Raw genomic sequence first — 115,343 nt, forward strand, 5'->3', positions numbered from 1 at the left:
GACGACGGTGACCTCGTGCCCGGCGGCGGCCAGCGCCACCGACAGCGCGTGCACGTGCCGGCCTAGGCCGCCGACCAGCACGGGCGGGTACTCCCAGGAGAGGATCAGCACCCGCTGGTGCCGGGCGGGGTGGATGTCGATCACGTCGGCGTCAGGTGACATGAAGGCCCCCTTTGAGTTGTCCCCCGTACGTGCGGCGGCCGGCACCCCACCGGGATGCCCGTCGTCTCGCCTGGGTCGGGGCCCATCCTGCCGACCGCTGGATAACCAGCGGAGACGCCGTCGTTGCCGGTGTGTAACGGGTGTCTAGCGGGGCCGCCGGACGCGCAGCAGCTCGGCCACCGACCACGCCTGGAACGGGCAGCCGGTCGCGGCGTGCGGCGCGGTGCCATCGGCCGTCTCACTCACCGAGCCTAGGCCATAATCCCCCAAATGGCCCTCAAGTCCGACCAAAAGGTCATCGGTGGGCAGGCCGGCCTTCCGGTACGCCTCGACGAACGGCCCGATCAGCCACGGCCAGACGGTCCCCTGGTGGTAGGCGGTGTCCCGCTCGGCCGGCCCGCCCCGGTGCCGAGCGGCGAAGTCGGGGGAGTCGGGGGAGAGGCTGCGCGGGCCGAGCGGGGTGAACAGCCCCGTCGCCACCCGGCGCAGCACCGCCGGGTCCGGGTCCAGCGGGGCGTACGGCAGGGACCAGGCCAGCAGCTGGTTGGGGCGCAGCAGGTCGTCGTCGTGGTGCGCCGCCCCGCCCAGCGGGTACGCCGGCGCGGGCGCGTCCACCACGTCGTGCAGCCAGCCGGCCGGCGACGGGAACCGCTTGCCGAACGCCTCCCGGGCCCGGGCGTGCAGCCGGCCCAGCTCGGCCGCGTCCCGCCCGGCCAGCTCGGTCAGCTCCGCCAGACCGGCCAGGCCGTTGATCCAGAGCGCGTTGACCTCGACCGGCTTGCCGGTGCGCGGGGTCACCGGCACCCCGTAGACCCGGGCGTCCATCCAGGTCAGCGCGGTACCCGGGATGCCGCCCTGGGTGAGCAGGCCGTCGGCCGGGTCCACCGCGATGCCGTACCGGGTACCGGCCAGGTGCGCCTCCACCACCGCGTGCAACGCCGGCAGCAGCTCGTCGCCCAGGTCGGTGTCGCCGGTGACTGTCACGTGCCGGCTCACCGCGTGCAGGAACCACAGCGTCGCGTCGACGGTGTTGTACTCCACCCGACCGGTGTCGGCGGTGTTCGCCAGCATCCCCTCCGACAGCGTCGCCGCGTACGAGCGCAGCAGATCCCGGCCCTCGTCGGCCCGCCCGGTGCACAGGAACAGCCCCTCGTACGAGGTCATCGTGTCCCGCGACCAGGCCCCGAACCAGGGATAACCGGCCACCACGTCCGGCCCGGCGGCGGTGCGCACCACGAACGCGTCGGCGGCCAGGGCGAGGGTGGCCTCGACCGGGTCGGCCGGCTGCGCCGCCGCCACCACCGCCCGGTGCCGCCGCCGCGCCGCCGCGACCACCTCGGTCGCCGCCGGGGGCTCGTTGGCCAGGTCGCCGGCCCAGGCCAGCACCGACACCGTGTCACCCGGGCGGTCCAGCGCGCCGGCGAAGCGGCCGGCGTACCAGAGGTCCTCCTCCGGGTGCAGACCGCGCGCGGCCTCCTCCCGGTGGTGCACGCCGAGCCACCACTGCCCCTCGGGCGTCCAGTCCGGCCCGGCCAGCCGGAAGGAGCCCTCCACCACCGCACCGCCGTCGACCGGCTCCATCGCCGGCGCCGGGCCGTCCGCGCGGCGCTCGCCGTGCGCGTCCCGCCAGGTGCAGGCCGCCGAGAGCTCCAGCCGGACCGGACCTCCGGCGACCAGCCGGTGCACCACCGCCACGCCGGGGCGGCCGTGGGTCATCGCCAGCTCCCGCTCGATCACCACGTCGCCGATCCGCCAGCGCCACCTCGGCAGCCCGTCGACCAGCTCGAAGCGCTCCAGCAGCTCGAAGCCGCGCGGGTCGACCACGCCCGAGGACCACTCGTGCGCGCCGAGCCGCACCCGCGCCCCGGACGGCCAGGTCACCGCCGGGTCCAGGCTCACCAGTCCCACCTTGCGGGCGGCCGGCGTATGCCCGGCCACCACCAGCAGGCCGTGGTAGCGCCGGGTGCGCAAGCCGCTCACCGTGCCCATCGCGTACCCGCCCAGGCCGTCGGTGACCAGCCACTCCCGGGTCGCCCCGCCGGCCAGCTCGCCGCAGACCTGCGGACCGAAACCGATCTCGATCAACTGCTTTCCTCCTGCGGCCGCGAGGTGTAACACGCCACGACGACAATGGCCCTTGTGGTGAAGTACCCCGGCGGCGTCGAAGATGTGCACGTGTTCACCGACAGATCGCCCTCCGACGCACCGTCCCCCGACCCCGAGCGGCTCCGGCTGGCCCAGGCCGACGCCCGGGAGCAGGACTGGCGCGCATGGGGTCCCTATCTGTCCGAGCGGGCGTGGGGGACGGTACGGGAGGACTACAGCGAACACGGTACGGCGTGGGACTACTTCCCCCACGACCACGCGCGGTCCAGAGCCTACCGGTGGAACGACGACGGCATGGCCGGCGTCTGCGACGACCGGCAGACCTTCTGCTTCGCCCTCGCGCTCTGGAACGGTGTCGATCCGATCCTCAAGGAGCGGATGTTCGGTCTCGGCGGCGACGGCGGCAACCACGGGGAGGACGTCAAGGAGTACTGGTGGTACGAGGACTCCACGCCGACCCACTCCTGGATGCGCTGGCGCTACCACTACCCGCAGGCCGCCTTCCCGTACGACGAGCTGGTCGCCGTCAACGCGCTGCGCGGCCGGGACGAGACCGAGTACGAGCTGGTCGACACGGGGATCTTCGACGACGACCGGTACTGGGCGGTGACCGTCGACTACGCCAAGGCGTCCCCGACCGACATGTGCATCCTCGTCACGGTCGCCAACCGGGGCGACGAGGCGGCCACCCTGCACGTGCTGCCGCACCTGTGGTTCCGCAACACCTGGGCCTGGGGGCTGCCCGGCGCCGACCGGGTGCCCCGGCTGGTCGGCGAGGGTTCCCGGCTGGTCGGTGAGCACTGGGTGCTGGGGCAGGTCCTGCTGGAGGGCGACGGCGAGCCCACCCCGCTGCTCTGTGACAACGACACCAACGCCGAGCGGCTCTGGGGGCTGCCCGGGCGGTCGCCGTACCCGAAGGACGGCATCAACGACCACGTCGTGGCCGGCGCGGCCACGGTCAACCCGGCGCGGGAGGGGACCAAGGGCGCCCTGCACTACGTGCTCGACGTGCCGGCCGGCGGCCAGCGGCAGATCCGGTTGCGGCTGACCCGCACCGCCCCGCCGCCCGGCGGCGCCCCGCCGCCCCCGGCGGACCTGGGCGACGGCTTCGACGCGGTCTGCTGGGCCCGGCGGGCCGAGGCCAACCGCTTCTTCGCCGGGGTCATCCCGGCGCAGGCCAGCGCCGACGAGGCCCTGATCGCCCGGCAGGCCATCGCCGGGCTGATGTGGGGCAAGCAGTTCTACCACTTCGACGTCAAGCGGTGGCTGGAGGGCGATCCCGGCTCTGCGCCGCCGCCGGCCGGCCGCCGGCACGGGCGCAACAGCGCCTGGTGGCACATGAACAGCTTCGACGTGATCTCCATGCCCGACCCCTGGGAGTACCCCTGGTACGCCGCCTGGGACCTGGCCTTCCACTGCGTCACCATGGCCCGGGTCGACCCGGGCTTCGCCAAGGACCAGCTCCTGCTCCTGCTGCGCGAGTGGTACCTGCACCCCAACGGGCAGATCCCGGCGTACGAGTGGGCCTTCGGCGACGTCAACCCGCCGGTGCACGCCTGGGCGGCGCTGAAGGTGTTCGAGATCGACGGCGGGCGCGACCACCAGTTCCTCGCCCGGGTGATGCAGAAGCTGCTGCTCAACTTCACCTGGTGGGTCAACCGCAAGGACACCGGCGGCAACAACCTCTTCGAGGGCGGCTTCCTCGGGCTGGACAACGTCGGCCCGTTCGACCGGTCGGCCGCGCTGCCGGTGGCCGGGGTGCTGGAACAGTCCGACGGCACCGGCTGGATGGCCATGTACGCGCTCAACCTGCTGGACATGGCCATCGTGCTGGCCGAGCACGACCACGCCTACGTCGACACCGCCACCAAGTTCTTCGAGCACTTCGCGTACATCGCCGCGGCCGCGTACTCGCAGGGGCTCTGGGACGACGAGGACGCCTTCTTCTACGACGTGCTCCGGCTCGCCGACGGCAGCCAGGTGCCGCTGCGGGTGCGCTCGGTGGTCGGTCTGCTGCCGCTGGCCGCCACCACCCGGCTCACCGCGAAGACCCTGCAACGCCTGCCCGAGCTGGGCGCCCGGCTGCGCTGGTTCCTCACCCACCGCCCCGAGTACGCCGACGTGATCGGTGCCCGCCGGCTCGGCCCGGACGGCCGCCAGCAGCGGCTGCTCTCCATGGTCGGCCCGGAGCAGGTGGTCCGGCTGCTCGCCCGGATGCTCGACCCCGACGAGTTCCTCTCCGACTTCGGCCTGCGCACGCTGAGCCGCGCTCACCTGGACAAGCCCTTCTCGGTGACCCTCGGCGGGCAGGAGTTCTGCGTCGGGTACGAGCCGGCCGAGTCGACCAGCGGCCTGTTCGGCGGCAACTCCAACTGGCGCGGCCCGATCTGGATGCCGACGAACTTCCTGCTGATCAGCGCGCTGCGCGACTACGCGTCGTTCTTCGGCGACGACCTCCAGGTGGAGTACCCGACCCGCTCCGGGCGCAAGTGCTCGCTGGACGAGATCGCCGACGACCTGTCCGTACGGCTGATCTCGCTGTTCACCCGGGACGACTGGGGCCGGCGACCGATCTACGGCGCCGCCCAGCTCTTCCAGACGCACCCTGACTGGCGGGACCTGATCTGCTTCCCGGAGTACTTCCACGGCGACAACGGCGCCGGCCTGGGGGCCTGGCACCAGACCGGATGGACGGCCCTGGTCGCCGACCTCATCCTCACCCTGCGGCGCTGAACGGGGAGAGTCGCCAATCCGTCACCGGACGGTGACCGTCGGTCACGCTCGCTAGCATCGACCGGGTGTCGCCCACCGACGGCGGAGACGCCGAGCCGGCCGAGCGGTCCCGCGTCGTCGCGGCCGCCCGGCAGCTGGCCGAGGCCGAGGGCTGGGCGGCGGTGACCCGTCGCCGCCTGGCCGAGCGGACCGGGATCGACATCGAGGCGCTGTACCGCGGCTTCCCGGACCCGGCGGCGCTGGTGGCCGCCGTCGCGCTGCGCGGCTTCGCCGACCTCGCCGCCGCCCTCGCCGCCGCCCGGGCCACGAACGGCGACGACGGCGCCTGGCCGGCCGTGGTGACGGCCTACCTGGACTTCGCCTACGCCAACCCCGAGGTGTACGACGCGATGCTCGCGCACACCTCGGATCTCACGCTGGGCCGGAACCCGGCGCCCGGCGCCCCGCACGCCGCCTTCGCCGAACTGCGCGCCGCGCTGGCGCCGCTGGCCGCCGGCCGCGACCCCGACACGCTCGCCGAGATCGGCTGGGCCCTCCTGCACGGCACGGTCATGCTGACCCGGGGTGGTCGGCTGCGCCCCGACACGCAGGAGCAGCGGGAGGAGTTGATCGCGGTCCGGCTGCTCGCCGGGCCGTGGCCCGTCCGGCCCGACCCCGGGTCGGGAGCGCCGCCCGGCCTGCGCGCTGCCGGGCGCCACGAACCGGGGTAACCCGGATGACCCGGGCGGCGGCGCGCAGTAGCGTGTCCCGGACGCCGGAGGCGGAAGGGGAACCGATGGAACAGCGGCGGGACGCGGCGGTGCTCGTCTTCGACGCCGACGACACGCTCTGGGAGAACAACGTCGTCTTCGAGCGGGTGATCGACGACTTCCTGGACTGGCTGGACCACCCGACGCTCGACCGGACGCAGATCCGGGCCGTGCTCGACGACATCGAGCGCGCCAACGCGGTCGCCCACGGATACGGCAGCAAGGTCTTCCTGCGCAGCCTCGGCGAGTGCCTGGAGCGGCTGCGCGAGCGGCCCGCCACCGAGCGGGAGCGCCGCCAGATCGACGACCTGGCCGCCGCACTCGTCGCCCACCAGGTGGAGCTGATGCCCGGCGTCGCCGACACCCTGGACGCCCTCGCCGGCCGGTACGACCTGCTGCTGCTGACCAAGGGCCAACGGGAGGAGCAGCAGCGCAAGCTCGACGCCTGCGGGCTGCTGCACCACTTCGACGCCGCGCACATCGTGATGGAGAAGGACGCCGACACCTACGGTTGGCTGGCCCGGGAGCACGGCTTCGACCCGGCCCGCGCCTGGATGATCGGCAACTCCCCGAAGTCCGACATCCTGCCCGCCCGGGCCGCCGGGATGAACGCGGTGTACATCCCGAACGACAACACCTGGGTGCTGGAGCAGGACGAGCTGGACCCGACCGACGAGGGTGTGCTGCGGCTGAAGGAGTTCACCGACCTGCTTCGGTACTTCTGAGCGGGACGGTAACGTCCGGTCCGTGCCCCTGACGTTTCCTTCGCACCTGGCGCCGGTGCTGCCGCTGAAGCTGTGGCGACCGCGCTGGTTCGACGGGGTCGCGCTGGCCACCGGCGCGGTGTCGCCGGACGTCGCCTACCTGTTCACCCACACCCGGTTCGACCTGGGCATGGCCCCCCACACCGTGGGCGGGCTGCTCTGGTGGGGCCTGCCGGTCGCGCTGGTGTACGCCTGGATCGTGCGCCGCACGGTGGCCGGGATCGCGGTGCACCTGCCCGCCGCACGGCTGTTCGCCTGGCGGGACTACGCGGCCCTCGGCGCGGTCCGGCACCCGTGGCAGGTCACCGTCTGCTCGGCGCTGATCGGGGCGGCCAGCCACGTGGCCTGGGACCGGGCCACGCACACCGATCGCTGGCTGCGCCTGGTCGGGATCGAGGACTTCCACGCGCACACCGGCATGTACTGGTGGTTCTTCTCGGATCTGGTCAGCAGCGCCGTCGGCGGCGTCGTCGTGGTCGCCCTGGCGCTGCGGGCGGCCCGCCGGGGGGAGATCTTCCAGGGGGTACGCCCGCCCGCGCCGACGGCGCGCCCCGCCGTCTTCTGGGCGGTGGCCCTGGCGGTCACCGCCGCCGGGGCGACGGTGCTGCCGCTGCTGCCGGCCGCCACCGTGCCCGCCCCCGCCGGGGTGCGCCTGCTGCATCTGGCGGCCCTCGCACTCATCGCCGGCGCCGCGGCGGCGGGAGCGCTCTCCGCCGCCCGGACAGTAGCGAGCGGGACGGGACGCTTCGAGGAGAAACAGCGTCAGTCCGGCTGACCGCGTTACGCGGACATGCCGCTTTTCAGGATTGGTATCAATCACATTCGCCGGGGCCCCGGAATGCTTGTCCGGATGGCGACGGGATGCCTAATCTGGCCCCGCGTTCACGGCTCTTCGGGGTGAGTCGGGAGCGCACCGAAGTCCGGTAGTTGGGCACCGTGGAGCTGAGTGCAGGCGGGCCGGCTCGCCGTGCTGAGCCCGGCGTGGGCGACGTGCCACGCCCGCCGTGCTCGCATCGGCGATTCCGCTACCACACCGGACGGCTGGTGGTCAGGACCGGGGAGTTGCGGACCCGGTCCTGACCCGCCCGCCAAAACTGTTTCCGCGTCGATCCGTCTGCTCCACCGGAAAGAGAAAGCGTCGGGAGCGTCCCCCGCGTTACATCGACCCGCCGAAATTGCGCGACGAGATCCGTCACCATTTCCGGGACACCGCGAAGACGGCCGGGATGCCATCATCTGGCGAATGGAACCGACAACCCTCGCCGGTGGCCCCGTCGGGACGACGGCGGGCCGACCGACGCCGATCCCGCCGCCCAACCGTGCCTCCCGGTTGACCACCCTGCCCGCCGCGACCACCCAGGTGGTCGTCGTGACCGGCGAGGGCTACAGCACCACCTACGCCACCCTGGAGACGTTCCACAAGGTCGGCGGTCACTGGGTGGCGGTGTCGAGGCCGCTGCCGGCCCGGATCGGCTCGAAGGGCTTCAGCGACAACCACCTGGAGGGCGTGCCGACCACCCCCACCGGGGTCTACTCCTTCGGCCCGACCATGTACGGCATCGGCGCCAACCCCGGCGTGCGCTACCCCTACCATCAGGTGGTGCAGTACGACTGGTGGAACGAGAACCCGAACTCGTCGGCGTACAACACCTTCCAGCACACCACCAGCAACCCGGGCGGCTACAGCGAGGCGCTCTGGACGGAGAAGCCGGCGTACACCCACTTCGCCGTGATCACCTACAACATGGCGCCGAACGTGGCCAAGCCCGTCCCCGGCGCCGGCAGCGGGATCTTCCTGCACGAGTACAGCACCTCCGCCGGCAACCCCACCGCCGGCTGCGTGAGCATGTCGCACGCCAACCTGCTCTCGGTGCTGAAGTGGCTCGACCCGGCCCGCTCGCCGCGCATCGTCATCAGCCCCGTGCAGAACCTCGGCCGCTACTAGTCGCCCGGCGGCGTAGGTCGCCGCCGGGACGCCCCGACGCACACGGACCGACCGCGCCGGCCCCGAGGGCCGACGCGGTCGGAACCGCCCGGTGTCAGGAGTCCGAGCCGCGCACGATCGCCACCGCCACCCGGCAGAACTCGTTCATGTCCGGGTTGAACCCGGCCGCGATGTCGGGGTGCAGCCCGGCCCGGGTCTCGTCGAGCAACCGCTGGCAGACCTGCTCGACCGGCTCGCCCGCGTAGCTGGAGCGGATCCGTTCGGTGGCCGCCTGAAGGGCCGAGGTCAGCTGATCCTCCAGCGCGTCGCGCAGCTTCTCCTGCACGGGATCCAGCGCGCTCGGATCGAGCGTGACATGTGGCTCCGACATCGGCGCTCCTTTCGTCGGCGTCCGCGGTACCCCACCGCGGTCGTCGGTCAAACCCTGGCCGGTACGGCCGCCACCCGAACCTGGTACGAGAAGTCCTCGGCGGGCTCCTCCGCGTACGACAGCCGCCGGATCTGCCGGTCGTCGTCGTAGAGCGCGACGTCGACCAGGACGCCGAGGTGGGCCAGCCCGATGTTGGCGACCCGCTTCTTGTCCTGGAGCACCGCGCACACCCCACCGAGCAGGGTGCTGGCGTCCGAGGTGCGGTGCCCGGGTGGGCAGCGCAGGATCAGGTCGACCTCGACCGGCCCGTCCAGCGGCGTCCAGCCGGTGCGCTGGGCGGCGGCGCAGGCCGCCTGGAGCAGGGCGCGGACCCTCGTCGCCTGCCGGTGCCCGGCGGCGAAGATGGACAGCGACTCGGTCTTGACCGGTGGCAGGCCGCTCACCTCGAACGTCAGGGCGAGAGCGCGGGTGTCCTGCACGACGGCACCTCCTCGTGGGGACGATCCTGCCCAACCGGTGGACCGGCGGAGGAAGTTCGCGCGAGAACCAACCGATCGGGCGGGCGGGGGTCGGCCGGAGGCGTATCGACTTCGACGGCGACGCGCTGGCTGGCGAGTGGAACAGACGCTAGTCGACCCGGCGGGCGCAGGGTAGCCCCGCCGGGTCCACGTGCTGGGAACCTCGGCCGGTCAGGCGGCGCGGCGCGGCGGGAAGGCGCAGAACTCGTTGCCCTCCGGGTCGGCCAGCACCCACCAGCCGACCGTCTCGTCCGGCTCGCGCAGCAGGGTCGCCCCGGCGGTGATCAACGCGGTGGCGTCCGGGCCGGTCAGGTCGACGTCCCAGTGCACCCGGTTCTTGACCCGCTTACGCTCCGGCACCGGGTCGAAGACCCAGTAGTCCCAGGGGAAGCCGGCTGCCCCGACGACCGAGGCGTGGCCTTCCGCCGAGGTCTCCACCCGACCGCCCACCACGCCCGCCCACCAGGTGGCCTGCGCGGTCGGGTCGGCGCTGTCGACCACCATCTCGAACGGCCCCGGCTGGGCACCCTCCCGGGGTGCGAACGCGCACAACTGGTTGCCCTCCGGGTCGGCGAGCACCCACCAGCTGATCTCGGCGTCGGGCTCGCGCACCAGCCGGGCGCCGGCGGCCAGCAGCGCCGCCGGGTCCGCGTCGGCCAGTCGCAGGTCCAGGTGGACCCGGGTCTTGCCGGTACGCGGCTCGGGCACCCGGTTGACCCAGATCGACTCCGGCCCGGCCCCGCCCGGCCGCGGGTCGACCCGGAAGTCCCCGTCGCCGGTGTCGATCACCTCGCCCCCGAGGATCCGGGCCCAGAACCCGGCCAGCGAGCGGGTGTCGGCGGCGTCCATGCAGAGGTCCTTGAAGCGCGCGATCATCCGGTCATCATGCCCGCCGGCCCCGACACCACGCCGCCCCGCCGCGCGCCGCCCCGCCCACCCGGTCATGATCCACGCGTTTTGCGGCGTGTCGGGGTCTCCCGTAGGCGGGACACCCCGACACGGCCGCAAGTCGTGAGCGTGAGCCGCACTCCGTGACCCGCAAGCGCTCCGCGAGCCGCAACCCGAGCCGCGAGGCGCACTCCGCGAGGCGCACTCTGCGAGCCGCGCCCGGCGAGCCGCGAGCCGCGAGCGGGGGAGGTCAGCGGCGACCGCGCTTGACCTCGTGGAAGGCCGGCATCCGCAGCAGCGGCAGCAGCGAGTCCCAGAGGGTCAGCGCGTCGTCGAGGCCGGGCACCTCGGTCAGGATCGGCCCGTGGATGCCGCGCTCCGCGCCTGGCACCATCAGCACCGGCGCGCCGATCTCCGGGCCCGCCGAGGCGTACGCGAGGGCGTGCGACTCACGTACCGCCTCGTCCCAGCGCTCGTCGTCGAGGGCCGGCGCGGCCTCGCCCAGCCCGGCCGCGTCGACGGCCGCGGTCACGACCGACGCGGCGAGCGGGCTGCCCGCATCGTGGCTGCGGGCGCCCAGCTCGGTGTAGAAGCGGGCGATGTCGTCGGCGCGCCCCTGCGCGCGCAGCGCCTCCACCAGCCGCAGCGCCCGGCTCGACGCGGTCATCGCCTCGGCGAACTGCAGCGGCACGTTGCCCTCGTTGAGGATCGCCAGGCTGAACGCCCGCCACTCGACGGTGAGCCCCCGGGCCTCGGCGACCCGCACCAGCCAGCGCGAGGCGCGCCAGGTCCAGGGGCAGGCGGGGTCGAAGAAGAAGGTCGCATCCATCGGCCGAGCCTACGGCCGGACCGACGGGCCCGGCAGCGGGGTGATCTCCGGCACACCGGCCGCGGGGCCGGGTGCTTCGTCACGCTGAGGTTTCGCAGCGTTGCGGCTAGGGCACTGTGGGCGCACGAAACGCCCGGACTTGGCGCGATTCCGCAACCGCCCGCCCGGGCCGTCTCGCCGTGCGCCGGGGCGCGGGCCTTCCCCGGTTTCTCGCCGAAGAAAGGGGGAGGGCGATGACGACAGACCCCGAAGCGACCCGACATCGGCGCCGCGCAGGCGTCCGGGCCGGGGCGGCGGCCGCCGCGCTGGCGCTGGTCGCGCCGCTGGCGGCGTGCGGCTCCGATGGTGGAAGCGGCGGTACGCCCACGATCAACCTGTACTACCCGCCGGAGCAGAACCTGCAGAAGGTCGTCGACGACTGCAACGCCCAGGCGCAGGGGCGGTACCGCATCGCCTACCGGGTGCTGCCCCGGCAGGCCGACGACCAGCGGGTGCAGATGGTCCGTCGGTTGGCGGCGCAGGACACCGGCATGGACGTGCTCGGTCTCGACGTCACCTGGACCCAGGAGTTCGCCAGCGCCGACTGGATCCGCGAGTGGACCGGCCAGGACAAGGCCGAGGTGGAGCAGGGCACGCTCACCGGCCCGCTGGAGACCGCCCGGTACGAGGGCAAGCTCTACGGCGCGCCGAAGAACACCAACGTCCAGCTGCTCTGGTACCGCAGCGACCTGGTGCCGCAGGCGCCGACCACCTGGGACGACATGATCTCCGCGGCGCAGGACCTCAAGGGACAGGGCAAGCCGTACCAGGTGCTCACCATGGGCGCACTGTACGAGGGTCTCGTCGTCCTCTACAACACCCTCGCCGAGAGCGCGGGCGGGAAGATCCTCAGCGACAACGGCAAGCAGGCCGTGATGGACGCCGGGACGGTCAAGGCGCTGGACCAGTTGAAGCGCTTCGCCACGTCGGGCGTGGCCTCGCCGTCGTTCAGCAACGCCACCGAGGACCCGGTACGGCTGGAGTTCCAGGCCGGCGGCGGCGCCTTCCAGGTCAACTGGCCCTTCGTCTACCCGGCGTTGCAGGAGGCGGACCCGGAGCTGGCCAAGAAGGTCAAGTGGGCCCGGGTGCCGGGCATCGACGCGAACACCCCGAGCAAGGTCACCATCGGTGGGGTGAACATGGCGGTCAGCGCCTACTCGAAGCACCCGACGGAGTCCTTCGAGGCGGCCCGGTGCATCCGCAACGAGAAGAACCAGAAGTTCTCCGCGATCAACGACGGTGTGCCGCCGACCATCGAGAAGGTCTACGACGACCCGGAGATGGCCGAGGCGTATCCGATGAAGGAGACGATCCTCGACGAGCTCAAGGAGCCGGCGGTCCGGCCGCTGACCCCGGCGTACCAGAGCATCTCCACCGTGATGTCGGCGATCCTGTCGCCGCCGTCGGCGATCCAGCCGGAACGGACGGCGGACGAGTTGCGCGACGCCATCTCCGACGCCCTGCAGTCCAAGGGGGTCCTGCCGTGAGCGAGCGAACCCAGCGCCGCATGCCCAGCGGTGCTTCTGCGGAGGTGACGGCATGAGCATCAACGCCACTCCGACCGGCGCGGAGGTCGCCACCGAGGCCGAGCGGTCCACCGGCCGGCACGCGGCGGTGCCCGCCCAGCGGGCCGGCCGCCGGGCGAAGACCCCGTTGAGCGAGAACAAGAAGGCCGAGCGCCGGCTGGGCTGGTTGCTCTGCGCCCCGGCCGCGCTGGTCATGGTGCTGGTGACCGCCTACCCGATCATCTACTCGGTCTGGCTGTCGTTGCAGCGCTTCGACCTGCGCTTCCCGGACCAGCGCGAGTTCATCGGGCTGGAGAACTACGTCACCGTGCTGACCAACGAGTTCTGGTGGACGGCGTTCGGGGTCACCATGCTGATCACGGTGGTCACCGTCGCGGTCGAGCTGGTGCTCGGCATGGGCTTGGCGCTGATCATGCACCGGACGCTGGTCGGCCGGGGGATCGTCCGCACCGCGGCGCTGATTCCGTACGGCATCGTCACGGTCGTCGCGGCCTTCTCCTGGCGGTACGCCTGGACGCCCGGCACCGGCTACCTGGCCAACCTCTTCGACGGCAGCGCGCCGCTCACCGAGCGGGCCAGCTCGCTGGCGATCATCATGCTGGCCGAGATCTGGAAGACCACCCCGTTCATGGCCCTGCTGCTGATGGCCGGGCTGGCGCTGGTGCCCGAGGACCTGCTCAAGGCCGCCTCCACCGACGGGGCGACCGCCTGGCAGCGGTTCACCAAGGTGATGCTGCCGGTGATGAAGCCGGCGATCCTGGTCGCGCTGCTGTTCCGCACCCTCGACGCGTTCCGGGTCTTCGACAACATCTTCGTGCTGACCGCGGGCGGCAACGAGACCTCCTCGGTGTCGATGCTCGCCTACAACAACCTGATCCGGGGTCTCAACCTCGGCATCGGTTCGACGATGTCGGTGCTGATCTTCCTCACCGTGGCGATCATCGCCTTCGTCTTCGTGAAGCTGTTCGGTACCGCTGCCCCCGGCAGCGAGGACGGGGAGAGGCGCTGACATGGCCGAAACCACCACGCGGGCGAAGCTGCGCTGGGGTCTGCTGGACGTCATCGTCGTCGTCTTCGCGCTGATCCCGGTGCTCTGGATCGCCTCGCTGTCGTTCAAGACCCCGGCCACCCTCACCGACGGGAAGTTAATCCCGCGGGAGTGGACGCTGGACAACTACCGGACGATCTTCGACACGGACCAGTTCGTCCGGGCGCTGGTCAACTCGATCGGCATCGCGCTGATCGCCACGCTGATCGCGGTGGTGCTCGGGGCGATGGCCGCGTACGCGATCTCGCGACTGGACTTCCCGGGCAAGCGGCTGCTGGTCGGCGTCTCGCTGCTGATCGCGATGTTCCCGCAGGTGTCGCTGGTGTCGCCGCTGTTCGAGATCGAGCGGCAGCTCGGCCTCTTCGACACCTGGCCGGGGCTGATCCTGCCGTACATCACCTTCGCGCTGCCGCTGGCGATCTACACGCTGTCGGCCTTCTTCAAGCAGATCCCGTGGGACCTGGAGAAGGCGGCGAAGATGGACGGCGCCACCCAGGGCCAGGCGTTCCGGCGGGTCATCGCCCCGCTGGCCGCGCCGGGGCTGTTCACCACGGCGATCCTGGTCTTCATCTTCTGCTGGAACGACTTCCTCTTCGCCATCACGCTCACCTCCACGGAGCGGGCCCGCACGGTGCCGGTGGCGCTGTCGTTCTTCACCGGCGAGTCGCAGTTCGAGGACCCCACCGGGGCGATCTGCGCCGCCGCCGTGGTGATCACCATTCCGATCATCCTGTTCGTGCTCTTCTTCCAGCGCCGCATCGTCTCCGGACTGACCTCCGGCGCAGTCAAGGGATAGGTGGTAGTCGTGGCTGACATCGTGCTGGACAAGGTGAGCAAGCGGTTCCCGGACGGGACCGTGGCGGTGCAGGACGTCGATCTGGAGATCGCCGACGGCGAGTTCGTCATCCTGGTCGGCCCCTCCGGCTGCGGGAAGTCCACCACCCTCAACATGATCGCCGGGTTGGAGGACATCAGCTCCGGTGAGCTGCGCATCGCGGGGCAGCGGGTGAACGACAAGGCGCCCCGGGACCGGGACATCGCGATGGTGTTCCAGTCGTACGCGCTCTATCCGAACATGACCGTCCGGGAGAACATGGCCTTCCCGTTGCGCCTGGCGAAGATGGACAAGGAGACCATCAACCAGAAGGTGGACGAGGCGGCCAAGGTCCTGGAGCTGACCGCGCTGCTGGACCGCAAGCCGGCCAACCTCTCCGGCGGCCAGCGCCAGCGGGTGGCGATGGGTCGGGCCATCGTCCGGCAGCCCAAGGCGTTCCTGATGGACGAGCCGCTGTCCAATCTGGACGCGAAGCTGCGGGTGCAGATGCGCACGGTGGTGTCCCGGCTGCAGAAGCAGCTCGGCACGACCACCGTCTACGTCACCCACGACCAGACCGAGGCGATGACCCTCGGGGACCGAGTGGTGATCATGCGGGGCGGCGCGGTGCAGCAGGTCGGCCCGCCGCAGGAGCTCTACGACCACCCCCGCAACCTCTTCGTCGCCGGCTTCATCGGCTCCCCGTCGATGAACTTCCTGCACGCGGCGGTCTCGGACGGCACGCTGCGTACCGCGCTCGGCGACGTGCCGATCGGGGACCGGGTCCGCCGGCAGTTGGAGGGGGCCGACGCGCCCCGCGAGCTGATCCTCGGCATCCGCCCCGAGCACTTCGAGGACGCGGAGCTGGTCGACGACGACACCCGCCGCCGGGGCATGGAGTTCGAGGCGCCGGTGGACATCGTCGAGTCGATGGGGTCGGACAAGTACGTCTACTTCACCGTCGAGGGGGAGCGGGCCAGCGCCGCCGAGTTGGAGGAGCTGGCCGCCGACGCCGGCGCCGCCGACTTCACCGGCACCGGTGCCAGCCTGGTCACCCGCCTGTCGGCCGAGTCGCCGGTGCGGGAGGGCACGACCCGCCGGGTCTGGTTCAACCTGGAGAAGATCCACCTGTTCGACCCGTCCAGCGGGCGCAACCTGACCCTGCACGAGGGCCGGGCCGCGGGCGCGCTGGCCGACTGACGCCTCGTCGCCGAGGGGCCGGTGGGTGTCACCCCACCGGCCCCTCGCGCGTGTGCGCTGCCGGCAGGTGCCGCCCCCGGTCACCACCCGCGCCGTGGAGCCGGCCTCACCAGGAGTGATGCAGGGGTAGGCCGAGGAAGTCGGCGTACCCGGCCAGCGCCGTCTCGACCCGCGCCCGCAACGCGGCGTCGAACGGGACCAGCTCCCGCACGGTGACCGTGACCCGGCCACGGGCGATGGTGCGTTTCCAGGTGCCGACCACCCGACCCTCGCGCACGATGGTGGACTGGAAGACGCCGTTGCCGCCGGGGACCACGGCCTGCCGGTGCGCCGGGTCGAGCATCAGCGAGCGGTCCTTGAAGCCGAGCAGGTACTCGTCGAAGCCGGGCAGCGCCAGCACGTCGTCGCGCGGAGTGCGGGGCGCGTCCAGCAGGGCCGCGTCGAGCAGCGCCGGCACCCCGTCGACCTCCACCGTCGCGAGGTCGTCGCCGGCCACCGCGATGCCGCGCTTCGCGTCGGCCGCGGTCAGCCCCGTCCAGCCGGCGAAGTCCTGCCGGGTGGTCGGCCCGTGGGAGCGGAAGTAGCGCAGCGCCAGCAGGCCGAGCGCCTCGTCGCGCTCGGGGCGGCGCGGCGCGGGCGCCCACTCGTCGAGCAGGGCGAAGGTCTGCTCGGTGCCGACGTGCGGGGCGATACAGGTGACGCCGCGCTGGCTGGCGTACCAGAGCAGGTGGTAGCCGCGCTGCCCGGCGGTGTCGATGCCGGCGGCGGCCAGGGTGGCCAGGCACTCGGCGCGGGTGAGCCGCCCGCCGCCGGTCAGCGCGGCGCCCAGCACGTCGGCCGCCCGGTCGGCCTCGGCCTCGGTGAGGCCGAGCGCGGCCCGGCGGGTCGCCGCCCCGCTCAATGCCCGCACGCCGGTCACCGCCAACATCCAGTGGGCGTCGCCCGGGGGTACGAGGTGGACGGTGCCCCGCATCGGCCAGGTCCGCAACGCCTCCCGGCGCTCCAGCGCCGCCCGCACGTCCGCCACCGTCCAGCCGGGCAGCCGGCTGCCCAGCGACCACAGGCCGCTCGCCACGTCCTGGGCCTGCATCGCGCCGAACCACTCGACCACGCCCGCGACGTCCCGCGGGCCGCCGCGCGGGTGCTCCCGCAGCAGCAGGCTGGTCATCCGCAACGCCAACGCCTCGCCGCCGGTCAACCGCACGTCGTTGCCGCCTCTCGCCCGGGTAACGACGGACAGCCTAGGCGGCGGCACCGACATCGGCGGCAGCTGCCGCCGGGCGGGCGGGCCGTGGCCCACCCGCCCGACGTCCACGGTCGTCGACCGTGGCTGTCGCAGTCAGCGCCGGCGGCGCGCCGGCTCCGGCAGATCGGCGTCGACCCGCTCGCGGCGGACCTGGGCGTCGATCGGCTCCTCCTCGACCACCTCGTCCTTGCTGAGGCGGACCCGCTCGACCGGCACCTGCTCCTTGCTGACCACCGGCCGCTCGGCGCGCAGCTCGACCTCACGCTGGTCGTCGCGGATGTCGGGCCGCGCCTTGCCACGGTTGGCCGCGGTGATCGGCTCGTGCACCACCCGCGCCTCGTCGTGCTCGACCGGGACCGTGGTGTGCACGTTCTCGGTCACCACGTGCTTGCTCAGCCGGGCGGTGCCCGCCGGCTCGCTCTGCGTGCCGACCCGCAGCCGCTCCTCGGACCGGGTCAGCTCCGGCGCACCGGGCCGCCGCGCGGACGGCTGCTCCGTCTGCTGGAGCTGGTAGTGCCGGTACAGCTGGGCGAGCTGGTCCGCCCCCAACGGCGCGTCGGTGCCCGACTCGACGGCGGGCGCGCTGCGCACGGTCGCCTTGTCGTACGGCACCTGCAGGCGGTTCTCCGCGATGCCGGCCCCGGCCAGCGGCGCCATGGACTCGTGGTGGCCCATCACGCCGGTCTTGACGCTGACCCAGGTCGGCTCGCCGGCGGGGTCGGCCCAGATCTGGCCCACAACGCCGATCTTCGCGCCCGAGCGGTCCTGGACGTCCTGCCCGTACAGCGAACTGACCTGCTGTTCGGTGAGTCGCATCGTTCGTCCTTCCTCTCGTGGGTCAGGACCTGGCTACCCGACCCGCCGGGGGCACATTCGTCGACACGGCCGTGGATAGCAGCAGCGGCAGAACGTGGTGCCTCGGGGGACGCATAAGCGTCGGGACAACGGGGATGCGCCGTCCGGGACCATAGCGACGAATGCGAGGTATGACATGACCGCGTCCAGTGAGCCCGCCCGCGGCGCCGGCGCCGCTCCGATACGACAGACGAACGGCGGTGGCCGGGCCAAGACCAGCGCGGCCGCCACCTTCGGACTGGTGTTCGGGGTGGCGGCGTTCTTCAGCGTGCTGACCGCCATCCTCGCCTGGATCGGTCTGCTGCTCGGCATCATCGGGGTGATCCTGGCGATCGTCGGACTGAAGATGAGCCGCCGACCCGGGGTGACCGGGCGCGGGGTGGCCATCGGTGGGCTGGTGCTCAGCGCGTTGGCGGTGCTGCTCGGACTGGCACTCGTCGCCGGGATCAGCACCTTCGTCAACAACGAGGGCGCCGTGGACCGCCTCCAGCAGCAGGTCGATGACCTGCGCGACCGGCTCGACGACTGAATCGGCCACCGGCCACCGACCCGCTGGCGGAGCCCCCCGGCGGAAACGGGCCCTGATCGCGCTACGCCCGCCGCCTGGCGGGCGGAGCGCGATCCCCCGTCCAGGTCGTCGTGCGGTCGGCGGTGTCCCGGGAACCCATCGACGCCTGTGCGAATCAGGATCCCGTTCGCCGGGCCCGGCGGGCACCGGTCCGGTGGGAACTTGCGCAAATCTTGAGCCGGGCAGCGGCGGTCACCGCCCGGCGTCGCCGACCGAACCGCGCTCGGCGGCGACCAGGTCGCGGACGGCCGGCGCCACCTCGGCGGCGAACCGTCGCAGGTCGTCGGGGTCGTCGGTGCCGAGGATGAAGACACTGACGCCGTCGGTCAGGGCGAGGTGAGCCAGCTCCTCGGCCCACTGCTCCGCCGGGCCGTCCAGCGGGCCCCGACCGGCCGCCGCGAACCGGCCGGCGATGTTGAGCAGCCGACGGACGTCCCGGTGTGATCGGCCGGCCTCCTCGGCGGCGTCGTCGATGACCCGGTTGCCCGCGGTCAGGTCGCCCGGCTGGAGGTAGGCCAGCGACGGGAGCCAGCCGTCGGCCCGGCGGCCGGTGAGGGCGAGCATCCGTGGTTTGTAGGCGCCCAACCAGATCGGCACCGGGTGGGCGGGGGCCGGGCCCCGCTTGGCGCCGTGCACCCGGTGGAACTCGCCGTCGACGCGGACGCCGCCGCGCGCCTGGACGTCCCACAGCTGGTGGATGACGTCGATGGCCTCCTCCAGCGCCTGCACCCCCTGCGCGGGGGTCAACCGGCGGCCGCCCATCGCCTCGATCGCGTCCCAGAACGCCCCCGCGCCCAGGCCCAGCCGGACCCGGCCACCGCTGAGCAGGTCGAGGCTCGCCACGCTGCGGGCGAGGACCGCCGGCGGGCGCAGCGGCAGGTTGGTCACGTTCGCCGACAGGCCCACCGTGCTGGTCCGCGCGGCGACGTAGCTCAGCAGGGTCCAGGTGTCGAGGAGCTTCGGCTGGTACGGGTGGTCCTGGAAGGTGACCAGGTCCAGGCCGACCTGCTCGGCCAGGACGGCGAGGTCGACGGTCCCCGCCGGGTCGGTGCTCGCCGGTGTGGTGAACGACCCGAAGAGCAGCCCGTGACCGTAGTCGCTCATCTCCGCTCCGCCTCCGCATCCCACGGGTACGAGGCCCCGCGCGTCCCGACCGTCGTCCACGTCTCCTTCCCCGCACGGCGGCAGGCAGTCCATCGGAGCCAGGACGCTCCCGCCGAGCAGGGGGGCGCCCTCGATCCGTACGCCCGATTCGTCGATTTTGTCGTTTGGTCCGGTCCGCGGCGGGTAGTCGCGGGAGCTGATCCGAACCAAGGAGGGACGTGTCGATGGACGGCCAGGTCAAGGTAGCGGTGATCTACTACAGCGCGACCGGAATCACTTACCAGATGGCGCAGGCGGCCTGCGAGGCCGCCGGCGAGGCCGGCGCCGAAGTGCGCCTGCGCAAGGTACGCGAGCTGGCGCCGGCCGAGGCGATCCGCTCCAACTCGGGCTGGCAGGCCCACCACCTGGAGACCCAGGACGTCCCGGAAGCCCAGATCGACGACCTGGCCTGGGCCGACGTGATCGTCTTCGGCTCGCCCACCCGGTACGGAATGATCGCCGCGCAGCTCAAGCAGTTCATCGACACCACCGGCCCGCTCTGGGCGCAGGGGGCTCTGGCCGACAAGGTCTACAGCGCCTTCACCTCCACCGCGACCTCGCACGGCGGGCAGGAGTCCACCCTGCTGTCCCTGTTCACGGTCTTCTACCACTGGGGTGGCCTGGTGGTGGCCCCCGGCTACACCGACACCAGCCAGTTCATCGCGGGCAACCCATACGGCGCCTCGCACACCAGCAACAACGGCGAGATCGCCCCGGACCACGTGGCGTTGGGCGCCACCGCCCTGACCGTCAAGCGGGCGGTGCGGCTGGGTGCCGCCGTCAAGCGCGGCCTGGCCGCCGGGTGACGCACGAGCGACCGGTGGCCCGGGCGGGGGCTCTCGACCCGTCCGGTCCACCGGTCGTCGCCACCCCTACCCGCGATCGGCCGGACCATGCGCGGTCAGCGCCGGACGGGTCAGCAGGTGCCCGAGCAGATCCGCCAGCACCGCCAGGCCGTCGCGGCTGAGCACCGACTCCGGGTGGAACTGCACCCCGGCGAAGCCGGCGCCGCGCACCGCGTGCACCGCCTGGTCGGCCGGGTCCCGGGACAGCTCCACCGGCCCGTACCCGGTGCCGATCCGGTCGCTGTCGGCCAGGGCGGTGAAGGTGGAGTAGAAGCCCACCCGCCGTAGCGCGCCGAAGACCGGCACGTCGCGCTGCAACCCCTGGTAGGGCGCCTCCCGCCGGTGCAGCGGCAGCCCCAGCAGGCCGGCGAGCAGCTGGTGGCCGAGGCAGACCGCCAGCGTGGGCAGCCCGGCGGCCAGCCGGTCGGCCAGCAGCGCCCGCAGCGCCGCCATCTTCGGCTCGGTGACCGCACGCGGGTCGCCCGGCCCGGGGCCCACCACCACGAGGTCGTACCCGTCGAGCGGGGCGGGCCGATGCCACGGCCGGACGTCGACGGCGAGACCCAGCGCGCCGAGCTGGTGGGCGAGCATCCCGGTGAAGGTGTCCTCGCCGTCCACGATCAGCGCCCGCCGCCCGGCCAGCCCGGGCAGCGTGGTCGCCCCGGGCACCCGCTGGTCGAGCCAGAACCGGGCCAGCGGGGTGTTCCGCGCGGCGAGGACGGCGCGCACCTCGGGGTCGTCGGCGAGCGATCGTCCCGGATCGCGGCGCGCCGAGCCGGGCTGGTCGTCACGCACCGCCCGGGCGGCATCGGCGGTCGGCGCCTGCGGACCCAGCCCCAGCGCCGCGAGCACCCCGGCCGCCTTGGCGTGCGTCTCGGCGACCTCGCCGGCGGCGGTGGAGTGCCGCACCAGCGTCGCCCCGACCGGCACCCGCAGCTCGCCGGCGGGGGAGATCTCCGCCGTCCGGATCAGGATCGGCGCGTCCAGCGTCTGCCCGCCCTCGGCGTCGCGGCCCAGCAGGGCCAGCACCCCGGAGTAGTAGCGGCGCCCGGCGCGCTCGTGCCGGGCGATCACCCGGCAGGCGTTCTCCATCGGGCTGCCGGTCACCGTCGGGGCGAACATCGTCTCGCGCAGCACCTCCCGCACGTCCTTCGAGCCGCGCCCGGCGAGCAGGTACTCGGTGTGCGCGAGGTGCGCCATCTCCTTCAGGTACGGCCCGACCACCCGGCCGCCGTGCTCGGCGACGGTGGCCATCATCTTCAGCTCCTCGTCGAGGACCATGTACAGCTCCTCGACCTCCTTGGGGTCGCGCAGGAAGCGCAGCAGGGCGTCCCGGTCCGGGGCGGCGCCGGCGTGCCGGAAGGTGCCGCTGATCGGGTTCATCATCACCAGCCCGTCGTCGACGCTGACGTGCCGCTCCGGGCTCGCCCCGACCAGGATCCGGTTGCCGGTGTGCACCAGAAACGTCCAGTACGCGCCCCGCTCGCCGAGCAGCAGCCGGCGCAGCGCCGCCAGCCCGGCCCGCAGCGGCGAGCCCTGCACGGCCGCCCGCAGGGTGCGGTGGATGACGAAGTTGGCGCCCTCGCCGCGGCCGATCTCCTCGGCCAGCACCCGCTGCACCGTGTCCGCGTACTCGTCGTCGGCGATGTCGAAGGCGGCGCCCGTGGTGACCACCGGGGCCTCGGGGAGCGCGGCGAGCGCGTCGGCCAGGGCGATCCAGGCGTGCCCGGCTATCTCCAGGTACTCCAGCGGCGTGCCGTCGTCGACGCAGTCGAAGCCGCGCTCGGTGATCTGCCGGTACGGCACCAGGGCCAGCGTGCGCGGGCCGGGCGCCCCCTCCGGCAGCGGCAGGTCGGCGAGCCGCTCGGCGGCGCGGACCGTACCCGTGAACAGGTCGAGGTGCGCGGCACCCTCGCGGCGGACGAGCGCGAACGGGCCGGGGTCGGCGTCGGGCGCGAGGGCGGCGAGCAGGTCGTGCGGGCGGTTCATCGGTGTCTCCTCCGGGGGAGTCGGCGCCGCCCGTCGATGGCGGCCCGGGAGCCGGGGAGAGACCGGCGGCCGCCTCGTCGGGCGGCCGCGTGGGAAAGCTACGCGCGGAAGGTGGCCGCCGGGTCGGCGGGCCACCAGCAGGACAGGTGCGCGAGCATGCCGACCACCCTACGGGCTGCCCGCCGGGCGCGGAAGCCGTCCGGGGTATGCGGTCGCGCGCCGCCGGCGATCGAGGCGTGACCGGCCCGGTCGACGGGTACCGTGACCGGCGATGAACATTCTCGCTCTCGACCTCGGCACGTCCTCGGTACGCGGGCTCGTGCTCGACGCCGACGCGGCTCCGCGGCCGGGTGCGCTGGCGCGGCGCAAGGTGCACCTGAGCGTCGGCGACGACGGCTCGGGCACCCTCCACGCCGGGCAGTACCTGGCCTGCCTGGTCGAGTGCCTGGACGAGCTCGCCGCTGCCGGGCACCTGCGCGACGTGCAACTGGTCGCGGTCTCGGCGCAGTGGCACTCGGTGGTGCCGCTCGACCACGCGGGTGCGCCGCTCGGGCCGAGCCTCACCTGGCTGGACACCCGCCCCGCGCCGGCCCCCGGCGACGCGGGCCCGGTCGATCCGCAGGCGTACCACGAACGTACCGGCGGGTGGTGGCACCGCGGCTACTGGTCGGTCCGGCTGCCCTGGCTACGGGCGCAGTGCGGCAGCCGGGTCGCCCGGTTCGTCGGCCTGGCCGAGTACGTCCTGGGCGAGCTGCTCGACACCGCGCCGATGTCGGTCTCGTTGGCCTCCGGCACGGGGCTGCTCGACCTGCGCGCGCTGACCTGGGACGCCGAGGCCTGCGAGCTGGCCGGGATGCGCCCGGGCGAGCTGCCCGAGCTGGCGCCGATGCGGTGGCGCGGGAGACTACGCGCGGAGCACGCCCGCCGGTGGCCGCAGCTGGCCGGGGTGGCCTGGGCCGCCCCGATCGGTGACGGGGCCGCCTCCAACGTGGGTTCCGGTTGCGTGGGCGGGCGGCGCGCCGCGGTGACCGTGGGCACCTCCGCCGCGATCCGGCTGCTGCAGCGGCTGCCGGCCGGGGAGCAGCTCCCGCCGCTGCCGGACGAGCTCTGGCGCTACCGGGTGGACCACGAGTACGTGGTGACCGGCGCGGCCTACTCCTGCGGCGGCAACCTGTACACCTGGGCCAAGCGGGAGCTGCGGCTGCCCGAGGGCGCGGAGCTGGTGGCCGCGCTGGCCCGCGTACCGCCGGACGGTGGGCCGGTGGTGGTCGACCCCCGTCTCGGCGGCGACCGGCCACCCGGCCTCGCCCCGGCCGGTGCGGGCGAACTGCGGGGGATCAGTTTCGCCACCACCGGGGTGGAGATCCTGGCCGGACTGATGGCCGGCCTGTGCCGGATGGTCGCCGAAGACCTGGCCATGCTGGAGTCCACCGTCGAGAGGCCGACGGAGGTGGTGCTGGGTGGGGGAGCGATGGCGGCCTCCGTCTGGTGGCGCTCGGCGTTCGCCACGGCGCTGGCGCCCCGCCCGGTACGGCACCGCGAGGAGCCGGAGATCGGGGCGATCGGCGCGGCGCTGGTCGCGCTGGGCCGGGTGCCCGAGGCGGAGCGGCTGGCGATGACCGAGCCCATCGTCGAGGGACGCGCGCCGCAGCACTCCGGCGCCGCTTCCTGACCCAGCTGCGCCACGGCCCGTTGACACAGCTCGCGGGCCTGGTTGGATGGACCCCGCTCCCCGACGCGGGGGAGGCGGGGACCGAGGAGGCAGGTGTGGGCGCAGGTCCCGACCCGGGGCGGGGCGTACAACGGGGCCGGAGCCGGATGGAGGTCCAGGTCGTACCCCACCGGCGGCGTTCGCCGTTCCGGCTGCGGGACTGGCGGATGCGCACCAAGCTCGCCACCGTGCTGGTCATCCCGTCGGTGGCCTTCCTGGTGCTGGCCGGCGTGCAGACCGCGGCGCTGGTCGGGCAGACCACCGCGCTGAGCGACTTCGCCAGGCAGGTCGGCATCGGCCGGCAGATCACCACCGTGGTGGACCGGCTCCAGCAGGAGCGGGACCGGTCGGCGGGAGAGCTGGCCGCGCTGCGCCGGGCCGGGGGCGAGGCCGACCGGGACGCGGCGGTCACCGCGCTGCGGCCGTTGCAGGCGGCCACCGACCAGGCCGTCACCGAGCTGCGCGGGGCGGCGCAGCCGCTGGCCGACGCCGACGCGTCCTGGCGGGTGGCGTACGGCGAGGCGCTGGAGGCGTACGACCAGGTGGTCTACATCCGGGCGGCGGTGCCCCCGGCGGTGCTCAACAGCGACACCATCCTGAGCAACTACCACCGGGCCATCGAGGCGCTGCTCAACCTGCTGGCGGAGCCCTCGCCGGGGGAGCAGCAGCCCGCCCTCACCGACGCGGTGCTGCGCTACGTGCAGCTGGCCCGGGTCAAGGAGCTGTCGTCGCGGATCCGCGGGCAGCTCTACGCGGCCGCCCGGGCCGGCCGCTACGACCTGGACGACCAGGTGACCCTCACCGACCTGCGGGCCCAGCAGCTGGCCGCGCTCGGCGCGTTCCGCGTCGCGGCCACCAACGAGCAGATCCGGCTCTACGACCGGACCTCGGTCGATCCGGCGTTCGTCGCCGCGATGAAGCTGGAGGAGAAGAGCCTGCCCACCGGTGGCGCCCGCGCGGAGGTGCTGCCCGCGCCACAGTGGTGGGCCGCCAGCGAGCAGCGGCACGAACTGCTGCGCCGGCTGGAGGCGCAGGTGCTGGACGACGCGGTGAGCCGGGCCGGCCGGGTCAGTGGGGACCGGCTGCGCACCACCCTGCTGGTGGTCGGCGGCATCGTGGTGGTGCTCGGGCTCGCCGTGCTGCTCGCGTTGCTGATCGGCCGGTCCATCGCCAACTCGATGCAACGCCTGCGCGGCCAGGCTTTGCGGATCGCGCAGATCGAGCTGCCGGACGCGCTGGACCGGCTCCGTTCGGTGCAGGGCGGCGTACCCGCGATCGACGTGCCACCCCCGGTCGTCCGTTCCTCCGACGAGATCGGCGAGCTGGCCGAGGCGTTCGTCGCGGTGCACCGCAGTGCGGTCAGCGTCGCGGTGGAGCAGGCGGAGACGCGGCGCACGATCAACGCGATGTTCGTCAACCTGGCCCGCCGCAGCCAGGTGCTGGTGGAGCGGCAGCTGGAGCTGCTCGACGACCTGGAACGGGAGGAGGCCGACCCGGACCAGCTGGAGAATCTGTTCAAGCTGGACCATCTGGCCGCCCGGATGCGGCGTAACGACGAGAGCCTGCTGGTGCTGGCCGGCACGGAGTCCACCCGGCGGTGGAACCGGCCGGTCGGTCTTCCGGCGGTGCTGCTGGCCGCCAGCGCCGAGATCGAGCAGTACCAGCGGGTCCGCCGGGAGTCGGTGGCCGAGCTGCACGTGGTCGGGCACGCCGTCGGCGAGCTGGTGCACCTGCTGGCCGAGCTGCTGGAGAACGCCACCGCCTTCTCCCGGCCGGACACCGTGGTCCGGGTGAGCGGCCGGGCCGAGGGTGGCGGCGCGGTGGTGGAGATCGTCGACCAGGGGCTCGGCATGAGCCCGGCCGCTCTGGCGCAGGCCAACACCGTGCTGGCCTCCCCGCCGGCGGCCGACGTGGCCGCCTCGGAGCGGATGGGCCTGTTCGTGGTCAGCCACCTCGCGGCCCGGCACGGCGTGCGGGTACGCCTCAGCGGCGGCGCGCAGGGCCTGGTCGCCCGGATCGAACTGCCCGGCGCGCTGCTGGCCGCCGCGCCGTCGGCGGAGCTGGACGCGCCGGTCTCCCCGCGGATGCTGACCACGGCGGTCGCCGGCGTGACCGGGGCCGGCGGGCCGACCCGTCCGGCGCCGGCGGAGCTGCCGGTGGCCGGCCGTCGTCCCGCCCCGGCGCCGACGGTGCCGGCCCAGGGGCGGCCGGTGCCGGTCCGCGCCGAGGACGTGCTGGCGCCTGCCGCGGGCGCCCCGGCGGCCGGGGGCGGCTGGTGGTCCCGCAAGGGGCCGGCGTCCACCGCGCCCGTGTCGACCGGTGACGTGTCGACCGGTGACGTGACGCCCGCGCCGCCCGCGACGCCGGTCGTCGGGGGCACCAACGACCGGGGCCTGCCGGTGCGGGTGCCGATGGCCCAGCTCTCCGCCGTCACCGAGCAGGCCCGTCCGGGTGCGCCCGTCGCGCGGGAGGACCCGGACCCGGAGGCGGTCGGCGGCATGCTGTCGCGGCTGTACAGCGGGGTCCGCCGGGCGGAAGCCGAGGAGACCCGGGAGATAATCTTGCCGCCGGCGGGTGGGCACAGCGAAGGGGGACGACAGTGACGACGTTGAGCCAGGAGGCGCGGGACCTGAGCTGGCTGGTCAATGCTTTCGCGGAACGGGTGCCGGGGGTGGCCCACGCGGTGGTGGTCTCCTCCGACGGCCTGCTGGTGGCGATCTCGGAGCACCTGCCCCGGGACCACGCCGACAAGCTCGCGGCGGTGACGTCCGGCCTGATGAGCATCACCGCGGGGGCCGCGCAGATGTTCGACGGCGACGTGGTCAAGCAGACCGTGGTCGAGATGGGGCGCGGCTACTTCCTGGTGATGCAGATCCGCGACGGCTCCATCCTGGCCACGCTGGCCGGGGCGGACGCCGACATCGGCGTGGTGGGCTACGAGATGGCCCGGCTGGCCAAGCAGGCCGGTGAGATGCTCACCCCGGCCCTGCGCGCCGAGTTGCAGCAGGCGCTGCCGCGCTGACGACGGCCGCCCGGCCCGCACCGGCGGGTCGGGCCGGCCCCACGCCGCCGGGCCCGTCCGTCCGGCCGGTCGGGTCGACCCGCCGGACCGCCCCCACGCGGTCCGGCGCGCCGGCTTCCGCCGGCGGGTGGCTCAGAGTCCGTTGTCGCTGATCACCTGTCGGTACCAGTGGGCGCTGCGCTTGGGGATGCGGCGCTGGGTGGCGTAGTCCACGTAGACCAGTCCCCAGCGCTGGTCGTAGCCTTCGGCCCACTCGAAGTTGTCCAGCAGCGACCAGACGTGGTAGCTCTCCAGCGGTACGCCGTCGGCGATCGCCCGGTGCGCGGCGGCGAAGTGGTCCCGCAGGAAGGCGATCCGGCCGGCGTCGTCGACCGTGCCGTCGGCGCCCAGGACGTCCGGGCAGGGCAGGCCGTTCTCGGTGACGGTGATCGGGACGGGGCCGTAGTCGCGGGTGACCCGGGTCAGGATGTCGTACATCCCGTCGGGGTGGATCTGCTGCCACTCCGCCTCGGAGGTGGCCCAGCGCTGCACGGTGCCGCCGTCGGCGGTGACGTAGATCGGTGTGTAGTACTGCACGGCCAGCAGGTCGACCGGGCTGGAGATGATCTCCAGGTCGCCGTCGGCGATGCCCCGCACCATCCGGCTGCCCTCGCCCAGGTCCGCCAGCACGTCGGCCGGGTACGCGCCGGTGAGCACGGAGTCCAGGTAGAGCCGGTTCTCGTACCCGTCGTAGAGCCGGGTGGCCGCCGCGGCGGCCGGGGTGTCGTCGGCCGGGTAGCACGGGTGCAGGTTGAACGCCGGCCCGATCCGCGCGGCGGAGCCGGTGGCGCGCAGGGCGCGTACCGCCAGGCCGTGCGCGAGCTGCAGGTGGTGGGCGACCAGGTAGGCGGCCTCCGGGTCCTGCCGGCCGGGGGCGTGGTGCCCGCCGAGGTAGCCGTTCTGCACCACGGTCTTCGGCTCGTTGACGGTCAGCCAGACCGGCACCTGGTCACCGAGTCCCCGGAACACCGCGTCGGCGTAGTCGGCGAAGCGGTACGCGGTGTCCCGGTTCTCCCAGCCGCCGGCGTCCTGCAGCGACTGGGGAAGGTCCCAGTGGAAGAGGGTGACCATGGGGGCGATGCCGCGCTCGTGCAGGCCGTCGACGAGGCGGCGGTAGAAGTCGAGGCCGCGCTGGTTGGGCCGGCCGGTGCCGTCGGCCTGGATGCGGGGCCAGGAGATCGAGAACCGGTAGCTGCGCAGGCCGAGGTCGCGCATCAGGTCCAGGTCCTCGGCCCACCGGTGGTAGTGGTCGGCGGCCACGTCGCCCGTGTCGCCGTTGCGGGTGCGCCCCGGCGTACGGCTGAAGGTGTCCCAGATCGACTCGCCCCGCCCGTCCTCCTTGGCGGCGCCCTCGATCTGGTACGCCGAGGTGGCCGCGCCCCAGCCGAAGTCACGCGGGAAGCGCAGGCTGCCCGCGCCGGGGTTGGCGGCCGGGTCCCCGCCCGGCTGGGTGTCAGAGCCGGCCGTCACGGCGGCGGTCGCGCCGGCCACGGCCGCCCCCGCCGGGGTGTGCCCGGCGCCGGCGGTGGTGGAGAGCGCGGCGCGGTGCAGCAGTCGCCGTCGGGTCAGTGTCGACATGGGCATTTCTCCTCAGGGTGCGGGCCACCCCGACGGCCGGGAGCGCTCCCAGCACCGGCATGCGGCGTTCCGGCCGCCTCGGGGGGCGGACCGCCAGCCTAGAGGGCCGCGCGGAGGCGGCCGGGATGGGGGAAGTGAGATGTGGCGGGCGCCGTCGGGCCGCCGAGGCGCGCCGGGCGGGGCGCAGATAGCGAGCGAGGCCGGCCGGGCGGCGTACGCGCCTGTCCCGTCGGCCTCTTTTCCCGTCGACTACGGGGGTTTAGTGTGGGGACGGGGGAGGGCAACCCCCGTCCCCACCTCTGGTGCACACACGCACGAGTCGAATTGGCGTCCGCCGTGCGTGTCGCGCGGGAGCCGGGCCACGCGAGTGGCTCTGGTTCCACCTCCCTCCGTCACTGGCGGGTGTCGGCTGGCGACGGCGTCCGGGCTGGCCCGTCGTCAGCCCTGGGCTGCGCACCGCGGCCGGGCGACCACGGTCGACGAAACAATTGCATCTCCGTCGATGGAAGCGCTCCCATCGGCGATGCAGCGACTGTAACGCCCGTCACGGGTTTGTGAAAGCCCCTAACCGAGATCGAAACATGGATAGGTCTCGCCGCCTGGGCTGTTGTTGTGGGAGCGCTTCCATGGCAGACTGTCGAATCGACGCAGCGGAGCCAGCTCGCGTGAGCGTGGGTCGCCGAGGGCATCCGGATCTCCGGACGGCACCCGAGGAACCGCGCCGGTGCCGCCACGGCGGCAGACCGGCGAAGTTCCGCACCGACCACCTTCCCGGGCGCCTCCGTCCCCCCGCGGTCCCTGCTCGCGTGGAGGCGCCTCGCCGGTGGCCCCTGCGGCCCCGGCCCTCCTCCGAGGAGACACCGCGCACATGAGACTCTGGGCAAGACGTCGCCGGACGGCGATGCTCGCCGCCGCCGCGCTGGCCATCGGCGGGGTGACCCTGCCGGCCGGTGCCGCGCAGGCCGCCCCCGCCTGCGACGTGGTCTACGCGACCAATGACTGGAACACCGGCTTCACCGCCAACGTCACCGTCACCGTCAAGAACCTGGGCGACGCGCTCAACGGCTGGACGCTCAAGTTCTCCTTCCCCGACAGCTCCCAGCGCGTCACCCAGGGCTGGTCGGCGAAGTGGAGCCAGGCCGGCAGCGAGGTCACCGCGACCAACGAGTCGTGGAACGGCAGCCTCGGCACCGGCGCCTCGACCACCATCGGGTTCAACGGCGCCCACTCCGGCAGCAACCCGAAGCCCACCGCCTTCACCCTGAACGGGGTCGCCTGCAACGGCACCCCGGCCAACCAGCCGCCAACTGTGTCGCTGGGGCTGCCGACCGGCCCGTTCGAGGCGCCGGCCGACGTGCCGCTGACCGCCACCGCCGCCGACCCGGACGGGACGATCGCCAAGGTCGAGTTCTACCGCAACGGCCTGCTCGTCAACACCGACACCACTGCCCCGTACGGCTACACCCTCGAGGACCTGCCGGCCGGCAGCTACACCGTGCAGGCCAAGGCGTACGACAACGCCAACGGCATCGCGGTGGCGGAGAAGGCGTTCACCGTCAACCCGGCCTCCGGGCCGGTGCTGGTGGCCACCCCGTCGGCGGTCAGCGTGACCGAGGGCGGCACCGGCACGGTGAACCTGAAGCTCAGCGCCGCGCCCACCGCCAACGTGCCGGTGACCCTCACCCGCACCGGCGACGCCGACGTCACCGTGACGCCGGCGACCGTGACGCTCACCCCGGCCAACTGGAACACCGGTATGACGGCCACCGTCGCCGCGGCCGAGGACGCGGACACCCTGGGCGGCACCGCCACGATCACCGCCTCGGCCACCGGCTTCGCGCCGCTGGCCGTCACCGTCACCGAGATCGACAACGACACCCCGGGCGGGGACAACGCCTACATCAAGCGGTTCCTCGACCAGTACGGCAAGATCAAGAACTCCGGGTACTTCAGCCCGGAGGGGGTGCCGTACCACTCGGTCGAGACGCTGATCGTCGAGGCGCCCGACCACGGCCACGAGACCACCTCGGAGGCGTTCAGCTTCTGGCTCTGGCTGGAGGCGCAGTACGGCCGGGTCACCCAGAACTGGGCCCCGTTCAACAACGCCTGGACGGTGATGGAAAAATACATAATTCCGAATCATTCCGACCAGCCCAGCGCCGGCGCTGCGGGAACGCCGCAGTACGCGGCCGAGCACAACCTGCCCAGCCAGTACCCGTCGCAGCTGCAGCCCTCCGTCCCGGTCGGCCAGGACCCGCTGCGCGGCGAACTGCAGAGCACCTACGGCACCGGCGACATCTACGGCATGCACTGGCTGCTGGACGTCGACAACACCTACGGCTTCGGCCGCTGCGGTGACGGCACCACGCGGCCGGCGTACATCAACACCTTCCAGCGGGGCACCCAGGAGTCGGTCTGGGAGACCGTGCCGCAGCCGTCCTGCGACACCTTCAAGCACGGCGGCCAGTACGGCTACCTCGACCTGTTCATCAAGGAGGGCAGCGCCCCCGCCAAGCAGTGGAAGTACACCAACGCCCCGGACGCCGACGCCCGCGCCGTGCAGGCCGCGTACTGGGCGCTGACCTGGGCCAAGGCGCAGGGCAAGGAGGCCGACGTCGCGGCCACCGTGGCCAAGGCCGCCAAGATGGGCGACTACCTGCGCTACGCGATGTTCGACAAGTACTTCAAGAAGATCGGCAACTGCGTCGGGGCCACCACCTGCCCGGCCGGCACGGGCAAGGACTCCGCGCACTACCTGATGTCCTGGTACTACGCCTGGGGCGGCGCGTACGAGCCGAACCAGAACTGGTCCTGGCGGATCGGCTCCAGCCACAACCACTTCGGCTACCAGAACCCGTTCGCGGCCTGGGCGCTGACCAACGTGGCCGAGCTCAAGCCGAAGTCGCCGACGGCCGTCACCGACTGGCAGAAGAGCCTCGACCGGCAGCTGGAGTTCTACACCTGGCTGCAGTCCGCCGAGGGCGGCATCGCCGGCGGCGCCACCAACAGCTGGGACGGCAGCTACGCCCAGCCGCCGGCCGGCACCGCCACCTTCTACGGCATGTTCTACGACGTCGACCCGGTCTACAACGACCCACCGTCGAACCAGTGGTTCGGCATGCAGGCCTGGTCGATGCAGCGGATCGCCGAGCTGTACCTGGAGACCGGCAACGCGAAGGCCAAGGCGCTGCTGGACAAGTGGGTGCCGTGGGCCATCGCCAACACCACGCTGGGCGCCAACTGGTCGATCCCGTCGGACATGAAGTGGACCGGCCAGCCGAACAACTGGAACCCGGCCAGCCCGCAGCCGAACACCAACCTGCACGTCGAGGTCACGGTGAAGGGCCAGGACGTCGGCGTCGCCGCCGCCTACGCCCGGACCCTGATCGCGTACGCGGCCAGGTCGGGCAACGTGTCGGCCAAGAACACCGCCAAGGGGCTGCTGGACGCCCTGCACGCGGCCAGCGATGCCAAGGGCGTCTCCACCACCGAGAAGCGTGGCGACTACCGGCGCTTCGACGACGTATACAACGCTGCCGACGGACAGGGCCTCTACGTCCCGCCGGGCTGGACCGGCAAGATGCCCAACGGCGACACCATCGCCGCCGGCAAGAGCTTCCTGGACATCCGGTCGTTCTACAAGAACGACCCCGACTGGCCCAAGGTGCAGGCCTACCTCAACGGCGGCGCCGAGCCCGCGTTCAACTACCACCGGTTCTGGGCCCAGGCCGACGTCGCCATGGCCTACGCCGACTACGGCAACCTGTTCCCGAACGGGTGAGCTGACCCTCCCGGGGGGTGGCGCGGCGCCACCCACCCGGGGGCCGACCGGGCCCGGGGGAGCGGACCGCCCGGTCGGCGGGCGGCCCGACTCCCACGGTCGGGCCGGGGGTGGGCCGGCCGTCCGGTCGGCGCAGCGGATCGCAGGCCCACCCCACCGCCCGCTTCCCGTCCCGCCGTGGAAAAGCCGCGAAAAAAGAGGGCGTCGTGGGATCACACGACGCCGTGCGACGGAGTACCGTGTTTCTCGGAGAGGCCGCTCCCCCCGTGGCGGCCTCTCCTTTAATTTTCCCCGGGTCAGCGCCCGTCCGGGGTCACCGGGTGCCGCAGCCCCGGATGACCGGCCGGCAGCGACCGCCGGATCACCACCCAGCTCACCGTGAGCGCCGCCGCCACCAGCGGCCAGGTCAGCGCCGCCCGGGCCACCGTCAGCGCGACCACCTGACCACCGAGGTAGAGCGGCAGGAACACCGCCACCCGCAGCGCGTACGTCGCCGCCCAGACCCAGCTGCCCCGCGAGTAGGCCCGCAGCAGCGCCCGGTCCCGCCGCCACCGGCCCCGCTGCCGCAACGCCACCCCGACCAGCACCCCGAGCAGCGGCCGGCGCACCACGATGCTGACCACCCAGACCAGCGCGCTGGCGGCGTTGGAGAAGAGCTGCACCAGGAAGAAGTCGGCCGCCCGTCCGGTGTAGAGCGCGATCAACGCGGCGACGCAGACGGCGAGCAGCCCGACCAGCACCGACCTGGGCCGGTCGCCCCGGTGCAGCCGCCATCCGGCCACCGCCGTGCCCACCAGCACGGCCGCCGCCACCCCGCCGGCGATGGACCGCCCGGTCAGCAGCCAGCCGAGGGTGAACGCCACCGGCGGCAGGGTCGCGTCCACCGCGCCGCGCCGCCCGCCCAGCAGGTCCGCCAGCGACTCCTGCCGCTCCGCGACCGCCGGCTGTCGTTCCGCCGTACCGCCCACCGTCACCTCCCGTGGTCCGGCCCCAACCTAACCGGGGCGCACCGGTGGCCCGCCGCGCGACCTCCCGGGCGTGCCGTTACGGTGTGCGGGTGCGAGCGACGGCAAGGGGTTGGACCGCGGTCTGGTTGGTCGTACTGGCGTTGGCCCAGGCGGCCGCTCTGGTCGTGGTGTGGCGCTTCGCCGTGCACACCGGGACGGGCCAGTGGCTCGACACGGTCGCGTTGACCGGCAACCGGATCGGCCAGGACCGCATCGACGGGCCGGTCGACCGGATCCTCAACGCGATGTCGGTGGTGTCGCTGCTCGCCGCCACGGCCGTGATCGGCTTCATCGCGCTGATCCGCGGGCGCAAGGGGCTCGCCGTCGCGGCCACCCTGCTGATCGCCGGCGCCAACGTCACCACGCAACTGCTCAAGTACGTCCTCGACCGGCCGGCGCTGGGCATCGACCCCGAACGCGACGCTGTCGGCAACAGCCTGCCCAGCGGGCACAGCACCATCGCCGCGTCGGTGGCGTTGGCGCTGGTCCTGGTGCTGCCGCCGAAGGTGCGCCCGCTCGGGGCGTTCCTCGGCGTCGCGTACGCGGCCAGCGCCGGCGTGGCCACCCTCTCCGCCGGGTGGCACCGGCCCAGCGACGCGGTGGCGGCGTTCCTGGTGGTCGGGGTCTGGGCGGCGCTGGCCGGGCTGCTCCTGCTGGTCTTCCAGCGCGAACAGGCGCAGGTCTCCGCCGAGGACGCGCACCGGGTCGCCACCGCCGTGCTCGGGCTGGGCGGCCTGGCGGCCGTCGTCGCCAGCGGGCTGGCCCTGTCCTGGCTGCTCGACCAGCAGCAGGTGCCGGTCGACGAGCTGAGCCGCCGTCCGCTCTTCATCGGGTACGCGGGCAGCGCCGCCGGCATCGCCGGCACCATGGGCGTGGTGGCCGCGCTGGTGCTGCTGCCGGTGCACCGCCTGGTGCCCCGCTACAAGGGCTGATCAGCGCCGGTACGTCCCGACCATGGTGCCGCTGGCCAGTTCCCGGCCGGCCAGCGCCGCGTGCACGTCCGCGGCCTGCGGGGCGCCGGCCAGGTCCAGTGGACGGTCGAGGGCGTACAGCCGGAAGAAGTAGCGGTGCGCCTCGTCGCCCTGCGGCGGGTGCGGCCCGCCCCACCCGGTGGTGCCGAAGTCGTTGGGCCACTCCTGGCCGCCTTCGGGCACCGTGCCCTCGGCGACCCCGCCGGAGGTCGGGGAGATCCCGGTGACCAGCCAGTGCAGGAACGGGCTCCGCCCGGCGTCCGGGTCCTCGACCAGCAGCAGCAGTTCGGTCGCCGACTCCGGTACGTCGGACCACTGCAACGGTGGTGACGCGTTCCCGCCGTCGCGGGAGAACCGCCCCGGCAACTGGTCGTGGTCGTTGAACGCGGTGCTGCGCAGCATGATCCCGGCCATCTGTCGCCCGCCCCCTCTCGTCGGCCCGGCGCGTACCCGCACCCGGCGGGCCGAAACCGGCGTGGCAGGGTACGGACGCGACGACGGCGGGGAGGAGTTGCCCGGTGGAGACGGTACGGACGGCGTTCCGGGACGAGTGCGCCCGGCTCGACGGGGTCCTGCGCACCCTGAACGAGGCGGACCTGGACCGCCCGACCCCCTGCCCACCCTGGGCGGTACGCGACCTCGTTGCCCACGTCAGCACCGGCGCCGGCCGGCTGGTCGACATGCTGGCCGCGCCGGCCCCGACCCGGGCGGAGGTGGACGCCGCCGGCTACTTCGGCGCGGCGAAGTTCACCCCGGAGGTCGACGCCGCGCGGGTCGACAGCGCCCGCCGGGAGGCCCGTCGACCGGCCGACGTGGCGGCGACGGCGGCCGCTTTCACCGCCGCCTGGCGGGGTACCGACTCCGCGGTGGCGGCCCAGCCCGCCGACCGGGTGGTCCGCACCCGCCACGGCGACGCGATGACCCTGGCCGACTTCCTCCTCACCCGGGTGGTGGAGGTCGGCGTGCACGGCCTCGACCTGGCCCGGGCGCTGGACAGGCCGCCATGGCTGACCCCGACCGCCGCCCGGGTGATCGTCGACCTGCTGACCGGCGGCCGGCCCGTCCCGGCGCGGCTGGGCTGGGACCCGCTCACGGTGATCCGCAAGACCACCGGGCGGCTGCCGCTCAGCGAGGCCGAGCGCGCCGAGATCGCGGCGGTGGATTTCCGCTGGCTCTCCTTCGCCGGCTGACCTGCCCGGCTCGGCACCGGGTACCGGCCGTCGGCCGTCCGGGTCGCCGGTTCCGCAGCGGGCTCGCGCCCGCCGTGCCGGGCAGGGGGCCGGTCGCCGTAGGCCGGGTCAGTCGCCGGTTCGGGGCGCGGGGATCGCGGCGGCCGTGCGGCGCAGATGCGCCAGGACGATCGGGTCGATGTGCCCCGGCACCAGCCGTTCCTCCAGGTTCTCCCAGCCCGCCCAGGAGGCGAGCGCCTCCTCCAGCGTGGGCCCGGCGACCGTCGCGGGCGCCGCGGCACCCGCCGGGAGGGCGGCGGCCGGCAGCCCGGCGCCGCCGACCGGGTGGCCCGCGGCGGCCAGCAGACCGGCCACCTCGTCGGCGAGCGGGCCGGTCAGCTCCAGCAGGGTGGCCGGGTCGGGCTTGCCGAAGAGCATGGTGTGGATGTCGAGCAGCCGGTGCAGCTCGCTGATCGGGTCGAGGTGGTCGTCCACCCGCAGGTCGACCAGGTTGTCACCGGTGCCCGCGTACCCACCGCCGCGCTGGACCACCAGGAGGGCCGCGCTCTGGCGACCGCGCCGGTCGCCCCCGGCCTGCTCACCGGCGCGCAGGGCGGCGAGCAGGCGCTGCGGGAAGGGCAGCGACTCCCCGGCCAGCCAGCCGTCGCGCACCGCCTCGACGACCTCCGGGCCGGCCAGGATGTTGCCCTGCGCCGCCCAGCCGTCACCGGCCAGGCCACCGGCCCAGCCGCCGCAGCGCGGGCCCGTCCAGGTCGCGCCGGGGCCTGTGACGCCGACCACACCGAGCTGCCGGTCGTCCCGGCCCTCGTCGGCGGCGACCAGTTGGGCGATCACGTCGGCGGCGGGGACGCCCGCACGCAGCAGCGCCAACCCGTTCGGGCGGTAGGAGAGGTTGGCGTGCGCCTGGCTGGCCACCGCGCCCACCTCGGCCTCGGCCCCCGGCACCAGGGCCCCGGCGGCGAGGAACCTGCTGGCCACGGCGACGCCGTGCAGGCGGCCGTCGGCGGAGCGGGCGACGAGGGAGAAGGTCACCGGTGAAGGTTAGCGTCGCCGTCGGGCGCCCGGGAGTCCCCGTGGCGGGCGGCGTGCCGGCGGCCGGGACCGGAGTGGCGGACGCCACCGACCGGGCCGGCGGACCCGGGCCTCCTGCGGACACCGTCGCCCGCCCCGGCGGTCGTTCGGGACGCATCGAGCGTGATCCCAGCTCTTGTCCCCGTGCCAGGGAGCGGGCACGATCGACCGGATGACGAACCGATGGGGCATGACGGTGCCGTTGGGCGGCATCCCGCTCGCCGACCACGCCGCGGTCTACGCGGCCCTCGACCGCGCCGGGTTCACCGACGTCTGGTCGTCGGAGGTCAACGGCGCCGACGCGTTCACCCCGCTCGCACTCGCCGCCGCCTGGCAGCCGCGGCTGCGGCTCGGCACCGCGATCACCCCGGTCTTCACCCGGGGGCCGGGGCTGCTGGCGATGAGCGCCGCCGCGCTCGCCGACGCCGCCCCGGGCCGCTTCGCGCTGGGCATCGGCGCCTCCTCGCCGGTGCTGGTCAACGACTGGAACGCGGTCCCCTTCACCGAGCCGTTCCGGCGTACCCGGGACGTGCTGCGCTTCCTCCAGGCGGCGCTGCGCGGGGAGACCGTGGACGGCGCGTTCGACACCTTCTCCGTACGCCGGTTCAGCCTGGAACGCCCACCGGCGGTGCCGCCGTCGGTGCTGCTGGCCGCGCTGCGGCCCGGGATGCTCCGGCTCGCCGCCGCCGAGGCCGACGGGGTGATCCTCAACTGGCTCGCCGCCGACGACGTGCCGAAGGCCCTCGCCGAGCTGGGCGGGCGAGGCCCCGGCTTCGAGGTGGTCGCCCGGATCTTCGTCTGCCCCACCGAGGACGCCGGCTACGCCCGCACCCTCGGCCGACGGCTGATCACCAGCTACCTGACCGTGCCGGCGTACGCCGAGTTCCACCGCTGGCTGGGCCGGGAGAGCGCGCTCGGCCCGATGTGGGCGGCCTGGGCCGCCGGGGACCGGCGCGGCGCCGGCGCGGCCGTGCCCGACGAGGTGGTCGACGCGCTGGTGCTGCACGGCTCGCCCGAGCAGTGCCGCACCCGGGTGCGCCGCTACGCCGAGGCGGGGGTGGACGTGCCGGTGCTCGCGCTGCTGCCCACCCCGGAGCTGACATCCGGGGGCGCCGCCGCGCTCGGCGACCTGATCGCCCGGCTGGGCCCGGCGGGGGAGGAACGGGCGTGAACCTGACCGATCGAGTAGCCGTGATCACCGGAGCGGCGGGCGGCATCGGGTCCGCCCTGGCCCGCCGGTTCGCCGCCGAGGGCGCGGCGGCCGTCGTGCTGGCCGACCTGGACGCCGCCGCCACCGCCGCGGTGGCCGACGGCATCGGCCCGGTGGCCAGGGCGGTCGCCGTGGACGTCACCGACGAGGGCCAGGTCCGCGAGCTGGTCGCCGACACCGAGCGACGGTACGGCCGGATCGACCTGTTCTGCGCCAACGCCGGCGTGGCCACCGGCGGGGGCGTCGAGGCGGACGACGCGGACTGGGACCGCTCCTGGCGGGTCAACGTGCTGTCCCACGTGTACGCCGCCCGCGCGGTGCTCCCGGCGATGCTGGCCCGGGGCGAGGGCTACCTGCTGCACACCTGCTCGGCGGCCGGGGTGCTGACCGCGGTGGGCGACGCCCCGTACACCGCCACCAAGCACGCCGCGGTCGGGTTCGCCGAGTGGCTGGCGATCACCTACCGCGACCAGGGCGTCCGGGTGAGCGCGCTCTGCCCGCAGGGGGTGGACACGCCGATGCTCGCCGACGGGTTGGCCGCCGGCCACCTCGGCGCGCGGGTGATCGCCGCCTCCGGCGCGGTGCTCACCCCCGACCAGGTGGCCGACGCGGCCATCGCCGGGCTGGCCGAGGAGCGCTTCCTGATCCTGCCGCACCCGGAGGTCGCCGGCTACGCCCTGCGCCGCGCCGAGGACCCGGACGGCTGGCAGGCCGGCCTCCGCAAACTCGTCCGCCGCCTCCGCGCCTGACCCCTCCCACCCCTCGCGGGCGCTCCCGCCCGCCCGCCCGCCCCTGCCGGCTTGCTCGGTGATCAAGGAGTTTGCGTCTCGGCCGGCCGTCTTTCTGACGCAAACCTCTTGATCACCGTGCACGGACGCGCTGGGCGGGGTGGGTCAGGGGCGCCAGCGGAGGGGGCCGGGGTGGACCGACCAGAGTAGGCGGCGCCAGCGGGGGCGGGCGGCGCGCAGGGCCGCCACGTACTGCTCGGCGAGCGCCGCGGCCCGATCGGCGTGCGCCGGGGTGGCGCTGCCGGGCGCGAAGGCGACCTGGTTGAGCAGCACGGCCAACTCGTCCACGTCGGGTCCGTCCACGATGGCCGGTGCGACGGCGACAGCCGGGGCGACGCCGGCCGGGCCGGACCCGGGGTCCCCGCCGTGGTCGGTTGCGCCGGTCGGGCGAGCGGTCCGGTCGGTGGTCGGGCGAGCGGTCGGGTCGGCGGTCGTCGTGGCGCGGGCGTCGGCCAGCGTCTGCCGGGCGTGCCGGGCCACCTCGGTGGCGGCCAGGTCGTCGCCGACCGGCCGGCCCGCCAGCCGCAGCGCGTCGGTGACCTCCCGCCAGGCGCCGGCGATCCGCTCGCCGGGGTCGCCCCGGTCCCGTCGCGCCCGGGACTGCGCCCGGCGCATGGCGGCCAGCGTGGTCAGCGCCGCCCCGACCAGCAGCAGCAGGCCAGCGACCGCCCCGGCGACCAGCACCGGCGTCGGTACGCCGCGGTCGGCGGTGGACCGGTCCGGTCCGGCCACCGCCGGCGGGCTGGCGGTCGGCTCCAGGGTCGGCTCGGGCACCTCCGACGGGGGCGGGTCGTCCGGCGTCGGCCGGAAGTCCTCCTCCACCGGGCGGGGCTCGGTGTCCGGCCGGGGCAGCGGGTCGAAGGGCACCCAGCCGACGCCGGAGAAGAGCACCTCCGGCCAGGCGAACGCGTCGGCGGCCCGGACCGGTCCGTCGCCCCGCGACTCGAAGCCCACCACCACCCGGGTCGGCAGGCCGGTCAGCCGGCCCAGCACCGCGAACGCCGCCGCGAACTGCTCCGACGTGCCGCGCTGCCCGCCGCCGCCGCGCGGTCCGAAGAGGAAGAAGTTCAAATTCGGGTACGCGTGCCCGCTCGGCGCGTCCGCCACCATCCGGTAGTGCTCGGCGAGGAACTGCTCGATGGCGGCGGCCCGCGCGTACGGGGCGCCGTTCTCCTCGGCGAGCTGGGTGGCGAGCCTGCGCAGCGGCTCCGGCGTACCGTCGGCGACCCGCAGCACCCGCGCCACCTCCGCGCCGGCCGGCACGTCGGCGGTGGCGAGCAGGTTCGCGTCCGGCCGCTCCCGCGCCGAGGTGACCGTGTACCGCAGCCCCGGGCTCAGCCCCTCCGGGCGGATCAGCGTCCCGGTCGCCGGGTCGTACGCCACCCGCGCCCCGCTGACCTCGCGCGGGGTGGCCACCGCCGGCAGCAGCCGCCCGGTCAGGCCGGCCACGGTGATCTCCTGCCGGACGGTCTCCACCGGTCCGGCGCCGGGCACCGTGGCGGGCAGGATCCGCCCGGCGTTGCGATAGGTCGCCCCGACCCGCCAGGTCACCCCGTCGTAGTCGCTGAGCACCGCCAGCCGGATCTGGCTCTCCGTTCCGGCCGGCGCCTGCGTCGTCACGTCCAGCAGCTGCTGCTGGGGGTTGAGCGCCCAGCCGGAGATCCGGATCAGCGGGTTCTCGTCCAGCGACTCCACCCGTGGCGGCTCCACGTAGCGGCGCGGGTCCACCGGCCGGTCGTCGACCCGGGCGGCGAGCAGCGGCCCGAGCAGGGCGGCCAGCCCCACCACCACCGCCAGGCCGAGCGCGGTGCCCGCCACCAGCCGGGCCCGCACGGCCGCCCGGACCGACGGGGCCAGGGTCGGGTCGGCGGCCCCGGGCGCGCCCGGCCGGCCGGACGCGGCCAGTCCCAGCGCGACCGCGCCGGCGAAGGCCACCGACGGCCAGGTCGCCGGGTCCGCGTTCGGCCCCACCACGTAGAGGGCGCCGGCGTAGAGCAGCGTCGGCGGCAGGAAGCCGAGCAGGGTCCGGCCGGCGCGCAGCGCCACCTCCGCCCCGGTCAGCCCGGCCAGCCAGGCCGCCACCAGGGGCACCAGCACGGTGTCCGGCGCCGGCTCGACCGGGATCATCGCGGTGAGCAGCCGGGGGATGCCGTTGCGCGCCGCGTCGGCGACGATCGGCCCGAACCCACCCGGCAGGTCGGCGTGCCGGGCGGCCAGGTGCAGCGCGAACGCCGTCCAGCCGGCCATCGCCGCCACCGACACCGGCGCCACCAGCCAGGAGGGCAGCCGCCGGGCGGCCACGCTGACCAGCACCGAGCCGAGTGCCGCGCCGAACATCAGCCGGGTCAGCAGGTCACCCGCGTACACCCGGCCGAGCACCACCCCGGCCAGCGCGGTCAGCACGATCAGCGCGACCGGTACCGGCACCGCGCGCAGCACCCGCCGTACCGCCGCACCGCGCCCGTCATCCGGCGGCGCCGCCGGGCCGGATGCGGCCGGGCGCGCCTGCGTGGTCACCACCGGCGGACCCCGTCCCACTCGGCGGCGAACCCGGCGCCGTCGGCCACGTCCAGCACCACCAGGCCCGCCGCCGCGGCCGGCGTCGGCCCGTCCCCGCCGAAGACCGCCACCACCACCGACGGATACGCGCCGCGCAGCGCGCCGATCTGCCCCAGGTCGCTCCGGCCGCCCGGCCCGGTGAGGAAGACCAGGGTGTCGCCGGCCCGGTCCTGGCGCAGCCGGCTCGCCGAGGTGCGCAACGTTTCGGCGTCGCCCTCGGTCAACTCCACCGCGGCCAGCCGGTCCAGCGGTGGCTCGCCGGCCCGGTCCTCGCCGGGCGCCACCAGCACCAGCGCCACCGGCAGGTCCTCCCGGACCGCCGCCGTCACCACCGAGGCCGCTGCCTCGCAGGCGGACTCGAAGGACTCCGCCACCCCGTCGGTCCGCTGCGGGTGGGCGACGGCGCGGTTGTCCAGCAGCACCACGATCCGGGGCAGGCTGGTGTCCACGTTCTCCCGCACCATCAGCTCACCGACCCGGGCGCTGGTACGCCAGTGCACCCGGCGCAGCTCATCGCCGACCACGTACTCGCGCAGCGAGTCGAAGGTGATCGAGCCGTGCGGCACGCTGTCCGACCGGCCGTCCAGGCTGCGCCCCGCGCCGGTCGGCACCGCGGTCAGCGCATGGATCCGCGGGTGCACCCAGACCGGCACCGTCGCACCGTACGCGCGGGAGAGCGCCACCAGCCCGAGCGGGTCACGCCGGATCACCCGCAGCGGCCCGACCGGCACCACGCCTCGGCGTCGGGTCGGCACCTCGTATCGGACCGTGGTGTCCCGCCCGGGACGCAGCCGCAGCACCGGCACGGCCACGGTCGCCGCGCCGCACCGGTCCTCGGCCAGCAGGTTCGCCGCCCGCAGCCGGCCGGTGTTGCGGACCGTCACCGTCATGTGGGCCGGCTCGCCCCGGGCCACCCGGTCCGGGTCGGCGCTGCGGGTGACCTCCAGCCGGGGCCGCCAGGCCGCGACCGCCACCGCGTAGCCGACCGCCACCGCGGCCGCCGCGCCGAGCAGCGCCAACTCCGGGTACGCGAAGCGGAAGCCGGCGCCGAGCAGCAGCACGGCGGCGACGAGCAGCCCGATGCCCCGGGCCGTGATCCCCATCGGGTACGGCCGGCTCAGCCGTGCGCCGGGGCCGGCTGGCCCGACGGCAGCGGCACCGGCACCGACGCGATCGCCTGGCGCAACACCTCGGCGGCGGTCACCCCGCGCACCTGCGCGTCGGGGGTGAGCAGCAGCCGGTGCGCGAAGACCGGCTCGGCGAGCGTCTTCAGGTCCTCCGGCATGATCCAGCCCCGGCCGTCGATCAGCGCGTACGCGCACGCCGCCCGGGTCAACGCGATCACGCCCCGCGGGCTGACCCCGACCCGTACCTGCGGGTGGGCGCGGGTCGCGGCGGCCAGCCGGACCGCGTACGCGTAGAGCGGCTCGGCGATGTGCACCCGGCGGGCCATCCGGACCATCTCCCCGACGGTGGCCGTGTCGGTGACCGCGCTGAGCGAGTCGGGGGAGCGGACCGTCGCCCCGCGCAGCACCTCCACCTCGACGGCCTCGTCGGGGTAGCCCACCGACAGCTTGACCAGGAAGCGGTCCAGCTGCGCCTCCGGCAGCCGGTAGGTGCCGTCCATCTCGACCGGGTTCTGGGTGGCCACCACCAGGAACGGCTGCGGCACCGGGTGCCGGACGCCGTCCACGGTGACGGTGCGCTCCTCCATCACCTCCAGCAACGCCGACTGGGTCTTCGGCGAGGCCCGGTTGATCTCGTCGGCGATGACGATGTTGGCGAAGACCGGGCCCGGGTGGAACTCGAAGCCCCGGGTGGCCTGGTTGAAGATGGTCACCCCGGAGACGTCGGAGGGGAGCAGGTCCGGGGTGAACTGGATGCGGCGCCATTCACCCTTGACCGTCGAGGCGATCGCCCGGGCCAGCGTGGTCTTGCCGACCCCGGGCACGTCCTCCAGCAGCACGTGCCCCTGCGCGAAGAGCGCGGTGAGCGCCAGTCGTACCACCTGCGGCTTGCCCAGCACGACCGCGTTGACGTTCTCCGCCAGCCGGGCGGCGAGGGCGGCGAAGCCCTGCACCTCCGGCTGGGTGAGCGGTTCCTGGGGGCTGTTCACGGTGGTGGTGCTCCTCGACTGGGGTGGCGCGGCGTCAGCAGGTGGGCAGGACGTCGATGTCGTCGCCGCCCTCGAGATTGAGCCAGGCCCAGGGGATGTAGTTGCGCCCGGAGTATTCGACCTGCACCCACCAGGTGCTCTGCTTCTGGTTGTTGTAGATCCAGGAGTCGACGTTCTCGCCCGACTTCTTGCAGTACGCCTTGAGCCGGGTGCCCGGCTTGGCCCAGCCGACCTGCTTGTCGTTGTCCTGCCGGGTGACCGAGAAGATCTCGTTGCCGTTGCGGCCGTCGACCTCCTTGTTGCAGTAGGTGCGCTGGTCGCCGGACGGGCCGTTGTTGCAGGTGGCGACGCCGTACAGCGGGTCGGTGGTCTGGGTGCGGGTCGCGGTGCCCTTGCCGGCCGCGTTGCTCGCCGTGACCGTGAACGTGTATGCCGTCCCCGGCTTGAGGCCGGGCATCGTGATGCTGGAACAGGGACCGGCCTTCGCCGGCTCGCCGGCGGTGCTCAACGTGCAGGTGGCCCGCCCGCCGCCCGCGTCGACCGTGAAGGTGACGGTCGCCGCGGTGGCGGTCGCCGACGACCCGGTCACCGTGACCCGGGGCGGGGCGACCGTCCGCGCGGTGGTGGTGGCCTCCGGGCCGGGACCGGCCTCGTTGACCGCCTTCACCTTCACCGTCACGCTCTGCCCGTCGCCCAGCCCGTCCACCGTGGTCTGCGTGTCGGTCACCTCGCGGACCCGGCCTCCGACGTCGACCAGGTACTTGGTCACCGGCCGGCCGTTGTCCAGCGCCGGCGACCACTGCACCGTGATGGTGCCCGGCTGGTCGGCGACCGTGGTCGCCCGCAGCTCCACCGGCTGCCCTGGCGGGGCGAACGGCACCACCGTGTTGCTCACCGGCGAGGCCGCCGAGCCGGCGCCCTTGTCGTTGACGGCCACCACGGTGAAGGCGTACTGGGTGCCGTACTCCAGCTCACCGGCCGGCACCACCAGCTCGGTCTTCTTCGACTCGCCGGCCGGGGCATTGGTGCCGGCCGAGGTGGCGGTGACCGCGTACTTCGCGATGGTGTTGCCCTGCCCGTTGGCGGCCGGCCACTTCACCAGCACCGTGCCGTCGGGCCGGGCCTCGGCGGTCACGGCGGCCGGCGGGTCCGGCACCGCCGCGGTCGGGGTGACCGGGTTGCTCCGGCGCGCCGGGCCCTCGCCCTTGGCGTTCACCGCGTGCACCGAGAAGGTGTACGTCTCGCCATTGGTCAGGCCGGTGATCTCCACCGCCCGCTGGTTGGCGCCCACCTGGTGCTCCTGGCCGCCACCCGTCACCACGTACCGGGTGATCTCGGCGCCGTTCGCGGCCGCCGGCTTCCAGCTCACCCGGGCCCGCGCGTTGCCGGCCGACGCGGTGACGCTGCGCGGCGCGCTCGGCTTGCTGACCTTCGGCTTCTTCGGCGGGGGCGGCGGCGGGGGGACCGGCGGCGGGTCGCCGCCGAGGACGTCGTTGGCGTACTTGTTGACCTCGCGCACCCGGTGCTGGTCGTCGACCACCCGGGCCGTCGACGAGTCGGGCGCGTTGATGAACAGGTGGTTCTCCCGCACGTCGAGCTCCAGCGGGCCGGTCATCCCCTTGCCCCGGATGGTGTCGACGAGCTTCCCGGCGCTGTCGAACGCGTAGACCGTCCCGGTGGCCTCGTCGGCGCAGTAGAACCGGCCCGCCCAGGCCACCGCCGCGTTGAGCCGGTCACCGCTGCCCGGGACGGTGAACTGCCGCACCTCGCCGCCGTCGGCGACGACGTGCACCCGCCGCTCGCCACCCACCGTCACCGGCACGGCCGGGCCGCTGGTCCGGGCCGGCAGCGTGCCCGCGGACGACATGGTCAGCGGAGTGCGCGCGGTCTCGCCGGCGCGGACGGTGACCAGCGACGCCGAGGTGCGGTCCAGCACCGCCACCCCGTCGTCCAGGGTGGACACCACCAGCTCGTGGCTCGGTTCGGCCACCGTGTACGTCTCGACCCGCTCCGGGCTGACGATGCCGCCGGCGGCCGGGGCGGAGGGCAGCTCCGCCGCCGTCACCGCCGAGACGGTGCCCTCGCTGGGGATGGCGATCCAGAGCCGGCCCTTGCCGTCGAACGCGCCACCGGTGATGCCCGGCGGGTAGCGCACCGGCTCGCCCACCGGGGCGAGCGAGCGCGGGTCGAGCTGCCGGACGACGCCCTGCACGGCGTCGACGACGAACGCGGCGTCCTCGTGCAGCGCGACGTTGACCCCGAGGCCGGGAGTGGTCCGGGTGGTCGCGGTGATCTGCAGGGTGGCCAGGTCGAGCGAACTGACCTGGCCGGTGTTCAGGTCGCGCAGGATCAGCAGCCGGTCGGTCTGGGTGACCTGCATGGGGTGCCGCCGGGCGCCGGGGATCTCCATCCGGGTGTCGACCCGCGCGGTGACGCCGTTGACCCGGGCCATCTCGCTGCGCGCCGCGCTCCACAACCAGCTGCTGGCGTCGTAGTTGGCCACCGCGTTGTCGGCGGCGCCCAGCCCGAGCACCGTCAGCCCCATCGCCGCCAGCAGCGCGCCCACCAGGCCGATGGTGACCAGACCACCGCGCATCCGGGAGCGGCGCGGTGGTGCGGCGGTGTCGGTCACGGTGCTCGCGACGTCGTCGATGGTGGCCACGTCCGGCTGCCTCCCCGTCTGACTGTCCAGGTGGCGCGCCGTGCCCGGCGACCCTCCCCTGAGCCGTGGGACATCATATGGGCCGGGCCGACCCCAGGAAACCCGCTGGGTCCCCCTGTGGACACTGAGCGTGTGCGACGTGGACGGTCGTCAGCCGGTCGGCGTCCGCCGTTCCCGGTCGGTGCAGACCTGTCCCGACGTGGCGAAGGCGTCCGTGGAGTACACCGCCAGCACCGTGAAGCAGTAGTCCACCTCGGCGCTGAGCCCGTTCACCGTATAGGTCGTCCGTCCCGGGTCGACCGTGGCCATCACCCCGAGCGCCTTCCCCGCACGCCCCCCGGCGACCATGAACGGCACGCCGCCTCCCGCCGGGTCGGACCAGGTGATCGTGACCGACGTGGCGTCGTCGCGCAGCTTCAGATCGCCCGGCGGGGCGCCGGTCGCCTTCGCCGCCCCCGGCGTGCCCCCGGTCGGCGCCGGTCGGGGGCCGGGCTCGTCGCGGTCCAGCGCCACCGCGCCGACCAGGCCCGCGACGCCCAGCACCGCGACGCCCGCCACGACGGCCAGCACCACGCGACCGCGCCCGCGCCGCTCCGGCGGCATTTCCACCGGGTACGCCGGCGGCGGCTGGTACACCGGCGGGTACGTCATCTCCTGCGGCGGCTGCTCGACCGGGGCGTCGGCCATTCGCTCGGCCGTCCGCTCCGGCACGTCGTACGCAACCAGCGGCCCGTCGGCGACCTCCGTCGGGCCGCCGGTGTCGGCGGGGGTGGTGTCGTCCCCGTCCTCGGCCGGCTCGTCGTCGACCGGGGAGGTGGTCAGCGGCTGCGGCGGCGCGATGCTGCTCCACGGCGGCGCGGTGAGGCTCCACGGCGGGGTGCTGACCGGCGGGGTACTCACCGGCGCGGCGCTGACCGGGTGGTGCGGTGCCGGCGGGGTGCTCACGGGGTGGTGCGGTGCCGGTGGCGTGCTGACCGGGTGCTGGGGTGCCGGCGGGGTGCTGACCGGGTAGGCGGGTGCCGGCGGGGTGCTGACCACGGGTGGTGCGCTGACCGGGTGGGTCGGTGGGATCCTCGGAGGGCGCGGGGTCGGCGGGGCGCTCACCGGGTGAGCTGGGGTGGCCGGCGGCGTGCTCACCGGTTGGGTCGGCGGGGCCGCCGGACGGTGCGGCGGCGGGGCGCTGACCGGGTACGCCGGTGTGGGCGCCGGGACCGGCGGCGCGCTGATGAGAGGGGCTGGTGGCACGCTGACCGGCTGTGCGGGCGTGGCGCTTACAGGTCGTGCAGGCGGCGTGCTTACGGGACGCGTGGGTGGCGCGCTGACCGGTGGGGTGGGCGTGGCGGCGACCGGGTGCGCGGGCGGCGCGCTGATCAGAGGTGCGGGTGGTGCGCTGATCGGCGGGGTGGGGGCGGCGCTGACCGGCCGTGCGGGCTGGGCGCTGACGGGCCGTGCGGGCGGCGCGCTGACGGAAGGTGCGGGTGGCGCGCTGATCGGTGGGGTGGGGGCGGCGTTGACCGGGCGCACCGGGGCCGGGGGAGCGCTGACGGGGTGCGTGGTGGCCGGCGGCGCGCTGACGACCGGCGGTGCGGCGGCCGGCCGGGCGGTCGCGGGTGGTGCGCTGACGGGCTGCTGTGCCCCGTCGTGCGGTGGCGCGCTGACCGGGGTAGCGGCGACCGGGCGCGCGCTGACCGGCGGTGAGCTGCCCATGGCTGGGGCGACCGGCGCGTTGACCGGAACGTCCGTCGATCGGGCGGCTTGGGGCGCCGCCTGACGATCCGCCTCCTCGCGCAGCAGCGGACCGATCTGCTGGACCTGGATGGTCGGCCGGTCCCAGCCGCGCGTCTGAGGGACCGCCGGCTGCGGTGACGCTGCGGCCACCGGTTCGGCGGAGGGCGGGGTTGACGGGACGGGTGGCTGCGCCTGCGGCTCGCCGCCGCCGGCTTTTACCGGACCCGGCGTACCGGTGGCCGGCCGGTGATCCGATGGCGACGCCAACGGCGTCGGCGCGGTGTCGGCGAAGCCAGGGGGCGTCGGAGTCCGGCTCGGCGCCTGGGGCGGGGGCACCACCGGAGCGGCGGTGACCGGGCGGTTCGACGGTTGCGTCGGCGGGGCGACCGGGGGCGTCGGCACCGCCGCCCGGGTCGGCGCGGGAGTCGGCGGCGTCGCCGGGGCAGGCCCGGGCGCCGGCGGCTGGTCAGGCGTGGCGGGGCCGGGACGTTCAGTCGGCGGGGCGGGGGCCTGGTGTGGCGCGGCCGGAGGCACGGCGGGTGCCTGTAGGTGCGGGGGCGCCCACGGCGACGTGACCGGGGTGACGGGGCCGACCTGCGCGGGTGGCCCGGATCGGGGTAGGGGAGGCGCGGGAGGCGCGGAAACCGCCGGTGGAGCGGACACCACGGGTGGGGCTGACACCACGGGTGGAGCCGGCACCACGGGCGGCGCGGGCACCACGGATGGATGCGGGGCCGGCCGGGTGGGCGGGTGCGGCGCGGGCGGGGCCGACCGGGGGGCCGGCACCTGGGGCGCCGGTGGCACGGACACCTGGCGGTGCGGCGCGGGTCCCTGCTGCGAGGGCGCGACCGGTGCCGGCGGCGCGGTTGATGCCTGCACCGACGGCGTCGCCCGTGGGGCCGGCGCCTGCGGCGGCGCGGACGCCTGCCGGGGCAGGGGCGGAACCGGGGGCGCCGGCGGCACGCTGCGCTGCGGGGTCGCCGGCGGCGTGGGCTGGGGCGGCCGTGGCGCGGTCGCCCCCTGCTGCGGCACCGCGATCGTGGGCGCGGACAACGCCGGGCTGGGCGCCCACGGGCTGTTCGGACCGGGGTGCCGGACGGCGGGCGGCGCCGGGTGTCGGGGCGGGACCGGCGCGGGCGGCAGGACCGGACCGGGCGTCGGTACCTGATGGGGCTGGGCGACGGGCGGGGGCGGCGTCGCCGTGGTGGGCGGTACCCCGCCGCCCAGGTACTGCCGGGCCGCTTGTACCGCGGGGTGGTGTTCGCCGAGCACGGCGGGCCCAGCGGTGACCACCCGGGTGTAGTTTCGGCGCGCTTCGTGCCGGTTGCCCAGTTCCTCGGCCACCGACGCCAGGTCGAACGAGATGGCCAGCATCAGCGGCTCGGCGCCGCTCCAGCGGCGCTCGCCCGCCGCGTACGCCTCCTCCAGCACCCGACGGGCGGCGGCCGGGTCGTCAGCCTCGCGGTGCATCCGCGCCAGCAGATGGGAGGTGCCCAGCACCTCCGGGTGGTCCTCGCCGTACGTGGGCCGGGCCGAGGCGATCGTGTCGGCCAGCAGCCGCCGGGCGGCGGGGAGGTCACCCGCGGAACGGAGGGCGAGCGCCCGCTGCTGGACCGCGACGAGGGGAGAGGGCTGCGACACGTGAGCAATGCTGCCGGTAGACGGTGCCCGGACGCTACCCGCCCGACAGGCCCCGTCCCCGTGCTGCCCGGGCCACCCCCGCTGACCTGGGCATTCGCGGCGTCGCCGAGTCGGCCGGGCGGCGATGTGCATGATCCAACTCGGCCGTGTACAGTAATGCCCCGTGCGGCCCACCAGGGCGGCTGACCGGTGGGAAGACCACCGACGCCGACAGGGTAGGCTGGACGAGCAGGTCCGGGTGGCGGAATGGCAGACGCGCTAGCTTGAGGTGCTAGTGCCCGTATAGGGCGTGGGGGTTCAAGTCCCCCCTCGGACACTCCCGCGTAGCATCCGTGCGACGTTGGACGTACAGGTGGTCAAGCATGCTTGACCACCTGTTTTCACTCTCTGTTACCACCCTTGGTGGCAGCCTCGTCGTTGGGCGAGGTGGGTCATGACAGACCGGCCGATCGATTCGGTGATCCCGGCGGTGGTTCCGTCAGGCGGGCTCAAGATCCGCGGCGACTCGCGTGCCGCGATGAAGCGACCGCCTCTGCCGCTGGCGCGACTGGCTCCTACTCGTGACAGCAGCATGGTGTATGGGCTGGCGACTCTTGATGTGCATGGCCGCGTCGCTGATCGGGCGGTGATGACCGCTCTCGGCTGGGCTCCTGGCCTCAGGCTGGGCATCAGGGAAAGCGGCGGCCTGATCATCGTCGACCCTGACCCGCGCGGGGTGTTCCGAGTGACGAAAGAGGGCCATGTGCGGTTGCCCGCAGTGGTCCGCCAGTGGTGCGGGCTGACGGCCGGCGATCGGGTGCTGCTGGCGGCCGATCCGAAGGCCAGACGTCTCGTGCTTCACCCGCCGGCCTCGCTCGACGCGGTGGTCGCGCGGGTGCAGGACGAGGCGTTCGCGGGTGGTGAGTCGTGAGCGGCGTGGCGGGCAAGGCCGAGCTGGAGGCCGCTCGGTTGTTGCTGTCGCGGATGGGCATCTCGCCAGCGGATCTGGTGGCGGCGACGTCGGACCGTCCGCCGGCTCCGACGTTCGCGGAGTATGTGCCGGTGGTTGCCGCTGCGGTGAGTGCTGGGACCCGGCGGGCGTACGGGTCGTACTGGAAGCGCGTGGTCAAGCAGTGGGGCCAGCGACGTATCGATGAGCCGACACCATCGGAGATCGAACGGCTGGCGGAGTACGTCAAGTCGCATGTGGTGGCCCGCCGTAACGCGCGGGGTGGGCGTAGCGCGGCGGAGCATCTGATCGCGTCGTTGCGGTGCCTGTACCGGCGGGCGGTCGCCGACGGGTTCCTGTTGGAGGCAGAGAACCCGGCGTTGAAGGTGGCGAAGCCGCGGCGGTTGCCGAGCACCCGGCGAGCGTTGGCGGATACCCGTTTGGCGGAGATCAGCGAGGTGGCAGCGTCCACGGGTGATGATCCAGCCTTAGACAGTCTGCTGCTGCGGCTGCACACCGAGACGGCGTGCCGCCGGGGTGGGGCGCTGGCCTTGCGCCCGGTCGACTTGGACCCGGACCAGTGTCTGATCCTGCTGCGGGAGAAGGGTGAGACGGTGCGCTGGCAGCCGGTGTCGCCCACACTCATGCGGTACCTGCGGCGCCATGCCGAGCAGCGGCACGCGACCGAGACGGGGCCGTTGTTCCGGTACCGCAGCGGCCAGCCGATCACCTACCGGCGGTACGACCACCTCTGGGTTCGTATCGGTGAACACCTGCCATGGGTGCACGCGCAGCAAATAAGCACCCACTGGTTACGCCACACCACGTTGACGTGGGTCGAGCGGAACTTCGGCTACGCCATCGCTCGCGCCTACGCCGGCCACACGGGTAGTGGTGGTGATGCCGGCACCACCGCGACCTACGTACGGGCAACCATCCACGAGGTAGCAGCCGCGCTGGCCGCACTCACTAGTGAGCCGCATCCGCTCGCGTGATATCGGTTCGAGGGGGTCCTGACCGTGAGGTTGGGACCCCACTCGGTGGCAAGCGCTGCGGCTGCCAGGGCCGAACACATCCCAGCGGCGTGATACGTACGGCTGGCGCGGACTGCACATTCACTTCGCCGGCCCCCCGCGACGCGGCCAGCGCCCAGATCCTGAATTGGGGGACGCCTGACCAGCCAGCCACCGACCATCGAGTTGTGGGGGCGAAGGCGGACATCCCGTGCATGGGCGGGCCGATCGACGGCCGGGGTTTGCTTGTGCCGCTCGACGAGGAAGGCGTGCCGCCCGAGGTGATCGATCAAACCTGGTTGTGAATCGAATACGGTGGCGAACTGCTCGACACCGACGTCGACGGCGTGTACTACTTGGAACCGGTCGCCGGCCGGGGACCGCCCTGGATATACATCTGGACTAGCGCACGCCGGAACCAGCGGAGTTGATCGGCCCCGCCACCGTGAACACCGAAGCGATCACGGGGATTTCTCCGCCTGTCGCTGTCATCATTCGGAGCGGCGAGACTGCCGCTGCTCGGCTCGCTGGTGACGCCCCGGGCTTCACCATGCTTATCCAGCGCTAGGTGAGCGCTGGTGCAGGCCGGGCAGGTTGGTGACCTGGGAAACAGGCCATACTGACCTGACTTCGACGGCTGAAAGTCGGCAGCGCGTTGCTGGGACGTGCTGCAGGATGGTTCGGCTTGGCAGCCACTGCCGTGACCCGTCGAGCGAGCCGAAGCCGACATCCGCCTCGGAGTCGGATGGGGCAGCGGTTTTACAGGTAGATCGATTGGAGGCGGTCACGCCGTGCGTATCCTCCGGGTTCGTTTCCAGCGCTTTCGCGGCTTCGCGGACATGGTCGTGCTTCCGGCTGAGCATGCAGTGGTGGTTGGCGAGCCACGAGCTGGCCGGAGTGACCTGATCACGGGGCTGCGGCGGGTGCTGGAGCCTCGGAGCACCAGCGCGAGGCCCGACCTACTGGATGTGCACCGGCCGTTTCCGCTGTCTGGTGAGGAAGGCGGCGAAGAGCTGACCGAGGTCGAGGTCACTCTGGTGGATCTTGATGCAGCGGTCGAGCAGGATCTTGAGGACCGGCTTGAGTTGATCGACCCAGCGACAGGACTGGTCGCGGACGAGGCCCAAGCCGATGCAGCGCTGATGGGGTTGCGGCTGCGCTACTGCCTCCGTTATGACCTTGAAAGCGAGACCGCCGAGCATTGGGTGGAGTATCCGAAGTCGGGAACGCGGGCGCCACGTGCAGAGCGGGAACTCGTCGCCGCGATCGTGCTCGACCGGCGCGCGCCGCTGCAACTACGGCCGGACGGTGTGTTCCGCCGCCTGGTGGCCGACGCCGATGAGGCCGATCTGCTGTCCGCGCTGGAAAGGCTGGGCAGTGACGTGGCTGCCGCGACTGAGCGTTTGGCCGGCAGCAGCGGGATCCGGAAGACCATTGAGGAGGTCCTGGATGCCGGCGCGGCGCGCCTGTTGCAGATGACCAGCGCCGCCCCCGCAGATGACATTGGGTTCGCCAGCGACGACGGGTCAGTCGGCGCGATGCTGCGGGCCATGCAGCCGACACTTGCGCTGGACGACGCCGGCGGTCTGCCACTGGCCGCGCACGGCTCGACCACTACGGGCGTGCTGGCAGCGGCTGAGGCAGTTGTGTCCGCCAGGGCTCCGGGCGCAATCGTGCTCGCCGACGACTTCGGGGACGATCTGGACGCAGCCTCCGCTGAGTACCTGGCATCCCGCCTACGGCGCAACAGCGGTCAGGTCTGGCTGTCCACGCGCCGTCCAGAGGTGGTGAGGGCCTTCACGGCGGAGGAGATGATCCGCCTGACGCGTAGCCATGGCCGGCGCCAAGCCCACCAGTTGGCCGCGACGACCGACCGCAAGGCGCGAGCGGCCCGTCGGCTGCTGCATCTGCTTCTGCTGCCCGCGATGACGGCCCGGACGGTAGCGCTGCTGGAGGGTCCGCATGACCTCGAGGGCTACACCGCCGTCGCCGAGCGGCGACTGCGGTCCGTGGATATCCCGCCGCCGGCGGCGTACGGGGTGCGGATGGTCGCCCCTGCCAACGGCGACGGCGGCAAGGATGAGTTGCCGAAGCTGGCGCGGTTGGCCGGCGAGCTCGGGTTCCAAGTGCGGGTGGTGCTCGACAATGACAAGCCCGGTTCGGATGTGGCCCTGATTGCCGAGCTGACAGGCCTGGCCGAGCACGTGATCCAGTTGCCGGAGCACAGCTCGGTTGAGCGGGCGCTGGTGCATGGTGTCGAATCAGCTCGGCTGCGCGACGCGTTCGAGTGGGTGGTGGCCGAGCACGGGCTGGCTGGCATCAACGTCAGCGCCATCGCCGACGGGGACCTGGAGGACAAGATCGTCAAGGCGCTCAAGAGCAAGGGCGGCCTCCACCAGCCCTTCGTTGAGGCGCTGCCGCGCGGCAAGACGCCGCCGCTGGCGAAGAAGGTCCTGGATACCCTGGCGCAGCCACCCGCTAGAACCGGCCTGGTCGAGATCGGGCTGCCGTGACGTACACGCCAGGTGATGAACAGCGAGAGGTTATCGACGCCGATGACCCAGTCCTGGTCGTGTGCGGCGGCGCCGGCACCGGCAAGACCACCACTGCGGCGGCTGCCGTCCGCGCCCACCTGGAGCGCGTCGATCGGGGCCAAGCTGCAAGGGCCGTGGGCCACAGGCGGGCCCGGCCGCCGGTCGCGCGGGCGCTGTTTCTGTCGTTCTCACGCTCGTCCGTGGCACAGATACTCGACCGCACCGCCGATGTGCTGGGCCCGTATCAGCCCCGGGTGGAGACCACCACGTTCCACGCCTTCGCCTGGCGGTTGATCACCCGGTGGGGCCCTGTGATCGGTCTGACCGGCCCGGAGATGCTCAGCGACACCGAGGCCAAGCTGTTCCGGTCCGACGGCGTGATCCGGTACCAGGACATGCTGCCGCGGGCCCTCGACCTGTGCGCTGTGCCGGCGGTCCGCGAACACCTGCGGGCACGATGGTCGATCATCGTCAGTGACGAGTTCCAGGACACCGACGACCAGCAGTTCGAGCTGTTGACCACGATTCGGGGCCAGGCTCGGCTGCTGCTGCTCGGCGATCCGAACCAGTGCATCTATAGCACCCTGCCCGGGGCGAAGGGAGTTGGCCCCGAACGCCTAGACGCGGCACTGGCCCTGCCCGGCGCCCGCCGCATCGATCTGCCGGACGTGTCACACCGGGACCCGAGCAACATCCTGCCCGCCGCAGCGGCGGCCATCCGTCGCCGGCAATTCGAGCACGAGGCGGTCACGGCCGCGCTGGACACCGGTCGGCTGCACATCCGCGCCGGCCTGCCTCCCGACCGGGAGGCCGACATCGTGGCCGAAGTCGTGCAACGCCTGAGCGAGGAGGGCAACACCGTCGGCCTGTTCAGCCACCATATCGACGCCACCACCGGTCTCTCCGACCAGCTCACCCAACGCGGTATTGACCACGAGATCATCGGCCTGCCCGAGTGCCTTACCGCCGCCCTCGACGCGCAGCACGCGATGGTCCGGTTCGCCGGCGGAGCCGCCGACTGGACCCTCGTGCAGCAGCGCCTCGCCGTGTTCGTCACCAGCTCCGTGCGCGGCAATCAGGTGCCGCAACTCGCGTGGATGCTGCTCGGCCATGGCACCCTGCCCGCCACGCTGGACCGGCGCCTGGCCCAACTGCGGAAATCCTTGCCCGCCGACGGCGTGACCGGTGCGGTGGCGCATGCTGCCGGCGCGCACGCCGGGCTGGGCCTGCCCCGCGGTGAACGCCACTGGCAACGAGCCACCCAGCTGCTGCGGCCAACGGTCACCCGGATCTTGCGACGCCACGCCGAGCCCGGCGACGCGCTTGAACGTCTCGACGCGGCCATCGGCGAGCAACGCACCGGCCTGCTCACCTACGCCACCAGCGAACCGACCGCCCCGGTGCAGCTTATGGGCCTGTACCAAACCAAGGGACGAGAAGCCGACGCCACCGTCGTCGTCTTGCGCAGCAGCGACTTCTATGGATACGAGCGCGACGAACCCTTCGAAACCGGCTCCCGGCTGCTCTACGTCGTCCTCACCCGCGCACGCCACAAGACCGTCGTGCTGCTTTTCGGCGACGACCCAAAACCACTCGTCGCCCCGCTCACGAAGCTGGCAGTCTGAACCAGGCGTTGGCCCTCTCGGACCGAAGGCTTTGATGCAGAAATAACGTCGAGGCCGTGGGGCTGTGGTGGGCGCATGAGCTTCCAAGATCGGCCCCCACGCACGAATCGCGAGGCTGTAGACCGGCCGTCGGCCCTAGAAGACGCCAGGGATTCCACGAGGATTGTCGGTGGTGGTTCCTATCCTCCGTTTCGTGAGCCTGACGTCGGTCATCGCTGATGATGATCACCCGTTGACTCGCTGGTTGGGCACCCGCCTTCGGCGCACATCCGCGGTTCGTGCGTCGTATGCCTCGGCGTTTCCTGTGCGGCGAGTGCAGCGGCCGGTGGCGGCGGGTCGGACCGTCGTGCGGTGGGATCTGCTGGGCGTGGCGGCGGATTTCCGCCTCCGCTGCGCGTTCGTGGCGCCGCAGGCGCCGCCGTCGGCCGTCACCGGCGTGGCCTTGGCGGGTGTGATCGGTGGGCCGGGGCCACGGCGCGTCGGTGAGGCGCTGATCGACGAGTACGTGGAGCACCTGCATACCTTCGGGCCGCACATCCGAGGGCGCCGCTGGCTGCTGAAGGGAGAGGCTGAGGCGCGCTTGGACCGGATGTGTTTCGCTCTGGCCTGGTTTGATCGGGTCTTCCGGGATGGCGCGATCGGCCCTGGGTCGCCTCTGGCTGGGATCGTGGGCGGTGGTGACTTGGACGCGTTGCTGGCGTGCGTTCCGGAGTACGTGGTTATGGACCTGCAGGTGCAGGTGAGGCTGGCCGAGCGTGCTCTCGGAGGGTTGCGGGATGCCGCGGAGGTGGCGGTCTGCTGGGCTGCGCCGACGTTCGCGGGCAGTGGAGACGTTGGTGGCGCTGATGCGGATCTGCTCGTCGGTAGGCGCCTGATGGAGATCAAGTCGGTTTCCCGACCAGATGTTCTTACAGATAGGGCGATCTGGCAGTTGGCGGGGTACGTGCTGCTCGACTACGACGACGAGTATCGCTTCGACGAAGTGGCGTTCTACATGTCGAGGGTCGGCTGGTTGGCGACCTGGAGGGTCGATGAGTTCTTCGGGTTACTGGGCGCGCGATCGTCGATGTACCAGTTGCGCGACGAATTCGCCCGGCTGTGCGCGTCCATGGGCGGCTCGCCCGCCAGTGGGACCGGTGTTTGACGGACACGGTGTGCGCCATGGCCGGCGCCCGAAGGTGAATCTTGTTGTGGCCGATCGCCAGGAGGGGGCGGAATCGAAGTGACAATGGGGGGTGGGCCCAACGCAAGCGTGCTTGATCGTCGTGCCCGGATCACCTCGGCCGCCTTGCGAGCGGCGTACGCCTGGTCGGTGCGGGACCGTGAGCCGCGGGCGTGCGATGAGGTCGCACGGATGACAGGTGTCGTGATGTTCGAGCTGGGCCCCGGCCGGGGTCCGGTGGCACCGCTTGACCTGGTGCGTTGCCTTCGCCGGCCGCTCGGCGCGCTGCTGCCTCCGATTCTGGACGGCGGCGATGACGGCCGTTACGGCGACGGCGTTGATGAGGTGGTGTTGCTCGACGACAGTGATGAGCTTGCCGACGCCGCGTACGAGATCGGATCCGACTACGTCCGTGAGGTGATTAGCGGGCTCGACCCGGGGCGGGACTGGCTGCCGTCGTGGTCGTGGATGCGGGCCAACGATGTCGAGAACGAGCTGTTCGCGAGGCTCGTCGCCACCGCGGACGAGGCCGCGTACCGCACGGCCCGGCAGTTCCTTGTGGAGTGTCCTGCCGGTCCGGAGCAACTGCTGGTGGAGGAGTGCAACCGGCGGCAGGCGCGCAGGGTGGCCCAATACGTGCCGGTGACCGACGGACAGTCGTACCGCTGCGGTGAACGCCGATGGTGGTGGCCCTGCCGGGTGTGCGGATGGCCGATGGACGTGCGGGGACAGATGGTCCGCTGCCGCTACCCCTACCACACGGCGACGTACCAGGTGACCGACCGGGGTAAGGGCGGTCCGGGGCTGATCGCCGTGGACCGACGACTGCCCGCCGGTGTGGGGCGCGGGCTACCGGAGCGGCACGACGTCGACGGTGCGATGCAGGTGCAGGAGCCGGTGTGGCGTTTCATCGTGGTTCCGGGGGCCACCGAGCTACGGCTGGCTCGACTGCTCACTGAGGCCGGGGCGACGGTCCAGTTGTATCCGAACTGCGACCGCTACGACCTCGACATCGTCGTGGGCGACCGTCGCTGGGACGTGGACCTGAAGGAACACGCGACCGTGGAAGGACTGCTGCGGCACATCCGGGAGAACCCGCCATCAGCGCGGCACATCGTGCTGCCCGACACCCACGCAGGCCAGGTCCACGCGGTGCGGGAGGCGTTGCCCAGGTACACGATCCTCACCGAAGGACAGCTGGTGAGCCAGATCAAGGGCGCGCTGCGGCGCCGGAAACGGAGTGCATCGTGACTCGCCGACGGCAGGACGAGGGTCTGGAGCAGAACAGTATGCTGCTGCTCCGCGCGGCGGTCGGGCTGGCCGCGGTGCACTTTCCGCTCAAGGCGGACGCGGGCACGGTCCTGGTATCCAGCCGGGACGTGGCGTTTTTGCTCGACGGGCACGTCGATGTGTGGCCCGTCTGGCGCACCTTGAGCGGCGATGACACGCAGCGGATCGTGCGGTTGCTGCGGCTGCGGCGGGCGGAGTACGCCGACGGCGAATGGGTGCGCCGGGCACTGCGACAGGGCCTGGATCAGGACGGCCTGCCCGCCTGCCGGTTGGCTGTCGATGCAGACGACGCGCTGACCGTGGCCTGCGCGCCGGGGATGCCGCTGCGGGACTTCGTCGATGAGGCACTGCGCGAGTTGGAGCGGCGTAGCACGGTCGGCCGGGGGAACGCCCCGGTGGCTGGCCCCGGCCGGTACCACACCACCGTCCGGGTCAAGGCCGGTAGTGGCGCGGCGCAGGTGGTGGACCAGCGGTACGTTCTGCCGGCCTACCCCTCCATGGCGGAACCGGCGGCTCCCGTCGTGCGCACCTCCCCGCCGGTAGACGAGATCCTGATTCCCGCGCACGAACTCATCGAGCTAGCTGGCAAGATCGACGCCGCTCGTGGTGGTGCCGGCTACCGCGCCCGCTACGTGACGAAGCTGTGCCAGCGACTTCGGACTGCCGACGGAGTCGTGTCAGTCGACGGGATCCTCGGTCTGCCCGCTGGCGAGACCCGGTTGCTCAACGCGCCGACCGGCATCGGCAAGAGCGTGATCATGGAAGTGGTCGCCTGCTGGATGGCTGCCCACGAGCTGGTCGTCACCATCGTGGTGCCGACCAATGCCGACGTTCTCAAGCTCGCCCGAGCCGTAGAACAGGACCTTGAGGCACTGGGCGTGGATGCCTCGGCTACCGCTTTGATGTCACCGTCGGCGGTGTTCGAGGCCGTCCGGAAGGTGGTCCGCACGCGGCCGGCCTGGGACCCACACGGCGAGTGGACGATGGACCGGCTGGGCTACGGGTGCGCGCTGGTTGCGGCTGCGGAGACCGAAGGATCAGTCGACGGTTGGACGCCTGGGGAGGAGCCGTGCACCAGCATGCAGCCAACTGGTGAGCAGACCGCGACCCGTCGGGCCTGTCCGTGGCGGACGACGTGTGGGAAGTTCCGCCTCGCCCGCGCCGCGGTCGACGCCTCGGTGATCGTGACCAGTCACGCCAACTTCCACAGCGGCCGGCTGCACCTTCCAGTCCGCGATGAGCATGGACTGACCGACCGGATGACCGTCGAGGAGCTGGTGTTCCGCCGCAGCCACCTGGTCGTGATAGACGAGATCGACGCCTTCCAAAACAACGTGGTGTCGCAGGCCGCCCGCGGGCTGGTCTTGGACCGTCGCGGCAGCACCCGCACCCCGCTGCATGAGCTGGAGGCCGAGTACGTGCGGGCGGCCGGCCGGATCAACCGGGAGGTCGAGTCCAGCGTCCGGGACATGGTGCACCACTCGAAGTTCCTGGCCTCGCTGTACACCGCCGCGTTGTACTTCGGCACTATCGGCGTCGAGGGCACCGCAGGAGCGGCGACCGGCCGGTATTGGCTGGTGCCCCGCCGCTGGGACGGCCTCCTTACCGCCCAGATGTACGGCCTGGCCGAGCACGAGCCGCTGACACCGGACATGGTCAGCGGGTTCAGGTCGCTGTTCCCAGGGGAGGAGCCCCCGCAGGCGGACGAGCCCGCCGAGTTCGCCGCGGTGCGAGAAATCCTGGCCACCGTGACCGAGGTCGGCAGTGGCGCGACCAGGCTGCAGGACAGCCGGGAACGCCTCGACGAGCTCTTGACCGAGCGCATCCGCGACGAGCAGGCCAGGGCAAAAGCCATCAACCGGCTGCTGCAACGGGCCATCTTGGACCGGCTGCGCCAGCACCTACGCCAGTTTGTCTTCGACGCCCCGCATCTGGCCGCCGCTGGTGTCCCAGCCGCCCGGGAGATCGCCGAGACGTTCGGCCCCTACAGCCGGTGGCGAGCGCTGCCCAACGGGCCGCTCGGCCGGCTGCTGTTCGCGTTCAGCCATCATGTCGACCCGACCGGGCGCCTGCCCATCCGGCTCAACGCGGCCGCGTTCGGCGGAGATCCGCACGTCTACACCACTTCCCTCGCCGACATCACCGCGCTGTGCAGAGCTGGGACGCGCCGGGCAGTGCTGGGACTGTCGGCCACGGCGTTCTTCCCGCAGGCGCCGCACCACCACGTCCACCTCGAACCACACTGGTGGGTCACCGACGACGATCCGCAAGGTGTCCAGATTCTGCCCGCCTACGTCAACGAGCAGATCGGCGACGAGCGTGCGCTGGTGCGGGTGTCGGGCACCGAGGGGGCGCGGCGGCAGGAGGCACTGCGCCGCCTCGCCGAGCTGCTGTGGCGCACCCGCCTGGAGCAGGAACTGCGACGCCTCGGGGATGAGGACCCGGACCGGCGCCTGGTGCTGCTGGCCACCACCTCCTACGACGGGGCGCGGGCGGCCGCGGAAGGTCTGGTCCGGGCCGGTGCCAACCCCCGCCGCATCTGCCTTGCGGTCCGCCCTCAGGACGCACCGGATATCGGCGACGATCGGCCCGATCAGGCCGGCTGGCGGGAATTGGCCGCCGACCGGCTCGAAGATGCTCCCGGCCTGGGCGTGGACGTCCTCATCGCCCCGCTGGCGAGGGTCCAGCGCGGCGTCAACATCATCGGCGCCGGCGACCGGTCTGCGCTGGGCTCGATCTGGCTGCTGGTACGCCCGGTGCCGATCATCGACGAGCCCACGGAGCTTGTCGCTCACGTCAACGCCCACCCGCTCGCCCCGGATGCCAACGACGACGTACTGCGCGACCTGGAGTGCCGGCCGGCGGACGTTCTCGATGCCCGTAAGCAGGCCGCCGGCCACTACTTCGAACAGATCGTCACCAGCTTGCCCTACTTCCGTACCATGCCCCGTGGAGTCCAGCTCTCTGTCACTGCAGAGATCATGAACGGCATCGTGCAGCTCGTCGGACGCGCCCGGCGCGGCGGCACGCCGGCCAGGATCTACCTCGCCGACGGCGCCATGCTGGACCCCGCCGGCGGGCCGACGTTCGGCACGCTCGTCCGCAGGCTACGCGACCACTGGGAGCAGACCGGCCAGCTACCCCGAATGCAGCAGCTATACGGCAGCACGCTGGCCGAGTTTTTCCGCTACGCCGACGACGAAGCCAAGCTTCTCGCCTGACGGAAAGGGAACGCCATGCTCGCCACCCTGGGATACCGCATCCCGGCCGAGCACGTCACCGACCTCCTCGGACAGGTCACCGTGTATCCGTGGGGCGACGACTTCGCGGGTGCCTGGCAGCGCCTGCCCCGCACGCCGCGCCGAGGCGGCGCACCCGCCACCCCGCCATACCGGCAACTGCTCACCGGACTGGCCGCCGTCCACGGCCAGCCGGTAAGCATCATCGACGGCTGGCAGCTGTCCGACGATGATCGCGCCGCCGGTATCAAGGGCATGATCCTCACCAGCGACGCGATCAATCCCTTCCGCCTGACCACGTGCCTGCGTACCTTTGAGCGGCAGCTCCGCAAGGGCGAGGACCTCAACACCCTCGCCCCGGCGCTGCCGTCGGCCGACACCACCCGGGCATTCCGCGACCACATCACCGTCGCCGAGTCCGGCACCGCCACCGCCCCCGGCTGGCTCTTCGACTCCGCCACCTGGGCGATCATGGCCCGGGTCGGCTCACGGAAGCTGGCCCTGGACGACAACGGGCCCTACCTCGCGCTACGCATGGACACCGACGGGTCACTGCTGGCGTGGGACGACCTTGTCAGCAACCAATGGGGTGCCGACTACACGGGCTACGCCATGCTGCGCGTCTCCGCCCGTATCATCACGCTACCCCGAGTACCGGACCTCGCCGTTGTCTTCGACGCCCACCTATCCAGGATCAACAATCAGTGGCGCGGATCCAAGAACGCCTGGATCGAGCGCGACAAGCCGGAACTGCCAGTCCTGCGGGTACCTGTCAAGAACGTGCCACCCAAGACGGATGGTGGCCGGTGGACCACAGAAGTCGCCAACCACGCCGCCGCGATCGCCCAGGCGTGCGGAATGGAGCGACTCGACCTCGACCAAGACCTCCCACCACGGCCCGGGCGCACCCGGCCACTGGTCCCCGGACCCCGAGTCCACCCCGTCGGCAAAGGCCCCGGAGCCCGACTCATGCTGCGTCTGGCTGAACACATTGCCAGGACCTGCCCCCACCTCGAACCGCTAGAGTGGGCCAAGGACAAACACACCAAGGTCAAGACGCCCCGACGCCAGGTCCTCACCGACCCCAAGGACAAGGGCACCGAGACCACCCTGCTGGTAACACCCGACATCATCACCGGCGCTGTCGCGGCTGCCGGATCCCACCGGCTCCGCCTGCTGTGCCTGTACGCGACGTCCGCAGCCCGTCATCGCATGGTCACGCAACTGGCCGCCATCGCTTCCGCAGCCGCAACAGCCCTCGACGATCAAGCCGTCGACGTGCATCCCGGCCTCGTCGTATCCTTTCATCGCGTCCCCGAACTGCTCGAACATGGCAACCGCGACCGCGTCGCACTGGCCAGCGACATCGAGGTGATCGCCAAACAGGAGACCGGCGCCGTCGTGGCATGGGTCGAGACCGAGTACGACCCGAAGACCGGCAAGGCCACCGACGACGCCAAGAACCCGGTACGCCGTCTCCTGTCCCGCCTCGACATCACCGCCCAGTTCCTCGCCACACCCCCACCACCAACAACCACTGACGCGCCCCGGCGCCAGCCCGTCAAGACCACGACTGCGACCACCGCCAAGGCCGACCATCCCGCGATGGCGGCAGCAGCTGACCTGCTGCTGCGTACCAGCGGCGTTCTGCACCCGGACCTGGCCCGCGATATTCTCCGGGATTTCCTTGATGGCACAGGCCATTCGTCAGTACACCTGGTCGGGCTCCACTCTCGCCTGCAGCACTCCGCCGTCGACGGCACGGCACCGAAGCTCGTGATCACCGCAACTGCCATCTACGCCCACCAGGACCCACACCGGTTCTGGCAGGTACGCATGTGGAGCGACACCGCCAACCGCTGGGTACCGCAACCTGCCGGCATCGCATATTTCCACGCCGGACCGATCGGCTCGGCCCAGCACGGCCGCCGCGGCGCCAAGGCCGTCCAGACCCGTCTCCACGTCGAGTCGATCCTCGATGCGCTACCTTCCGGCCCCGTAGTCATCATGATCGACGCGGCGGCGTTGAGGTCCATCTACCCCGGCCTGCAGAACCACCAGTTCGCCGTCGGCGCGCTGCCTGCGGTCAGCCTTACCGCTCAACGTGACGTCGCCATCGTCCGCTGCAACACGAGCCGCGAGGTGCCCCGACCGGTCCACCGCCGCGGCGGCCACCAGCCCGGTGACCCCCGCCAACCAGCCGCCCCCGACCGATACGTGTATCAGCTAGCTGGCAGCAACGTCTGGCTATTCCCCAAATCGTCGCGGATTTACCGCGCCAAAGGCGGCAGCATCGGAGCCCGATACACCCCGTGGACTCTTCCCGACAACCTCAGGCACCTGCTCAAGGATGACTGGCACGCTTACACCGGGACGGAGATCGCCGTTCCGCAGACCGGGATCTGGAGCGAGCGTTCCCTCGCCCTGCTCACCGCCCGCCTGTGCGACCACACCATCACCTGGGACGATCGCACCCTTGCGCCCATGCCGCTGCACCTGGCGATCCGCGCCGACCTCACACACCCCGACTACAGGACCGACGACGAGGAGCCGGACACATAGCGGAACCGGGTCACTACCCAGGGGATCCGCCGATCTGCGGTCCTCGGCGACGGCGCGGCGGGCTGGGTGCGCGATGAAAGTTGTTCGGCTCCAGCCAGGCATCCAGTGAGTCTCTACGTCGCTGACCTGCTCCAACGCGGGATATCCACAGGGAAGGACCTGGTGGGGTGGACGAGGCGCGGCTGGTTGACGGAGGCTTCCCGCATGGGGTTCGCGAAAGCAGCCAACGTCCTCGCCGTGCGTCTCGCCGCTGGCGACGACGGCCTCGCCGCCGCTGAGGCGGTCCACCTGGCCATCGAAGCCTGGAAGTACCTGGGCGGGGTTGATCCCGCGTGGGACCGCAGGGGCCTGATCGACACCATGTTCGGCGGAGCAGCCGCCGACGCGGGCAAGCCGACCTGGTGCGAGAAGACGCCGACCGGCGGGGCGCACGCCAGATGAGAGCCACACTAGCCTGGGGTGGGCAGCCGCGATGAGAGCGACCCCACCGGGCACCTCGACCAAGCCTGGCCGGGCTGCGGTCGTACCACCAGTCAATAGGTAGCCGCGTAGCGCTCGTGACGGAAGGTAACCGATCGCCGGTGCCTGCATCCGGACGTGCCGATGACAGTGCGGGCATCCCGTCACTTCCGCCTAAATCGCCAGCCGAAAATCTTCAATCTTCTGCCGGATAACAATCGCCGGATCGTCGCCAAGGTCGTAGTTGCTCAACATCTGCTGCACGTCGTCATCATTCAATGTGACGACCAGCTTGCCGTGAAGGACCCACTGTTCGCGCCGCGTGTAGTCGGCCGCCTTGTCGCTCCCCTTGCGGGTGACCAGCAAGCCAAAGAGGCCCGTGCCGTGAGGTGTCATATAATTGCAGATCTGCAGTACGTGCGCTTTCGTTAGCGAGCCCGAAAGGTTTTTTGCATCAACCACAATATGGTCGGCACGATAATGTGTGCGCAGGAACTGCCAGAACCCCTCAGTAGCATAATTCGGAAGAACAAAATCGCGACGGTTTACCCGCGACTCGTTCGAACTCTCCTCTATTGGGCTAGACAGCGGGGGGCAAAAGAGGTGCTCCAATATGTTCTTGCAGAGCTTCTGGTACTGCGACCAGTATGGCCGGCCGGCAGGGATTGTCCGCAATTGCTGCTGGAACGTCCGGCGCCGAAGCCGGTGAGTCTCAAGCCTTGGTGCGGCTTCCCGCTGAGCAGCGGCCGTCAATATTTCACGCGCATCCGACAGCCTGCCAACTTTCGACGCAGCATCCAAGATCCACTGGCGATCCCACAGTGACACCTCTGCAGACCTAAGTAGCTTCACCTTTTCCGAAGTCAGCTCTCCAGGAATAGCCAGGGTGAGTTCAATGCGGGAAACTCGATACTTCTTCGCTATGGCGTCTCGGTATAGAGCTAGCTTTGCTAGAACCTCTTCGAGGCGTTCGTTTGTCTGAGGAGTGATACCCCTCACGTCAATTGCATGGATTGCGCCCTCCTCGAAGCGAACTATGTCCATGCGCAAACTAGGGGCGACCCTGAGTTCATCTTCGATTCGCGCCTCGGGATGAAGTTCGCGCAGGATTTCTACGAGAAACTCGATGAGCTGCACTTCCCTAAAAGGCGGAGCTTCCGATTGATCCACGGTCACCTCATCCATCACTGAACGTCGAGCGCGCGGAAGGCGCCTGCCTCCATGGCAGCCAACGCTACAGCCTGAGTGCATCTCGCGCCGGGACCGGATTTCCACCCCGAGAAACACCGGGGTCGGCGGTAGATCGGGCGCACTCATCTGGCCGCTGATCGAACGGTCCGGTAGTCAGGCGTCATGAGCAGCCGCGGGCTTCAGGAGGGCATGCCAGAGCCCCTCATGTTGGGCTGGCGAATACAGCAGGTAACGAATGCCGCGCACCGCCAGGCGCTCGGCCGGACATGTCCGGTGTACGACGTGCCGCTGCTGCCCGGCGAGGAGGAGAGCTACTTCGGTGAGGTGTGAGGGTAATCAGTTGTCGGTCTTGTGTGCGTGACCGGCCGCTGCGAGCAGAGCATGCCGACGTCGCCGGCTGCGAGGGCCCCAAGCAGATGTGGGGCTATTGCCTTGAGATGTCTGGTTCCTGTTCAGGGCCAGGTCGGTGGTTTGGCGTCTTGCTGTCGCCTCCTCGGGCAGTCTCCTCGACTTGTAGAAGGTTGTCGATGATCACGGCGATGCCGTCTTGGGCGGCCGGTGAGAGCTTGGTGATGGATCGTGCCATCACGCGGACGCGCCGGCTGTGTTCTTCGGGTTCTTCTTGGTCGCCGAGTAGGTAGCCGGCGGGCACGTCGAAGAACTGGGCGAGCGCGCGGAGCGTCGATGCTTTGGGGTTGATTCGGGGTGCGCGCAGCAGGTTACGGATGCCCTCGGTGGTGATGCGGTGGCCGGCGTTGGTGAGTTCCCGGGCGACCTCGGCCTCTGTGTAAGGTGGCCGACCTTCGCTGCTGGCCTCGAAGAGGGTTCGGAGCCTTGTTTGGATCAGGTGTGAGGCTGCGGCCTCGGCCTGGTCGGCTGGTGTGTCCTTCATGGAGCCCTCCAACTCCAACCACAGTTGGCCACAACAAAAACTGCGGTTGACGCTCTTCTGTGACCTGTGCTTAGCTCTCGGTATCGCCCGGAACTGCGGTTCGGTAGAACCCGAACTGGAGTTGCCTGGAGCGTAGCGGATCGGGTCGCCGTAAGCGAGATGGCAGCCCGGCACGCGAGCGGCGACGTAGGAGGGGGACACGTCGTCGCTGTAGGGCCTGCTTCGTCTGGTCAGCGTCCAGGTCGTGACAGTAACGGGGGACCGGCCGCGTCGATGTCGACTGTCGGCCAGTGCTGTACGGCAAGCCTTACGGGGAGGCGGACGTGCAAGGTCCATCAGACGAGCAGCCCGAACAGATCACCGCCCGCGCGTCTTCGGACGGGCACGGCGGTGAGCAGGGGGAGCCGGCGGGCAGGGAGAGGGCCCTTCCGCCGGCTCCCACCCCCGAACAGATCGCGGCCCGGGCCCTGGCCTCGGTGCCTCCGGGGCCGCGCCTTGTCGGTGAGGCGGCAGTACGGGAGATCCCGCGAGAGTTCGGCGCGGGAACCCGGGTGGAGACGCTGTGGTGGCGGGCAGCGTCCCTGCAGTCGGGCTGTCCACTGGTGTGCGTGTCCTCAGCGGACGGCGGCGTCGGCCGTTCGGTGTTGACCGTCGGGCTCGGCGGCCTGCTGGCACTTGCTGTTCCCGATCCGGTGGTGGCGGTCGACGCAACTTTGCGGGCGTGGGGTGGCCTGGAGCATCGGGTGGCCCGGCGCAGCTCGTCGACGGTGTGGGACGCCGTGGCCGCGGATGCCGGCTTGACGGAAAGCGGGGCCGCGGAGCGGTTGACGCAAGTAGGGCCGACGGGGCTGCGGGTGCTGGTCGGGGAGAGCAAGTTGACCGCGCAGCGGCGCCCACCGACGTGGCCGGAGATATTCAGCGTGATCGGCCATCTGCGGTCGGTCTATCGGTTGGCGCTGCTGGATCTGCCGACGGCCGACAGTACATCGACGTGGCGGGCGCTGGGCTGGTCGACGGTGCCGGTGCTGGTGTCGCGGGCGACGGTGGAGGGGGTGCAGCACACGCTGCGGCTGCTGGCCCACATGCGCGGGGCGGGCCTGGCGCATGTGCCGGACCGGGCAGTGGTGGTGGTTATGGCGACCTCGCCATCCGTGGCTCGTGAGGTGCGGGCGGTGGAGCAGTTGGCGCGGCAGGCCGCAGCGGAGCTGGTGCGGGTGCCGTATGACCCGGGGCTCGCGCGGGCGGACCCGCTCGACCCACGGGCTCTGAGTAAGGCCACTCGGTCGGCGTTGACCGAGGTCGCCGCAGCGGTGATCGACCGGTGTCCGGTCGAGCCAGCGGCTGTCCTTGGTCCGGGATCGTCGGCCTCGAACGGGGAGGACTAATCGTGTTGCATCAGCTTGCGGCGGCCTTGACCGTCCGCGCCCCGGCGGTTACGGCGCTGCTGGCGCCGACGCCGACGCCCGAGCCGTCAGGCGAGGGTTTCGACTTCAGCCGGATCAGCCCGGACCCGTCGGCCGTGCCGCGGTCGGATCTGTTCTACAAGCTGGCCAACGCCGCACTGTTCCTCGGTGTGATCTCGGCGGTGGCGGGGCTCGCGGCGGGGGCGATCGCGTTCGGGATCGGCCCGATCTTCGGCGCGCACATCATCAGTGATCGCGGGAAGTCGATGATGTGGAAAGCCGGCCTGGTGGCGATCGTCGTCGGGTCAGCCACGTCCATCATCGCGTTCCTGCTCACCGAGATCTAGCAGGTGGCGGCCATGAGCAGAGCGGAATTCAAGCCGACTACCGGCCGCCGGATGTCGGTAGTGGTCACCGTAATGGCGGTGGCGCTGTTGGTCGGTGTGGCGGTGTTCGCCGCCGGGCGCGCGAGTACCCCGGAGCGGCAGGTGACCGCGCGGTATGTCGAGCGGATACAGGCCGGGGTGCCGGTGGGTTTCCCGGGCACGCCTCGCGGCGGCGGAGACGCGGCGGCGGCGTACACGCAGGCGCTGGCGTCTGCCGGTACGCGCCCTGCGACAAGCCGGCAGGCGATGGTGGACCTGATCGCCGCTGAGGGAGCCGCCGCGGCACTGCAGCCCCTTGTCGGGCCGACCGTGGACGGCGAGACGATCTCACAGACAGTCGTGACGCGGGTCTGGGCGCCTGACGCGGACCTCGACGCGATGGTGCCCGAGGACCGCGAGGTATCGGTGCGGATGCTCGTCTGCACCTTGAGCGGCGCCACGACCAGCAGTCCTGCGGATCCGCATGTCGGATTGGCGGGCGGCTGGTACGTGCAGTCGGTGACGGTCCGGTGGTCACAGGGCCGGTGGCGCCTGGTGACAGCGGAGCGCTCGGTGCCGGTGCCGCCGCCGGATCAGCGCGGTGCGCGCCGCGACGGCGGCCCGCGGGACATGCAGCCCCTCGTCGACGTGCTCAGCTCGCGGTCCTGGGCGCCGGGGACGGTGTGACCGATGGCCCTGGTGCCCGTGATGCTCCGGCTGCTGCTGGCAGTGGCGTCGCTGACAACGGTCGGGCTGGCCCTTGCGGGACGGGCCACGGCGGCACCGACGCCAGTCCCGTCACCGTCGGCTTCGGCCTGCCCATCCCCACCAGTCGATGGCCAGCCCGGTAGCGGCGCGGAGCCGCTGGCACAGCCGCAGGTGAATTGGTGCCTGCCATGGGTGCGGTGGCAGGCGGGCGATGGTTGGACGACGGTGTGCAGCGCGGCGGCCAGTGCCGCCGACCAGGAACGCTGCGACGCGGTGGCGCTGACCGTGCAGTCACCGCCTCCGGACGGCACGCCATCAGCGCTCGACGAGCGCCTGCCTACCGCTGGTGAGCAGCCGGTGCGCTGCGAGCGTCTGGACGCGAAGGCAACGCAGGACCAGGCGAACGCCGAGCGGTGGAAGGCGAAAGCGGACCGCTGCCGTGCGCTACGCCCGGTGCTGGTGGCGTCGTCGTCACTCAAGCCATCGTCGGAATGTGGCCTGGTGGACGTGTCCTGCAAGGTGGGAGCGCAGGTCAAGGAGGCGGCGCGTACGGGCTTCGAGGGCTTGGCCGACGTTGCCGTCGCCGGGTTCGCGTGGGCGTTGGGCAAGTTGGCCGAGGTCGTGTTCACGCAGTCCTCCACCGTCGCCGACGAGCCGTTCTACGGCGTCTATAACGACATCAGCGGGGTGCTGATCGTCGTGGTGCTGGTGGTCTTCGTGCTCTCAACGGCGATCAACGGGCTGCGGCTCAGTGGACCTGGGCCGTTGTCGAGCCTCGGCGGGCTGGTCCGGGCGATGTTTGGCATCGCATTCGCCGGCGGTATCGCGTACCTGCTGATGGCGGCCTGGGACGAGGCGACGGTGGCGTTGATCGCCCGCAACCAGCAGCGGGACTGGCAGCCGAGCATGTGGGTCGACGCGCTCAACACGCTCACCGCCGACACCGGCACGATCCTGCTGGCCTTCATCGTCGCGGTTGTCGGAGTGATCGGGCTGGTGCTGGTGTTCGTGATGCTGCTGTTCCGGTCGCTGCTGGCCGCCGGAGCGGCGCTGTTCGGGGCGATGGCGATGACCGGCCAGGTCATGGCCGAAACCCGCGCGTGGGGCCGGAAGTGGTTCTGGACCTGCAACGCGCTGGCCAGCAGCAAGTTCTTCATCGCCGCGCTCTGGATCTACGGCACCCGCACCACCTACGAGAGCGACAACGTGATCAACGTGCTGCGGGGCTTGTTCATCATCGTGCTGATGGTCCTCGCGCCGTGGATCCTGCTGCGGCTGACGAGCATGTGGGACGGCTACCTCGCCGACGTCGACGCCCGCGGGTTCCTGACCTCGGCGGCCACAGCGGTGGGGATGGACGCCGCGTCGCGGCGTCTGGCCGAGCCATTGAGCGGCGGCGGTGGCGACATGGACGCGACGTCGCTGATGCAGGGCAACTCCGAGGCCATCCCCACGAGCCCGACCAACCCCGGCGGCCCAGTCGGCGCGCTCGCCGGGCTACCCGACACGGTCGAGGCCCTGCACGGCCGGGGGGACAGTGACCAGTTCGGCGAGCCCGCCGGGCAGGCGGGTGGCGAGCAGGGCGGGGGCGAGAACGCCGACGAGACCGCCGGGGTGGAGCGCGACTCTCACACGGCGCAGGGGGATATGGCCCACGGCCAGCTCACGCTGCCCGGCGACGCCACCGGCGAGCAGGGTGCGCTGCCGGTGACCCCGCAGGGGGCGCGCGAGCAGGCAACGGCCTTCACCGGAACTGACGCCCCGGTCGCTGGCGGCCCATGGTCTGCTGGCAGCGGCGCGCAGGGTCCTGGCGGCAGCCCCGGGCTACCGCCAGTCGATGAGGCCGGCAGCGGGGGCGCGACACCGACGAGCAGCGGCGCGGCTGCCGGCCAGACGGGCGGGGCGGCCGACGGGCAGGGCGGCGCCGCTGCGGCCGGTGGAGCCGCCGAGATTCCGATCGTGCCCGTCTAGGCGAGCAGAGGAGTAGGGCGTGACACAGTTCCACTTCCCTCCGCGGTCCACCCGCGGGTCGATCCTGGGCTTCTCCTGGGGGCAGATCGGCACGGCTGTGGCCGGGGTGATCTGCCTGGTAATCGCCGCGAACATTTTGGCGGTCGGCCGGCAGGGCGCCGCCGGTGGCCTGCTGCTGACGGCGGTGCTGCTGCTCACGATGGGGCTGTTGCGGATCCGGGGTCGCCGGGTCACCGAGTGGACGCCGATCGTCGCGGGGGCTTTGGCGCAGCGGGCGGCCCGGCAGGACCGCTACCGCGGCGCGGTGTGGGCGGCAAATCCGGGCACGAAGCATCTGCATTTACCGGGCCCAACGGCCGGCTACCAGTGGCTACCGGCGATAGCTGCGGACGGGCTGACCGAGGTGGGGCTGCTGCACCACCGGCGGGAGGGCACCGTGACCGCGACGTTGTCGTGCGCGGGTAGCAACCTCGTCCTCGCGGACACATCGGTGCAGCATCAGCGGCTCACCGCGTGGGCGGACGTGGCGAACCTACTCGGCACCGAGTACGCCGACAGCGGCCTGGCGCGGTGGTCGCTGATGGCGCGGGCCGTGCCAGACCTCAGCAACAGGGCACAGCGGTACCTCGCGAAGCAGGCGGTCGACACCAGCACGGCGGCGTACCGGTCGCTGGCCGAGCTCACTGCGGCAGCCGGGCCGGGCACGCAACGCCACGACGTGTTCCTGACCGTGGTGTTCGACGTGCGGAAGCTGTCCGGAGAGGTCGCGGACGCGGGCGGCACGGACGCGGCCATCGCCACGGTGGTGCTGGACAAGCTCACCGGCGTGCGGGCGGCGGTGCGGGAGGCCGGCATCGAGACCGGCGGCTGGTTGACACCCCGGCAGTACGCGGCGGTGCTGCGCGGCCAGTTCGACCCGGAGGACACCGATCTCGAGGTGGCGCCGCAGACGGCGGGGCCGGTAGCGGCGGAGACGGTGGGCTGGTCGTCGTACCGGCACGACTCTGGTTTCTCCCAGACGCTGTGGGTGTACGAGATGCCCCGCCAGCCGGTGCCGATGACGTGGATAACGCCGCTGTTCACCCGCACCGTCGGCCGGCGCACAGTAACGGTGGTCGCCGAGCCGGTGCCGGCGCAGCTGGCGCAACTGGCGACCCGGCGGGACAAAGTCGCCCGCGCCGGGGACGAGGTGACCAAGCGGCGGATGCGGCTGGTCCGCACCGCCCGGGAAGACGAGGAGGCCCGCGCGGTCGAACAGATCGACCGGGAGCAGGCCGCGGGACACGTCCGCTACCGGTACGCAGTCCTGGTCACCGTGACGGCCGACAGCCCGGAGCAGCTGCGCCACGACGTGCGCGCCGTCAGGAGGGTGCTGGGCCGGTGCGGCTGCCAGGCGGTGGTGCTCTACGGCGAGCAGGACCAGGCGTTCGTGGCCGGGGCGCTGCCCCTGGCGCGCGGGCTCAAGCCGATGCGGGGGTGGTTCGCATGACCTCCCGCACACGCAGGAACGCGACGCCCCGGGTACGCCGGGAAGGGTCGTGGTCGCAGCGCCTGGCTGATTCCGCCGCCCGGCGCGACCTCGCGGCGGCGCAGGCGGACCTGGCACGGGAGCAGCGGGCGCTGCAGCGGCTGACCGAGCGGCTGCTCGGCCCACCATCCGTGGACGGGCGGGGGGCCTTTGGACGGGCCGCGGGACGAGTGTTCTGGCGGTTGCGGCTCCCGCCGCTGGTCACCACCAGCGCGCAGTTGTGCAGCGTGTACCCGTTCGTCGCCGACCCGGGCCTCGGTGTGGACGGGCCACTGATCGGGCAGGAGGTGTACTCCCGCGCCGGGTTCGTGTTCTCGGTGCACGAGCTGTATCGGGCGGGCGTGCTCAGCGCCCCCAACATGGTGGTCACCGGAGAGATCGGGTCGGCGAAGTCGTCGCTGCTCAAGACCATCGCGTTCCGCGGGATCCCGTTCGGGGTGCGGTTCTACATCGTCGACGTCAAGGGCGAGTACGACACCCTCGCCGACACGGCCGGCATCCAGCCGGTGCGGGTCGGCCCCGGATCCGGGGTGGTCATGAACCCCCTCGCAGGCATTCGCCGACTGCCCGATCAGGGCGAGGCGGAGTGGCTGCAGATCCAGCGAGCACGCAGGTTGCTGCTGCTGGAAGGGCTGTTAGAGATCCAGCTCGGCGGGCCGCTGAGCGAGGCGGAACGCTCGTTGGTCGAATACGCCCTCGACGCGGTCACCCGCACCGACGACGGCACCAGCCCGGACCGGATGGACACCCCGACCCTGTCCCGGGTCCTGACCGCGATGGGCGACCCGGCCCGGTGGGCGCACCGGCTGGCCGGGGTGCACTACGACGTCGACCAGTTCACCGCCGACAGCCGCCGCGTCCGGCTTGCCCTGGAACGGCTGATCACCGGCGCGCTCGGCGGGATTTTCGACGCTCCGGCCGCGTCGACGCTGGCGATCGACTTCGACCAGCCGGGCGCGATCCTGGACCTACGGGCGGTCCGCGCATCCGACCAGATGACGGCGATGGCGATGACCTGCGCACAGTCGTGGCTGGAGGCGGAGCTGACCCGCCCCAACGCCCCCGCCCGAGTCTGCCTGTATGACGAGTTCGCACTGGTCAGCCGCCACCTCGGGCTGATGAGGCGCATGCGCGAGCAACTAAAGCTCGCCCGCGCGCTCGGCACCGCGAACATCCTGGCCTTCCACCGTTTCACGGACCTGTCGGCCAGCGGCAGCGCCGACTCCGAGCAGGTCCGGATCGCCCGAGGGCTGATCGAGGACACCGGCGTGCGGGTGTCCTACCGACAGGCACCCGGCTCCCTGGACGCGGCACGCGAGTTCCTGGGCACCACGGACGTGGAGACCAACCTCCTGCTGCACCTGCGCCGCGGCGTCGGGCTGTGGAAGGTCGGGCTGCGCTCCTACGTCGTCAAGCACCAGCTCTCGGCGATCGAACGGCGCATGGTCGACACCGACAGCCGGATGCGGCAAACCCCCGATGCCGAGCCGGAGAGGGCGGCGTCGCCGGGGGAGCAGGCCGCCGCGGTGGGGCAGGTGCGGTAATGGCCGGCTCACTCATGTCCCCGGGACACCGGCTGCCCCGCCGGGGGGTGGCCCGCGCCGACATCCTTGCCCGACTGGCGCTTGCGGGCATCGCGGCGCTGCTGGTGCTGTCGGGCACCGTCACGCTGTGGCTCGCCGGGCAGGCCGGCGGGCTGCTCACCCACGCGGCCTGGCCGGACAGCTCACCCGCGGACGCCCCAAGCATCGCCCTACGGTTCGTCACCAACCCGGGCGACCCGGCGCGGGCGTGGCCGCTCGCCGCCCGTGACAGGCTGCCGCCAGCGCCCCTGCTGTACGGGCTGTGGGTCGTCCTGCTCAGCGCCACCGTCGTCGGCATCGGCGCAGTGACGATGCGGGTGGCACAGCGGTGGGTACGCCGGCGCGGCTTCGCCGGCCGTAAGGACCTTGATCGCGTGGTGACGGCCGAGGCGGTGCTGCGCCGCGTCGACGTGCTGCGGCCGGGCCTGACCATCCGCGACACCGACCGGCCCGAAACCGTGGCGGTGAAGCAGCGCCGCCGCGCGGACCCGCTGGAGGTGGCCCGGCTGCTCGGCCACCATGCCCTGACGGGTGAGCCGCTGTACCTGGCCAACGAGTACACCGAACTGCTCGCCGGCGCGGCCAGGTTCGCCAACAAGACGAGCCGCTACATCATCCCGAGGGTCGCCGACGCCCGCGGAGCGGTCATCTCCACCTCCACCCGCCTCGACGTCGCATCGGTCACCTACGACCTGCGCGCCCAGATCGGCCCGACGTGGATCTTCGAGCCGCAGGGCCAGGTGCCGGGGGTGCCGCGACTGCGTTGGTCACCCATCGACGGCGCCGAGGACCCGGACATCGCGGCGCTGCGCGCCAAAGGCTTCGCCGCTGGCGCCGGCCTCAAGGGCAACGTCGACAACGGCCAATACTTTCAGGACCAGGCGGCGTCGATCATCCGCGGGCTGCTGCACGCCGCCGCCCTGGACGAGCGCGCCACGATGACCGACGTGGCGAGCTGGGCGGCCAACCCCGCCGACCCGCGCGCCGAGCGGATCCTGCGCCACCACGGGCAGACGGTGTGGGCCGATCGGCTCGCTTTCCACCGAGAGACCACGGGCCGAAGCCGCGATGCCATCCAGTCGGTGGTGTTCGGCGCGCTCGACTCGTTCAGCAACCCCCGCATCCTGCACGCGTGCTCACCGCCGCGCGGGCAGCAGTTCCACCCCGAGCAGTGGCTCGACGAGTCCGGCACCCTCTACCTGGTCGGCACCCGCAGCGGGCAGGCATTGATCGCGCCGTTGTTCGCCGCCATCGCCGAGGACATCATCTACCGCACCCTGCAACGGTCGTTCCTCGCACCAGGCGGGCGGGTCGAGCCCTGCCTGTACCTGGTCGGTGACGAGATCACCAACATCGCGCCGCTGCCGTCGCTGCCCGCGCTGGCATCGGAAGGCGGCGGCGCCGGCATCGCCCTGTCGATCGCCTGCCAGAACACCCACCAACTGGAAGAACGGTGGGGCCGCGACGGCGGTCAAGCGCTACGCGACGGCGCGAACGCCCGCTTCGTGATGGGCGGCACCCAGGACGTCAACGCCCTCAAGGACGCCCAGTCGCTGCTCGGGCAGGTGCAGGAGTTGTCCTCGGCGGCGTCCTGGGGCGGCGGCCGGGCCAGCGTGCAGGAGAACACCCGCCGGGAGAACCTGGTCGACCTGGCGGAGCTGCGCACACTGCCGGCCGGGCACGCCATGGTGCTGCTGGGCAACATGCCACCGCTCGAGGTGGTGCAACCCGCGTGGTGGGAACGCCCGGACGCCGACCGGTTTCACAGGGCGCAGGCCGCTTTCACCGCCCTACTGGGGGGAGCACGCTGATGCCGGATCGGACTTTCCTGTTCGACATCCCAGAGCAGGCGTCGCCGCAGGAGCGCGCGACCGCCGAGCTGGCCGGGCTGATCGACACGCTGCGCGGCGCGGTGGAACAGCTCGCCGAGGCGCACGTAGCGCTGTCGGACCGCGTCGAGGCGCTCGACAGTCCGACCGGGTTCGTGCCGGCGCGGCACTGCTGGCGGGACCTTCACCGCGATGACGCCCGCGAGCTGTGGGCGTGGCTGATCGCCTGGACCCGGTGGCTGTCCGACCGGTACAGGCTGGCGCAGGACCTCGGCGCGTGCTGGCCGGCGCATCCGGCCCTGGTGGAGGAGCTGACGGCCCTGGCCGTGTCGTGGCACCACGCCTACTCCGCCAAGGCGGACCCCGACGCGCCGCTGCGATGGCACGAGGCGCTGCACCGCGCACGGACCCGATGGCAGCAGTGGGACACCACCCGATGCCGGCACGGCCAGCACACCCCCCACAGCCCGGACGCCGTCTGGTCGCAGCCGTGGCCTGATACCGCCGACCAGGCGGTCAGCGAGGACATCCGCGAACGGCCGGCGCCTGCGGCGGCCCAGGAGACAGGGGGCAGCAGATGACACATCCAGCCGAGATCACCAGTGTCTGGGACTGGCAGCGGTTCGAGGCCGCCCTTACCGGGCTGCGCGTCGGGGTCGACACCCTCGACGACTTCATCGCCGGCATCCACGACGCACGCGACACCTGGCGCGACGACGAAGAGAGGCAGCAGTGGACAGACATCGACGAGCAGACACGACGGGACACGGAGCTGGACTGGGCCAGCGACGGGCACCTGGACGGCGACTACACCCGCGACGTCGACGAGTGACTACAACCATCTCGTTCGACGTTCCGCTCGCCGCGATCAGCACCAGCCTCAGCCAACTGCGCGACGACGTCGGCTCCCTCGTTGACGCGGCCAGCCGGCATCCCACCGCGCAGCGGCGCGCCGCGCTGGTGGACATCCACCACCAGTTGCGTTTGCTCGGGCAGCGCGTCAACGCCGCGCTCGGTGCCCCGCCAGCCCAGGACCCGCCGCCCCACGAGCCCCCGGAGCCGGCATGACCCGCACTCGCAGCCGAGCCACACTCCTGGTGCTTGCGATGCTGCTGGCGGCCGGCTGCACCAGCCGTACGAACGGAGCTTCCGCCTCGCAGGCAAGCAGCCCACCGGAGGTGACACCGCAGGCCAACATGCTTCCGCACCCTGACGGTGTCCTGCCCACCCGATCCACCGCCGCGGACCCCGGAGCCGCGGCCACGGCGACACGCTTCGTCGCCCGGTGGGCACGCCCGGACCTGCCGGCCGCCCAGTGGCGCGTCGACGTGCGCCCCTACGCCGTGCCCGCCTACGCGGACCTGCTCGACACCGTCGACCCGGCCAACGTGCCCGCCACCCGGATCACCACACCCGCCCGCGTCGTCACCGCCACCCCTGAACGGGCGGAGGTCGACGTCGGCACGGACGCGGGCGTGCTGCGCGTGGTGTGCGTACGAGACGGCCAACGCTGGCTGGTGGCCACCCTCGGTATGCCGAAGGACACCTCGCGATGAACGGGCAGCGGGCCGGTGTCGGCGTCGCTGTGGTGGCTGCGCTGCTGCTGGTGTGTGGTCTGCCGCTGGCGTCGGTGATCACCGAAGCGCCGGCCGCTGCCTGCGCCCCCGCCGCCGGACAAACCCGGAGTAGCGCGGGCACGCGCGGCGGGGTCGGCCGGTGGAACAGCGAGCAGGTCACCAACGCGACCACGATCGTCACCGTCGGCCAGCAGCGGGGGATACCGGCCCGAGGCTGGGTCATCGCGGTGGCCACAGCCATGGTCGAATCCAGCCTGCGGAACCTGCGCGGCGGCGACCGCGACTCCCTTGGCCTGTTCCAGCAGCGGCCCAGCCAGGGATGGGGCACCCCGGCGCAGATCCTCGACCCGGCTTACGCCGCCGGGAAGTTCTACGTCAAGCTGCTACGCATCCCCGACTGGCAGCAGCTGCCACTGACCGTCGCCGCGCAACGAGTCCAGGTCTCGGCGTTCCCCGACAAGTACGGCGAATACGAGCAGGACGCCGAGCAGGTCGTCGCGGCCGTGACCGGCGTCGCCACGATCAGCGACCTGCCCGGGGCCAGCCTCGCCGTGTGCGGCAGCGCCCCGAACGTAGCCGCGTCGGGATGGACCCAGCCCGTGCAGGCCGCCGTAGGTAGCGGCTACGGGCCACGGGCCGGACGGCTGCACGCTGGCGTGGACCTGATCGCCGCCCGCAACACCGTCATCCGCGCGGCCAGCAGCGGCGAGGTGGTGTGGTCCGGCTGCGACCCCGGCACCGGCAACTGCGACATCGACGGCAGCCCGAGCACCCACGGATGCGGCTGGTACGTGGACCTAGTGCACGCCGGCGGCTACGGCACGCGGTATTGCCACATGGTTCGCCGCCCCGACGTACGCGTCGGCGACACCGTGCAAGCGGGCCAGCCGATCGGCCTGGTCGGCACCAGCGGCCACTCCTCCGGCCCGCACCTGCACTTCGAAACCCACCAGGCGGTCTGCGGCGGATCACGCTGCGACCTCAGCAAGGCCAACTCCACCGACCCAGTGCCGTTCATGCGCGAGCGCGGCGCCCCGCTCGACGAGAGCAGGTGAGGCCCTGGCCTCGCACCACGACACCACAGCCGACAGCGCACAAATCACGGGGGTGAAACATGCGCACCGACCAGAACCAGCATCCATGCCTGCCCACACCTGAACCGCCGCAACCGGCCGACCGCAAGGGCCAACATCGCAACCGGCATACCCTGCGCCGACCGCGACACCTGCGGAGGCCACGATGAGCGCCTCCACCCGGCGGCAGATCGCAGGGATTTACCGCCCACCCGTCAACTCTCAACCGGCTCCGCCGCCGCGCCCGGACGCAGTGGCGCAGCTATGCCGCACCGCGAACACCGTCCGCGCGCATCTCGAACGCACGGTGCTGCGCGAGGCGGGCATGACCTGGACCAGCTACGACGTGCTGGTGCTCATCTGTGCCCGCCGCGTGGTCGAGCCCCGCGCCATCACCGTGGAGGTGGGCATTGCCAAAGCCACCCTCACCAACACGCTCAGCATGCTCGTCGCCCGGGACCTCGTGCGCCGCCAGCTACACGAGCGTGACCGCCGGCGCGTCGTCGTCAGACCCACCCAGGCCGGCCTGGACCTTGCACGGGAGCTGCAACGCCTCGTCCACGCGCGGCAGGCGGAGCTGTTTGCCGGCCCAGGAATGCCACCGAGAGACAACATCGCCCACGTGCTGCGCGTGGTGGCCACCCGCTCCCGCCCAGATGACGCCGCCCCAACTGGGGAGGACGCCCGGTGACCGGCAACATGGGTGTGGCACGAGGAACCGCCCTATGTATCGGCGCGGTCCTCGGCCCCGGAGTCTTGGTCCTGCCGGCACTGGCCGTCCGCGCCGCAGGACCGGCGTCGCTGCTGGCCTGGGTAGCGCTAATGGCCGTCTCGGTGCTCATCGCCACCTCGTTCGCGACCCTCGGCGCCCGCTACCCAGACGACGGAGGAGTAGCGAAGTTCGCTAGCCGGGCCTTTGGCACCCCCGCGGCCGTCGTCGTCGGCTGCTGGCTGTACGCGGCGGTGCCGGTAGGGGTGGTCGCGGGCGCGATCGCCGGTGCCCGCTACGCCGCAGCCGTGATCGGCGCCTCACCCACCGCGGTCGCCGGCATCTCCGCGCTGCTCCTCGCCGCGGTGTACGGGGCGAATCTCATGGGGCTACGCCTGTCCAGCCGGCTGCACCTAGCGCTGACCGCAACCCTGGTGGCGATGCTCGTCGCGGTTATCGCTGTGGCCGGACCCCGCGTCGAGACCGAACGACTCACGCCGTTCGCGCCGCACGGAGCCGCCGGCGTCGGCAGCGCCGCCGCCGTGCTGTTCGCCGCCATCTGCGGCTGGGAGGCCACCGCCAACCTGTCGGCGGAGTTCACCCACCCCCGGCAGGTGCGACGGGCCGCAGTCGCGAGCCTGAGCGTCGTCATCGTGCTGTACACCGGATTGGCGATTTGCACCATCGGGGTTCTCGGCGACACCGCAGGTGACACACCGGTGCCGCTGATACACCTGCTCGGCGCAACCGGAAAGCCGTCAGCGACCGGAACGGTCGCCGTGTTGGCGGTACTGCTCACCGTCGGCGCGAGCTTCACGTTAGTCGCCGCTGGTGCACGGGCCGGTGTGTACCTGGCCCGTCACCACGTCCTACCTTCTCGCATCGCGGTGACCCGCCAGGGTGTCCCTCGGCGCAGCGTCGCCGTGCAGGCCGCCGCCGGAGCCGTCGTCGCGGTGATCGTCGCAGTCGCTCCTGGCATCGTCAGCATGGACCTGCTGGTGCGCGTGTTCGCCGCCTTGCTCGCCTGCGTCACGGTGGTCGGCCTCGCTGCGGCAGTGCGGCTGCTGCCGGTAGCGCGTTCGCGCGTCAGCGCGGCGGTGGCCGCTCTGGCCGTCGCGGTCATCGTCGCGATGAGCGGACCCTTCCTGTTCGCTCCTGCCGCCATCGCCGTCGTCGTGCTGGCACGGCTCAGTCGAGCTCCCAGCCCTGCGACGGTCATGCACGCCGCCGCCCCGGGGATTGATCACCGCGCCCCTCTCGGCGGCGTCCGTGCCCCTCGAACAGCGGCGAAGGTGGGGATCCGATGACACGGCAGACGACGATGCCGGCCGAGGAGGCCGTTCCCCGTAACGAAGCGACCATCGCACCCGGACTCGGGTGGCGGCTGGGCGTCCTCTACGGGCCCGCTGTCTACGGCGTGAGCGCCGCCGCGGTCGCGCTCCCGGACGCAGCCCGGTATCTCCACGCGAGCGGTCCAGCGCTCGCGTGGATCCTCACCGCGTACGCCGTGGGCATCGGCGTCGGCGCGGTCACCGCCGGACGTATCACCGACCTGTGGGGCAGCCGCCCGGTCCTCCTGATCGCTGTCACACTGCTGACCACCGGAGCGCTGGCATGCGCGGTCGCCCCCAACCTGGCCGCCGTCGTAACCGGTCGAATCCTGCTGGCGGTGGGCTCCGGCGCGGTCCAAGCCACCGCGCTCGCGACGGCCGCCCACCTGCCGGCATCGCACCGCCCGATGGCATTTGCCCGGTTCGGCGCCTGTCTAGCCGCATTCAGTGCCACCGCGCCGCTGGTCGGAGCAGTGACGGTGGCCTGGTCGTGGCGGGCGCCACTGGCCCTGCCCGTGCTGTCCATCGCCGCAATCCCGCTGTGCTGGCCCCTCACCACCCCACGACGACACCGAGAACCGCTGGATTGGCCCGGAGCGGCACTGCTCGCGGTCGTCGCCGCCGGACTCCTCCTGACCGCCCAAACTGCAGCCCAACACACCAGTGCGGTCACCATCACGGCGACGGCTGCCGCTACCGCAGCCACCGCTCTCATCCTCGCCGTTCGCAGCCGACGCCACCCCGGCGGGTTCGTCCTAGACGGCGTCCTGTCGGCCGCATGGTTTCGGCGCGCGGCGCTCACCGGCGCGGGCGTCTACGCCGGCCTGTTCGCCATCCTCTACGCGGCACCGCACCTGCTGACGACGCTTGGCTACGGCACTACGCACATCGGGCTGCTCCTGCTGCCCGGCGCCGCCGTCGGTGCCGCGCTGGCCCGAGGCGCCGCAGTCGCCGCCCGCCGCCTGCCTGCCCGGTACCTCCTGTCGGCGGCGAGCCTGCTGTTCGCGGGCACGCTGTGCTACGCCGCCGTCGACACCGGTCCGATCGGCGTCGCGGCAGCCGCCACGGCCGCATTCGCCGCCTCGGCGATCGCGCAGATGCTGCTCACCGCAGAAGCCACTAAACACGCACCGCCACCTTGCCGGGGCGGCGCGATCGGACTGCTCACCCTGGCCACCTTCGTAGGCGGTGGTGGCGGCACCGCGCTCTGCGCCGCACTGTGGCAGCCATACGGACCAGCCGGCGCGCTGGCCCTCGCCGCACTGCTGCCCGTCGCAGCCGCCGCACCGGCCTGGCGATTCTGTCCCTAACGACGGGCGCCTTACCCACATCGGCTGGAGGCGAAGGCCAATGCCCCAGACGCCCATCGTGAGCCCAACCTGGGTCCTCGGCTCTCTGCGCTCTTCGGCAGACTCGCCACCGCACGTCTAACGGACCTGACCGGCGCCGTTGCATCATCAACCACCCGGATGTGCCCTCGACAGGCCAGCGAACATCCGGGGCGACCCCTGGACGGCCGGGTTTTGACACGACCTCAACATCAATGCCCCCTCAGCCGCTGGACCAAGTACAGCGGGTCGGCGACTGGCCGCCGGCTTCGCGTCTATCGCGCCGGACCGATCGAGCAGGTCCGACCCCATGCCCTGGCGTTACAGGTGAACCATTGGCGTGGTCGTGGCACCGGACAATGGCGGAAAAAGGATATTCGGGCCTCACTGGTGGGTGATTACTCCGTCTACACTCCGTGTTTCATCATGCTGCGGCCAACGTACGGGAGGGTGGGATGTCCGGTCGAGTAGTTGCTTGGGGCACCGCAGCGGGTGTGGTCCTGGCTGCGGCCACCAGCGCGCTGATCAACGAGTTGCACGCTGGCTGGCCGTGGTGGGTCGGCGCGGCGGTGGCGACCTTGATCGCAGCGGCTTTGGCCGGGTGGGTGGCCCGCAGCACGACGCGCACCGGTGATGGAGATGATGCGGTGGCGGTCGATGCCGGTGGCGTCTACGTCGGTCGGGACAACGCCGGCCGCATAACCACCCGGCCTTCGTCCACCAGTGGGTCCGCTGCCCGGCGCGGTGTGTGGCGGTGGATTGGCCCAGGCGCCGTGTTCGTCGGGCGAGACAACGCCCGCGCCTCCACTATCGATACCAGCGGGGACGACAATGCGGCGCCGGACGAGAAAGCAGGCCGATAGGTTGTGACAGGTCGGTCGTGGCAGCTGGCACCGGGCGCGGTGGCCATCGGGCGAGACAATGCCGGCACCGTGATCACTGGGCCGACGTATGTGCAGGTGGTCGCGGGAAGCTTCGACCGGCTACACGATGCGATCTTCGACCCGGCGGAGTTGTACGAGCAGTTGGACTTGGCCCGCTTTCAGGGCCGCACCGAGTTGATCGCTCGCATCGATCACTACATCGCCGGTCAGGAGCGCGGCTATGTGGTGATCTGCGGTGAGGCTGGCGTAGGAAAGAGTGCCCTAGCCGCGCACCTGGTATGGACCCGGGCGTGCGTGTTCCATTTCACCCGCCTCGGTGGTGGAGCTCGCGACCCGGTCGAGGCCCGCAAGAGTTTGGCCGCGCAGCTGATCGGCGGGTGGGGGCTGGCTGGCCGCTTCGGCCTCGGGGACATGTTCCCGGCCGCGGCGGCCCGACCGGACTGGCTGGCCAAGGTTATCCGTGCTGCTGCGGTCGAGCGCGATCGGCGGGATCCTGCCAGGCGACCACTGGTACTGGTCATTGACGGGCTGGATGAGGCCGAGCCGGATCCGCCGGGAATGGAGACCGGGGTACCACTCGGGCTTCCCGTGCCCGAAGCACTGCCAGTCGGGGTGTTCATCGTCGCGACCAGCCGGTACGGACTGCCGTTGGGCGCGTTACGGGACCCGCAGCGGGTTGGCTGGTCGCAGATCACCGTCGAGGGTGAGGACAACTTGGCCGACATGCGGGCCTACCTGCGAGCCGCAGTCGCCGGCACTGCTCCGGACAAGGCGCTCGTCGCAGCCTTGGTACGGCACAACGTTGCCTCGGATGAGTTCGTCGATACGTTGATGGATCGCTGCCGTGGGGTGTGGATCTACTTGCGGTACGTGCTCGACGAGATCCGGGCGGGCTTCCGCCCGCCGACGGAGGTGACAGGGCTGCCTGATCGGTTGCGCGGCTACTACCTCCTCCAGATCGCCCGGTGGGCAGCGCAAGAGCAAGCGTGGCGTGGCCTGTACCGACCATGCCTAGCCACCTTGGCGGCGCTGCAGCGGCCGGTCACCAGCGACGAACTCGCCCAAATACTCACCATCGGTGCCACTGACGCGCAGCCGGTTGCCGCGGACGGAATCGCCGCGTGGCTGGATGGGCCGGCCCGCGCGTTCCTCAACGTGTCCCGTACGCCTGATCGACGCCGGGCCTACAGCGTGCGCCACGAGAGCCTACGAGACCTATTCGCCAATCCACTTGACGGCGATCACGGCGAAGATCGGGCCGACGCGGGGATGAGCGATCAACTTCATACCGCCTGGACGGCTGCGCACCATGCCATTACCCGGTGGCTGACACCTCCGATGGTCAACGGCCGGCGAAACTGGGCCGACGCTGATGCCTACACCGGGCTGATGCTCCCGGCCCACGCCGCAACCGCCGGCGCCATGGACCAGCTCATGACCGACCCCGGCTTTCTGCAAACCTGCCCGCCAGACCAAGTCCTGCGCCACCGGCACCAACTCAGGCGTCCCGAGGGGGTGGCCGCCGCGAACGCCATGGAGGCCGCCACCAGGCAATGGGCGAGCCGTCCAGGGGACGACCCGCGCTGGTGGTTGCATGTCTGGGCGCGCAAGACCCGTGCAGCCCTTCTAGCCGATACCCTGGCCGAACAAGCATCCGACTGGTCGTGGAGGGTGCAGGCCGGGTTCTGGTCCGGCATGACCCATCGTTCCCTGACTGGCCACACCGCGACGGTGTGGTCGGTGGCAGCGCTGCCACGTCCCGACGGTCGCGTGCTGATCATGGCCGGCGTCGCAGATAAGACGGTGCGGATGTGGGACCCGGACACCGGCTCTGAGGTTGGACCGCCCCTCAACGGCCATACCGGCATGGTGCGGTCGGTGGCAGCCCTGCCCCGCCCCGACGGCCGCAGCTGGATCGTCAGCGGTGGAAGCGACGTGATGGTGCGGGTATGGGACCCGGACACGGGCACCGAGGTCTGCCCGGCCGCCCGCACCGGCTGGGTGGACTCGGTGGCGGCGCTACCCCGCCCGGATGGCCGCAGCCTGTTCATCACAGGCGGCCGCGACGGGATGGTACGGGTTTGGGACCCCGACACCGGGCAGCAAGTCGGCCCGCCCCTCAACGGCCACACCGGCCGGGTGCGGTCGGTGGCAGCCCTGCCCCGCCCCGACGGCCGCAGCTGGATCGTCAGCGGCGGAATCGACGTGATGGTGCGGGTATGGGACCCGGACACGGGCACCGAGGTCTGCCCGGCCGCCCGCACCGGCTCGGTCTACTCGGTGGCGGCGCTACCCCGCCCGGATGGCCGCAGCCTGTTCATCACAGGCGACAGCAGCGGGATGGTACGGGTTTGGGACCCGGACACCGGCGCCGAGGTCTGCCCGCCCATGAACTGCCGCGCCGGCATGGTGCGATCGGTGGCAGCCCTGCCCCGCCCCGACGGCCGCGCGTTGATCATTGCGGGCGGCGAAGACGGTACGGTGCGGGTGTGGGACCCGGACACCGCTCAACAGGTTGGTCCCGTTATTACCGGCCACATCCGCGATGTGTCCTCGGTGGCAGCGCTGCCACTTCCGGACGGCCGCGTCTGGTTCGTCAGTAGCGCCGAGGACGACGCGGTGGTGCGCGTGTGGGATCTCGATACCTGGACCCAGCGGGCCCCCACCCGTACCGGCCACACCGGCACGGTGTACTCAGTGGCAACGCTGGCCCGCCAAGACGGCCACAGCTGGATCGTCAGCGGCGGGCAGGACGAGACGGTGCGGGTCTGGGATCCGGACACCGGGCGGCAGGTCGGCTCGCCCCTGACCGGCCACAGCGACTGGGTGTTGGCAGTGGCGGCGCTACCCCGCCCCGACGGGCGCACGTTGATCATCAGCGGTGGTGACAGCGCAGACTGCACAGTGAGGCTCTGGGATCCGGACACCGGGCAGCAGGTCGGCTCGCCCCTGACCGGCCACACCGGCTCTGTGTGGTCGGTGGCAGCGCTGCCCCGCCAGGACGGCCGCACCTGGATTGTCAGCGGCAGTGGCTTCCTCGACTCCACCGTGCGGGTGTGGGATCCGGACACTGGGCAGCAGGTCGGCCGGCCCTTGGCCGGCCACACCGGCTCGGTGAACTCGGTAGCGGCGCTGCCCAGCCCCAATGGTCACGACCTGATAATCAGCGGCAGCAGTGACGGCTCACTTCGGCTGTGGGATCCGGACACTGGGCAGCAGGTCGGCCCGCCCTTGACCGGCCACACCGGCACGGTGTGGTCGGTGGCGACGTTCATCAACCGGGCCGGCTGCACCTGGATCGCCAGCGGCGGTGGCGACGGAACAGTTCGGTTGTGGGATCCGGACACTGGGCAGCAGGTCGGCCGGCCCTTGACCGGCCACACCGGCTCGGTGAACTCGGTAGCGGCGCTGCCCAGCCCCAATGGTCACGACCTGATAATCAGCGGCAGCAGTGACGGCTCACTTCGGCTGTGGGATCCGGACACTAGGCAGCAGGTCGGCCCGCCCCTAACCGGCCACATCGACACGGTGTGGTCGGTGGCGACGCCGCGACACCTAGACGGTCGCGCCGTGATCGTAAGCGGTGGCCAAGATGAGACTGTTCTGTTATGGACAGCCCGCCTCGGGTTCACAACGGTGCGAGAACCTGCTTCTGAGAAGTGAATCGTCGCAGCAAGTGACCGCGAAACATCGCTACCTCGTCCAGGCGACGCACGCCAATCGTGAGCGGCGGCTGAACACTTCGCGCGCCTCTGCCCACGGGGGACTGAGAAAGAGGCCTACAGGCTGACGTTGCCGAGCAGGTAGGTCGCGCGGTCGTTGTCGATCGTTTCTATGGATGCCGTGAAGATGGTGTTGGGCGGAGGGTCGTCATGCCCGGCGCCGTTTGGCTTGTTGGAGTCAACAGGCTCGGAGGGCTGCTTGGCGAGAAGGTCGTACAGGTCGCCGGACATGTGGTCGGTGCTCCCGGAAGACTGGGGTTCGGCTTGTTTTGGCCTGACGAGCTGGAGATGTTTGGCCAGATCAGCGCGTACAGCATGGCAGATGCGACGGTGAGCAAGACGCCGTCGCGGAGGACTGTGATGCGTGTCCGAATGGTTTCCTCGCCCCACCCGACGGAGCGAGCGTAGCCCAGCGCTACCTGCCGTAGCACCGGCGCCGACCCAAAGGCGATGTGCCGAGTTTCAAGGCGTCCGAACACTGCGCTGGACGTGAGCAGCGACACCGCTCCACCGAGGGCGAGGACGGCGAGCACCACGCTCAGAGCCCAGATAGCGATTGCCCATAGGCCGTGGGAGATGACGCGGTTCGCGCCAGCAGCCAGGACGCCGATCTCCGCGAGGCCGACGGTCAGCATGGTTGCGGCCCGAGACTTGTTTTTCTCAAGATCGGCCAGTTGCCGGTCAAGCTGGCGGCGGCCCTCCTCAACGACGACCTTCAGGTCATCGTCAGTGAGGTGGTCGAGGTCGCCGGTGAGCTCCTCGGGACGGCCGAAGGTGGGAACTTCGATCCCGGGCCGGAACACCGCGAGCACGTACCAGCCGTACACCCGTGCCTCGGCAAACCGCTCGCTGCCTGCGATGACGCGCACTAGTTTTCGGCCAGGTAGTCAGCGATTGCCTGGGCAACCGACGTGGCAACGGGTTCGGGGAGGAACAGCCACTGGCCGCCTGGGTTGAGATCCAGGAAAACGGGGCCATCCGCGTCAACCACCCAGTCCTGGCTGCTGTAGCCGACATGCAGTGCGGCGGCCAAGCGAACCGCAGCCTGTTCGACTTCGGGCCACCGGTTCGAGGCGGTGAAGTCGCGGTGCGCGCGCCTGTGCTCCCGCCAGTCCAGCGGCACCCCCACGGCGTCCAACTCGGCGACCCAGGCGCGGTCTCGGACCGTGACCACCCGTAGATGCAAGCTCGCCGAGACGATTTTCTGCGCGAGGAAGGGCGCATCGAGCAGATCTGCACCAGCCAGGTCAGCAGCTCGGACCTCGCGCACGTAGACCACCTTCTGGCGCCCCTCCTCGTCTTGGAAGTGGCTCGGCCCGAGCGGCTTCAGCACGAAGCGGTCCCCAAGTTCATCTCGGAGGTCATTCGCTGAGCCGCTCACGAGCGTAGGCGGGACCCGGAGGGCAGCAGCCAGGGCGGCGCGGTACTGCACCAGCTTGTTCTCCGCTGCGAACAGCGCATCCACCGAAGTAAGCCAAGTCAGGTTGGGGTCTCGCAGGATGGCGGCGAGCAAAGCCAGCCGAGACGACAATATGGCCGCAGCATGGCTTCCCAGCGTCACCCCGTGGTCCCAGCCTGCCGGTGCCAGCCGGCGGGCCCAACCGCGACCACCCAGGCCATCCTCATGGACATCGACGGTCGCGCCGGACAAATCGATCAGCCGCATGCAGCCTGGCTCTAGCCGCTGCATAACTGCGGTCTGGCGAACGGCATCGATGATGACGGTGCCCCGCTTGGGCAACCGGACGGCAACGGCTTGAACATGGGGATCAGCAGGGTCCCCGACAATGAGCACCGGCATGCGAACCTCAAGGCGCGGCGGAGCTTAGCATCGCACCCGACCGCTCTTCATCGGTGCTCTCGACCGCTTCGGTGAAGCTCGTCATGCGCCGAGGACGGGATCGTTCCGACGAGGTACGACCCGACCGAGGTTGGCCGCCGCTACCGGGAGCGCCCGTCTCCGGGGCCGGCGCGACCGAATTAGCCAGGAGTCGATAGAAAGCCACCGAGCAGGACGTCCTCTCCTCATCCGTGGTACCAACGGATCCTAGGACATCCTGAGGAAGTTTCTCACCATCACATGAGAGGTCACCTCGGTGCGGCGCCCGGGTCAAGCATGCCCGCCCGACGGGATGCCCGGGTTTTGGCAAGACGGAGCCCTTGGTCTGCCATCGCGGCCGTGGGAGGCTGCTGCCTACATTCCAGCACCCCGAACCGGTCCACGAATCCCCCGTAGGACAGCATCCTTCAGCCGGTCACTCATCCCGGTATAGCCGGCGGCGCCGGGGCGCGCAGCAGGGTGCGGGTGAGGGTGCTCGTCGGAGCGGACAGAGCGATGCCTCGGTCGGCACCCAGAAGCTCGACGTCTGTCGGCGTACGAGTCAACGCCCACAGCTAGGTACAGCTGAACGTGCACGGCGTCGTGCAGATGAATGACGAGACGAGCTGAGGCATCTCCGCTTCAACCGCCCACGACCCAACCAGCGGACTTAACGAAATCCACAGGAACGGGACTGGAGGCACGGCCCGTTGTGACGTTTCCGTTACCAGCAACCCGGCATCGACAGTGTGGTGCATCCGTTTTCGATGGAGCGCCGCTATCCGACCTGTGCCCAATCGAGGCCTTATCTGCCCGGATCAGTGCCTACCAACCGCGAGTGTCGACTGCTCTGCGGCGATTATGTGCTGTAGGCAGCGAGACCTGAGTTCCCGGCGACCACAAGAGCGTCGGTCAAGGCCTGCCATTGTGGGAGTGTGCCGTTCTCTTCGACTGCTGCACGGATCGCCGTCAGCCATTCGTTGGACGACGTCGATCGGTTGACCGTGACTCGGCCGTCTTGGACGCACAGGTCGGCAACCCAGGCAAGCCCGCGGGTGGCTTGCTCCGTGGCCGGCAGCTTCCGTACGAGCCGGATAAGCGCATCGACACAACGGGCTTCTCCCATGCCGACAGGCAGCCACCGATCTACCAGGTCCGTGAGCGAAGGGGGATCGACCCAGTCGATGGGTGGGCCGGACAGTTCGTTGTACAGCCCCTGCGTCCACGGCAGCGGGTCCGGCAGCAGAGCGGCCGCAGCCCAGCCTCCCCAGGTCCGCTCGCGGTAGACGCTGGATGTGCCGTCGGTGTAGGTGAGGGCGTGGACCAGCAGGCCTGGCCATAGATCTCTCGCCGCCCTGGCCAGGGTGTCGTTCTCGGCGCCGGCCGCTGCGAGTCCGTGGAGCATGTGCATCAGCAGCCCTGCGTCGTGGCGCAGAACGTCGAGGTGATCGAGGATCGGGGTCGGGTTGGCGTCGGCCGCGTAGGACTGCAGGAGGGCGCGTGCCGCGACGAGCATGTGCGTTCCCCGATGGTCGGGGTTCCAGCCTTTTTCCTTGTGCCGGACCATGGCGCGCCGCTGGACGGCGAGCAGGTCGGCGAGAAGCTGTTGTGCGTCGTTGGTGACGCAGTGGCTGGCCGTTGCCGCCACGCCCAGGGCGCGGATCGCCGGGTCGAGGACGGCGATGTCGATCGATTCGCCGTCGAGTTCCTTCAGGCGCGCGGTAACGTCGCCCTCGATCATCACCCGTGTGGAACGCTGGGTGTCGACATTCCAGGGACCGATCTCGGCACGCCGTGCTGTCTCGAGGACCCACGCGAGCGCAGCCATGTGGATGCACTCAGCGCCGGTACAGGGTGATGCCCACAGGACGTCGCAGCCGCGGGCGAGGAAGAGGCGGGTTTCGAGCGGGGCTTTACCGGCCAGGGCGAGCCCGACCTCGGCGACGTCGGCGACGGCCACGTTCGCCTCGGACAGCGCTGGCGCGAGTGCCGGCGTGAGTAGGGCGGGGAGTGCGCGGGCGGCGGACCGGTCGGCGCCGAGGTCGAAGTACTGGCATTCGTCGCGTAGGTCTGCGGAGTCGAGGAATGTGGCGGCGACCGCCATCACTACCCGGATTGCGAACGCGGCCTTGTTGCCCAGGGCTTCAGCTTCGCCCTTGGCGGCGCGTTCGATAGCTGCTCGCACGACCTGCGCGACGGCGTCGTGCGGGCGCAGGTGGTGCTGGTCGGCTTCGAGTAGCGCTTGCGCGGCAGTCAGGTCGTCTGCGATCTCTGCAGCGGTGGGTGGCTCGTAGCCGTCACCGGACCTGACTGACGCCCAGTAGCGGTTCTGGAGGCGCAGGACTGCTTGGTTCTGTTCTTGTTCGGCGATGATGTCGGCTTGGGCCGCGATGACTTCGGGTGGCGGGACGACTTCGAGGTACAGCTGGTCGCCGTCGCGCGTGAGTTGGTATCGGGTTTCGTCGAGGTTGGCGGCCCAGTGCAGGGTTTCGTCCGGTCCGAGACCTTGCCGGGTGCCGTTGGCGACGAGCTGTTCACCGATGCCGCGTAGTTCGGCGCGGCGTGCCTCATCGGCGTGGGTCATGAGCCAGACGGACACTTCCCGCGGGGTCCAGCGGCGGCGCTCCGGGTGTGCAAGGTCGTCGGAGGGGGACGCCCGGAACCCGTGGTATTCGCTGGTTGTCCGGCTGAACTCGAGCAACCAGATGGTGGGTTCGGCGAGGAATCGGTCGAGTTGGTTGCCCGCCTTCTCGATGTTGCGGGCGAACAGCCCGTACAGCATGCCCGGGACCGCGAGGTTCTCACAGCCGTCGAGGAGACGCTCGACGATGAAGTCCGGGCCGATCCCGCGGTCAAGCAGTTGCTCGGCGAGACGTTCCATGGCTTGCAGCGCGCTTATGCAGGGATAAGGGCCGTTGGACGTTCCTCGATACCATGCCCACACGTGGCCGTCGCCGACGTACTGGCGGGGCTGGCCGGTCAGATTCAGCGTGACGCCCAAGGACTCATCGTCCGTCTCTGCTGTGGTGTCCGGCTTCTCCGCGGGCGCTAACATGCTCCGACGGTGGTTCAGGTGTGAGATGAGCTCGACGCGGGCTCGGGCGGCATGGTTGAGAACCTTGTTGATCACTCGGACCGATGTGGCCAGTGAGGCGGTCCTGAGCAGCTGCAGGAACCCGCCGAACCAGTATGCGGCGAATGGCGGAGGAAAGCCCTTCCAGCGTCCTTGGTGATCGCGGATGCCTTCGCCGTGGTCGCCCCACTGGTCATCGGTGTCCTCGTCGATGTAGTAGGCCTCTATAAGCCTGGCGAGCAGTTCGGGGTCGTGCCGGGAGATGCTGAGCGCACTGATGGGTGCGTCGACCGCTGGGGCAAGGAACGCGGGTGCGTCATCGGCGAGCGTCTGTAGGCAGGTTTCGACGTCGGTGTCGATGTCGGGTCCGAGCAGTGCCAAGGTCTCGACGAACTCGTCGTCGGTGACCCGGTAGTCCAGGACCTTCCGCCAGCGCCGGCGGGTTGGCCGGGTCGTCCAGCCCGGTACGTCCTCGTCGGTCGCTTCTTTCTGCGGAAACCGCGCCCAGAAGGCCAACAGACGTGCACGGAGCGCTTCGCGAAGTGTGTGGCCCGCCGGTTCGTCCGCGACGACGAGGGCTTGGAGCCAGCTTGTGAGGACCTCGAACGCCTGCGCGGAGAGGTTCCAGGGCTCATCCTGGTCGATCAGAAGGCGCGCGACGGGTGCCCCGATCGACGGGTCAATGGCGCCGTTGAATGAAAACCGCTGCGTGATTACACGCAGCACATCAGCCAGCTGCAGGTCGGCGGGTGCGAGGCCGACGGCGGCCTTGAGGCATTCGTACGCGGCCGGTGTCTCCAGGACCGCCTCGATCGGGACATCCGCCCACCGGGAGCCGTGTGCGCGGGCGAGTCCCTTGAATTCCGCGATGAGGTCCTGGAAGGTCCGCTCGGGCTGGCCGGCGGGGCCGACCAGGTGGCCTTTGCACGCGAGAGTGACGGCAGACAGCGCCCACCGCGGCACCCCGGCGGCGTGGAGCGTGCCGACGATCTGTCCGGAGCGGACGAGGTGGATGGCGGTCGCGTAGCGGCGTACCTCATCGTGCGCGAACTGTGGCTGCCGGCGATAGACGTTGTGAGGTGCCAGGAGGTGGTCGGCGCGCAGGGCATCGACTGCGGACGGGCCCAGGGAGCTCGGGACGACTGTGGTGTCGGTGCCGGCCAGCGTGGCTGCCGCGAGCGCGAGCAAGGCCTCTTCGCGTGCCTGTGGTGAGCCGTGGCCGGGGCGCCCGTCGCCGCGGACGACCTTGCTCCAGATGATCTGGAGGCAGTCCCATTCGCTCATCGGGCCATCCAGGGCGACACCGGTTCGCGCGAGCAGGTCGAGTACGACCAGGCGCCTGAGCAAGGAGGTGCCGGGCAGGTTCCGCAGCAGTCCCCGCAGCAGGGGGAAGCGTTGCGCGACCTGGCCGAGGTCGTCGTCGTCCAGGGGTGCGACGTGGAACGTCTCGGCGGAACGTTGCCAGCCGATGGTCAGCTGCTCGCGAACGAACTCTGCCGTATGGTCGGCGGCGACTGCGATGACTCCCAACCCGGCGGCCGAGGCGGCGGCGACCAGGTCGAGTAGCAGACCGGCGGATCGTTCGGCCGCCGCATCGGCGGCGTCGACGACGAGAAGCCGGCGCGGCGCGGACAGCTCGGCCATTACCTGGCCGAGTGGTGTACCGAGCATGTGCTGGAGCTCGACGCTGGTGTTCGGCAGCTCGCGGAAGTTGACAACGACTGCTTCGAAGCCGGCGGGCTCGGTGGTCTCGAGTTCGGCGACGATCGACAGGACCAGGGCGCTCTTGCCGGTTCCCGAGGAGCCGGTGACGACCAGCGCGCCGTGGTCGGAGGTGACGCGCCGCAGTTCCGCGGCGAGGTTGGCACGTCGTTCGGTGAACGGCAACGCTAGCTGCGGCGTGCCGCCGATGCCGGCGCCGATGGTGTCCCGTACGGCGCCGAACGCCACGGCTCGATACTGGTCCAGGATCCTCCACGCCTGCTTGCTGCGGGTGGACGGAACGTCGAGGAGCAGGTGCGTGTCGGCCCGCAGCAGGTTGAGGTCGACCACCGCACCGATACCGTCGTACTGCCCGGCCTGCACCTCGAGACGGTCACGCAAGCCGACGCCGTCGGTAGTGTCGGAGGCAATGCCGTCCAGCGAGCTGGCGACCGCGCTCCAGTCGGACAAATCGGGGCTTTGCACCCTGAACCCGAGGATGTGCAGGCGGGTGAGGAGGGCCCAGGTCCGCTCACCCACCTCGGTGTCATCGGGCTCCTTCTCGAGGGGTTTCGCGACCATCCGACGCAGGTGGCGGTAGCGGCCACGAACGCGCTGCGACCAGCGACCTTCTGTCCCCAGGGCGGTGTGGAAGGTGTGGGCGTCGCCGTTCGCTCGGGCGAGGTCGCACAGCTTGGCAACCTGTTCCCATTCGGGCTTCCACCCGGCAACCGCGACGGCGACGCGTCCGCCGGGGTGGGCGGCCACCTCGTCGAGCAGCGACCTGACCAGCTTGACGGTCTCTTCGTGACTGGGGACGAAGTTGGGCGTCGCCCGGCAAGCGACGGCGAGTTCGATGTCGTGATCGCCCGCGACGACGAGCAAGTCGTCGACCGGGTGCGCGGGCCCAGTCTGGAACGCGAGCGACCGGACCGGGAGCTCGCCCGTCTCTATGCGGCGGCTGCCGGTGAGCATGCTCGCGAGGTAGGTGACGGCGACGCGGCGGGCGAAGGTGACTCCACCGCCGCCGGTGGAGTACGTGTTTACGCCGGTCGGCGCCACCGCCTCTGCGCCGACGGCAGGAGTCTCGTTCGGACTGGTCATCACATCTCCGGCGTGCGCTTGCCGCGGCCGATCGGCGGACGCGTCGCCCCACACTGTAGGGCGGCCGACCGACAGGAACCCGGACGGGCACCTCGAGAGAGTGATCGCGCCATCGCAGAAATTTGCCTTCGCCAGCGGACAGAGGGCTGATCGAGGATGCCCGGGCGATCAACCCGGATCTGACTCGCCTGCTGGGTTGACGCGGTGAGATCAGTCAGCGGCGCTGGCGGCAGCGAGGGCGGGTGCGACGTTGTCTTGGTCGATGATGGAAGACATGAGGTAGGCGCTGGGCCGGTGCATGGCTGCCACCGCGATTCGCCGACGAAAGCTGTGGGGTGCATCAGTCGATCTCCGTCTGGTTGGTGCCGAGATGGGCGGTGATGCGCTGGTGCGCGTCGTCTGCGTGTTGGCACAGGTGCTCAGGGACGGGTGCGGTGTGGGGCGTGGGGCGGGTGCCGTTGACGGCGTGGACGCGGGCGGTGGTGGCGGCGACGGCGTCGGCGAGGCTCGCGTTGCGGCTGGCTGCGCGGCGGGCCTGTTCGGCGGCGGCGGCGAGGCCGGCGTAGCGCGTCGGTAGGGCGCTGTCGTACCAGCGTTTCCACGACGCGTGCTGGGCGTCGAGGACTGCGGCGCGTCGGCTGTGCTCGGCGATCTGGTGGTCGAGGCTGGCCAGCTTCTGCTGGAGGCTGCCGACCTGGTCGGCAGCTGCGGCGGCGTGGGTGTACAGGTCGCGTTGCGCGCTGAGGCGTCGGGTACGTGACGGGCCGCGGTGCCACCAGCAGGGTTGCAACCGTTGCGCGCGCAGCACGGAGTGGCGGTGGGTGGCGTCGGCGGTGGCGAGCAACTGGGTGAGGTCGTGGCGGTGGTGTTCGGTGTCGGTGAGGGCGCGGTAGGTGGTGCGCAGCTCCTCGGCGACGTAGGCGGGTGCGGTGCTATCGGCGTCGCGTTGCGCGGTGATGAGTCGGGCGAGTTCGGCGTCGGGTGCGGTGGTGAGCTTGCCGGCGAGGGTTGCGGCGCCGAGGACGAGTCGGGCCCGGTGCCAGGCGTTCCAGCGGGTGATGTCGCTGGTGCGGGGCTCGGGTCCGATGGGGTGGTCACCGATCAGCTGATAGGTGTCCCGGTAGCCGGCGACGACTTCGGCGCGGGTGAGCCATTGTTGGCGGCCGAAGTCGTCGGTGGGGATGTCGCCGAGGGCGAGGCTCCAGGCGGGTCGGGTCTGTGCGGCGAGGTGCGCGAGTGCTTCGGCGCGGCGGTCGCAGATGGCGGCGACCTGGCGTAGCGCGTCACCGATGTCGCCGGTGAGGTCGGTCGGGAGGCGGTCGGTGTGGGTGCGCCAGTGTTCTGGGCGTTCGGCGACGGCGGGGTCGGCGGTGGCTCGTTGCATGAGGCGGTCGATGCGCCAGCTGAGGACGGCGGCGATGTCGTCTGCGGTGTCGAGTTCGCGTACGCGGATGACGCGGCGGAGGATGTCGCGGGGTTCGTGGCCGGCGGCGGCGTAGGTGGTGAGTCGGTTGATGAGCGCTGGTAGGGCGAGGTCGTGGGCGAGCCGGTCGGCGAGGGCGGGGCCGCTGAGTTGGCGGACGATGGCGAGGTGTTCGGGGATGCGGGCGCGGGCGGTGAGGTCGTCGTAGATGGGCGTCCAGGTGTGCAGGGCGTCGGCGTCGGCCCAGAGCTGCTGTTCGGTTTCGGTGGCGGAGCGCTCGGGTGCGCCGCGGCGCATGATGTCGGCGAGAACGGCGACGCGGGCGGTGGGCGGGGCGGGTGGGGTGCCTTCGCGGGGGTCGTCGTCAGTGACGACGTACGCCTCGTTGAGCGCTCGGCCGCGGGTGAGCATGACGTAGACGCGGGCGAGGGAGGTGTTGTCGTCGATGAGCGCGCGGGCGGTGTGGACGGTCTGTCCTTGGACCGAGTCGACGGTTTGCGCGTACGCGAGGTGGGTGTGCTGGGCGGTGTAGGCGGCGGGCAGGACGGCGGCCGTGCCGGTGGTGATGTTGGTGACGTGGAGCTGTCCGCCGCGGGTGACGGCGTGGATGCGCCACTGGTCGCGGTTGGTGACGTAGTCGGGGCCGGCGGCGATGCGCCGGTCGTTGCGGCGGGTGACGATGGTGTCGCCCACGCCGGCCAGGTTGCCGTCCCGTAGACGGACGGCTCGGCCGGGCTGCACATGACCCGTAATGATGAGCAGGTTGCGGGCGTGGTGGGCGATGTCGCTGGCCTCTTCGGTGGTGTCGACGAGCATCATGCTGCGGCGGCCGGCGGTGATGTCGGCGAGCCACCGGGTGAGCATCTGGTCGACGAGGTGGCGGCGGTGCCCGCCGACGAGGCGCCCGCGCCGGTCGTACTCGTCTAGGACGGTGGGGTCACCGTGTCGGAGCCGCAGTGAGGCGGGGCCTTCCCAGGCGTGGGTGAAGCGATGTACGTGAGACAGGGAAGTGGTGACGCCGAGGGTGGCGAGGTAGCGGAGCAGCCCACCGGGCCCGACGGCGGATGTCTGATTGGGATCGCCGACGAGGATGAGCTTGCCGCCTACCTGGTCAAGCTGGGCGGTGATACGGGCTAGATCGTGGCTGGAGACTTGGGATGCCTCGTCGACGATGACCCATTGCCCGGGTGCGAACGTCCAGTGGCGGGCTCGGGTGCCGGGCGGGGGCCGATGTTGGGCGTGCAGCCATCGCGCGACGTTCTCGGTGCGCAGGGTGGTCCCGTCGGGTTGCTGGGTGGCGTCAGCGAGCAGGTTGGCGGCGGCCTGACCGACGGTGAGACCCAGCACCGGTATGCCTGCGGCGTGGGCTGCGGCGACGACGGCCCGCTGAAGGTGTGTCTTACCGGTGCCGGCGGGACCGATGACACCGGTAATGCGCCGGTCATCGCCGATGAGGAACCGCAGCACCTCGGCTTTCTCTCCGGACAGGTCCAACTGCTCGACGGCGGCGTTGACGACCTCGGCGGGTGCGGGCCGCGCGCCGCGTTGACGGGCGTAGGCGATGACCTGGTGCTCGGCGGCGAGGACGGCGTGGGTGGTCAGGTGCAGATCCCGGTGGCGGGTGTATTCGCTGTGCAGGTCGCTGACTCGTTGCAGGCTCGGTCCCCACTGCACGAGCGCGGGGGGAGTCAGGACGCGCAGGCCCGCAGCCCCTTCGGCGACGGCGCGCGCGGCGAGGCGCTGCACACGTTGCCAGTCCGCGGCGGGCGAGTGCCCGGGTGTGATGTCGAGAACCTGACCGATGGCGAGTTCGAGGTGGTCGCGGCCGAAGACCGCGCGCTGACCTCCGAGCGTGTGCACGGCACGGGCAACCGCCAATCGGTCGTCGGCGCGAATGGCGGCATCGATGACGCGCGATCGGTGCGCGCGGGAGACACGAAGCTGGGCGGCGGCTTCCCGTAGCGTGGCCTCGTCCAGGGCGGCGGGGTCGGCTGCGAGACGGCGGGCCCGGCGCAGCACCCGCAGCGCGATGGCGGCGCTGTCATCGTGCGCGTGACCGGCGAGAAGACGTTGGATCTGCCCGCTGGTGTCGAGGCCCATCTTGCGGTCTTCCGCGAGCCAGCGGCGTACGGCTTCGTGGGTCGACTCGGCGCCTTTGTGAGGGCGGCGGGTGCGCAGGGTGGCGTCCTGAGCGCGAGTGCGCCACCGTCGCGGTGCCATGCGCTGAAGCGGGGACGCGCCGCGGTGGATCTCTTCGGTGATGGCGGCGCGTCGTTTGGCGTAGTGGCGCAGGGAGCCGTCGCTGATGCCGACGATTTCACGGATGCCGGTATCGGGTCGTGGGGCGAAGGTGATGCCGCGGCGCTGGCGTAGCTCGGCTTCGATCGCGCGTTCGTAGGCGACGCGGGCACCGATCGCGGCGCGGTAGAGGGCCCGGCCGTCGAGGGCGAGCCACTGGGGTTTCGCGTCGTGGCTGTGGGCCTGAACTTTGGCGGAGACCACGATGTGCGCGTGGAGTTGCGGGTCACGTTCACGGCTGAGGCGGTGGTCGAAGACCATGGCCGCCAGGCCTGCGGTGTCGAGTTGGCGGACGCCCCCGGCGCCAGCGCGGGCGTAGGCGCCGTGCCGTTGCAGGTGGTCAAGCGCGACCCGTACCCCGGCGTGGTGGGCGGCCATGACGTCGCGTTTGATGTCGTCGTCGCCGAAGGCCCACAGCAGCGACACGGACTTGACCGGAGACACGGTGACGTCGAACGCGGACACAGCCCGGCGCTCTGGGGCGGTCATCGCGTCGTACCACGCCTTGTCCCGCTGTTCGACCGTGGCGTCGTCGGGCAGGAGTGACAGCGCTCGCTGTGCGGCTGCGGCCCGGTACGCGTCTGTCTGCGGCGCGTAGGTGCGCCACCGCTGTCCGAGCTGATAGCCGGCGCGGGGATGGCGTCCCTGGCCGACGAGGAAGCGCATCTGGCTCTCGGTGACCCAGCCGCTCATTCCGAGGACCTTGGCGCCGTCGCCAGCCCACCAGCCGGGGCTCTCACCGCGCGCCGTCGGGTCCATGTAGTACGGGGCCGGGCCCCCGGCGGTCGGGGCGCGCATGTCGTGCCGGCCGGCCACGACCTGCTCCATCAGATAGCGATATCCGCTGCCGGGCGAGATTCGCGTGATGGACAACATGCGAAAACCGTAGATGATCAACTAGAAGATGGGTGGCGGAGAATGCAAGAGGGTGTGTCGCCTTTAAGGGGGTGAGAATCGTGAGGGTGGGCGTTCGTGCAGGTAGGAGGCTATGTGGCCGTTCTGAGTGAAGGTCTGATGTGATTCCTGAAATTGCGGCCAGGATCGACCGAATATGCAAGCTGCCGGGCTCGGGATGTGTTGGGGGGATCGGAAAGTCGCTACGGTCGGGATATGGCGAGTCGAACGGGGAATGATGCGGTCCGTGCGCTTCGGGCCCGGCAGGAGGTCGAGCGGCGTGCCGTGCGGGCGGTCGAGCAATCGGCGTCGGCGCTTGCGGATGCTGCCGAGCGGCGGCGCGAGTTGCTGGCAAAGGTAGACGGGGAGCTTCGGGACGCAACGGCGGGACACGAACTGTCGGTGGTGGTCCTCGCGGCGATTCTCCGTGACGACGGATTGGCCGCAGAGTTGGCCGGTGTGGACGTAAGCAGGGTCCGGGCGCTGCGGCGGACGGTGGACGGTAAGGCGGTGCGCGAGCGCATCGCGCAGTTGGGGTCGGTGATGCCGCGTCGTGGCCGGCAGCCTGCGCCGGAGGTCGTGTCGCACGGGGGCGTGATGGGTGATGCCGGGTCAGCCGCCAACCTGGTGGACGGCGGCTGACCCTCGGATGCTGTGGGACGTGGGGTGAGAGTCGGGAGCGGCAGCCGGCGGCGGCGTGCTCGAGGCGCGCCGATGACGTCCCCGGGTGTGCCGCCCCGGCCGCTGCGGGCGGCCGGGCGGGCTCGGGGTCAGGGCTGCTGGCCGAGCAGGCGTCCGGGGTCGCCGGTGGTGGTCCATCCGGCGCAGTCGCTGAACAGCCGGTGCGCGCTGTGGGCAAGCGTGATCGGGTACAGGTGGGGGCGCTGCACGTAGTGCTTGGCGTGCTGCCAAAGGTCGAGCAGCATCGCGGCCAGTCGCAGGGTGGCGCGCATTCGTCCGGGGTTGCAGTCCTCGCAATGGTGCCGGCGGGCGTACTTGATTAGTGCGACGGTTGCGGCGCGCAGTTGTACAGCGGTGGTGAGGTCGTGGACCGGCTCGGTGGGCCACGCGGGGCGGTGGTCGCACAAGTCCAGACGGCTGATGACGTGCGCCATGCGGCGGCGGGCGTCTTCAAGCATGGCCAGCGTTTGACCGGCGCGGTGGACGGCGGGCGTTGCCGCCGGGATCAATGTCGTGGGTGCCGTCAGGGCAGACATAGGGGCTCCTCGTGTTGGCGTTCGTGTGGGCGGTGTTCGCCTTTCCGCCCGATGGCGCGTGGTGCGGGTGGAGGCGCGGCCCGGGTGGGGTGACCCGGGCCGCGCCGGGGGTGTTAGCGGTAGCGGCGGCGTGAGGTGGCTGCCTTGGTGGCGGTGGTTGCGGTGGTTGCGGTGGTGTGGTGCCACAACTCGACGGCTGCGCCGCGGCGCTTGGCGTCGTACATGGCAGCGTCAGCCCGGGTGAGCAGGTCGGAGGCCGTACGGGTGCCGTGGTCGGCTATCGCAAGGCCAACGCTTGCGCGGCAGTTGACGGGCTCGCCGAAGATCGCGAGCGTGCTGCGGTCGAGGGCATCGGCTGCGGCGGTGGCGTTCTCGCGGCTGGTGCGTTCGCCGCCGTCCGTGATGATCAAGAACTCGTCGCCGCTCATTCGGCCGATGTAGGCGGCGGGTAGGTCGAGTGCGGCGAGGGTGTCCGCGACGTGGATGAGCAGGCTGTCGCCTGCGGCGTGCCCGTGCTGGTCGTTGATCGCTTTGAAGTCGTTGAGGTCGAGCAGGGCGACGCTGACGGGCCGGGCGCGGTCGGCCAGGAGTGCGTTGAGGTGGCGCACCAGCGCGCGGCGGTTGGGCAGGCCGGTCAGCGGGTCGTGGTGGGCCTCGTGGCGGGCGGTGGCGAGGGCGGTGCGAAGTCGTCGGTTTTGTAGCAGGAGTGCGACGAGGTTGGCGGTGGTAATTGCGAGCAGGATCGTTTGCCACGCCGTGTGCATTCGGGTGCTCCCTGGGGTTGGGGTTTGTGTGGTGTGCGGTGGGGGTTCGCCGTCCCCTCCGAACAATCATTACTATACCCAATCTGATGGTGTCGGTCTATCCAATTCGGCCCGCACGGTCGAGAAACCTCAATGATTTGATGTGCCGGCGGCTACGCCGATCACGCTTTCATTTGTCGAGGTGTTGCCATCGACGGGTAACAGGGGAGCCGGCGCGGCCGGCTCCCCTGTTACGTCTCTACGGCTGGTGTCGCCTGCGGGCGTCCCCGAGTACGTGAACCTGATCGGTCAGGATGAGCGGGGCGTCGGCCGGTCCCTTGATGTGAGGACGGACGTAGGTTCGGCGGCGCAGTGCGCGGCCGGGGCCGTAGGGCTGCTGTCGGAAGAATCCGGCGACCCACCATCGGCGGGTGTAGGCGCGCGTGGTCGTGCCATCGCGGCTGTCCTGGCGGGCCTGCTGCTTGCGTCGCAGCCGCACCAGCCGCACCGTTGGCGCAGGTCGGTTGGCGCGCTGGTATGCCTTGCGCGTCGCCTTGTCGGCTGGTTCCTCGGTGACCTCGGCGTCGGGCTGCGTCGACAGGATCCACGTGGCGATCAGGGAGCACAACATCACGCGCGTCTGTTCGCTGCTGGGTGCGTACGCGACAACGGCGTGAAGATCACGAAGGACGCCCTTCGCGCCGCCTGGCGCGTTCGACCTGCTGTCCTGGATCGCCGCCGCCGACGGCCAACTCCACCTAATACCGGCAGACCCAGCGCACATCCTCGAGGTCCCGATCCACCACCCCGATCAGCCGTGGATCGCCGACCTCGGCCTGCGCTGGCCCGCCGTACCCGTCATCAGCAACATGACAATCACCTTCGGCGGCCTGCGATTCCCCGCACCGTTCAGCGGCACCTACATGGCCTCAGAGATCGCCACACGCAACCTCGCCGACGCCCACCGCTACCACCAACTCCCCGCCATCATCGCCGGCCTGCGCCTACACCACCGTGACCGGCTGCGCGCCGACAAGGCTCTGCTCACCCTCCACGAAGCCGTGCTGCACAGCTTCGAAACGGCGGGCGTGTCCATCACCGACCACCACCGCGAAAACCGGGCCTTCGCCCGCTTCGTGCAGCACGAGGAAGCAGCCGGCCGCGTCGTAATCGGTGACTGGAGCTGGCTCAACTCCTACCCGATGGCGCCCCAGGACCCCTCCTGGAGCCGCTACTACCACCCCGGCCAACCCACCCCGGCCCTTGTCGCGGACCCGTACTGCCTCGCCCTCACCGCCGGCCGCCCCAGGCCCGGCCACAAACCCTCACCGCGTCAGCGCGCCGACGTCCCCCCGGCCGCTGCCGCCACACCCAACCACTCAAGGGAGGACACATGTCCACACGCACACCCGCCAGACCCCACCGGCGACTGACCCGCCTGGCCGCGGCAGCTGTCACTCTGGCAGCCGTCACCGCCGGTCTCGTCGGAGTCTCCGGCGGACCCGCCCAGGCAGCCGGCTGCCGCACCGCACCGTACAGCGCGAAATTCGGGGCCGCCGACTACTTCATGCAGTACGACGGCGTCGAAGTCATCAGCTACCCCAAGTACCCCAGCTACTACCGCACCACCAGCCAGTGCCGCGACATCCAGGTCCGCAACACCGGTGACGGCGTCGACTTCGGCCCGTTCTACGCCTGCGTCAACTTCTACGGGCGTGCCACCTGCAACAACTGGACGTACGTGCCCGTCGGCCAGTGGCGCAACCTCGCTACCAACGTCAAGGACGGCACCAAGTTCTACGTCTGGGTCCGCATCGACATGGGCAAGTACTACGGATTCAGAGCCGTCGGCGACTGGTGATCAAGCTTGGGGCCCGCGCACGCGGGCCCCAAGCTTCTGTACCGCCAGTAGTCGCTCAAAAGAAGCGGGCTGCATCGATGCGATGAGACCTGAGAGCTCGGCTCCCGAGCAGATCATCCACATCCTAGGATGCCCAGCGGATGTGATCTCCTCGGAGTCGGCAATTTGGCGGCTGGGGTCGCCGAGAACCAGATTCTTCTGTGAACTAGATGTGCAGGGAGCCGGGGCGATGGCGCTTGCAAATGCGGCATTCGGAGGCGGCGAGGACGCGAGGCGACCGGCCAAGGCACCAACGTCATTGCTGGCTGCTATCGGTCTCCCGACTTCTCAAAGACACGGGTCCCCGAAAGGTTGCCATTGGCAATACTGCCTCACTGTCATGGATGCGCGAGGGCGGCTTGCCGATCGATCCTCGGTTCGCGCAATGGGGTGGAGTCCGGACGACTCGCTGAACGGCAAAGTGGGGGAGGGCTTCATCACAATTCAGCGCGGCGAGGACCGGACATGTCTTGTTACAGCACAAGGGCACCTCCGCATACTCTCCTCCATCAGGCATGCGGCGGAGTTGTCCGCGGGCGTACGACTCTTAGTGGTGGCGCGGAGGAAAGAAGGATTGGTCACCCTTTGCACCATGGACCTTGTGGAGTCCGCGCTCGCAGCTTTCATGGGCAGTGACTCAGGTGGTGCTACATGACCGGCCCGTTGCCAAATGGATTAACCACCCAAGAGGTAGCCGCCCTGCGGTCGATTCTTGCGCGGATTCCCGATGAACGGTTGCGTGGACCGTCGGCAATCGGCGAATCGCCGGGAATCCCAACCTTTCGCGATTACATCCAGCGCGTATCGGCGGCCGTTGCTCCAGGCTCCCGCCGGCTTTACGGCAGCTACTGGAAGCGAATCGAGCAGTGCTGGGGCGAGCGCAAACTGAACGATCCAACACCATCCGAAATCTCGGCGCTTGTAGAGCAGATCCGCGCGAGTGCAGTCGTGCGTAGCAACTCCCGCGGTGGCCGCTCGGCGGCTGAACACACGGTCTCTGCCCTTCGCTGCCTCTACGCGTTCGCCGTTGCCGACGGCTTGATTGCCGAGGCGGAAGATCCAGCTCGACGTGTGGCGAAGCCCCGAAGGCTGCCGAGTAATCGACACGCCCTAACGGAGCGTCAGCTTGCGCAGATAGTGGAACTCGCAGGACGCACGGGAAATGATCCGCACCTGGACTCCCTCATCCTGCGACTTCACATCGAAACAGCCTGCCGGCGGGGTGGAGCACTGGGTCTGGACCCAGCGGACCTGGACCTCGACAACTGCTGCATTCGGCTCAGCGAGAAGGGCGGGACAGTTCGCTGGCAGCCCGTCTCCCCTTCTATGCTGCGTATGCTTGTCCGGCATCACGAAGAGCGTGGGAGGATAGGTGGCGGTACGCGACTACTCAGATACCGGTCGGGCGCTCCATTGACGAGCCGTCGCTACGATCATCTCTGGCAGCGATTGGGGCGTCGCCTGCCTTGGATCCAAGCCCAGCAGGTATCGACACATTGGCTACGGCATACCACGTTGACCTGGGTTGAACGGAATTTCGGATACGCCATCGCAAGAGCATATGCCGGCCATACCGGTCGTTCGGACGCCGGTGTGACAAGTACCTACGTCAAGGCAGATATTTACGACGTTGCCCGGGCACTGTCTGCGCTTTCGGGCGAGTCGCATCCGCTTGTTGCTGAGGAATCGGGTGCATCGGTAAATCCAAGCCATCTCGGTCTGTGAGCACCATCCGCTGGCGGAGGCTTATTGCTTGCTGTGAGCTGCTACGACCGAGAGAGCGCGGCTACGGGACTGGCAACCGCAGGTACGGTCCTGTGTATGCGGCGGCGGTTCCTCGTCGAGAGTGGGGCAGCGCGAAGGCGGCGAATGCGCTGCTGGTCGATGCGATGCGTGCCGCCGTGGTGATGCCAGGCTTCTACGACCGGGCCGAGGAGGAGATGGTCGCGGCCCTGGCGGGCGGTGACCGGGCAGACCGCCGGGATCGACCGGCTGAACCGGCTGCTGGTCGCCCGGTTCATCGCCGCGCACGAGGCCAACACGGCGACCGTGGCGGTGAGCCCGACGCGAAGGGCGACGAGTGAGCCGACCCCGACGGGTCAGCCGGCGGCGCGTACCGAGCTGGTGCGCGCCGCCGGCGCAGGCCCGACCGACAGCACGGAGGAGCCCGAGCTGCTGCGCGGCACCTGCCCGGCGTGCGAGGTGGCGATCGGCGAAGAGCACGCCGACGACTGCGACGCGGCCGAATGCCTGGCGACCGGCCGCAAGCGCATGTGGTGCCGGGCCCAGCCCGACACCGCGGGCCACGACTGCGGCCGCGCGGACTGGACCGGCCGGTGGCCGGCGCACGCGGAGGCCCGCGAGTTCGGCTGGCACGTGCGCTGGGACGCCGAGACGGCCAGCTGGTCGCGGTGCGCCCCGGACGTGCCCGGGTCCGGACCGGACCTGACCCGGCTGTACGAGCACGCGCGGTGGGACGCCGACGCCCGGCGGTGGGTGCGGCGCCGGGCGGTGCTGTTCTCCCGGGCGGTGCGCGGCGACCGGGCGACGCTGGAGGAGCTGACGAAGGCGGCGCAGCGGTGGTGCGCGGAGCAGGGCTACGAGGTGGTCGGCGAGCAAGTCGGCACGAAGGGCTGGCGGGCGGCGGTCGTCGACGTCGACGAGGGCGTGGCGGACCTGGTGGTGGTGCCGTCGGTGGAGCGGCTGGGCTTCGGCAAGCAGGTGTTCGAGCGGATCGCGGCGGTGCGCCGGGCGGGCGGCGATGTGGCCGGCTCCGGCGTGCGGATCGACGCGGACGGCAAGGTCGTCGCCGTGGCGATGGCCGCGCAGATGTGAGGAAGGTCCACGTGGAACGACAGAAGCGGCTGATGCTGGCGTGCCCGCCGACGAACATCAACGAGCTGCTGGAGGGCATGGGCGTCCCGCCGTTCGTGCCGACCGTCGAGCACAGCTTGACGCGGTGCGTCGACTGCTCGACGGACGTGTGGATCGGGCCGAACCAGCGGGCGGCGGCGGGCCGCGCGCCGGAGGCGACGCTGGTGCTGTGCATGGAGTGCGCCATCGTCGAGCAGCACAAGCGGGGCGGCGGGATCGTCGGGCACCTCGGCGGCGGCGACGGCCGACCGCGGCTAGTCCGCTGAGCGGACCAGCGACGCGAGGCTAGTCCGCTGAGCGGACCAACCGGGGCGGGTCACGGAGACGTGGCCCGCCCCTTCGTGTCGCATTCGGCGGCCACCGGCGGGTCCGCCAGGACGTCGGGGCAGCGGCGGCAACGCAGCACGAGGTGCCCGCCGCAGGAGCAGGGCCACCAGTCGCGGACGGGCCGGGTCGCCGAGCCGCCCGCGTAGGCGTGGCCGGCGCGGCAGTGCTGCGGCTCGTCGCCGACCAGCTCGCGGACCTGGCGGTAGGGGAAGGCGACCACGTGCGGGTCGGCGCGGGCCCGCGCGATGAGGTGGCGAAGGTGGGCGGGGGAGTCGACGACGCGCTCCAGGACGGTCACGCTGGCGGGCGAGCTGTCGGCCCGGTCCCAGCGGATCGTGATGTGCCAGCGCGTTCGCCACTCCACGCTCGCAGGCTAATCGAACAGACGTTCTAACAGACGCGGCGCGCCCAGACGTGGTGGTGCCCAGCTTGGCTCTCTGGACGCCTGCGGAGACCAGTACGGCGACCGACCCTGGCAGGTACTAGTGATCCGCTCCGCTGCCGCGTCGGTGCCGCCGCCGCTGCTACTGCGAGGTGAGTGGTGACGACGACAGGTGGGAGGCCATGTGGCGAATCGACGGCCCTCCGGGTTCGTCGTAGGCGACGATGATGCCCGGCTCACGGCCGGCGTCTGTATGGCCCCCGTCCGCCCCCCGGTGGCTGAAAGCCCCTCCGTGGTCCGTTGCGGCGCCGACAGCCACGTTGATGTCCACGCGCTCGGCGTCATCGTCTGCCTGTCCGGACGGGCCGCTGCTGATCACGAGCACGGTCGAGTGGGCTTCTCCCGGACGTGACGGCAAGCTGGCGGTGCTCGACGGGTTCGGCTTCGAGACGAGGCTGCGGCATGGCCGGCCACGGACGTGCAGCGCCTGAGCGAGGTGATCGACCAGGGCGAGGTGTGAATCCGGGCAGGCGATGGCTACCCGCAGACCTCTGCCGACCGCCGCTGTGACCATCGCATCGGCGATGGTCGCGAGAACCGCCCGCTCGCGCGCGACCGAGGAAAGATCCACCGCCATGAGACCCCCACCCAGATCGCCGTCACCGGCGGCCCGATCATGCAATGACGATGTCGTCCGGATGTCGCCGGTCCAGCCACGGCTACTGGCCGCCGGCCCGATCTCCATCCCTGCTGTCAACATGAGCGCAACCAAGGCGGTTGCTCGTTACATCGCGGCGCCGGGCGATCAGGAACGTGGTCTGCCGTCGGCGGCTGATCACTTTTCTGGCACTCCTGGATCTCCCGGCTGTGTGTCAGCATCTGCCCGACGCCGACCTCGCTTCCTGATCTTGCCGGCGTCCGGGCTCGATCCGCCCGTGGACGAGCACGGTGCCGAGAAACGGGACGGTTTTCCTGCTCGGCGCTCCGGGTATGGTCTGGCCACCTCGCTGCCCTCTGCGGGTTGCTCAACCATGGGGAGAACAAGGATGACGACCGCGGAGATGCCGGCGTCGGTGGCGGATCCCGCCGAGGACCAACTCAGCCGGGATCTGGCGGACCTGCGCCTTCGCGCGCAGCGCGCAGCAGCCCATCTGGCCGATATTCATGCCCGCCTAGCGGTGCTCGAGGAGCAGATCCGACGGCATCAGCAACGCGGGTAGGCAACTGCCGTGCTCGACCTGGATCGGGGAGGAACAGAACTCTCCTGATCGTGTCGCCCGGATGCGAACTTGCATAGCCTCAGCTCCTTCCGCACTTCTCTGTAACAAGGTCCAAGTGCTCGCCGCCTGTATTGGAGGAGGTCGGGGTGCGTGACCTCTTGCCGGGCGGGACCGCGCTGACCCCCCGGGGTCCCGCCCGGCCCTAACGAATAGCGGCGCCGGCAGGGCTCACCGCCCGCGCCGGCTGTCAACGCTCCTCATCTTCGCCATCGTGGGGGAGGGAACACTGGGCGGGGGTGAATATCCGCGACAACAAATGCGCCGAGCCAGCGACGTGCGACCTGATGGATTGTGCTCGCGCCCGACGACCCGTTCGTACGACGGGGGCCCACCCGCCTGGTCAGCCTGCGTGTCGGTAAGGTGCGCTGTCGTCTTTGACGCCTAACAACATTGAATGGGGACTAGCTTGATCAATATGCGGGTGGCAGCCCTCGTCGCGTGCTCCGTACTGTCCCTCGCCGCCTGTGGTGAGGCTGACAAGGTGGAGCAGGGCTCCTCGACCGGGGGAACTAACAGCACCGCAACCGCAGCCGAGGAGAAACCTGCTGGCTCACTCTCGGAGACCGGCTTCGGTCAGAGGGACAACTACGTGTCGCTCATCGCCATCGTGCAAAACACCTCCGACAACGTCGGGCAGACCGTAACGGTCCAGTTCAACGTCAAGGACGCCAACGGCGAGCTGCTCGCGAGCGAATCGCAGGTCGAACACTTCTCTCGTCCTGGGCAAAAGTTCCCCGTCCAGACGCAGGCGGAGGTACCCAAGGGTAAGAAGGTCGCCAAGGTCGAGGCGACGCTGCTGGTTGAGGACAAGGGCACCTTTTCCTCCGAGCCTTTCCCCGAGATCAAGACTGGCCCTGTCACCGTCGTGAAGTCCGAGTACGGGGACGGCTTCACGGCCAAGGTCGAGGTGATCAACCCGAAGACGGAGCCGCTCAAGAGCCCCAAGGTGGACGTCGTCTGCTATGACGCCGCTAAGAAGATCATTGGGGGGTCCTTCACCTACCCCGACATGATCCCGCCTTCGGGGAAGGCTCTTGCCGAGGTCGACCCGCTCATGACTGGCAAGCCGGCATCGTGCGTCGCGTACGCGTCGCCCGGCCCGCTCGAGGACTGACGGCACGAGCAACGGCCCCGCCTCCATCTCGGAGGACGGGGCCGTTGTCGGATCCGCAAACGCTGGGCGGTGTCAGAAGGGGCCGGGGCGTTCCGGGCGGGTCACAGCACAGCGACGGCCGCCTCGACCTTCTTAGCGACCGACGGCTTGACCTTCCCCGACACCCGCACCAGCACCGTTCCCTCACCCGTTCGATAGTGGTACTCGGTGCCGAGGATCGGCATGCCCTTGAGCGTGTCTTGAATGAACTTGGACCGCCGGTCGGCGTCCGCCGCTGCCGGGAACACCTCGATCACGAGGCCGCGGTCGACGCTGTACTTGTCGCCGCCGCGGTCGCCGCCCGGCATGTCCGCCGATGCTCGGGACAGATAGCCGTTGGGGCGGCCGAGGAGGTTGTTTGGGTCGGTGTCTTCGGTCTGCACTGCGGCGCCGGTTAAACCCACCTTCGCAGCGGTGAGTCGGTCTAGGACGGTCTTAGCGTCCAGTGGTGCGGCCGGCGTGGGCGCGACGGCGGGCGTGGTGGCCGTGGCGACAGCGACTGCGGGCGTGGTGGCCGTGGAGACATCGACGGTAGGACTGCTGCCGGTGTCGCCGCCGCAGCCAGTCACGGTGAGGGTGACAGCGGCGGCCAATGCGACGAGGCTGAGTTGGATGCGCACCGACCGATAGTGCAGCCTTCCGGTGCATGGCGGAAGGCCGAGGCAGGGTGGCTGATTGTGGTGTGGCACACATGACAATCGAAGACGTGCCGACCGGCATGGCAATGGTCTGCAAGCGAACAGCGGCAGAACAATCTTGTGTACCCGGACGGCGGCATAGCGAGGCAGTATGGCCGGGTACATCGCACTTCACGTCCACACTTTGATCATCCGTACGGGCGGTGGTTTCTGCTCGGGGACGATGTCTTGCTGTGGGGTGCCATAGATTGCTACCTCTGTGCCCGCCTCAAGAGGTGAGATGGGCGTCGACGCCCAGAGGAATCGAAGAATGGTGCAGGATCTCACCCCGCCCCCGCCGCCGGACCAGTCGCCGTCCGCTGGTCAGCCCCTCGAAGGCGGGCCCGCCATGGCGCCGGCCGCGGCGCGACCGGTCCGCGAATGGATCGTGCTGGGCGCCGGCATCGCCGCCGTCATTGGCTCGTTCATGCCTTGGGTCAAGGTCAGCGCACCGATATTGGGCAGTATGTCCGTGTCCGGTATGGACGGATCGGACGGCTGGATCATTGTTGTACTCGGCCTCGTGGTGGCCGCCTACGGCGGGTTGAGCCTGCGCGGCCAGCGTATGCCCGCCGTCGCGCCGATCTTCGCTGGCCTCGCCGCCTGCGGATTGTTCGGGGTCGGCGTGTGGAAGATTGTGGAGTTGCAAGCGGCGGAGGCGGACATGCGGGCAAGCATGTCCGGTAAGGATGATCTTCTGGGCATCGGTAAGGCGATGAGCGCCGCCACCCAGGTGAGTGCCGGTGCCGGACTCTGGTTGCTCACGCTCGCGGGACTGTTGGGCGCCGCCGCCACGGCGCTGATCATGGTCAGCCGTTACCGCGCCGCCGGCAGATGATGTGACGGTTGGAGCCGAGGCACACGCCTGGGTCACCCACCGAGTTCACCCGGGGCCGGAGCGGCAGCTCCGGCCCCGGGTTTTGTGCCAGTATCCGGCTGAATCACGATTGCGCCGCCAGCAGCGTCACGAGAGAGACGATGGTGCGGGCCGGCCGTTCGCCTCGTAATAGGCGGACGTGAGTGCGCCGAGGAGGCTGTCGGAAACCGCATTGATCCGTTGGCCTTGTCTGATTGGGCCGCCGAGCTCCCTCTCCACGAGCGGTATGGCGTTGGGTGCAAGGCGTTTGAACACGGACGGCCACAGTTGGAGGTAGGCGCCCTTCGGCTCGCAGTAGATCGTTGCAAGTCCGCCGCCCTCGCGGGTCAGACGCGGCAGCAATGTCGTGATCTCGTTCTTGCCGGTGTAGGTGGCCAGTGAGATCAGGTGGTTCGCGTCGAGGGCTTCTGCCCAGTCGATCAGTTGCTCCAGCATCTGCTGGTATTCGGTCGGTGCTTTCGCGGCCACGGTACGGAAATCAGCCGAGCCAGGTTGCAGCGCATTCGCCTGCCGGGCTGCAGCCTCCGCTTCCGACAGCTCCGCCACCCTGCGGCCCGGGTCGATGCGCTGGGGCACCAGCACTCGAGACTGCCCGACGTCGTACGCCGTGACGGTGACGAGATCGATAACGACCCTGTCTGTGATCGCCTCCAGGTAGCCCACCAGCTGCACCAGCTCGTCAGGCACACTATCGAGCACGATTACCAGGCGGAATGCTCCGTCCGCGAGGCTACGGGCGAGCCCGTCAGCGAACGACGCAGAGTCGACTGATCCCTCCTGGTCGTCGTTGCGAACGGCTTCCACGATGCTCTTGACTTTGCGTTGTGCTAGGTGCGCGCCGAGGGTGGTCGACTCAAGGTAGTCAGGGTCGAGCCCCTGCAGGTACGCGGCGTAGGAGAGCACTTGGGCGACGACTGCGCGTCGCGCCTCCGGGTTTCCGGCGAGTTTGACCTCGATGACGACAAGCCGGCCTGAGGACTCCACAGCCACGACGTCAGCGCGGCCGGTGCCGAGCCGCACTTCCGTGCCGAGGACGGTCAGGCGCGGCGCCCCGGACAGTGGAAGCATCTGCGGGCCTTCAGCGACCAGGTCGTGCAAGGCCTGCTCCGCCGGGTACTGACTTGCCGCAAGTGGCTGCCAGTTGCCTGTCGGGTCGGAGCCCCAGATGGCGGTCACGCGGGGACGGTAGCACCTACGCGGCAGGCAGACTGACCGCCGGCTCCGTCAGCCTCAGGCTCGAACGGCGGGCCAGTACCAAGCGCTCATCGGCGGCGTCGCCGGCGCTCCTTCAGCATCCGTCCGTGCTGTCAGGTCGGTTCGAAAGGGTGACATGCGGGCTCCGTCGGGCGCAGCCACCCGGTGCCTGCCGCGCGACGGCGGGAGTTCGCAGCTTCTGAATGCGCAGGTCCCATGCATTCGTTGTGCCTGATCTTCGCCCGGGGCCCGCTCTCGCTGCCTGACGATGTCGGGGGAGGGACGTACATGAGCGGCGCTAGCGGTCAGGGCGGATGGGGCTGGAGGGGGTGAGCCCGGCCTGGCGGTGGGAGACGTCGCCAGGTGGGCCGGTGCTACGCCGGCCTGTCGCCCCGATGCTGGCCGCGCCGGTGGACTCGGTGCCCGAGGGCCCGAACCTGGCCTATGAACCGAAGTGGGATGGTTGGCGGGCGCTGGCCTTCCGGGGAGCCTCCGACGTCTACTTGCAGTCCCGCGCTGGCAGGAATCTAACGCCATACTTCCCGGACATCACCCGGGCGGTGCGGGCCTTCGTCCCGCCGGGTGCGGTGCTCGACGGGGAACTGGTCGTGTGGGAGCGGGGACGGACGAACTTCGCCCTGCTGCAGCGGCGGGTCACCGCCGGCCGACAGCTGCTGCGCGAGGCCCGTGAACACCCGGCCTACTACGTCACCTTCGACCTCCTCGTCGATGCTGGCGGGGATCCGGTGCTCGACGCTCCACTGGTCGAGCGTCGTGCCCGGCTGGTGCGGCTGCTCGCCGGCGCCCCGCCGCAGCTGGCGGTCACCCCGCAGAGCGCCGACGTCGCCGAGGTCCGCGAGTGGCTGACCACCTGGACTGCGGCCGGCGTGGAAGGTGTTGTGATCAAACGGCTGGACAGCCGGTATGAGCCTGGCCGGCGAGGGTGGGAGAAGTTCCGGGCCCGTGCCACCACGGAGGCCATCATCGGCGGCGTCACCGCCAGCATCCGCAACCCCGAGACGCTTCTCCTCGGCCGGTTCGACCGGCGCGGCCGGCTCCGGTACACCGGCCGCACGCACCCGCTGGCCACGCCCCAGCGCCAGGAACTGGCGGCACTGCTGTCCCCGCCACGCCCGACCGAGCGCCGCGTTGTCACCCACCCCTGGCCCGATCCACTACCGGCCGCGTGGTCCGGACAGTTCGAGCGGCCCGAGCCGCTGCGCTACGTCCAGGTCGAGCCGACCGTGGTGGCTGAGATTCAGGTGGACACGGCCTACGAGCATCACCGGTGGCGTCACCGCGTCCGGTACGCGCGGCCCAGGCCGGACCTGTCGGTGTACGACGTGCCGCTGATCCTCGACGAAGGCGAGGACCCCTTCTCCGACTACGCCCGAATCGCCTGACTGACCTCAGCCCCACTCCAGAGACAGGAAGGGGCGCCGCAACTGCCCCGCTTATGCAGCAGGAACAGTCCGGCCGAGGAATCTCCCCCCGGGCGGGGGCCCCTCGGCCCGAGGGCCGGGGGCGCGCACCAACCCCCGGCGGACATGCGCTGCTGACTCGTTTGCCAGCTCGGCCCTAGAAGCGATGGGTGAGCGTGGCTCGCCGGGCGGGCCGCCATCCTGTGATCGCTCGCCTTACTCGTTCTGATGCGCACTTACTGCAGATTCCGGCCGTTATGCCCAGATTTGACCTTTACGATGAGGTTTCTTCATGGAGGTGGAGGACCATGCCGACGTTTATCGCGTTGCTGAACTGGACCGATCCGGGGATCCGAGGCTACAAGGACACCGCGAAGCGCGCCGAGGCCTTCGCCGCAGCGACACAGAAGCTCGGGGCGAATCTCCTGAACATTTACTGGACCGTCGGTCCGTACGACCTCGTGGCCGTCGTCGAGGCGCCCGACGACGAAACCGCCGCCGCGGCGCTCCTGCAGCTCGGCGGGGCGGGCAACGTCCGTACCACGACCCTGCGGGCCTTCGGTCAAGAGGAGATGGACCGCATCATCGCCAAAACCGCTGGCTAAGGCCTTCCACCCACTGCCTCCGAGCGGGAGCTTGTAGGGCGGCCCGGAAACCTACTGATTTATGGAGTCCGGGAGGCGCACACCCGCCACAAGACGGCGTACGACCTCGGGATCGCCGATGATGGCGGCGGCGGCCGCTACGAGCCCGGCCAGGTCGACGAGGACTTCCGTCGTGGTGACCAGGAGGGGACCCGGCTCCTCGGGCGGCTCGTGGCACCTCGGCCCCAGTCGACGTGAGGCGGACGCCGAACTCCTCGTCAGGACGATGGTCGCGCAGCTCGATTCGGAGCGTCGCCTCGGGCCGCTCCGGCGTCGGCACGAAGAAGGTGGGGACGCCCGCGTCGGCCAGCTCGCGCGGCCGGACCGGCATGGCACCGCGGGCGCAGATCGGGCAGGGCGAATGGCTCAGTACCCTGAACACGGCGACGGCCCCCGCCCACGAACCGGGGGCCGTCGCCGTTTCTCGGGGTGCCAGCTACGGGTGTAGCCACTTCCATCCGGCGAGGCAATTGCGGGTCGTGAAGATGGCACCCTTGGGCACCTGGGCCTCCGTGTAGGACGTCGCGTAGCCGCCGCCATCGAAGCCGTACTCCGGCGGCAGGGACAGCCCCCACATGCAGTCGGTCAGGCCCGTGCCTCCGTCAGTCGCCCACAGTCCCGGCTCGACAAGGTCATCCTTCTCGCACCACTCGACGTTCTTGCAGCTGGACCCGGCGACGTAGTGGCCACACTTGTCGGGCTTGTCGTCGATGCAGTCGCCTCCCTCGTCCGTCATCGTCGTCGGCAGATTCGGGGTGTAGCTCGGCGAACTGCTCGGTGACGGGGTGGGCGAGGCGCTGGGAGTGGCGGCCAGGGTGGTGGCGGCAGCGGTGGGAGATGCAGTCGCCGCTTGGCGATTCGCCGCCTCCGGCTGATCAGAGCCACGTCCGAGCGCGAAACCGACGGCGAGGATGAGGACGGCAACAGCGACGGCAGCTGCGGCGATGAGGATCCGGCGTTTGCCGGCTGGCGCAGCCGCGGTGGGTTCGGTCATGCGCGTGGACCTTACTGATCATCAGCGGGGTCGGTTGCCCTCAGACAAGCAGTGTCTGTAGGACGACACAAGATCAGGACTCGGTCGAGGCGAGCACCCCCGCGAGCCGGCAGACTGGATGGCGTGACCGGGCTGCCCGACGCCGAGCCTCCGGCGACGGTGGTGTTCGAGGTCGCCACCGCGCGGCGGGCCGGCGCGCAGCCGCGCTACAACGGCGGCGTGCGCCTGGCCGAGGTGCGGGCGGCGTACGCGATGCTCGCCGGGTCAGGCAGCCGCCCGGTCGACGAGGACCTCGACGAGGACGCTGTCACAGCGGTTGCAGCGCAGGTCGTAGCGGGCGGTGTTCTCGGCGGACCCGACGAGCATGAGCGGGTGGTCGTCGTGTCCATGGACGCCCCGGGTGAGCCGGCGCCAGAAGTCGGTGGAGGCGAAGCTGGCTGCCGGCTCGACGAGCCTGGTGGGCTCAGCCACGGGCGTCAGGCCGCCGCTAGGCCGGCGGCCTGGTCGATGGCCCGGTGTAGCTCGGATAGCCGCACGGTGACGGTCGGGTCCTCGGCCGCGGCGGCGCGGGCCCGGGCGTCGACGAGTAGTTGCTTTAGGTACCGGCCCGGGTCGGTGCCCAGTCGGTCGGCCTCGTCCTCGAGCCAGCGCGCCAGCTCCTCGCCCGGTCGGATCGAGTACACGGACTTGACCGGCCGCGGCTGGTGCTCGACCTCGCCGGCGGTCCAGTCGACTGGTGCGTTGGCGGCGTTGAGAGCGTCTTCGCGGTTCATCCCCTGCCTCCTGACAGCATCTTCGCCACGGCGTCGCACTCGTCGCCCTCCAAGCGGCGGGCGCTGACGACGAGGTACTGGTCGTCGCTCTCCTCGATCAGGGTGACCCCGATGATGGAGCCGTCGTGCGTGTGCGCGGCGATGTGCAGCAGCGCCCCGATGTGGCGGCGCACCCGCGGGCGTCCGTGACGTAAGACGTACGAGGCGTCCTGCCAGGCCACGCCGCTCGCGGCGATCGCCCGGTAGCTCTCCTCGTCC

94 protein-coding genes, 1 tRNA gene and 1 pseudogene (1 of these 96 running past the window's edge) are annotated in these 115,343 nt (G+C 71.3%); 59 read left to right on the forward strand and 37 right to left on the reverse strand.

Annotated elements, in window-relative coordinates; genetic code table 11:
• Both V6U88_RS18790 and V6U88_RS18795 read right to left on the reverse strand, forming a co-directional pair.
• Positions 1 to 207 (reverse strand): glycogen/starch synthase (locus V6U88_RS18790; protein WP_442934655.1); only part of this gene is annotated, 207 nt, incomplete at its 3' end.
• 99 nt (positions 208 to 306) lie between these two features.
• The gene (locus V6U88_RS18795; RefSeq protein WP_334454730.1) at positions 307 to 2,247 is read right to left on the reverse strand and encodes an amylo-alpha-1,6-glucosidase; all 1,941 of its coding nucleotides are present in this window, start codon (positions 2,245 to 2,247) and stop codon (positions 307 to 309) included.
• Between the two features lie 45 nt (positions 2,248 to 2,292).
• Between V6U88_RS18795 and V6U88_RS18800 the strand changes: the two genes are divergently transcribed.
• The 5 genes from V6U88_RS18800 to V6U88_RS18820 all read left to right on the forward strand — a co-directional run bounded on the left by V6U88_RS18800 (position 2,293) and on the right by V6U88_RS18820 (position 8,459).
• On the forward strand, positions 2,293 to 5,001 hold the full coding sequence (locus V6U88_RS18800) for an MGH1-like glycoside hydrolase domain-containing protein (RefSeq protein WP_334454731.1): 2,709 nt from the start codon (positions 2,293 to 2,295) through the stop codon (positions 4,999 to 5,001).
• A 65-nt stretch (positions 5,002 to 5,066) separates the two neighbouring features.
• Positions 5,067 to 5,711: a TetR/AcrR family transcriptional regulator gene (locus V6U88_RS18805; protein WP_334454733.1), complete on the forward strand. Its 645-nt coding sequence runs from the start codon at positions 5,067 to 5,069 to the stop codon at positions 5,709 to 5,711.
• Between the two features lie 65 nt (positions 5,712 to 5,776).
• A complete protein-coding gene (locus V6U88_RS18810; protein ID WP_334454734.1) occupies positions 5,777 to 6,475 on the forward strand; it encodes an HAD family hydrolase in 699 nt (232 codons plus the stop codon).
• 22 nt (positions 6,476 to 6,497) lie between these two features.
• Positions 6,498 to 7,289, forward strand: coding sequence for a DUF4184 family protein (locus tag V6U88_RS18815; protein ID WP_334454735.1), 792 nt, complete (start codon positions 6,498 to 6,500; stop codon positions 7,287 to 7,289).
• 468 nt (positions 7,290 to 7,757) lie between these two features.
• Positions 7,758 to 8,459, forward strand: a complete 702-nt coding sequence (locus tag V6U88_RS18820) for a L,D-transpeptidase family protein (protein ID WP_334454736.1) — start codon at positions 7,758 to 7,760, stop codon at positions 8,457 to 8,459.
• 94 nt (positions 8,460 to 8,553) lie between these two features.
• On the opposite strand, the gene V6U88_RS18825 is transcribed toward V6U88_RS18820, so the two are convergent.
• The 4 genes from V6U88_RS18825 to V6U88_RS18840 all read right to left on the reverse strand — a co-directional run bounded on the left by V6U88_RS18825 (position 8,554) and on the right by V6U88_RS18840 (position 11,064).
• Positions 8,554 to 8,829, reverse strand: coding sequence for a hypothetical protein (locus V6U88_RS18825; protein ID WP_334454737.1), 276 nt, complete (start codon positions 8,827 to 8,829; stop codon positions 8,554 to 8,556).
• Between the two features lie 47 nt (positions 8,830 to 8,876).
• On the reverse strand, positions 8,877 to 9,308 hold the full coding sequence (locus V6U88_RS18830) for a hypothetical protein (protein ID WP_334454738.1): 432 nt from the start codon (positions 9,306 to 9,308) through the stop codon (positions 8,877 to 8,879).
• A gap of 210 nt (positions 9,309 to 9,518) precedes the next feature.
• Entirely contained in the window at positions 9,519 to 10,223 is a 705-nt protein-coding gene (locus tag V6U88_RS18835; RefSeq protein ID WP_334454740.1) for a VOC family protein, read from the reverse strand.
• A 262-nt stretch (positions 10,224 to 10,485) separates the two neighbouring features.
• Positions 10,486 to 11,064 (reverse strand): mycothiol-dependent nitroreductase Rv2466c family protein, encoded by a 579-nt coding sequence (locus V6U88_RS18840; protein ID WP_334454742.1) that lies wholly within the window; start codon positions 11,062 to 11,064, stop codon positions 10,486 to 10,488.
• A gap of 233 nt (positions 11,065 to 11,297) precedes the next feature.
• Between V6U88_RS18840 and V6U88_RS18845 the strand changes: the two genes are divergently transcribed.
• Genes V6U88_RS18845 through V6U88_RS18860 form a run of 4 tightly spaced genes read left to right on the forward strand, consistent with a single transcriptional unit; the run spans position 11,298 to position 15,691 of the window.
• Positions 11,298 to 12,590, forward strand: a complete 1,293-nt coding sequence (locus V6U88_RS18845) for an ABC transporter substrate-binding protein (RefSeq protein WP_334454743.1) — start codon at positions 11,298 to 11,300, stop codon at positions 12,588 to 12,590.
• A 52-nt stretch (positions 12,591 to 12,642) separates the two neighbouring features.
• Positions 12,643 to 13,638 carry a carbohydrate ABC transporter permease gene (locus V6U88_RS18850; RefSeq protein WP_334454745.1) on the forward strand — a complete coding sequence of 332 codons (996 nt, stop codon included), beginning with the start codon at positions 12,643 to 12,645 and terminating at the stop codon, positions 13,636 to 13,638.
• Between the two features lies 1 nt (position 13,639).
• Positions 13,640 to 14,473, forward strand: a complete 834-nt coding sequence (locus V6U88_RS18855) for a carbohydrate ABC transporter permease (protein WP_334454747.1) — start codon at positions 13,640 to 13,642, stop codon at positions 14,471 to 14,473.
• A 9-nt stretch (positions 14,474 to 14,482) separates the two neighbouring features.
• Complete coding sequence (locus tag V6U88_RS18860; RefSeq protein ID WP_334454748.1) at positions 14,483 to 15,691, forward strand: ABC transporter ATP-binding protein; 1,209 nt, start codon at positions 14,483 to 14,485, stop codon at positions 15,689 to 15,691.
• Positions 15,692 to 15,797: 106 nt separating this feature from the next.
• On the opposite strand, the gene V6U88_RS18865 is transcribed toward V6U88_RS18860, so the two are convergent.
• Positions 15,798 to 16,859 (reverse strand): winged helix DNA-binding domain-containing protein, encoded by a 1,062-nt coding sequence (locus V6U88_RS18865; RefSeq protein ID WP_334454997.1) that lies wholly within the window; start codon positions 16,857 to 16,859, stop codon positions 15,798 to 15,800.
• 171 nt (positions 16,860 to 17,030) lie between these two features.
• Positions 17,031 to 17,753: a PRC and DUF2382 domain-containing protein gene (locus V6U88_RS18870; protein ID WP_334454750.1), complete on the reverse strand. Its 723-nt coding sequence runs from the start codon at positions 17,751 to 17,753 to the stop codon at positions 17,031 to 17,033.
• A gap of 175 nt (positions 17,754 to 17,928) precedes the next feature.
• Between V6U88_RS18870 and V6U88_RS18875 the strand changes: the two genes are divergently transcribed.
• A complete protein-coding gene (locus V6U88_RS18875; protein ID WP_334454752.1) occupies positions 17,929 to 18,321 on the forward strand; it encodes a hypothetical protein in 393 nt (130 codons plus the stop codon).
• 231 nt (positions 18,322 to 18,552) lie between these two features.
• Here the strand turns inward: V6U88_RS18875 and V6U88_RS18880 are convergent, their stop codons facing one another.
• The gene (locus V6U88_RS18880; RefSeq protein ID WP_334454753.1) at positions 18,553 to 19,464 is read right to left on the reverse strand and encodes an LLM class flavin-dependent oxidoreductase; all 912 of its coding nucleotides are present in this window, start codon (positions 19,462 to 19,464) and stop codon (positions 18,553 to 18,555) included.
• Positions 19,465 to 19,688: 224 nt separating this feature from the next.
• Between V6U88_RS18880 and wrbA the strand changes: the two genes are divergently transcribed.
• Entirely contained in the window at positions 19,689 to 20,309 is a 621-nt protein-coding gene (wrbA, locus tag V6U88_RS18885; RefSeq protein ID WP_334454755.1) for an NAD(P)H:quinone oxidoreductase, read from the forward strand.
• A 66-nt stretch (positions 20,310 to 20,375) separates the two neighbouring features.
• Here the strand turns inward: wrbA and V6U88_RS18890 are convergent, their stop codons facing one another.
• Positions 20,376 to 22,337 (reverse strand): anthranilate synthase family protein, encoded by a 1,962-nt coding sequence (locus V6U88_RS18890; protein WP_334454757.1) that lies wholly within the window; start codon positions 22,335 to 22,337, stop codon positions 20,376 to 20,378.
• Between the two features lie 271 nt (positions 22,338 to 22,608).
• On the opposite strand from V6U88_RS18890, the gene V6U88_RS18895 reads away from it, so the two are divergent.
• The 3 genes from V6U88_RS18895 (at position 22,609) to V6U88_RS18905 (ending at position 27,070) form a co-directional block, all read left to right on the forward strand.
• The gene (locus tag V6U88_RS18895) at positions 22,609 to 24,009 is read left to right on the forward strand and encodes an FGGY family carbohydrate kinase (RefSeq protein WP_334454759.1); all 1,401 of its coding nucleotides are present in this window, start codon (positions 22,609 to 22,611) and stop codon (positions 24,007 to 24,009) included.
• Between the two features lie 95 nt (positions 24,010 to 24,104).
• Positions 24,105 to 26,651, forward strand: a complete 2,547-nt coding sequence (locus V6U88_RS18900) for a sensor histidine kinase (RefSeq protein ID WP_334454761.1) — start codon at positions 24,105 to 24,107, stop codon at positions 26,649 to 26,651.
• Positions 26,648 to 27,070, forward strand: a complete 423-nt coding sequence (locus V6U88_RS18905) for a roadblock/LC7 domain-containing protein (protein ID WP_442934656.1) — start codon at positions 26,648 to 26,650, stop codon at positions 27,068 to 27,070. The genes V6U88_RS18900 and V6U88_RS18905 overlap by 4 nt, the downstream gene beginning before the upstream one ends.
• A 132-nt stretch (positions 27,071 to 27,202) precedes the next feature.
• Here V6U88_RS18905 and V6U88_RS18910 read toward each other — a convergent pair whose 3' ends face one another.
• The gene (locus V6U88_RS18910) at positions 27,203 to 28,687 is read right to left on the reverse strand and encodes a GH1 family beta-glucosidase (protein WP_334454763.1); all 1,485 of its coding nucleotides are present in this window, start codon (positions 28,685 to 28,687) and stop codon (positions 27,203 to 27,205) included.
• Positions 28,688 to 29,555: 868 nt separating this feature from the next.
• Here V6U88_RS18910 and V6U88_RS18915 point away from each other — a divergent pair.
• The gene (locus V6U88_RS18915; RefSeq protein ID WP_334454766.1) at positions 29,556 to 32,468 is read left to right on the forward strand and encodes a glycoside hydrolase family 48 protein; all 2,913 of its coding nucleotides are present in this window, start codon (positions 29,556 to 29,558) and stop codon (positions 32,466 to 32,468) included.
• 296 nt (positions 32,469 to 32,764) lie between these two features.
• On the opposite strand, the gene V6U88_RS18920 is transcribed toward V6U88_RS18915, so the two are convergent.
• Positions 32,765 to 33,436: a DUF3159 domain-containing protein gene (locus V6U88_RS18920; protein ID WP_334454768.1), complete on the reverse strand. Its 672-nt coding sequence runs from the start codon at positions 33,434 to 33,436 to the stop codon at positions 32,765 to 32,767.
• A gap of 83 nt (positions 33,437 to 33,519) precedes the next feature.
• Here V6U88_RS18920 and V6U88_RS18925 point away from each other — a divergent pair, with 83 nt between their 5' ends.
• Positions 33,520 to 34,407, forward strand: coding sequence for a phosphatase PAP2 family protein (locus V6U88_RS18925; RefSeq protein ID WP_334454770.1), 888 nt, complete (start codon positions 33,520 to 33,522; stop codon positions 34,405 to 34,407).
• On the opposite strand, the gene V6U88_RS18930 is transcribed toward V6U88_RS18925, so the two are convergent.
• A complete protein-coding gene (locus V6U88_RS18930; RefSeq protein WP_334454772.1) occupies positions 34,408 to 34,860 on the reverse strand; it encodes a YbhB/YbcL family Raf kinase inhibitor-like protein in 453 nt (150 codons plus the stop codon).
• A 104-nt stretch (positions 34,861 to 34,964) separates the two neighbouring features.
• Between V6U88_RS18930 and V6U88_RS18935 the strand changes: the two genes are divergently transcribed.
• On the forward strand, positions 34,965 to 35,636 hold the full coding sequence (locus V6U88_RS18935; RefSeq protein ID WP_334454774.1) for a maleylpyruvate isomerase N-terminal domain-containing protein: 672 nt from the start codon (positions 34,965 to 34,967) through the stop codon (positions 35,634 to 35,636).
• 108 nt (positions 35,637 to 35,744) lie between these two features.
• Here V6U88_RS18935 and V6U88_RS18940 read toward each other — a convergent pair whose 3' ends face one another.
• Positions 35,745 to 36,668: a DUF1028 domain-containing protein gene (locus V6U88_RS18940; protein WP_334454777.1), complete on the reverse strand. Its 924-nt coding sequence runs from the start codon at positions 36,666 to 36,668 to the stop codon at positions 35,745 to 35,747.
• 229 nt (positions 36,669 to 36,897) lie between these two features.
• On the opposite strand from V6U88_RS18940, the gene V6U88_RS18945 reads away from it, so the two are divergent.
• On the forward strand, positions 36,898 to 37,878 hold the full coding sequence (locus tag V6U88_RS18945) for an LLM class F420-dependent oxidoreductase (protein WP_334454999.1): 981 nt from the start codon (positions 36,898 to 36,900) through the stop codon (positions 37,876 to 37,878).
• On the forward strand, positions 37,875 to 38,666 hold the full coding sequence (locus tag V6U88_RS18950) for an SDR family oxidoreductase (protein WP_334454780.1): 792 nt from the start codon (positions 37,875 to 37,877) through the stop codon (positions 38,664 to 38,666). The genes V6U88_RS18945 and V6U88_RS18950 overlap by 4 nt, the downstream gene beginning before the upstream one ends.
• A 144-nt stretch (positions 38,667 to 38,810) precedes the next feature.
• Here the strand turns inward: V6U88_RS18950 and V6U88_RS18955 are convergent, their stop codons facing one another.
• The 5 genes from V6U88_RS18955 to V6U88_RS30290 all read right to left on the reverse strand — a co-directional run bounded on the left by V6U88_RS18955 (position 38,811) and on the right by V6U88_RS30290 (position 47,080).
• Positions 38,811 to 41,243, reverse strand: a complete 2,433-nt coding sequence (locus V6U88_RS18955) for a transglutaminaseTgpA domain-containing protein (RefSeq protein WP_442934657.1) — start codon at positions 41,241 to 41,243, stop codon at positions 38,811 to 38,813.
• Positions 41,219 to 42,367, reverse strand: a complete 1,149-nt coding sequence (locus V6U88_RS18960; RefSeq protein ID WP_334454781.1) for a DUF58 domain-containing protein — start codon at positions 42,365 to 42,367, stop codon at positions 41,219 to 41,221. The genes V6U88_RS18955 and V6U88_RS18960 overlap by 25 nt, the downstream gene beginning before the upstream one ends.
• Positions 42,368 to 42,381: 14 nt before the next feature.
• Complete coding sequence (locus tag V6U88_RS18965; protein ID WP_334454783.1) at positions 42,382 to 43,380, reverse strand: AAA family ATPase; 999 nt, start codon at positions 43,378 to 43,380, stop codon at positions 42,382 to 42,384.
• 34 nt (positions 43,381 to 43,414) lie between these two features.
• The gene (locus V6U88_RS18970) at positions 43,415 to 45,976 is read right to left on the reverse strand and encodes a fibronectin type III domain-containing protein (RefSeq protein WP_334455003.1); all 2,562 of its coding nucleotides are present in this window, start codon (positions 45,974 to 45,976) and stop codon (positions 43,415 to 43,417) included.
• Positions 45,977 to 46,192: 216 nt separating this feature from the next.
• Positions 46,193 to 47,080 (reverse strand): hypothetical protein, encoded by an 888-nt coding sequence (locus V6U88_RS30290; RefSeq protein WP_442934659.1) that lies wholly within the window; start codon positions 47,078 to 47,080, stop codon positions 46,193 to 46,195.
• Positions 47,081 to 47,333: 253 nt separating this feature from the next.
• On the opposite strand from V6U88_RS30290, the gene V6U88_RS18980 reads away from it, so the two are divergent.
• A complete protein-coding gene (locus tag V6U88_RS18980) occupies positions 47,334 to 47,813 on the forward strand; it encodes a hypothetical protein (protein ID WP_334455013.1) in 480 nt (159 codons plus the stop codon).
• Positions 47,814 to 49,189: 1,376 nt separating this feature from the next.
• Here the strand turns inward: V6U88_RS18980 and V6U88_RS18985 are convergent.
• A pseudogene (locus V6U88_RS18985) lies at positions 49,190 to 49,543 on the reverse strand (tetratricopeptide repeat protein); the annotation flags it as partial.
• A gap of 100 nt (positions 49,544 to 49,643) precedes the next feature.
• Between V6U88_RS18985 and V6U88_RS18990 the strand changes: the two are divergent.
• The 10 genes from V6U88_RS18990 (at position 49,644) to V6U88_RS19035 (ending at position 64,205) form a co-directional block, all read left to right on the forward strand.
• Positions 49,644 to 49,727, forward strand: a tRNA-Leu gene (locus tag V6U88_RS18990).
• 117 nt (positions 49,728 to 49,844) lie between these two features.
• Positions 49,845 to 50,321: a hypothetical protein gene (locus V6U88_RS18995; protein ID WP_334454784.1), complete on the forward strand. Its 477-nt coding sequence runs from the start codon at positions 49,845 to 49,847 to the stop codon at positions 50,319 to 50,321.
• On the forward strand, positions 50,318 to 51,334 hold the full coding sequence (locus tag V6U88_RS19000; protein ID WP_334454786.1) for a tyrosine-type recombinase/integrase: 1,017 nt from the start codon (positions 50,318 to 50,320) through the stop codon (positions 51,332 to 51,334). Before V6U88_RS18995 ends, V6U88_RS19000 begins: the two co-directional genes overlap by 4 nt.
• A gap of 809 nt (positions 51,335 to 52,143) precedes the next feature.
• A complete protein-coding gene (locus tag V6U88_RS19005; RefSeq protein WP_334454788.1) occupies positions 52,144 to 53,865 on the forward strand; it encodes a hypothetical protein in 1,722 nt (573 codons plus the stop codon).
• Positions 53,862 to 55,511 (forward strand): UvrD-helicase domain-containing protein, encoded by a 1,650-nt coding sequence (locus V6U88_RS19010; RefSeq protein ID WP_334454789.1) that lies wholly within the window; start codon positions 53,862 to 53,864, stop codon positions 55,509 to 55,511. Before V6U88_RS19005 ends, V6U88_RS19010 begins: the two co-directional genes overlap by 4 nt.
• Positions 55,512 to 55,704: 193 nt before the next feature.
• The gene (locus V6U88_RS19015; protein WP_334454790.1) at positions 55,705 to 56,655 is read left to right on the forward strand and encodes a hypothetical protein; all 951 of its coding nucleotides are present in this window, start codon (positions 55,705 to 55,707) and stop codon (positions 56,653 to 56,655) included.
• A gap of 84 nt (positions 56,656 to 56,739) precedes the next feature.
• Entirely contained in the window at positions 56,740 to 57,924 is a 1,185-nt protein-coding gene (locus V6U88_RS19020; protein WP_334455004.1) for a restriction endonuclease-related protein, read from the forward strand.
• Positions 57,925 to 57,962: 38 nt separating this feature from the next.
• Positions 57,963 to 61,184, forward strand: a complete 3,222-nt coding sequence (locus tag V6U88_RS19025; protein WP_334454791.1) for a hypothetical protein — start codon at positions 57,963 to 57,965, stop codon at positions 61,182 to 61,184.
• A 15-nt stretch (positions 61,185 to 61,199) separates the two neighbouring features.
• Complete coding sequence (locus V6U88_RS19030; RefSeq protein ID WP_334454793.1) at positions 61,200 to 63,764, forward strand: RNaseH domain-containing protein; 2,565 nt, start codon at positions 61,200 to 61,202, stop codon at positions 63,762 to 63,764.
• Between the two features lie 204 nt (positions 63,765 to 63,968).
• Positions 63,969 to 64,205 (forward strand): hypothetical protein, encoded by a 237-nt coding sequence (locus V6U88_RS19035; protein ID WP_334454795.1) that lies wholly within the window; start codon positions 63,969 to 63,971, stop codon positions 64,203 to 64,205.
• A gap of 192 nt (positions 64,206 to 64,397) precedes the next feature.
• On the opposite strand, the gene V6U88_RS19040 is transcribed toward V6U88_RS19035, so the two are convergent.
• The gene (locus V6U88_RS19040) at positions 64,398 to 65,408 is read right to left on the reverse strand and encodes a hypothetical protein (RefSeq protein WP_334454797.1); all 1,011 of its coding nucleotides are present in this window, start codon (positions 65,406 to 65,408) and stop codon (positions 64,398 to 64,400) included.
• Positions 65,409 to 65,603: 195 nt separating this feature from the next.
• Between V6U88_RS19040 and V6U88_RS19045 the strand changes: the two genes are divergently transcribed.
• Positions 65,604 to 65,744: a hypothetical protein gene (locus V6U88_RS19045; protein ID WP_334454799.1), complete on the forward strand. Its 141-nt coding sequence runs from the start codon at positions 65,604 to 65,606 to the stop codon at positions 65,742 to 65,744.
• A 94-nt stretch (positions 65,745 to 65,838) separates the two neighbouring features.
• On the opposite strand, the gene V6U88_RS19050 is transcribed toward V6U88_RS19045, so the two are convergent.
• Entirely contained in the window at positions 65,839 to 66,306 is a 468-nt protein-coding gene (locus tag V6U88_RS19050; RefSeq protein WP_334454800.1) for a hypothetical protein, read from the reverse strand.
• A 290-nt stretch (positions 66,307 to 66,596) separates the two neighbouring features.
• Between V6U88_RS19050 and V6U88_RS19055 the strand changes: the two genes are divergently transcribed.
• The 16 genes from V6U88_RS19055 to V6U88_RS19130 all read left to right on the forward strand — a co-directional run bounded on the left by V6U88_RS19055 (position 66,597) and on the right by V6U88_RS19130 (position 86,258).
• Entirely contained in the window at positions 66,597 to 67,691 is a 1,095-nt protein-coding gene (locus V6U88_RS19055) for a MinD/ParA family ATP-binding protein (protein WP_334454801.1), read from the forward strand.
• A 26-nt stretch (positions 67,692 to 67,717) separates the two neighbouring features.
• Positions 67,718 to 68,056 carry a hypothetical protein gene (locus V6U88_RS19060; RefSeq protein ID WP_334454803.1) on the forward strand — a complete coding sequence of 113 codons (339 nt, stop codon included), beginning with the start codon at positions 67,718 to 67,720 and terminating at the stop codon, positions 68,054 to 68,056.
• 12 nt (positions 68,057 to 68,068) lie between these two features.
• Complete coding sequence (locus tag V6U88_RS19065) at positions 68,069 to 68,761, forward strand: hypothetical protein (protein ID WP_334454805.1); 693 nt, start codon at positions 68,069 to 68,071, stop codon at positions 68,759 to 68,761.
• Positions 68,762 to 68,764: 3 nt separating this feature from the next.
• The gene (locus tag V6U88_RS19070) at positions 68,765 to 70,753 is read left to right on the forward strand and encodes a hypothetical protein (RefSeq protein ID WP_334454807.1); all 1,989 of its coding nucleotides are present in this window, start codon (positions 68,765 to 68,767) and stop codon (positions 70,751 to 70,753) included.
• A gap of 19 nt (positions 70,754 to 70,772) precedes the next feature.
• A complete protein-coding gene (locus V6U88_RS19075) occupies positions 70,773 to 72,242 on the forward strand; it encodes an SCO6880 family protein (protein WP_334454809.1) in 1,470 nt (489 codons plus the stop codon).
• Positions 72,239 to 73,825, forward strand: a complete 1,587-nt coding sequence (locus V6U88_RS19080) for a hypothetical protein (protein WP_334454810.1) — start codon at positions 72,239 to 72,241, stop codon at positions 73,823 to 73,825. Before V6U88_RS19075 ends, V6U88_RS19080 begins: the two co-directional genes overlap by 4 nt.
• Positions 73,825 to 75,675 (forward strand): type IV secretory system conjugative DNA transfer family protein, encoded by a 1,851-nt coding sequence (locus tag V6U88_RS19085; protein WP_334454813.1) that lies wholly within the window; start codon positions 73,825 to 73,827, stop codon positions 75,673 to 75,675. Before V6U88_RS19080 ends, V6U88_RS19085 begins: the two co-directional genes overlap by 1 nt.
• A complete protein-coding gene (locus V6U88_RS19090; protein WP_334454815.1) occupies positions 75,675 to 76,274 on the forward strand; it encodes a hypothetical protein in 600 nt (199 codons plus the stop codon). Before V6U88_RS19085 ends, V6U88_RS19090 begins: the two co-directional genes overlap by 1 nt.
• Positions 76,271 to 76,525, forward strand: a complete 255-nt coding sequence (locus V6U88_RS19095; protein ID WP_145824098.1) for a hypothetical protein — start codon at positions 76,271 to 76,273, stop codon at positions 76,523 to 76,525. The genes V6U88_RS19090 and V6U88_RS19095 overlap by 4 nt, the downstream gene beginning before the upstream one ends.
• On the forward strand, positions 76,522 to 76,761 hold the full coding sequence (locus tag V6U88_RS19100) for a hypothetical protein (RefSeq protein WP_334454821.1): 240 nt from the start codon (positions 76,522 to 76,524) through the stop codon (positions 76,759 to 76,761). The genes V6U88_RS19095 and V6U88_RS19100 overlap by 4 nt, the downstream gene beginning before the upstream one ends.
• Positions 76,758 to 77,249, forward strand: a complete 492-nt coding sequence (locus V6U88_RS19105) for a hypothetical protein (RefSeq protein ID WP_334454822.1) — start codon at positions 76,758 to 76,760, stop codon at positions 77,247 to 77,249. Before V6U88_RS19100 ends, V6U88_RS19105 begins: the two co-directional genes overlap by 4 nt.
• Entirely contained in the window at positions 77,246 to 78,325 is a 1,080-nt protein-coding gene (locus V6U88_RS19110) for a M23 family metallopeptidase (protein ID WP_334454824.1), read from the forward strand. Before V6U88_RS19105 ends, V6U88_RS19110 begins: the two co-directional genes overlap by 4 nt.
• A 184-nt stretch (positions 78,326 to 78,509) precedes the next feature.
• Positions 78,510 to 79,034, forward strand: coding sequence for a MarR family winged helix-turn-helix transcriptional regulator (locus V6U88_RS19115; protein ID WP_334454825.1), 525 nt, complete (start codon positions 78,510 to 78,512; stop codon positions 79,032 to 79,034).
• Positions 79,031 to 80,359 carry an APC family permease gene (locus V6U88_RS19120; protein WP_334454826.1) on the forward strand — a complete coding sequence of 443 codons (1,329 nt, stop codon included), beginning with the start codon at positions 79,031 to 79,033 and terminating at the stop codon, positions 80,357 to 80,359. The genes V6U88_RS19115 and V6U88_RS19120 overlap by 4 nt, the downstream gene beginning before the upstream one ends.
• Positions 80,356 to 81,693: an MFS transporter gene (locus V6U88_RS19125; RefSeq protein ID WP_334454829.1), complete on the forward strand. Its 1,338-nt coding sequence runs from the start codon at positions 80,356 to 80,358 to the stop codon at positions 81,691 to 81,693. The genes V6U88_RS19120 and V6U88_RS19125 overlap by 4 nt, the downstream gene beginning before the upstream one ends.
• Before the next feature lie 920 nt (positions 81,694 to 82,613).
• Positions 82,614 to 86,258, forward strand: a complete 3,645-nt coding sequence (locus V6U88_RS19130) for a hypothetical protein (protein WP_334454832.1) — start codon at positions 82,614 to 82,616, stop codon at positions 86,256 to 86,258.
• A gap of 116 nt (positions 86,259 to 86,374) precedes the next feature.
• Here V6U88_RS19130 and V6U88_RS19135 read toward each other — a convergent pair whose 3' ends face one another.
• A complete protein-coding gene (locus V6U88_RS19135; RefSeq protein ID WP_334454834.1) occupies positions 86,375 to 86,548 on the reverse strand; it encodes a hypothetical protein in 174 nt (57 codons plus the stop codon).
• A gap of 338 nt (positions 86,549 to 86,886) precedes the next feature.
• On the opposite strand from V6U88_RS19135, the gene V6U88_RS19140 reads away from it, so the two are divergent.
• Positions 86,887 to 87,189: a hypothetical protein gene (locus V6U88_RS19140; protein ID WP_334454836.1), complete on the forward strand. Its 303-nt coding sequence runs from the start codon at positions 86,887 to 86,889 to the stop codon at positions 87,187 to 87,189.
• On the opposite strand, the gene V6U88_RS19145 is transcribed toward V6U88_RS19140, so the two are convergent.
• The 3 genes from V6U88_RS19145 to mobF all read right to left on the reverse strand — a co-directional run bounded on the left by V6U88_RS19145 (position 87,186) and on the right by mobF (position 98,632).
• Entirely contained in the window at positions 87,186 to 87,983 is a 798-nt protein-coding gene (locus tag V6U88_RS19145) for an ATP-grasp domain-containing protein (RefSeq protein WP_334454837.1), read from the reverse strand. The genes V6U88_RS19140 and V6U88_RS19145 overlap by 4 nt on opposite strands.
• Before the next feature lie 1,012 nt (positions 87,984 to 88,995).
• Positions 88,996 to 94,014 carry an ATP-binding protein gene (locus V6U88_RS19150; protein WP_334454839.1) on the reverse strand — a complete coding sequence of 1,673 codons (5,019 nt, stop codon included), beginning with the start codon at positions 94,012 to 94,014 and terminating at the stop codon, positions 88,996 to 88,998.
• Between the two features lie 340 nt (positions 94,015 to 94,354).
• Positions 94,355 to 98,632, reverse strand: coding sequence for a MobF family relaxase (gene mobF / locus V6U88_RS19155; protein WP_334454841.1), 4,278 nt, complete (start codon positions 98,630 to 98,632; stop codon positions 94,355 to 94,357).
• Positions 98,633 to 98,845: 213 nt separating this feature from the next.
• Between mobF and V6U88_RS19160 the strand changes: the two genes are divergently transcribed.
• A complete protein-coding gene (locus tag V6U88_RS19160; protein ID WP_334454842.1) occupies positions 98,846 to 99,271 on the forward strand; it encodes a hypothetical protein in 426 nt (141 codons plus the stop codon).
• A gap of 128 nt (positions 99,272 to 99,399) precedes the next feature.
• Here V6U88_RS19160 and V6U88_RS19165 read toward each other — a convergent pair whose 3' ends face one another.
• The 3 genes from V6U88_RS19165 to V6U88_RS19175 form a co-directional block, all read right to left on the reverse strand.
• Positions 99,400 to 99,846, reverse strand: coding sequence for a hypothetical protein (locus tag V6U88_RS19165; protein WP_334454844.1), 447 nt, complete (start codon positions 99,844 to 99,846; stop codon positions 99,400 to 99,402).
• A 113-nt stretch (positions 99,847 to 99,959) separates the two neighbouring features.
• Positions 99,960 to 100,610 carry a GGDEF domain-containing protein gene (locus V6U88_RS19170; RefSeq protein WP_334454846.1) on the reverse strand — a complete coding sequence of 217 codons (651 nt, stop codon included), beginning with the start codon at positions 100,608 to 100,610 and terminating at the stop codon, positions 99,960 to 99,962.
• Between the two features lie 238 nt (positions 100,611 to 100,848).
• Positions 100,849 to 101,220: a hypothetical protein gene (locus tag V6U88_RS19175; protein ID WP_334454847.1), complete on the reverse strand. Its 372-nt coding sequence runs from the start codon at positions 101,218 to 101,220 to the stop codon at positions 100,849 to 100,851.
• Positions 101,221 to 101,308: 88 nt separating this feature from the next.
• Here V6U88_RS19175 and V6U88_RS19180 point away from each other — a divergent pair, with 88 nt between their 5' ends.
• From V6U88_RS19180 to V6U88_RS19200, 5 genes are all read left to right on the forward strand, one after another.
• Positions 101,309 to 102,022 carry a nitric oxide synthase oxygenase gene (locus V6U88_RS19180; RefSeq protein ID WP_334455006.1) on the forward strand — a complete coding sequence of 238 codons (714 nt, stop codon included), beginning with the start codon at positions 101,309 to 101,311 and terminating at the stop codon, positions 102,020 to 102,022.
• Positions 101,983 to 102,450 carry a hypothetical protein gene (locus V6U88_RS19185; protein ID WP_334454848.1) on the forward strand — a complete coding sequence of 156 codons (468 nt, stop codon included), beginning with the start codon at positions 101,983 to 101,985 and terminating at the stop codon, positions 102,448 to 102,450. The genes V6U88_RS19180 and V6U88_RS19185 overlap by 40 nt, the downstream gene beginning before the upstream one ends.
• Positions 102,451 to 103,140: 690 nt before the next feature.
• A complete protein-coding gene (locus tag V6U88_RS19190) occupies positions 103,141 to 104,214 on the forward strand; it encodes a tyrosine-type recombinase/integrase (protein WP_334454849.1) in 1,074 nt (357 codons plus the stop codon).
• Positions 104,215 to 104,451: 237 nt separating this feature from the next.
• Positions 104,452 to 105,324: a hypothetical protein gene (locus V6U88_RS19195; protein WP_334454850.1), complete on the forward strand. Its 873-nt coding sequence runs from the start codon at positions 104,452 to 104,454 to the stop codon at positions 105,322 to 105,324.
• Between the two features lie 11 nt (positions 105,325 to 105,335).
• Positions 105,336 to 105,629 (forward strand): hypothetical protein, encoded by a 294-nt coding sequence (locus tag V6U88_RS19200; protein ID WP_334454851.1) that lies wholly within the window; start codon positions 105,336 to 105,338, stop codon positions 105,627 to 105,629.
• Positions 105,630 to 105,679: 50 nt separating this feature from the next.
• Here V6U88_RS19200 and V6U88_RS19205 read toward each other — a convergent pair whose 3' ends face one another.
• Both V6U88_RS19205 and V6U88_RS19210 read right to left on the reverse strand, forming a co-directional pair.
• Positions 105,680 to 106,054 (reverse strand): hypothetical protein, encoded by a 375-nt coding sequence (locus V6U88_RS19205; protein ID WP_334454852.1) that lies wholly within the window; start codon positions 106,052 to 106,054, stop codon positions 105,680 to 105,682.
• A 160-nt stretch (positions 106,055 to 106,214) separates the two neighbouring features.
• Entirely contained in the window at positions 106,215 to 106,817 is a 603-nt protein-coding gene (locus tag V6U88_RS19210; RefSeq protein WP_334454853.1) for a hypothetical protein, read from the reverse strand.
• Between the two features lie 301 nt (positions 106,818 to 107,118).
• On the opposite strand from V6U88_RS19210, the gene V6U88_RS19215 reads away from it, so the two are divergent.
• The gene (locus tag V6U88_RS19215; protein ID WP_334454855.1) at positions 107,119 to 107,292 is read left to right on the forward strand and encodes a hypothetical protein; all 174 of its coding nucleotides are present in this window, start codon (positions 107,119 to 107,121) and stop codon (positions 107,290 to 107,292) included.
• A 475-nt stretch (positions 107,293 to 107,767) separates the two neighbouring features.
• Positions 107,768 to 108,466 carry a hypothetical protein gene (locus tag V6U88_RS19220; RefSeq protein WP_334454856.1) on the forward strand — a complete coding sequence of 233 codons (699 nt, stop codon included), beginning with the start codon at positions 107,768 to 107,770 and terminating at the stop codon, positions 108,464 to 108,466.
• A gap of 101 nt (positions 108,467 to 108,567) precedes the next feature.
• Here V6U88_RS19220 and V6U88_RS19225 read toward each other — a convergent pair whose 3' ends face one another.
• Complete coding sequence (locus V6U88_RS19225; protein WP_334454858.1) at positions 108,568 to 109,125, reverse strand: hypothetical protein; 558 nt, start codon at positions 109,123 to 109,125, stop codon at positions 108,568 to 108,570.
• Positions 109,126 to 109,453: 328 nt separating this feature from the next.
• On the opposite strand from V6U88_RS19225, the gene V6U88_RS19230 reads away from it, so the two are divergent.
• Positions 109,454 to 110,020 (forward strand): hypothetical protein, encoded by a 567-nt coding sequence (locus V6U88_RS19230; protein WP_334454859.1) that lies wholly within the window; start codon positions 109,454 to 109,456, stop codon positions 110,018 to 110,020.
• A gap of 126 nt (positions 110,021 to 110,146) precedes the next feature.
• Here the strand turns inward: V6U88_RS19230 and V6U88_RS19235 are convergent, their stop codons facing one another.
• On the reverse strand, positions 110,147 to 111,235 hold the full coding sequence (locus V6U88_RS19235) for a hypothetical protein (protein WP_334454860.1): 1,089 nt from the start codon (positions 111,233 to 111,235) through the stop codon (positions 110,147 to 110,149).
• Positions 111,236 to 111,624: 389 nt separating this feature from the next.
• Between V6U88_RS19235 and V6U88_RS19240 the strand changes: the two genes are divergently transcribed.
• Together V6U88_RS19240 and V6U88_RS19245 are read left to right on the forward strand one after the other, a co-directional pair.
• Complete coding sequence (locus V6U88_RS19240; RefSeq protein ID WP_334454861.1) at positions 111,625 to 112,656, forward strand: ATP-dependent DNA ligase; 1,032 nt, start codon at positions 111,625 to 111,627, stop codon at positions 112,654 to 112,656.
• A 326-nt stretch (positions 112,657 to 112,982) separates the two neighbouring features.
• Positions 112,983 to 113,279 carry a GYD domain-containing protein gene (locus tag V6U88_RS19245; RefSeq protein WP_334454862.1) on the forward strand — a complete coding sequence of 99 codons (297 nt, stop codon included), beginning with the start codon at positions 112,983 to 112,985 and terminating at the stop codon, positions 113,277 to 113,279.
• A gap of 475 nt (positions 113,280 to 113,754) precedes the next feature.
• On the opposite strand, the gene V6U88_RS19250 is transcribed toward V6U88_RS19245, so the two are convergent.
• The 4 genes from V6U88_RS19250 to V6U88_RS19265 all read right to left on the reverse strand — a co-directional run.
• The gene (locus tag V6U88_RS19250) at positions 113,755 to 114,312 is read right to left on the reverse strand and encodes a hypothetical protein (protein WP_334454863.1); all 558 of its coding nucleotides are present in this window, start codon (positions 114,310 to 114,312) and stop codon (positions 113,755 to 113,757) included.
• A gap of 264 nt (positions 114,313 to 114,576) precedes the next feature.
• A complete protein-coding gene (locus V6U88_RS19255) occupies positions 114,577 to 114,783 on the reverse strand; it encodes a hypothetical protein (protein WP_334454864.1) in 207 nt (68 codons plus the stop codon).
• A gap of 5 nt (positions 114,784 to 114,788) precedes the next feature.
• A complete protein-coding gene (locus V6U88_RS19260) occupies positions 114,789 to 115,085 on the reverse strand; it encodes a hypothetical protein (RefSeq protein ID WP_262285944.1) in 297 nt (98 codons plus the stop codon).
• A protein-coding gene (locus V6U88_RS19265; protein WP_334454865.1) for a hypothetical protein crosses the window boundary here: on the reverse strand, positions 115,082 to 115,343 show its 3' portion. The gene runs 23 nt beyond the window's last position; 262 of the gene's 285 nt are visible here — the last part of the coding sequence; its start codon lies beyond the right edge, outside the window — the gene reads right to left on this strand; it ends in the stop codon at positions 115,082 to 115,084. The genes V6U88_RS19260 and V6U88_RS19265 overlap by 4 nt, the downstream gene beginning before the upstream one ends.

The organism is Micromonospora sp. CPCC 205739, assembly GCF_036906795.1.
Taxonomy (GTDB): Bacteria; Actinomycetota; Actinomycetes; order Mycobacteriales; family Micromonosporaceae; genus Micromonospora.

Bases quoted from the DNA above. Each gene is read 5' to 3' on its own strand.
- V6U88_RS19135 (WP_334454834.1), bottom strand. From the start codon at position 86,548: ATGTCCGGCGACCTGTACGACCTTCTCGCCAAGCAGCCCTCCGAGCCT.
- V6U88_RS19220 (WP_334454856.1), top strand. From the start codon at position 107,768: ATGCGGGTGGCAGCCCTCGTCGCGTGCTCCGTACTGTCCCTCGCCGCC.
- V6U88_RS18945 (WP_334454999.1), top strand. From the start codon at position 36,898: ATGACGGTGCCGTTGGGCGGCATCCCGCTCGCCGACCACGCCGCGGTC.
- V6U88_RS19125 (WP_334454829.1), top strand. From the start codon at position 80,356: ATGACACGGCAGACGACGATGCCGGCCGAGGAGGCCGTTCCCCGTAAC.
- V6U88_RS18810 (WP_334454734.1), top strand. From the start codon at position 5,777: ATGGAACAGCGGCGGGACGCGGCGGTGCTCGTCTTCGACGCCGACGAC.
- V6U88_RS19115 (WP_334454825.1), top strand. From the start codon at position 78,510: ATGAGCGCCTCCACCCGGCGGCAGATCGCAGGGATTTACCGCCCACCC.
- V6U88_RS18875 (WP_334454752.1), top strand. From the start codon at position 17,929: ATGACCGCGTCCAGTGAGCCCGCCCGCGGCGCCGGCGCCGCTCCGATA.
- V6U88_RS19260 (WP_262285944.1), bottom strand. From the start codon at position 115,085: ATGAACCGCGAAGACGCTCTCAACGCCGCCAACGCACCAGTCGACTGG.
- V6U88_RS18895 (WP_334454759.1), top strand. From the start codon at position 22,609: ATGAACATTCTCGCTCTCGACCTCGGCACGTCCTCGGTACGCGGGCTC.
- V6U88_RS18890 (WP_334454757.1), bottom strand. From the start codon at position 22,337: ATGAACCGCCCGCACGACCTGCTCGCCGCCCTCGCGCCCGACGCCGAC.
- V6U88_RS18845 (WP_334454743.1), top strand. From the start codon at position 11,298: ATGACGACAGACCCCGAAGCGACCCGACATCGGCGCCGCGCAGGCGTC.
- V6U88_RS19190 (WP_334454849.1), top strand. From the start codon at position 103,141: ATGACCGGCCCGTTGCCAAATGGATTAACCACCCAAGAGGTAGCCGCC.
- V6U88_RS18870 (WP_334454750.1), bottom strand. From the start codon at position 17,753: ATGCGACTCACCGAACAGCAGGTCAGTTCGCTGTACGGGCAGGACGTC.
- V6U88_RS18995 (WP_334454784.1), top strand. From the start codon at position 49,845: ATGACAGACCGGCCGATCGATTCGGTGATCCCGGCGGTGGTTCCGTCA.
- V6U88_RS18880 (WP_334454753.1), bottom strand. From the start codon at position 19,464: ATGAGCGACTACGGTCACGGGCTGCTCTTCGGGTCGTTCACCACACCG.
- V6U88_RS19030 (WP_334454793.1), top strand. From the start codon at position 61,200: ATGCTCGCCACCCTGGGATACCGCATCCCGGCCGAGCACGTCACCGAC.
- V6U88_RS19185 (WP_334454848.1), top strand. From the start codon at position 101,983: ATGTCCACACGCACACCCGCCAGACCCCACCGGCGACTGACCCGCCTG.
- V6U88_RS18840 (WP_334454742.1), bottom strand. From the start codon at position 11,064: ATGGATGCGACCTTCTTCTTCGACCCCGCCTGCCCCTGGACCTGGCGC.
- wrbA (WP_334454755.1), top strand. From the start codon at position 19,689: ATGGACGGCCAGGTCAAGGTAGCGGTGATCTACTACAGCGCGACCGGA.
- V6U88_RS19105 (WP_334454822.1), top strand. From the start codon at position 76,758: ATGACCCGCACTCGCAGCCGAGCCACACTCCTGGTGCTTGCGATGCTG.
- V6U88_RS19245 (WP_334454862.1), top strand. From the start codon at position 112,983: ATGCCGACGTTTATCGCGTTGCTGAACTGGACCGATCCGGGGATCCGA.
- V6U88_RS19025 (WP_334454791.1), top strand. From the start codon at position 57,963: ATGCTGCTGCTCCGCGCGGCGGTCGGGCTGGCCGCGGTGCACTTTCCG.
- V6U88_RS19070 (WP_334454807.1), top strand. From the start codon at position 68,765: ATGGCCCTGGTGCCCGTGATGCTCCGGCTGCTGCTGGCAGTGGCGTCG.
- V6U88_RS19035 (WP_334454795.1), top strand. From the start codon at position 63,969: ATGGGGTTCGCGAAAGCAGCCAACGTCCTCGCCGTGCGTCTCGCCGCT.
- V6U88_RS18865 (WP_334454997.1), bottom strand. From the start codon at position 16,859: ATGACCAGCCTGCTGCTGCGGGAGCACCCGCGCGGCGGCCCGCGGGAC.
- V6U88_RS19110 (WP_334454824.1), top strand. From the start codon at position 77,246: ATGAACGGGCAGCGGGCCGGTGTCGGCGTCGCTGTGGTGGCTGCGCTG.
- V6U88_RS18960 (WP_334454781.1), bottom strand. From the start codon at position 42,367: ATGGGGATCACGGCCCGGGGCATCGGGCTGCTCGTCGCCGCCGTGCTG.
- V6U88_RS19165 (WP_334454844.1), bottom strand. From the start codon at position 99,846: ATGTCTGCCCTGACGGCACCCACGACATTGATCCCGGCGGCAACGCCC.
- V6U88_RS19145 (WP_334454837.1), bottom strand. From the start codon at position 87,983: ATGCGGCTGATCGATTTGTCCGGCGCGACCGTCGATGTCCATGAGGAT.
- V6U88_RS18855 (WP_334454747.1), top strand. From the start codon at position 13,640: ATGGCCGAAACCACCACGCGGGCGAAGCTGCGCTGGGGTCTGCTGGAC.
- V6U88_RS18800 (WP_334454731.1), top strand. From the start codon at position 2,293: ATGGCCCTTGTGGTGAAGTACCCCGGCGGCGTCGAAGATGTGCACGTG.
- V6U88_RS19150 (WP_334454839.1), bottom strand. From the start codon at position 94,014: ATGACCAGTCCGAACGAGACTCCTGCCGTCGGCGCAGAGGCGGTGGCG.
- V6U88_RS18825 (WP_334454737.1), bottom strand. From the start codon at position 8,829: ATGTCGGAGCCACATGTCACGCTCGATCCGAGCGCGCTGGATCCCGTG.
- V6U88_RS18820 (WP_334454736.1), top strand. From the start codon at position 7,758: ATGGAACCGACAACCCTCGCCGGTGGCCCCGTCGGGACGACGGCGGGC.
- V6U88_RS19170 (WP_334454846.1), bottom strand. From the start codon at position 100,610: ATGCACACGGCGTGGCAAACGATCCTGCTCGCAATTACCACCGCCAAC.
- V6U88_RS19040 (WP_334454797.1), bottom strand. From the start codon at position 65,408: ATGGATGAGGTGACCGTGGATCAATCGGAAGCTCCGCCTTTTAGGGAA.
- V6U88_RS18970 (WP_334455003.1), bottom strand. From the start codon at position 45,976: ATGCGCGGTGGTCTGGTCACCATCGGCCTGGTGGGCGCGCTGCTGGCG.
- V6U88_RS19095 (WP_145824098.1), top strand. From the start codon at position 76,271: ATGACACATCCAGCCGAGATCACCAGTGTCTGGGACTGGCAGCGGTTC.
- V6U88_RS19215 (WP_334454855.1), top strand. From the start codon at position 107,119: ATGACGACCGCGGAGATGCCGGCGTCGGTGGCGGATCCCGCCGAGGAC.
- V6U88_RS19085 (WP_334454813.1), top strand. From the start codon at position 73,825: ATGGCCGGCTCACTCATGTCCCCGGGACACCGGCTGCCCCGCCGGGGG.
- V6U88_RS19230 (WP_334454859.1), top strand. From the start codon at position 109,454: ATGGTGCAGGATCTCACCCCGCCCCCGCCGCCGGACCAGTCGCCGTCC.
- V6U88_RS18910 (WP_334454763.1), bottom strand. From the start codon at position 28,687: ATGTCGACACTGACCCGACGGCGACTGCTGCACCGCGCCGCGCTCTCC.
- V6U88_RS19250 (WP_334454863.1), bottom strand. From the start codon at position 114,312: ATGACCGAACCCACCGCGGCTGCGCCAGCCGGCAAACGCCGGATCCTC.
- V6U88_RS18930 (WP_334454772.1), bottom strand. From the start codon at position 34,860: ATGGCCGGGATCATGCTGCGCAGCACCGCGTTCAACGACCACGACCAG.
- V6U88_RS18850 (WP_334454745.1), top strand. From the start codon at position 12,643: ATGAGCATCAACGCCACTCCGACCGGCGCGGAGGTCGCCACCGAGGCC.
- V6U88_RS19020 (WP_334455004.1), top strand. From the start codon at position 56,740: ATGGGGGGTGGGCCCAACGCAAGCGTGCTTGATCGTCGTGCCCGGATC.
- V6U88_RS18835 (WP_334454740.1), bottom strand. From the start codon at position 10,223: ATGATCGCGCGCTTCAAGGACCTCTGCATGGACGCCGCCGACACCCGC.
- V6U88_RS19045 (WP_334454799.1), top strand. From the start codon at position 65,604: ATGCCAGAGCCCCTCATGTTGGGCTGGCGAATACAGCAGGTAACGAAT.
- V6U88_RS19050 (WP_334454800.1), bottom strand. From the start codon at position 66,306: ATGAAGGACACACCAGCCGACCAGGCCGAGGCCGCAGCCTCACACCTG.
- V6U88_RS19210 (WP_334454853.1), bottom strand. From the start codon at position 106,817: ATGGAGATCGGGCCGGCGGCCAGTAGCCGTGGCTGGACCGGCGACATC.
- V6U88_RS19090 (WP_334454815.1), top strand. From the start codon at position 75,675: ATGCCGGATCGGACTTTCCTGTTCGACATCCCAGAGCAGGCGTCGCCG.
- V6U88_RS19065 (WP_334454805.1), top strand. From the start codon at position 68,069: ATGAGCAGAGCGGAATTCAAGCCGACTACCGGCCGCCGGATGTCGGTA.
- V6U88_RS18915 (WP_334454766.1), top strand. From the start codon at position 29,556: ATGAGACTCTGGGCAAGACGTCGCCGGACGGCGATGCTCGCCGCCGCC.
- V6U88_RS19160 (WP_334454842.1), top strand. From the start codon at position 98,846: ATGGCGAGTCGAACGGGGAATGATGCGGTCCGTGCGCTTCGGGCCCGG.
- V6U88_RS19175 (WP_334454847.1), bottom strand. From the start codon at position 101,220: ATGTTGTGCTCCCTGATCGCCACGTGGATCCTGTCGACGCAGCCCGAC.
- V6U88_RS19080 (WP_334454810.1), top strand. From the start codon at position 72,239: ATGACCTCCCGCACACGCAGGAACGCGACGCCCCGGGTACGCCGGGAA.